Origin of the sequence: Nocardiopsis eucommiae (assembly GCF_965344335.1) — a bacterium.
Taxonomy (GTDB): domain Bacteria; phylum Actinomycetota; class Actinomycetes; order Streptosporangiales; family Streptosporangiaceae; genus Nocardiopsis; species Nocardiopsis eucommiae.
In genome coordinates this window covers 54584-169926 of record NZ_CBDRIY010000005.1, presented here as the reverse complement: position 1 = coordinate 169926, position 115343 = coordinate 54584, and the positions used below count along the sequence as shown (strand labels likewise).

The window sequence follows — 115343 nt, the reverse complement described above, 5'->3', positions numbered from 1 at the left end:
GACCCAGGCGGCGATGGCCGCGACGGTGGCGACGGTGAAGCCCGCGACCACGGCGGCGATCACCAGCGGGTGCGCGTCGTCGATGACGAGCATGCGGACGACGGCCACGCCGGTGATCCACACGAGCTGGATCGGGATGAGGACCTTCCAGCCGAGCTTCATGAGCTGGTCGTACCGGACGCGCGGGAGGCTGCCGCGGGCCCAGATGAACAGGAACATGACGGCGACGAACTTGAGCAGCCACCACAGGGCGGGCCACCAGCCCTCGTTGGCGCCGGGCAGGATCGCGGTGACCCCGGGCGGGGCGTACCAGCCGCCGAGGAAGAGCGTCACGGACACGGCCGCGACGGTGCACATGTTCACGTACTCCGCGAGGAAGAACATCGTGAACTTCATGGACCCGTACTCGGTCATGAAGCCGCCGACGATCTCGCCCTCGCCCTCCGCCAGGTCGAACGGGAGACGGTTGGTCTCACCGACCATGGTGACGATGTAGATGAGGAAGGAGGGCAGGAGCAGCACCGCGAACCACAGGTTCTCCTGGGCCGCGACGATGCCGGAGGTGGTGAGCGTGCCCGCCATGATGAAGACCGCGACGAACGACAGGCCCATCGCGATCTCGTAGCTGATCACCTGCGCGGAGGCGCGCAGGCCGCCGAGCAGGGCGTACGGCGACTGGGAGGCCCAGCCGCCGAGCACGAACCCGTAGACGCCGAGCGCGGCGGTGGCCAGGACCAGCAGCGCGGCGATCGGCAGGTCGGTGAGCTGGAGCGGGGTCATGACCCCGAACAGGTTCACCTCGGGCCCGATCGGGATGACCGAGAAGGCGAGGAACGCGGGGATCGCGGCGATCATCGGCGCCGCGATGTACACGAACCGGTCCACCCCTCGCGGGATCAGGTCCTCCTTGAGGGAGAGCTTGATGCCGTCGAACAGGGACTGGAGGAGGCCGAAGGGGCCCATCCGGTTGGGTCCGTGGCGCTGCTGCATCCGGCCCATGACCTTGCGGTCGGCCATGATCATCATGAGCACGCAGATCATCAGGAAGACGAAGATCGCGAGCGCCTTGATGGTGGTGATCCACCACGGGTCGTTCCCGAAGGCGCTCAGGGTGCTCTCCGAGGCCAGTACGGCCGCGCGCGGATCGAGAGCGGCGGGGGTCACTGCTGCCTCCCGTTGGTGGTGGGCGCGGCCAGGATGACCGTCTGCCCGGCGGTGCCGCCCAGGTCACGGCGGATGTCGCAGCCGTGGGCGTTGGCCGGAAGCCAGACGACCCGGTCCGCGATGTCGGTGACGACCACGGGGACGGTCACCGAACCCCGCTCCCCCGTGACGCGGAGGGATCCGCCGTCGGGGACCCCGACCTCGTCGGCCGTGGCCTTGGACAGGTAGGCGCGCGGCTGGCGGGCGGTACCGGCGAGGTAGGGCTCGCCGTCCTCCATCCGGCCGGTCCCCAGGAGCTGCCGCCACGTGGACAGCAGGGCCTGCCCCGGGGCGGGTGAGACGGGCTCGGCCGGTCGGACGGAGGGTCCGGCGGGCCGGTCCCCCACCCACACGCCCAGCTCCAGGAGCTCGTCGTAGGCGCCGGCGGCGTCCGGCAGACCCAGGTGGACGTCCATCGCGTTGGCGATCGCGGACAGCACCCGCAGGTCGGAGAGGGCCCCGGGCACCTTGAGCGCGTCACCGAAGGGCCGGTGGCGGCCCTCCCAGTTGACGAAGGTGCCGGACTTCTCCGCGACGGCGGCCACGGGCAGCACCACGTCGGCGCGGTCCGTGACGTCGCTGGCGCGCAGTTCGAGGCTGAGCACGAACGGCACCCTCGCCAGGGCCTCGCGTGCGGCGTCCGGGTCGGGCAGGTCGTCCAGCTCGACCCCGGCGACGACCAGGGCGTCCAGCTCACCTGCGGCGGCCGCCGCGATGATCGCGTCGGTGTCGCGGCCGGGGGTCTCCGGCAGCGACCCGACGTTCCAGGCGCGGGCCACCTCGGCGCGGGCCGAGTCGTCGGAGACCGGGCGTCCGCCGGGCAGCAGACCCGGCAGCGCCCCGGCGTCGATCGCGCCCCGCTCACCGGCACGGCGCGGCACCCAGGCAAGCCGGGCCCCCGTGCGCCTGGCCAGCGCGGCGGCGGCGGTGAGGGCTCCGGGGACGGCGGCGAGCCGTTCCCCGACCAGGATGACGGCGCCCTCCTGGCCGATCGCCTCGACCACCTCGGGGTGTTCGGAGTCCAGGGCGTTGAGGGCGCGGGCCTCGTCGCCGGGGACGGTCCGGACCAGGGTGCCCGAGGTCTTGGTGAGGCCCAGGCTGGCGTGCGAGGCGATCGAGTAGACCTTCAGGCCCCGCTTGCGCGATCCCTTGCGCAGACGCAGGAACGTGGAGGGCGACTCGTCCTCGGGCTCGAACCCGGCCAGCAGGACGGCGGGCGCCTTCTCCAGCGCGGTGAAGTCGACGTCCACCGGGGTCCCCGCCACGTGGGCCGCCAGGAAGTCGGCCTCCTCGGCGGAGTGCTCGCGGGCGCGGGCGTCCACGTCGTTGGTGCCCAGTGCCACGCGGGCGAACTTGGCGTAGGCGTAGGCGTCCTCGTAGGTCAGGCGTCCGCCGACCAGCACGCCCACCCTGCCCCGAGCCGCGCCCAGACCCTGGGCGGCGAGGCTGATCGCCTCGGGCCAGGAGGCGAACTCCAGGGCCCGGGACTCCTCGTCGCGGACCAGAGGGCGGGAGAGGCGGTCGGACCGGGTGGCGTAGGTGAACGCCCACCGGCCCTTGTCGCAGTTCCACTCCTCGTTGACCTGCGGGTCGTCCCCGGCCAGACGGCGGGTGACCTTGCCCCGGCGGTGGTCGGTGCGCTGGGCGCAGCCGCCCGCGCAGTGCTCGCACACGCTCGGGGTGGAGACCAGGTCGAAGGGGCGCGACCGGAACCGGTAGGCCGATCCGGTGAGCGCGCCCACCGGGCAGATCTGCACGGTGTTGCCGGAGAAGTAGGAGTCGAAAGCCTCCCCCTCGGCGACGCCAACCTGCTCCTGGGCACCCCGCTCCATCAGCTCGATGAGCGGGTCGCCCGCGATCTGCGCCGCGAAGCGGGTGCAGCGGGCGCACTGGATACAGCGTTCACGGTCCAGCAGCACCCCGGTGGAGAGCGCGATCGGCTTGGGGAAGGTCCGCTTGACGTCGACGAACTCGGTCTCCCCCTGACCCGTGGACATGGCCTGGTTCTGGAGGGGGCACTCGCCGCCCTTGTCGCAGACCGGGCAGTCCAGCGGGTGGTTGATCAGGAGGAACTCCATGATCCCGCGCTGCGCCCGCTCCGCCACCTCGGAGGTGAGGTGGGTGTTGACCACCATCCCCTCCATGACGGTGATGGTGCAGGAGGCCTGCGGCTTGGGCATCCCGCGCCCGTTGCCCATGTCGGGGATCTCCACCAGGCACTGGCGGCAGGCCCCCACCGGGTCGAGCAGCGGGTGGTCGCAGAACCGGGGGATCTGGATGCCGAGCAGCTCGGCGGCCCGGATCAGCAGGGTGCCCTTGGGGACGCGGATCTGGAAACCGTCGATGGTGACGGTGATCAGGTCCTCCGGGGGCGGGGCGGGCGAGGACCCGCCTGAGGTGTTGGAGGTGACGGTCACCGGTTCCCTCCCTCTTCCGTGGTCGGCCGGTCCGCCCAGAGGGTGGACCTGGAGTGGTCGAAGGGGCAGCCGCCCTTCTCGAAGTGGTCGACGTACTCCTGGCGGAAGTGCTTGATCGACGACATGACGGGGCTGGTGGCACCGTCGCCCAGCGCGCAGAAGGAGCGGCCGAGCAGGTTGTCGCAGATCTGGAGGAGCTTGTCGATGTCGGCCTCGGTGCCCTCGCCGCGCTCCAGACGGTCCAGGACCTGGACCATCCAGAAGTTGCCCTCGCGGCAGGGCGTGCACTTGCCGCAGGACTCGTGGGCGTAGAAGGCGATCCACCGGCCGACGGCGCGGACCACGCAGGTGGTCTCGTCGAAGATCTGGAGGGCGCGGGTGCCGAGCATGGACCCGGCGGCGCCCACCGACTCGAAGTCGAGCGGGGTGTCCAGGTGCTCCTCGGTGAAGATGGGCGTGGAGGAGCCGCCCGGGGTCCAGAACTTGAGCCGGTGCCCCTCGCGGATCCCGCCCGCCATGTCCAGGAGCTCGCGCAGGGTGATCCCGAGCGGCGCCTCGTACTGGCCGGGGTTGGTGACGTGCCCGGACAGGGAGAAGAAGCCGAACCCGGCGGACTTCTCGGTGCCCATGGACGTGAACCACTCGGCGCCGTTGGCGACGATCCCGGGGACGCTGGCGATGGACTCGACGTTGTTCACCACGGTGGGCGAGGCGTAGAGCCCGGCCACGGCGGGGAACGGCGGCTTGAGCCGGGGCTGGCCCCGGTAGCCCTCCAGGGAGTCCAGGAGGGCGGTCTCCTCGCCGCAGATGTAGGCGCCCGCCCCGGAGTGCACGACGACGTCGAGGTCGAAGCCGCTGCCGAGGACGTCCTTGCCGAGCAGCCCGGCCTCGTAGGCGTCGGCCACCGCCTGGCGGAGGCGGCGGACGACGTGGACGACCTCGCCGCGCACGTAGATGAAGGCCTGCTGGGACCTGATCGCGTACGCGGCGATCGCCACACCCTCCACCAGCACGTGGGGGTTGGCGAGCATGAGCGGGATGTCCTTGCAGGTGCCCGGCTCGGACTCGTCGGCGTTGACGACGAGGTAGCGCGGGTTGGGGTTGTCCTTGGGCAGGAACCCCCACTTCATCCCGGTGGGGAAGCCCGCGCCGCCACGGCCGCGCAGGCCGGACTGCTTGACCAGGTCCACGATGGAGTCGGGGTCCATGGTCAGCGCCCTGCGCAGCGCCTCGTAGCCGCCGGTGGCCCGGTAGCCGTCGATCGTGAAGGAGTCGGGACGGTCCCAGTTCCTGGACAGGATCGGGGTCAGGGTGGTCACTTGGCGCCCTCCTCACCCTGGTCGGGACGGGTCGGGAGGTTGTTCGGGTCCGGCGCGGTCCAGCCGTTGCGGTCCGCGATCCGGAGCCCGGCCAGCGAGGGACCGGCCGCCTGGACGCCCTCGCCCGCGCGACCGTCGTCGAACCCGGCCAGCACGCGCGAGGCCTGCTTCCAGGTGCACAGGCTGGCGGGGCCGCGCGTGGGCGCGACGTCCGCGCCCAGACGCAGGTCGTCCACCAGCTGCTTGGCGGTGGCCGGGGTCTGGTTGTCGAAGAACTCCCAGTTGACCATCACGACCGGCGCGAAGTCACAGGCCGCGTTGCACTCGACGTGCTCCAGCGTGACCTTCCCGTCGCCGGTGGTCTCCCCGTTGGCGAGGTCCAGGTGCTCCTTGAGGGCGGAGAAGATCTCGTCTCCGCCCATCACCGCGCACAGGGTGTTGGTGCACACGCCCACCTGGTAGTCGCCGCCGGGGTCGCGGCGGTACATCGTGTAGAACGTGGCGACCGCCTTGACCTCGGCCAGCGTGATGCCGAGCTGGTCGGCGCAGAACCGCATGCCCTCCGCGCTGACGTGCCCCTCCTCCGACTGCACCAGGTGCAGCAGAGGGAGCAGCGCCGAACGCGGCTTCGGGTAACGGCTGACGATCTCCTTGGCGTCCTGTTCCAGGCGCGCCACGACCTCGTCGGTGAAGACCTCGGGGATCTCCACGGGGTTGTTCTCGTTGGACTCGCTCACCGGTCCACGCCTCCCATCACCGGGTCGATACTGGCCACGGCCGCGATGACGTCCGCCACCGTCCCGCCCTCGCACATGGCGGCGACGGCCTGGAGGTGGGTGAACGAGGGGTCGCGGAAGTGCACGCGGTAGGGGCGGGTGCCCCCGTCGCTGACCGCGTAGCAGCCGAGCTCGCCCTTGGCGCTCTCCACCGCCGCGTAGGCCTGGCCCGCGGGGACCCGGAAGCCCTCGGTGACCAGCTTGAAGTGGTGGATCAGCGCCTCCATCGAGCCGCTCATGATGTGCGCGATGTGGTCCGGGGAGTTGCCCATGCCGTCCGGGCCGAGCGCCAGCTTGGCGGGCCAGCCGATCTTGGCGTCCTCGATCATCACCGGGCCGGGCTGGAGCTTGTCCAGGCACTGCTCGATGATCCTGAGGCTCTCCTCCATCTCGGCGATGCGCACCCGGTAGCGGGCGTACACGTCGCCGCCGTCGGAGACCGGGACGTCGAACTCGTAGTCCTCGTAGCCGCAGTACGGCTTGGCCTTGCGCAGGTCCCAGGCCAGGCCCGAGGCGCGCACCAGCGGGCCGGTGACGCCGAGCGCCATGCAGCCGGGCAGGTTCAGGTACGCGACGTCCTTGGTCCGGGCCAGGTAGACGGGGTTCTCGTCCAGGAGCTTGCGCATGGTCTGGATGCGCTTGGGCATCTCCTTGAGCAGCTCCCGGACCTTGCCCACGGCGCCGGGCGGCAGGTCCTGCGCCACCCCGCCGGGCCGGACGTAGGCGTGGTTCATCCTCAGGCCCGTGACGAGCTCGAAGATGTCCAGGATCATCTCGCGCTCGCGGAAGCCGTTGGTCATGACCGTGGTGGCGCCCAGCTCCATGCCGAACGTCGCCATGGCCACGAAGTGCGAGGCCATCCGGTTGAGCTCCATGAGCAGAACGCGGATGACGCTGGCGCGCTCGGGCACCCGGTCAGTGATGTCGAGCAGCTTCTCGACCGCCAGGCAGTACGCCGTCTCGTTGAAGAGCGGCGTGAGGTAGTCCATGCGGGTCACGAACGTGGTGCCCTGCGTCCACGTCCGGTACTCCATGTTCTTCTCGATGCCGGTGTGCAGGTAGCCGATGGCCACGCGGGCCTCGGTACAGGTCTCGCCGTCGAGGGTGAGGATCAGCCGGAGCACGCCGTGGGTGGACGGGTGCTGGGGTCCCATGTTGACGACCAGGCGTTCGGCGCTGGTGCCCTGGGCCTTCTCGATGACGTCGTCCCAGTCCCCACCGGAGGCGTCGATGTAGTCCTCGGTGACGGTCATGCCGTGCCTCCCTTCCGGAGGGGCCTTCGTGTGGCTGGTGTGGTGGCCGCGCGGATCACGTGTAGGACCGCCGCTCGTCCGGCGGGGGCACCGTGGCGCCCCGGTACTCGACCGGGATGCCGCCCAGCGGATAGTCCTTGCGCTGGGGGTGGCCGTGCCAGTCGTCGGGCATCTGGATGCGGGTCAGCGCCGGGTGCCCGTCGAAGACGATCCCGAAGAAGTCCCAGGCCTCGCGCTCGTGCCAGTCGTTGGTCGGGTAGGCCGACACGATCGAGGGGATGCGGGGGTCGGCGTCGGGGCAGGTGGTCTCGACGCGGATCTCGCTGTTGTGCGTGATCGACCTGAAGTGGTAGACGGCGTGCAGTTCACGGCCGATGTCCTCCAGGTAGTGGACCCCGACCACGCCCGTGCACAGCTCGTAGCGGAGCGCGGGGTCGTCGCGCAGGACGCGGACCAGTTCCAGCAGGGCCTCGCGGCGCACGTGGAAGGTGATCTCGCCCCGGTCGACCTCCACGCGCTCGACCTCGGCCTCGCGGCCGATCGCCGTGAGGGCCGTCTCCAGGTCGTCCGCGACCCGGTCGAAGTCCGCGGTGCGCGGGTCGTCGGGGTCGGTGAAGGGACGCTCGCTCCGGACGGGAGCGCTCCCCCGCACCAGGAGGCCGCCGAAGCCGGAGGTGTCACCGGAGGTCCGGGCGCCGAACATGCCGGTGCGCCTGACCGGTGCGGCCAAGCGCTCGCGCCCGAGCTGGTCGGGGAGGTTCTCCGCCGCCTCGTCGCGCTCGTTCTCGTTGCTCATGTCAGTCCTTGGTCACCAGGGGCAGCGAACGGCGGAGCAGGCGCTCCTCGGTCTCGGTGATCTCCTGCTCGCGGTGGGCACCGAGCTTGGTGTTCTGCACCTTGTCGTGGAGCTTGAGCACGGCGTCCAGGAACATCTCCGGCCTGGGCGGGCAGCCCGGCAGGTAGATGTCGACGGGAACGATGTGGTCCACGCCCTGGACGATCGCGTAGTTGTTGAACATGCCGCCACTGGAGGCGCAGACGCCCATCGCGATGACCCACTTGGGTTCGGGCATCTGGTCGTAGATCTGGCGCAGGACCGGGGCCATCTTCTGGCTGACCCGTCCGGCCACGACCATGAGGTCGGCCTGACGCGGGGTGGCGCCGAACTTCTCCATGCCGAACCGGGCGAGGTCGTAGTGGGGCCCGCCGACCGCCATCATCTCGATGGCGCAACAGGCCAGACCGAACGTGGCGGGCCACATGGACGACTTGCGGGCCAGGCCGACGACCTGTTCGACCGTGGTGAGCGCGACTCCGGCCGGCAGTTTCTCTTCGATACCCATCAGCTGCGGACCTCCTCGGGGGTGGGCGGCTGGGTCTGGTCGGGGGTCTGTGGAATCAGGGGGATCAGTCCCATTCGAGGCCTCCGCGACGCCACTCGTAGGCGTAGGCGATGGAGACGTTCACCAGGAAGAGGATGATCGCGATGACGCCGAACCAGCCGAGGGCGTCGAAGTGCACGGCCCACGGGATGAGGAAGATGATCTCGATGTCGAAGACGATGAACATCATCGCCGTCATGTAGTACTTGACGGTGAAACGGCCACCGCCCGCGGGCTGCGGGGTGGGTTCGATCCCGCACTCGTACGCCTGCATCTTGGCCCGGTTGTACCGCTTGGGTCCCATGACCGCACCGGCGACCATCGACAGGACGACGAACGCGGCGCCGATCCCACCGAGCACGAATATCGGTGTGTACAGCTCCACGGCTCACCCTCCTCCGCTGAATGGCTGGTCGGAGCGCGCGACCGGCTGACTTGTGAACGTTTTCACGTGCTTCTCTCGGCTCTTCCCGAAATGTCTGGGTGGTGGGGCCGGACCGCGGATCACCGACGGCCCGGCCGTACGATCGCGCCGTCGCCCTCTAGGCGGCGGGCGCCATCTTGGACAGGCCGTTGATGACCCGGTCCATGGCGTCGCCCTTGCTCGGTTCGGTGAGGTTGGCGAGCATCTTCAGCACGAACTTCATGAGCGTGCGCTGACGCAGTCCGTACTTGGTCGCGTACTTCATGAACTCGGGCTGGCCGATGACCTTCACGAAGTAGCGGCCCAGCGTGTAGTAGCCGCCGTAGGTGTCCGCGAGGACCTCCGGGTACCGCAGCAGGGCCCGTTCGCGCGTCTGCTGGGTGGGACGGCCGTGCGCCTGCACGATCACGTCGGCGGCGATCTGCCCGGCCTCCATGGCGTAGGCGATGCCCTCGCCGTTGAACGGGTTGACCATGCCGCCCGCGTCACCGACCAGCAGCAGGCCGCGCGCGTAGTGCGGGACCCGGTTGAAGCCCATCGGCAGCGCCGCGCCGAGGATCTTGCCCTTCTGGTTCTCCTCGGTGAAGCCCCACTCCTCCGGCATGGACTCGGTCCACCGGCGCAGGAGCTTGCGGTAGTCCACGTCCTGGAAGGCGGTGGTGGAGTTGAGGATGCCGAGGCCCACGTTGCTGGTGCCGTCACCGACACCGAACACCCACCCGTAGCCGGGCAGGAGGACGTCCTTGTCGCCGCTGCGGTCCCACAGCTCCAGCCACGACTCCAGGTAGTCGTCCTCGTGGCGGGGGCTCTCGAAGTAGGTGCGCACGGCCACGCCCAGGGGCCGGTCGTCGCGCTTGCGGATGCCCATGGCGACGGAGAGCCGGGAGGAGTTGCCGTCGGCGGCCACGACCAGCGGTGCCCGGAAGGTCACGGGTTCGCGGTCGGCGTTCTTCGCGTGCACTCCGACGATGCGGTTGCTGCGCTCGTCCATCAGCGGGCCGGTGACGTTCGTGCGCTCCAGGAGCTTCGCCCCGGCGGAGACCGCCCGGTTGACCAGGATCTGGTCGAAGTCGAAGCGTGTGCGCACGAGGCCGAAACCCGGGTACGCGGCGAGGTCGGGCCAGGGCAGTTCCAGGCGCACGCCCGCGCCGACGATGCGCAGGCCGTGGTTCCTGATCCACCCCTCGTCCTCGAAGGTGATCCCCATGGCGGTGAGCTGTTTCACCGCCCTCGGGGTGAGTCCGTCGCCGCAGACCTTCTCCCTGGGGAAGGCGGTCTTCTCCAGGAGCAGGACGTCTAGCCCGGCCTGGGCCAGGTAGTAGGCGGTGGTGGAGCCAGAAGGGCCAGCGCCGACGACGATGACGTCGGCGTCGTACTCGATCCGTTCCCGGCCTCTGGGAGAGGAGGTGGCTGTCTCGCTCACGGATGTGTCCTCGACTACTCGCGCGGTACACCGTGGCGGGTCAGTGCGGGTTCGACCCGCTCACGGGGGGTGCTTGGGGACGTTGGGGGACTTCCGACATGTCCGACATGGGTCTTGTGTCATAAGCCTCGTGGCCTTGTGAAGCACTTCACAAGCCACTTTTCCGCAGTCTAGACCCTCACGCGCCAGGAGGCGACCCCCGGGGGGCATTGTTCAGAAAATCGGATATAGAACCCACAAGCCTCCACACACCCACCAAAGCAGTCACAAACAGTCAAATGCGCAGCTAGTGATACCCGATCAACAACAAGTGACCCACGAGTCACAGAAAAAACCCCAAGGAACAGAACTTTCCTTGGGGTTTGCGTGCTTTTTAGTTAGAAGAGAAGACTTTCGCCTCATGAGCGCTATGTCTGTTTTTACTTCTCCCGGAAGCCACGGTGCAGGGCCACCGTGCCCAGCGTCAGGTTGCGCCACGCGACCCGCGACCACCCGGCGCCCTGGAGGTACGTCGAGAGCTCGGCCTGGTCCGGCCAGGCCATGATCGACTCCGAGAGGTAGTCGTAGGCCTCACTGCGCCCGGAGAACGCCCCGGCGATCCTCGGCAGCGCCGCCATCAGGTAGGTCGAGTACAGCTTGTCCACGAACTCGACCGGGATGTGGCTGAACTCGCAGATGACCAGCCGCCCGCCGACCCTGGTCACCCGGCGCAGCTCCCGCAGCGCCTGGTCCACGTCCGCGACGTTGCGCAGGCCGAAGGAGATCGTCACCGCGTCGAAGGTCTCGTCGGCGAAGGGCAGCGAGAGCGCGTCGCCGGCCACGAAGGTCACCCCGCCGCGCGAGGCCCCGCCCCTGCGCCGGGCACCGTTCTGGAGCATCCCCAGCGAGAAGTCGCAGGCGATCACGCGCGCGCCCTTCTTGATGAAGGACTCCGAGGAGGTGCCGGTGCCCGCGGCGAGGTCCAGCACCAGTTCGCCGCTGTGGGCGTCGACCGCGTCGACCACGGCGCGTCGCCAGACGCGGTCCTGGCCGAGCGAGATGACGTCGTTGACGAGGTCGTAGTTCTCTGCGATGCCGTCGAACATCGCGGCGACGTCCTGGGGCTTCTTGTCGAGCTTCGCGCGGGTCATGGCACCAGCCTAAGGGTGGCCGGACAGCGGAGCGGACGGGGTGGGGCGGGCGCCTCCCACGGCCCTGACCAGGCGAAGGTCCAGTTACTTGCCGTAATCAGACCCCCACTTTGTGCAATGATGTGGGGACCGAAACCATCCTTCGCGCGCCCGAGGAGTCCCGTGAATCCGGCCCGATCGTTCGTCGCCCTGACGATGAGTTCCCTGCTCCTGTTCCCTCTCGGGGCCGCGACCGCCGCGCCCGCCCTGGCCGCGCCCCATGAGGGCGTGGTCAGCGAACAGCCCGTCCAGTGGACGCCGCACGTCCTGGACGGGAAGGTCAAGGACATCCTCCGGATCGGCGACACCGTCGTGGTGGCCGGACAGTTCGAGCGCGTGTCCGACGCCGACGGGGGCAGGACGTACAACCGGCGCAACCTCTTCGCCTTCCGGCACGGCACCGGTGAGCTCCTGCCCGCCTTCGCGCCGCGGGTGGACGGCACCGTCAACTCGGTGACCGAGGGCCCGGGCGGTTCGCTGGTCATCGGCGGCCAGTTCCAGAGCGTCAACGGCTCGGCCAGCCGGGGGATCGCCCGCGTCGACGCCACGACCGGCCGCAACGTCTCCGGGTTCCGCGCGTCGCTGGACGACGGGAGCGTGTACCGGCTCGCCGGGGACGGTCGCGACCTCTACGTCGGCGGCAACTTCACCGGGGTGAGCGGGGAGAAGCGCACCGGGCTCGCGCGGCTCGACGCCGCGACCGGCGAGGTGGACGCGGACTTCACCCCGACCATCTCCGAGCAGCGGCGGGGCGTCCTGCGCGTGCAGGAGCTGGCCCTGAGCCCGGACGGCCGCAGGCTCGCGGTGAACGGGACGTTCACCAAGGTCGACGGCCTGGACCGGTACCAGATCGCCATGATCGACACCGCGACCGGCTCACCCACCACCTGGTCGACCTCGGAATACGAGGCGGAGTGCGACTACGAGGGCCTCCACACCTACATGCGGCAGATGGACTTCGCGCCGGACGGCTCCTACTTCGCCGTGGTGACGGGCGGCGGCCCCGAGGTGAAGCCCGGCCTGTGCAAGACCGTGGCACGGTTCGAGAACACGGACACGGCGGGCTCCGAGGCCACCTGGTCCAACATGACCGGCGGGGACACCCTGTACTCGGTCGAGGTCACCTCGTCCGCCGTCTACGTGGGCGGCCACCAGCGCTGGATGGACAACGAGAAGGGCGCCCAGAACCCGGGGCCGGGTTCGGTCGCCCGCGAGGGCATCGCCGCGGTGAGCCCCACGACGGGCCGGGCGCTGTCCTGGAACCCGGGCCGCTCCCGGGGATACGGCGTGGAGGCCCTGCACGCGACGTCCGACGGCCTCTACGTCGGCAGCGACACCGACCGGCTCGCGGACGAGTACCACGCGCGGCTGGGGATGTTCCCGACCGTGTGAGGGTCCGACGTCGGGTGAGCGCCCGACGAGAAGCACCGACGGGGTGGTGTCCGAGTGTTCGGAGCACCGCCCCGTCGGTCACTTCGGGGTGTTCTCCGCCTCCTGGGCCTCCTGGGCGCGCAGGATCTCGTCCTGGATCTCGTCCTCCCGGGCCGCGCCGCCCTGGAGGCGGTCCCCCACGGCCTTGTCCTGCTCCTGGCGCTTCCTCGACCACTGGTCGACTGACGCGGACATCTGGTCGCGCCACTTGGAAAGGAGGACGTACGAGGCGAGACCGCTGATCACCCACGCGAGAACCAGCGCGATCCAGGAACGCGCGCCGAACAGGTAGACGACGCCGAAGGCGCCCGCGAACAGCGCCAGACGGGCGGCGGTATAGGTCAGCCAGCTACGCATCAAAAAGCCTCACAACAGACGTTTACCTGGACTAGATTGGGCAGCGCATCCATCCACGCGGATCACGTGCGTGGACGGCCGAGTCATGCGACCGTGGTCGAAGGGGCGGTGTCCCGGATCAGGCAGCCTCACCTCCAGGTTAAGGGGGTGCCTTCGCCGGTGCGCACCAGGGCGGGGTGTGTCCCGTCGCAGGCCGGGCGGTGGTCAGCGCCGGATTCAGATAGTCATGGGATGTTTCCAATCCCGACAGCCGGGTCTGAACATCACGTTCCGATCACATATCCCCCGCTTCTCCCCCGAACGCCGCAATTTCTCCGAAAACTAGGGAGGAAACGGACCAACTCGTGCACACTAGGGGATCAAACGCCCGCCGCCCCCTCAGTCCAGGCGGGCACGATTGGGGGAATGTGAAGGTGGAACGAGCAAGCGAACGCCTGTTGACCCCCGGGGAAGTGGCCTCACTCTTCCGGGTTGATCCCAAGACCGTGACTCGCTGGGCCGCCTCCGGGCGCATCAGCAGCATTCGGACCCCCGGCGGCCACCGCCGTTTCCGGGAGTCAGAGGTACGCGCCCTCCTGCTCGGCGAACCGAGCGAGAGCACCACCTGAAGAAGTCCGGCACGCCCCCGACGGTCCCGGACCCGACGACCCGAGCGGTCTTCCCCCAACCCGGGCCGGTGTCCCCGGCCGGGAGGGGTCGACAGCATGAGTAGGCTGGAAGCATGGTGTGGCTCGGTGGCCTGATCACGCTCGTGTCGATCGTTCTATGGGTGTACGCGTTCTTCGACGCGTTGACCACCCCTGCGCAGGAGGTCCGGAACCTCCCGAAGGTCCTGTGGCTGGTCGTCATCGCGCTGTTCATGCCCGTGGGATCCATCCTGTGGCTCTTCCTCGGTCGTCCGCCCAAGCCCGTCTCCGTCCTGGGCGACGCGCCCTCCCCCAAGGAGGCCGCCAGGTCCGTGGACGACCTTGACCCGTCAGACTTCGCCAAGCCCTCGGACAGCCCGCACCCACTCGGCCCGGACGACGATCCGGAGTTCCTCAGGGACCTCAACCGTCGGATCGACCCGGAGGACTGAGTCTCCGCAGGCGCTGGCACACGCTTCACCGCGCGCGGCGGCCGCGACACCCGGAACACGTGAAGGGGCCGTACCCGAACGGGTACGGCCCCACCGTCGTCTCCGTGCCTTCGTCCGCGTCCGGGGCTCGCCCGGACCGGGTCAGGCGTAGGAGTGGAGCCCGCTGAACATGTAGTTCACGGCGAAGAAGTTGAACATGACGGTGAGGAAGCCGATCACGTTGATCCAGGTCGCCTTGGGTCCGCGCCAGCCACCGGTCGCCCGGGCGTGCAGGTAGGCCGCGTAGATCACCCAGGAGATGAAGGACCACACCTCCTTGGGGTCCCATCCCCAGAACCGGCCCCAGGCCTCGTCGGCCCAGACGGAGCCGGCGATGACACCGAACGTCCACAGCGGGAACGCGAAGAGGATGAACCGGTGCGAGATACGGTCGAGCAGCTCCGGGCTGGGCAGGCGCCCGGCGATCCCGACCACCTTCTCCCCCAGGGCCCGCCTGGCCTCGGCCCGGTGCGCGACCAGGTAGGTGATGCCCGCGGCGCCGGACACCATGAACGCGCCACCCGCGATGATCACGGCGGAGACGTGGATCGGCACCCAGTAGGACTGGAGTGCCGGGATGAGCGGGCCCGGGTCCACATAGAGCCACCGCACCCCGATGCCCAGCAGGAGCAGGACGGGGACCAGCACGAACGCGCCGAGGAAGCGGGCCTGGTACCGCCAGGAGGCGTAGAGCAGCGCGCCGACGGCCACCAGGCACATCGCCACGACGAACTCGAACATGTTGCCCCAGGGCCAGCGTCCCGCCGCCAGCCCCCGGGTGATGATCTGGGCGAGGCCGAACACGAAGCCCAGCGCCGTCACGCCCAGCGCGATCCGGCCGAGCACGCTCTGCGAGGCCTGCGCCTCGCCCTCGTCCGTGCGGACGCTGACCTCGATGTCGTCGTCGGCGCCCTCGACGGAGCCCGCGCCCACGGGCATGAGGCGTCCCGCCCTGAGCCTGGTGCGTCGTCCGTAGGCGGCCTCGATGGCGAAGAGGAACAGCGCGGCCGCGTACGTCACGATCATCGCGATGATCAACGTGTCACTGGCCGACGCCATCGTCTCGTCCACCGGTCCGGCGAGTGTGTACGTCACCGGTCACTCCCTCTTGTCGTCGACTCTCGCGGGTCGGATGTCGTGTGGGGGTTGTCGTCGGACTCGCTCCTGAGTCGTCCGGCAAGTCGTTTGGTGATCTCGTGGAACTCGGCGTTGTCACCGGCGACCTCGGTCTTGCCGAGCCCGGCCAGCTCCACGCGGGTGGTGCCGTCCTCGCCCCTGGTCGCGCGCACCCACACTCGGCGGGGACGCACGAACAGGGTCAGCAGCAGGCCCGCCACGGCCGCCGTGGCCGCGCCCAGGGCCGGGAGGCGGGCGCCGTCCCGGTTGCTCTGGAGCGTGGCGTACTCCTTGTAGCCGGTGAAGGTGATCGAACCGGCCTCGTCGGGCAGCTCCCAGGTGTCGCCCACCGCCATGACGGGTGACTCACCCAGCGACTCCATCCCCTCGGTCCGGAGCTGGTAGACCGACTGCGGGTCGACCATCCCCATGTCGCCCTGGTAGGCCTCCAGGGTCACCATCGGGTTCTCCGCCCCGGGGAAGGTCGAGACCAGCTCGCCCTCGGAGTCCTCGGCCGCCGTGGGCAGGAACACCCCGACGAAGCCCAGCTCCTCGCCACCGGTGTCGGGCACCTTCACCACACCGTCCGAGGTGTAGGTCATGGTCTCGCGGTGCAGGAACGGCACCGCCTGGTCGAAGACCAGGTCGCCGTCGGCGTTGCGCACCTCGAACTGCGGCGCGTACCCGTGGCCCAGCAGGTACACCTGCACCCCGTCCACGCTCAACGGGTGGTTGACCTCCAGGGTGTGCTGCTCCTCCTCCGACTCGGGCGACTCCTTGTAGCTCAGCTCCGCCACGTAGGACTCGGCCTGGCCACGCAGGTCCCCGTCGTCGATGAAGGACGCCTCGAAGCTGTCCAGGTGGATCGTGAACGGCTCGAAGGCGTCGGTGTCGGTCCAGTGCCCGGGGTAGATGGCGTCGTAGGAGGGCAGCGTGTTCGCGAACCCGTCCCCCTCCACCAGCAGCATGTTGCCCCGGTAACCGAAGAACGATCCCGCCGCCAGGGCCAGCAGCAGCGCCAGCAGGGAGAAGTGGAACAGGACGTTGCCCGCCTCCCGCAGGTACCCCGTCTCTGCCGAGACCGAGTCGCCGTACCGCTCGACCCGGTACCCCTTCAGAACCGAGCGGGACCGCTCCAGCACCATCTCGGGTGAGGCCCCGGTGCCGAACCGCGCCACGTAGGGCATCCGGCCCAGGTTGCGCGGGGTGGCCACCGGCCGGGCCCGCACCGCCCGGGCGTGCACCAGCGCACGCGGGATCACACACCCCGCCAGGGACACGAACAGCAGCAGGTAGATCGCCGCGTACCAGGGTGAGGAGAACACGTCGAAGAGGTGGAAGCGGTCCAGCCACACCGACAGCTCGGGGTTCTCCCGCACGTAGGTGGCGACCTCGTCCACGCTCACCACGTTCTGCGGCAGGATCGACCCCGGGATCGCCCCCAGCGCCAGCATGAACAGCAGGATCAGGGCCGTGCGCATCGAGGTGAGCGTGCGCCACACCCACCGGCCCCACCCGGCCGGGCCCAGACCCTTCGGGCCCGGACCGGCCGCCGGATCGGGCGTCCTCGCCTGTTCGGCGCCGTCTGCGTTCTCGGTCGTACGCGTACTCACGTCAGATCACCGTCTGGAAGTTGGCGGCCCAGCCCTGCATGGCGATGGTCATCTGGGTCCACAGACCCGTCACCATCGCCAGGCCGACCAGGACGAGCATGACACCGCCGACCACGGTGACCGTGCGGGTGTGGCGCTTGAGCCAGCCGAAGGCGTTCAGCGCACGTCGGTAGAGCAGCGACGCCACGATGAAGGGGAGCCCCAGACCGACGCAGTAGATCAGGGAGAGGAGCATGCCGCGACCGGCGCCGCCCTCGATGAAGGCCAGCGTCTGGACGGCAGCCAGGGTCGGGCCGATGCAGGGGGTCCAGCCCAGGCCGAACAGGACGCCGAGCAGCGGCGCCCCCGCGAGCCCGGCGCGGGGCAGGCGGTGGAAGCGGAACTCGCGGCCCAGCCCGGGCAGCACGCCCATGAAGGCCAGGCCGAGGAGGATCGTGAGTGCGCCGAGCACGCGGGTGATCGGATCGGTGTAGTCCATGAGGAGGTCACCGAGCCAGCCGATGAACCCGCCCACGGCGACGAACACCAGGCTGAACCCGGCGATGAACAGCACGCTTCCGGTGACCATCGTCCAGCGGCGCTGAGCCAGCTCGGCGTCCACGTCGGCGATCGTGCTGGTGGCGGTCGCTCCGTCACCGCCCGCGGCGTCGGAGGTGGTCGCCTGGCGTTCCCGCACGTGGGAGCCGCTCATCCCGGAGACGTACGACAGGTAGCCGGGAACCAGGGGGAGCACGCACGGGGAGAGGAAGGAGACGAGGCCGGCGAGCAGGGCCAGCGGTGCGGCCAGGAGGAGGGAGCCGGTCATGACGGTGGTGCCGATCGCGTCCATCAGTCGCCGTCCCCGCCCGGAGCGTCCTCGTCGGCCGCTTCCTCGGAGGCCTCCGCGTCGTCGCCGGGCTCGGCGTCGTCGGTGCTCTCGGCGCCCTCCCCGTAGCCCTCCAGCTCCGAGATCCGCACGCGTTCCTCGGGGTCACCGAGGTCGAACTCCACCACGACCGGATCCAGCAGCCCCGTCAGCTGCCCGTAGGTGGTCGGACCGATCACCCGCGCCGCGATGTTCCCGTCGGGGTCGATCACCAGGGTGCTGGGGATCGCCCGGGGCGGCACGGTCTCACGGAAGGCCTGCGGGATCTCCCCCGGCTGGTCGTACAGGCTCGGGTACTCCACGCCCTTGTTCGCGGTGTAGGCCGCCGCGGCCGTCTCGTCGTCCTTGATGTTCACACCCAGGAAGTCCACGCCCAGGTCCCCGTACTCGGCGTGCACCTCGTCCAGGACCGGCTGCTCGGCGCGGCAGGGCCCGCACCAGCTCGCCCACACGTTGACGACCAGGATCCGGCCCTCGTACTCCGACAGCGACAGCTCGTCGCCCTCGAACGTCGTCCCCGTCACCTCCGGGGCCGCGGCGCGCTCACCGGGCTCGAACTCCGTCGCGCTGCCGTCTCCCGAGATGAACCGGTCCTCCTCACCCCCCGTCTCGATCTCCGTGCCACCGGCGCAGCCGGACAGGACGAGGACAGCCGTCACCGCGGCGGCCGAAAGGAACGGCACGGCACGACGGCGTCGCGTACCTGTGCTGGTACTGGGCATCGAGGGGACCTCGCGAACCGGGTGTGATCAGGGCGGACTACAACAACGACAAAGTGTAGTAGATACCCTGGGGCCCGCTCGGCCGACCCGACACAAGGGAGCGTCCTCCTGGTCCGGCCCGCTCGGGCGCCCGGTGGGAGGTACGGCGCGGGTGCCGGGAGGCGGCACCGGTTGGGGGGTACGGCACACGTCAGGGGCGATGCTGGGGAACATCGCCCCTGAGTGGCGGCGGATCGGGCGCTGGGTCAGAGGGCCCCGCTCCCGGGTCCGGCCTGGTTCGTCAGCCAGCCTCGACGAAAGCCTCGCGGAGGTAGTCGTGCACGGCTCGTTCGGGGACCCGGTAGGAACGCCCCACACGAATCGCGGGGAGAACTCCCGAGTGCACCATTCGGTAAACGGTCATCTTGGACACACGCATGATCGTGGCGACCTCCGCCACGGTCAGGAACCTGACCTCTTCGAGAGGCGGTTTGCTCCCGTTCATCTTCCGACGCCCTCATTCCCGGACGTGAGCATTTGTCTACCGTTCAGCCCTGGCGTGCCTCACGGTGCTCGGGGGACTCCGGCGAAACAGTCCCCGCCCCACCGACACGCCAGCGTGTCATGCTGTCACTACTGACACGTCCGTTTTCAGAGTAGAGCCGAGTTCCCCTCTACGGAAGGTCGTTCGTGCGGTCTTCGTGGTTGCGCGGTGACCACGGGTCAGATGAGGTTTAACGGTGGGTATAAATGGCCGACCCTGCTCAAAGAAGGCCCGCTCTGGCGAGCACGTAGTCGCGCAGCGGAGCGTAGTCCTCGGGCAGGTATCCGTCGTCCAGAGGCACGGTGACCAGGAGTTTCCCCTCGTGCTCCGCGAGGAACAGGGCGGGGTCGTTGCAGTCCGCGAAGCCCACCGTGGGCACCCCCGCCTCCCCCGCCGCACCCGCGAATCCGTGATCCGCGATGACCAACTGCGGCCATGGCTCCCCCCGGTCCGTCAGCTCCGCCAGGATCGCCCGCATCGCGAAGGGGTGGTGACTGTGCCGGGGCAGGTTCCCGTCCGTCACGAGCGCCACGTCCTCCCGCCAGACCACGATCCGGCGGTTCGGAGGCCGTTCGGTGGTCACCTCGTAGGAGTAGCCGCCCGCCGCGGTGAGAACCTTGCACCCGCGCGCGGTGAGCGCGTCCTTCCACGCCTGGTAGGTCTCCCGCAGGTTGCGCGGGTGCCCGGTGGCGAACATGACGCTCTCCTGGCGGGTGGCCGCCAGCGCCAACCGGTCGGCCAGGGCCTCCAGCGCGTCGATGGTGAGGTCGGGGTCGATGGTGTCGATCCCCCACACGTACTCGGCGTCGCCCACCACTCCGCAGCGCTTGTTCATCAGGGCGAGGACCTCGGCGTACGTCCAGTCGTGGGAGAAGGTCAGCCCGAACTGGTGGTACGGGTCCTTCTGCACGAGCCGCCGGTAGTGGCGCAGGTTGTTCTGCCGTGGGGTGTCGACGTGCCCCGCGATCCCCGTGCGAACCAGATAGGTGATGAGTTCGGCGCGTGTCGGCGGCGTCACCTGCGTTCCCCTTCCTCGTCTGCGCGGCGAGCCGGTGACACGCCGCGCGACCACCACGGCTTCGGCTCCTGTTCGCCCGGTATTCATCCCCTTCCTACCCGCTGAACGCGCGCCACGCCGCCATCGCGGAGATTTCACCGGGGTGTGATCCGGCGGCGGGGGCGGGAGGAGGGAACCGCTCAGAGGGTGGGGTCGATCCCGTGGCTGGGGAAGACGGCGGTTCGGGTGGCGTGGATGGCCCGGTCGACGGGGTCCCCCGGGTCGTAGCCGTGCTCGAAGGGGGTGAAGGAGACCCCTCTGCCGTCGGTCATGTAGAGCGGGGCCAGCTCGCCGGTGCGCTGGCGCACGAAGTCGCGCCACCCCTGCGGGGTCTCGCTGTCCGGGTCGATGGGTGCGCCCGCCGCCTCGGCCAGCAGGTGGGTCCAGGCCCGGGGCACGACGTGCACGAGGCCGTAGCCGCCACCCCCGAACAGCAGCCAGCGGCCACCCGCCGTCTTGCGCGCCAGCTTGTGGAGCTCCTCGTAGGCCCGACGCTGCCCGTCCACGCTGAGCGTGAGGTTGGCGAGGGGGTCGAGCGCGTGGGTGTCGCAACCCTGCTGGGTCACCAGGATCTCGGGCTGGAACTCGTGCAGCAGGGGCGGCACCACGGCGTCGAAGGCGCGGTGCCAGCCGGTGTCGCCGGTCCCGGCGGGCAGGGGCACGTTGACGGCGTAGCCCTCCGCGTTCGGGCCGCCGGCCTCCGAGGCGTGCCCGGTGCCCGGGAACAGGGTCGCCGGCGACTCGTGGAGGCTGATCGTGAGGACCCTGGGGTCGTCGTAGAAGGCGTTCTGGACGCCGTCCCCGTGGTGGACGTCCACGTCGACGTAGGCGATGCGCTTGGCGCCCTGCTCCAGGAGCCAGGCGATGGCCAGCGCGGGGTCGTTGTAGACGCAGAACCCCCACGCGTTGCCGTGCATGGCGTGGTGGAGTCCGCCCGCGATGTTGGCGGCGTGCGCGCTCTCACCGGTCCACACGGCCCTGGCCGCGGCCACCGAGGCGCCCGCGATCAGAGCGGAGGCCTCGTGCATGTGCGGGAACACGGGGTTGTCGGTGGTGCCGAGCATGTGGGTGTCGTCGGGCTCCAGGGTCCGCCCGGCCCGCTTGACCGCCTCGATGTAGGCGGGGTCGTGGACCAGGGAGAGGAGTTCGTCGGAGGCCGGTTCGACGTCCAGGAGGTCGACCCCGGCGCCGTCGAAGACGCCGAACTCGCGGCTGAGCGCCATGGTCAGCTCGACCCGGATCGGCGCCATCGGGTGCTGTGGCCCGAAGTCGTAGGTGGTGAGTCCGTCGTCCCATGCCACCCGAAGCGAGCAGGACGTGCGCCCTCCCATGTGGTGACCCCCGTTTCAGGTGTGCGTGCTCCGAAGCACACAGTACGCAAGGCCGGGTCCGGGCAGAACCCCGGGTCCGCTTCGGTTTCCGGGGCGTGCCGGGCGGGGAGCGCGCCACGGGAGACGGGAACGGCCCCGGAGGGAGGTCCCTCCGGGGCCGCGGGGCCCATGACGGCGGTCCCGCCGCCGCGCGTGCCTAGCTGTTCTCCATCTTGTAGTAGCAGGACTTGTAGGTCTCGCCCGCCTTGAGCTTCTTGGTGCCGTGGAGGGGCTTGCCGAAGCCGGACTCGGTGGAGGTGATCATGAGGCGGTACTCGCCCGGGTCGAGCTCGACCTTCATGACCTCGCCCTCGTCGAAGCAGGAGTTGCCGGTGGGGGGCGAGGAGTAGACCTCGCAGCCCTCGCAGGCCTCGGTGAACTCCTCGCCGTGGACCGCGTCCGGGCCCACGAACATGAAGTGCATCTCCTCCGGCGAGTTGTTGGTGAACTCGATGACGACCTTGTCGCCGTTGCCGGTGCTGTAGGGGCTCATGTCCTCGATCGAGGACTCGCCGAAGATGGTCTTGAGGTCCATCTGCTGCTCGATGCGCCCGGCACCGATGTGCTTGGTGAGCTTCTCGACGTCGTCGGCCTCGTAGTCGGGGTAGCTGGCCTCCAGGAACTCGACGGTCGCGTCCGCGTCGTCGAGGTCACCGGAGTCCACCTGGGCCCAGCCGCAGTTGAGGGCGGCGTCGGGACGCTCCTCCTCGATGCGTTCCGCGATGTCGGGAGCGGCGTCCCAGGCGAGGTCGTCGAACATCCCGATCTGGTCGAAGGCCGAACACCAGTTCTCCGCCTGGTAGTCGCCGGTGGCCAGGTCGTACAGCTCGACCAGGGCGTCGGGCACCTGGGCGGCGGACGGGGTGTCGGCGAAGTCGTCCGCGATGAAGGCGTAGGTCTCCTGCGCCTTCCGGAAGGCCTCGCTGACCTCGTCGGTCACGGTTCCGCTGTAGGACTCGTCCGCGTCGGCGGCGAGCTGGGCCGCGTAGTCGAAGTGGATCTCCGCGATGCTGCCGTCGGTGTCCTCCCAACGGGCTCCGGCGTGCGCGAAGTAGTCGGTGTAGGACTCCAGCGCGTGGTCGTAGGCCTCGTTGGCGACGTCGGACTGCGCCCGGCTCAGGATCTCGCAGGCCTCGGCGCCCGCGCGGGCCCGGTTCATCAGGGACGGCGACATGGAGAGCTGGAAGCCGCCCTCCACCTGTTCGTAGGTGTCGATCGCGGTGTCGCAGTCACCCTTCGCGTGTTCGGCGTCCGCGACGCGGAGGCGCCACTCACCGGTCTGCCAGACACCGACCAGCGAGAGCGCCATGACCACGACGAGGCAGGCGGCCAGGACGACCGGCTTGCCCGTGGCCGTGGGCTCCTCTCCCCGGGCCATGAGACGGCGGTCGTGCCTGCGTCCCGCGAAAAGACCGTGCACGACGGTGACCAGGATCCAGCCCAGGAGGACCGGGACCCAGACGAGCAGGTCGTCAGCGGCGCCCATGAGGGCGGCCGTGACCAGCAGGCCCACGGTGACAGCCAGGTTGATCCCGAAGAACACCCAGCTGCGCAGGTGGAAGTAGCCCGCGCCGACACCGGACAGGTTGAGCAGCGCGACGCGCAGGCCCGTCCGGGACTTGAGGAGGCCGAGCGGGGGCAGGGGCGGCGGCGGGCCGCCGAAGTGACCCGCGGGCGGGCCGGGGGGCATACCACCGGGAGGCATACCGCCGGGCGGCATCCCACCCGGGGGCATGCCGCCGGGGGGCGGACCTCCCGGCGGCGGGCCGAAGGGCGGGTTGCCACCGGAGGGGGCGCCTCCCGGCGGCGGGCCGCCGAACTGGCCGGGCGGCGGGCCACCCGGACGGCCGGGGCCGTGCGGAGCACCGGGACCGGAGGGGGCGCCCGGACCGTTGGGGCCACCGGGGGCGCCGGGACCCCCGGGCGGCGGGCCACCGGGACCGTGGGGACCACCGGGGGGCGGTCCACTCGGCGCCTGACCCATGGGCGGGGGGCCTCCGGGTGGCGGCCCCACGGGCGGGGGCTGACCCCCGGACGGGGTCGGGGCGCCGGGGCCGCTTCCCGGGGCGGGACCGCCGACGGGGGTCTGCGGGCCGCTCGGAGCGGGGGGAGGCGTCGCGGATCCGGGCTGGCCCGGGAGGTTGGACGGGTCCGAAGGGGGTTGAGGGTGTGTCATGGGGCCCCGGAATCAGTGAGGGGAAGACGTACGCAGTCGAAGAGGGAAGAGGGGACGAGCCCTCTTATCCCGACTTTATTCGTCAGGTAGGACGCAATGTCCGACGCCCGGCGACCAGAGCGACCAGGAAATCCACCTGTGATTTGGGTCACATACAGTACGACTAGCTCTCCGACAGCGCCCTGCTGCGGTCCCGCGCCGCCTCGATCGCGTCCGTGAAGGCCGTGCGCACTCCGTGTCGCTCCAGCTCACGGAGAGCTGCCGCCGTGGTCCCTCCGGGTGACGTGACGGCCTCCCGCAGGACCACGGGGTGCTCCCCCGAACCGTCGAGCATGGCCGCGGCGCCGGTGATGGTCTGCCCCACGAGGCGCTCCGCCGTGACCCGGGGCATACCCATGGCCACACCGGCCTCGATCATGGTCTCCGCGATGAAGTAGAAGTAGGCCGGTCCGCTGCCGGAGATGGCGGTGACCGTGTCCATGTGCTGTTCACCCACGCGCAGCACCTCGCCGACCGCGCCCAACAGCTCCTCGGCGCGGTCCAGGTGCCCGGCCCCCGCGTGGGCCCCTCCGGCGACGGCCGTCATGCCCCGGCCCATGAGCGCGGGGGTGTTGGGCATCGCGCGGACCACCGGCACGCCCGGGTGCAGGTGGCTCTCCATCACGGCGGTGGTCAGCCCCGCCGCCACCGAGATGACCAGCTGCTCGCCCGACAGGTGTGGGGCGAGGTCGTCCAGCAGGGCCAGCATGTCCTGGGGCTTGAGGGCGAGCAGCAGGGTGTCCGCTCGCTTGGCGGCGTCCGCCGCCGGCACCGTCTCGACCCCGTGGCGGGCGCGCAGCTCCGCCGCGTGCTCCTCGCGCGGCTCCGTGACGAGCACGTCCTCCGGGGCGTGGCCCTGGGCCAGCAGCCCGGCGAGCAGCGCCTCGCCCATCTTTCCTGCGCCGATGATCGCGATCATTAGGGGTCCTCTCTGCGCGTTCCCTCCACGCTAGCGGCCCGGGGGCTCCCGCGTGGACCTCCCGTCCCACGGAGTGGACGCGGGGCCCGACCCCGCCGGTCAGCCCTGGTCGGGTGTGCCCTCGTCGTCGACCGCTCCCCCGGGGTCGACCGAGAAGCGCCGGGGCGGGGACTGGGGGCGTCCGCGCAGCAGCGCGATGCGCTCGCGACGGCCCAGTGTGGGCTCCGGCTCGGGCGGGCCCTGCGCGAAGTGCAGCCGGGTGAAGGCCAGCGCCTCGGCCAGCTCACGCAGGCGCGCCTCACGGTCCACCGCCTTGCGGGTGCTCACCTCCAGGACCAGCTGCCCCTCGTAGCCCGTGCCCGCGAGGTGTTCGAGCAGCTCCGCGACGGGCTGGCTGCCGCGCCCGGGGATCAGGTGCTCGTCCAGGTTCTGGCCGCCGAAACCGTCCGCCACGTGGACGTGGGAGAGCCGGTCGCCCAGGCGCCTGGCCATGTCCATCGCGTCGGACCCGGACATGGCGGTGTGGGAGAGATCGAGGGTGACGTCCGGGTAGTCCCGGTCGAGCGGGTTCCAGCTCGGCGCGTAGGGGACGACCTCGCGCTCGCGCACCCGGACCGGGTACATGTTCTCGACGGCGAAGACCACGTCGGTCTCCTCCTGCATGCGGGCGACGCCGTTCTCGAAGTCGCGGGCGTACTCGCGCTGCCAGCGGAAGGCCGGGTGCACCACGATCGTGGAGGCGCCCAGCGCCTCCGCCATCTCCTTGGAGCGCACGAGCTTGCCCCAGGGCTCACGCCCCCACACGCGCTGGGTCAGCACGAGGCAGGGGGAGTGGACCGCCGTCACGGGCATCTGGTGGTAGTCCGAGAGGCGCCGGAGGAGTTCGATGTCCTGGCTCGCCGGATCGGAGGACACGAGGACCTCCACGCCGTCGTACCCCAGCTTCGCGGCGATCTCGAACGCGGCCGGGGTCTTCTCCGGGTAGACCGACGCCGACGAGAGGACCACGGGCGCGTCTGGGACCTGGATAGGGCTCACGCGTTCCAGAGTATGCGCTCCACGGCGGTCCGGGGCGGGCGGGCGCGTGAACACGGCGTGGCGGGGACCCCGCCGGGCGGCCGTGAGGGGGCGGGGTCGGAGGGAACGGCCGTCCCCCGGTGCTCGGGGAACGGCCGTCGGAGATCATCGGTGCGCACGTGGCGCGGTCTCGCGGGCGGCGGGTCAGAGCCGCACGGCACCGGCGAGGTCGTACTGGGTCACGTCCCGCTCGGCGATCTTCCCGCCGGAGCTCGGGGCGTCGATCATGCGGCCGCCGCCGAGGTAGATCGCGACGTGGTAGGCGTATCCGCCGCTGTCGGTCCAGTACAGGACGTCGCCGCGGCGCGCGTCGGAGTAGCTCACCCGGGTCCCGGAACCGACCTGGTCCTGGGCCACGCGGGGCAGGCTCACACCGGCCTGCTCGAAGGAGTGCTGCACCAGTCCGGAGCAGTCGAAGGAGTTCGGGCCGGTCCCGCCCCAGGCGTAGGGCTTGCCCTTCTGGGACTCGGCGGCGCTGATGACCTCCTCCACGTCGGTGGAGGCCAGGGACTGGTGGACGCGCTCACGGTCCTGGGAGTTCGCGGGGCCCCGTGACGGGGCCGTCGTGGCGTCGTCTCCCGGCTGGGCGGTCTGGGTCTGGGAGTGCGCCGGGGCTCCCCCGGCGGCGAGGGTCGCGGCCGCGAGGGCGGCGACGAGGAGTGCGCGCCGAGATCGGCGGCACGTCCGGGCGGAAGCGGCCTGCCGCTCCGTGTTCGTGAGGGAACGACAGGCCCGCGTTGGCTCGTGGTGCCGAGGTTCTCGCATGACGTGGTGCTCCTGCTCCGTCGGGGCAGCCCGCACCACTGTGACGCGGGTCTCCCTGCCGCCAACTCACCACCATTCGTCACACAGACACCGGGGAAAATCAGGCTCCGTGGTCCAATCCGCATCCAAGAACGGTAAAGACCACGTGACCTCGGCAGGCAAAGCGGTCATCGAACCATCAAACGACCGCCCGCCCACCGAGGTCAGCCACCGTCCGCTAGGGCTGCGGGACGTTCAGGGCGGACCGCACGAAGTCGGTCGTCGCCGCCATGCCGAGGTTGTTCGGGTGGATCGGCGCGCCGTCCTCGGGGATCAGGCCCTCGACCCAGCGGGTGCTCGAACCCTGACAGACGTCGTGACCGCGCTCGAAGGTGTCGACGAAGACCGCCCCCTGGGCCGTGGCCTCCTCCTGGAGCATCGCGTTGAGCTTGGTCTGCGCGGCGTCCAGGAACGGGACGTCACCCCGGGAGATCGGCGTGCTCGGCCAGCAGCCTCCGCTCTCCGGAAGGATCTGGAGGTAGCCGACGCTGAGGACCGTGGCGTTCGGGCTGCGCTCCGCGATGTCCGCGTACACCCCCGAGACCTCGCCCCGCAGCCCCTCGATCCGCTGGTCGAGCTCGTCGCCGTAGTAGTCGGCGCACGGGCTGCCCAGAGGGTTGGTCAGACTGCGCTTCGCGCACTCCATGAGGACCTGGGAGAAGCCGAAGTCGTTGCCCGCGATCCCCACCGTGACGAGGTCGGTCTCGGGCCGCAGCGCGTCCAGCTGCGGCGGGGTGTCGTCGAACTGGGCCTCGTAGAGGTGGCTCATGACCGCGCCGGAGCAGCTGACGTCGGTGAGCTCGGAGATGCCCAGCTCCTCCGCGAGGCGCTTGGGGTAGTTGACCGAGGACTGCATGCAGCCGAGGAGCGGCATGTTGGCCTGGGCCTGGACGAGGGGACCGGCGACGAAGGAGTCACCGATGGCCACGTAGTGCCCGAAGGCGGCCGACTCGGCCTCCTCCGCGGCGACGGGGGCGGTGGCCAGCGAGATCCCCATGGCCGCGATGGCCAGCGGGGCCGCGAGGCGGGCGAGGCGGCGCAGCCCGCCGGGGCGGCCACCGCCTCCGGGGGAACGGGGGATCGCGGGGGTTCGGTTCGTACGGAACACGAGGGGTTTCCTCTCTCCAAGGAGCGGGGGCACAGGAGTGTTCTGCCATGGGGCGAGGGTGACTCTCCCCACACATTCTCTAACATGACCTACCAAAACCTTGACCTAACCGGTAGGTAACTTTCTTGTGTTGTCCGCGGACCCCGGTTCCCCCCGGGCCTGTCCCCCACAGCCGTTAGCGTGGCGACCATGGCAAAAGCAGCGAAGACGACGTTCCGGTGCGCCGAGTGCGGATGGACCACCCTCAAGTGGGTGGGACGCTGCGGCGAGTGCCAGGCCTGGGGCACCGTCGAGGAGGCCGGAGCCCCCGCTCCCATGGCGGTCGCGTCCGCCCCGGTGACCTCCCGGGCCCGCCCCATCACCGAGATCAGTGTGGAGAGCGCCGAGGCGGTGCCCACCGGGGTGGACGAGCTCGACCGGGTCCTGGGCGGCGGCGCGGTTCCCGGCGGCGTCGTGCTGCTCGCGGGCGAGCCCGGCGTGGGCAAGTCGACCCTCCTCCTGGAGGTCGCGGCGATGCGCGCCGCCAAGGCCCCCGTCCTCTACGTGACCGGCGAGGAGTCAGCCGGACAGGTCCGGCTCCGGGCCGAGCGCCTCGGGGCCCTGTCCGACCAGCTCTTCCTCGCCGCCGAGACCTCCGTGGCCACCCTGGCCAGCCACGTCGACGCGGTGGCGCCGCAGCTGCTGATCGTCGACTCGGTGCAGACCATGGTCTCCCCCGAGGCCGCCGGAGTCCCCGGCGGCGTGACCCAGATCCGGCAGGTCACCGGCGCGCTCATCCAGATCGCCAAGGAGCGCGGCATCGCCACCGTGCTGGTCGGCCACGTCACCAAGGACGGCTCGATCGCCGGTCCCCGTCTGCTGGAGCACCTGGTGGACGTCGTCCTCCACTTCGAGGGCGAGCGCCACTCCCAGCTGCGTCTGCTCCGCGCGGTCAAGAACCGCTACGGGCCCACCGACGAGATCGGCGTCTTCGAGCTCACCGAGAAGGGCATCCACGGCCTGCCCGACCCCAGCGGGCTCTTCCTCACCGAGCGGACGGACCCGGTGCCGGGCACCTGCGTCACCGTCACCCTGGAGGGGCGGCGCCCCCTCATCACGGAGGTGCAGGCGCTGGTGGCGCCGACCCCCCTGCCCGCGCCCAGGCGCGCGACCTCGGGCCTGGACACCTCACGGGTGAACATGATCCTCGCGGTGCTGGAGAAGCGCACCGGCATGAAGCTGGCCAACATGGACGTGTACGCCTCGACCGTGGGCGGGGTGAAGCTGGGCGAGCCCTCCGTGGACCTGGCCCTGGCCCTGGCCGCCGCGAGCTCGAACAACGACGTCGCCCTGCCGGGCGGTTTCATCGCGATCGGCGAGGTGGGTCTGGCCGGTGACGTGCGCAGCGTGAACGGCGTGCGGCGCCGGGTCGCCGAGGCACAGCGCCTGGGCTTCACACAGGCGGTGGTGCCCAAGCACTTCGGCGACCCGGTCCAGGGCATCCGCGTGCACGAGGTGGAGGAGCTGAGCGAGGCCCTGTCCTGGGTGGAGCGGCGGGGCCGGCGCCGGGGCGCCCCCCGTGGCTCCGCCGAGGACTAGCCAGCCCGGAGCCTAGAAGTCGAAGATCACGCCCTTGGCACTGGACAGCGCGCACGCGTTGCCGAAGGTCTCCTCGTAGTCCTCGGCGCCGCTGACGCGCACGGTGACCGGGCGGTACTCCATGGTGCAGACGCCCTCGGACGTGGCCCGCACGCTGGCGATGTCACCGTGCTCCGCGATGAGGTCGCAGGCCTCGGCGGCGCGGGGGTGCTCGCCACCGGCCGGGTCGCACTCCAGGCTGGCCTGGCGGGCCCAGCTCGTAGCGGTGTCGCCGCTCTTCTCGACGGCGCCGAAGACCTCCAGCGTGTACACGGTGCCGCGCTCGTCCGCGAGGGCGGGCGCGGTCGCCGTCACGGCGAAGGCGACAGCGGCGGCGGCACAGGTCAGGGCGGTGGCGATGCGATTCACTGGGAACTCCCGGGACGAGAACTAGGTTCGACACGAATAGTAGCCACACAGTGACGATAAGTTGTGTGTTTTGTGTGAACCCGTCCCGACCCGGGAGCGGAATCAGGCTTTGAGCTGGAAGACGAGCTGGTCGACGCTGCCGACGAGGTCTCCGCGCAGGTTGGCCTTGTACCAGCCGGGCTGCGCCTTGGCGCCGCCGTCACGGCAGTCGGTGAAGGAGCGCTCCAGGTCCCAGCTGAGGGTGTACTCGTGCGGGCGGCCCTGGGTGAGCTGGCGCTCCTCCTTGCTGTTGCCCTCGACGCAGTCGGCGGAGGAGTAGATCCGGTCGTCGCCGGAGTCCAGCCGGAGCTCGATCGCCTCGGGCCCCACGTCCACGGTGCAGGTCTGCTCGGCCACGTTGACCACGGTCACCTTGAACTCGGGCTTGGCGCCGCCGCCGAACACCTCCCGCTCCTTCTCCGCGAAGTCGAAGGTGACCACCACGTCCTGCGGACGGCAGTGGTCCTCGGGGCGCTCCGGGGCCGCGGCCTCGGCCGACTCGTCGTCGGAACCGCCCCCGGACCCCTCCTCGCCCTCGGACGGGGACGCGGACGGGGAGGCGGAGGGCGACGGGGAGGGTGAGGCGGACGGATCCGCGTCCTCTTCGTCGGTTTCGGCGTCGGAGGGCTCCTCGGCTGGGACACTGGAGGAGGCCTCGGGCTCCTCGATCGCCGCCTGGGAGCCCGTCGGCTCGCCCTCGTCGGAGGTGTTCCGGAACGCGAGGGCGACCAGAGCGAACACCAGCATCACGCCAGCCAGGACGAAGGCGCGTCGCTTCCAGTAGGTCTCACGGCTGACGGGTGCTGGTTGTCCGGTACTTGACGCCATGGGCCGTAGTATTGCGGTTTTGCGTGCCACCCACCTACTCAACCCGCCGATTTCCCGTTAAAGATGAGCGATAACCCTTACAGCACCGCCGTTCTGGCGTGGTACGAGACCAACGCCAGGGACCTGCCCTGGCGCCGCCCCGAGGCCTCCGCCTGGTCCATCCTGGTCAGCGAGATCATGCTCCAACAGACCCCCGTCGTGCGGGTGCTCCCCGCGTGGGAGGCCTGGATGGAGCGCTGGCCCACCCCCGCCCACCTGGCCAAGGAGCCCTCCGGCGAGGCGGTCCGCATGTGGAACCGGCTCGGCTATCCGCGCCGGGCCCTGCGCCTGCACGCCTGCGCCGTGGCCATCACGGAGGAGCACGACGGCGAGGTCCCCGACGACCACGCGACCCTGCTGTCGCTTCCGGGGATCGGCGCGTACACGGCGGCGGCGGTCGCGAGCTTCGCCCACGGGCAGCGGCACGCCATTCTGGACACCAACGTGCGGCGTGTCCTGGCCAGGACCGAAACCGGGATCGAGTACCCGCCGAAAACCCAGACCAAGGCGGAGACCGCTCTGGCCGAGGCGCTCCTGCCTCCGACGGCCTCCGTCGCGGCGCGTTGGGGCGTGGCCGTGATGGAGCTGGGTGCCCTGGTCTGCACGGCCCGCTCGCCGCGCTGCGCGGACTGCCCCATCGCCGGGCAGTGCGCCTGGAAGCTCGCGGGGAAGCCCGCGTACGACGGACCTCCCCGGCGCGGGCAGACCTACGCCGGCACCGACCGCCAGGTCCGCGGCAAGCTCCTCGCGGTGCTGCGCGCCTCGCCCGAACCGGTGGTCAAGGACGCCCTGGACGCGGTCTGGGACGACGGTGTCCAGCGTGAGAGGGCCCTGGACGCCCTGGTCTCCGACGGTCTGGTCGATCCCCTGGACGACGGCCGCTACGCCCTGCCCGGCTGACCGGAGCGGGCCCCGGTCTCCGGGGCCCGCCGGGTGCGGGTCCTCAGTCCATCCGGGCGTCGACCGCCCCGGCCCCCTCCGCGTCGAACTCCGCCTGCGTGCCGTCGAAGGCGCCGCTGCAGGGCGCCCCCGGCTCGGGAGCGTCCGGGCTCTGCTCGTACTCCAGCAGGAAGTCCGTCAGGCGCGGGTCGGCGGGGTCGTCGAGCGTGAGCTGAGCGCCCCAGGCCGAGGCCACCACCGGTGACGGGAGGCCCTCCATCGGGCTGACCAGCACGTAGGAACCCGGGGTGTGGTGCGCGGTCAGCGTCGCCAGCGCGTCGTCGGACAGGCCGGGGTCGTGGGTGATCCACACCGCCCCGTGCTCCAGGGAGTGGACGGCCGCCTCGGTCAGGACCGGCTCGTCGTACACCCCGCAGTTCTGCCAGAAGTTGTAGTGCTCCCCGCCCACCGGCGGGAACTGGGCGTAGTCGACGGTCTCGCCGGTGTCCACGTGGTTCTTGGACAACCCCTCGAAGGTCTCGACCCCGTCGGGGCGCGCGGCGCCGCCCCCTCCGGAGCCGTCCGGGCCACTCGCCCCGCCCGACGCCCCGGCACCGCCGTACAGCCAGAAGCCGCCGAGGGCCGCGCCGCCCAGCAGGACCAACGCCAGGGCGACACCGCCGACGATGAGCCACGGAGCCGCCGACCGGCGGCCCGGCTGGGGCGCGGACGCCCCCGGATACCCGTACGGCGGTTGGCCGGGCGGCGGGCCCTGCGGCGGCTGCCCGGAGGGCGTGTACGCGGGGGGCGGCCCCTGGTACTGGGGCGGATACGGGCCGGGCGGCGGGCCCTGCGGCGGCTGCCCGGGCTGGTGGGGGCCCTGCTGGTACGGGCCCTGCGGGTGCTGGCCCCGCTGGTACGGGTCCTGCGGGGCGTACGGGGGCGGCGGCCCCTGCGGCACGGGACCGGGCGGGCCCTGACCCGCCGGAGGCCCCTGGGAGGCGTCGTGCGGCCCCGAGGGGCCTTGCGGGAAGGGGGAACCGAGGGGCGCCGACTGCGGCGGCTGGGAGCCGTCCGGACGGGGTTCGTTTGGATTGGCCACGGACGGCACCCTAGCGTCCGGCCACCCGCCCCCGCTCCCGAAGACGACGACGGGGGCGCCCCCGAAGGGACGCCCCCGTCCTCAGACCACCGCCGGTTCGGGACCGGCGGGCCTCACTAGTCGCCCTTGGCGGCGGACTCCACCTCGGGGGTGTCCGGCACCGCGTCGGGCTTCGGCACACCCTTGAAGGTGAACTTGGCGTCCGTGCCCTCGCCCTCGGCGTCGATCACGACGATCTGACCCGCCTTGAGGTCGCCGAAGAGGATCTTCTCGGAGAGCTGGTCCTCGATCTCCCGCTGGATCGTGCGACGCAGCGGCCGCGCGCCCAGGACCGGGTCGAACCCGCGCTCGGACAGGATCTGCTTCGCCTTGGGGCGGAGCTCGATGCCCATGTCCTTCTCCTTGAGCCGGTTGTCCAGGCTCGTGATCATCAGGTCGACGATCTGGAAGATCTCCTTCTCGGTCAGCTGGTGGAAGACGATGACGTCGTCCACACGGTTGAGGAACTCCGGCCGGAAGTTGGTCTTGAGCTCCTCGCTGACCTTCGCCTTCATCCGCTCGTAGTTGGTGTTGGCGTCGTCCTCCTTGGCGAAGCCCATGGCCTGGCCCTTGGAGATGTCCCGCGTACCCAGGTTGGTCGTCATGATGATGACCGTGTTCTTGAAGTCGACGTTGCGACCCTGGGCGTCGGTGAGACGACCCTCCTCCAGCACCTGGAGCAGAGAGTTGAAGATGTCGTTGTGGGCCTTCTCGATCTCGTCGAACAGGACCACGGAGAACGGCTTGCGGCGCACCTTCTCGGTGAGCTGGCCGCCCTCCTCGTACCCGACGTAGCCGGGGGGCGAACCGAACAGCCGCGAGACCGTGTGCTTCTCCATGAACTCGGACATGTCCAGCTGGATCAGCGAGTCCTCGTCCCCGAACAGGAACTCGGCCAGGGTCTTGGACAGCTCGGTCTTACCCACACCGGACGGACCGGCGAAGATGAACGAACCACCGGGACGCTTGGGGTCCTTGAGACCGGCGCGGGTACGGCGGATCGCCTGGGAGAGCGCCTTGATGGCGTCCTCCTGGCCGATGACCCGGCGGTGCAGCTCGTCCTCCATACGCAGCAGGCGCGAGCTCTCCTCCTCGGTCAGCTTGAAGACCGGGATGCCGGTGGAGGCGGCCAGGACCTCGGCGATGAGCTCCTCGTCGACCTCGGCCACGACGTCCATGTCGCCGGCCTTCCACTCCTTCTCCCGCTGCGCCTTCTTGTTGAGCAGCTGCTTCTCGTCGTCGCGCAGGGACGCGGCCTTCTCGAAGTCCTGCTCGTCGATGGCCGACTCCTTGTCGCGGCGCACCCCGGCGATCTTCTCGTCGAACTCGCGCAGGTCCGGCGGCGCGGTCATCCGGCGGATGCGCATCCGCGAACCGGCCTCGTCGATGAGGTCGATCGCCTTGTCCGGCAGGAAGCGGTCGCTGATGTAGCGGTCGGCCAGCTGCGCGGCGGCCACGAGGGCGCTGTCCGTGATGGAGACCCGGTGGTGGGCCTCGTAGCGGTCACGCAGACCCTTGAGGATCTCGATGGCGTGCGTGATCGTCGGCTCGTCCACCTGGATCGGCTGGAAGCGGCGCTCCAGCGCGGCGTCCTTCTCCAGGTACTTGCGGTACTCGTCGAGCGTGGTCGCACCGATGGTCTGGAGCTCACCCCGGGCCAGCATGGGCTTCAGGATGGAGGCGGCGTCTATGGCACCCTCCGCCGCGCCCGCTCCGACCAGCGTGTGCAGCTCGTCGATGAAGAGGATGATGTCGCCGCGGGTGCGGATCTCCTTCAGCACCTTCTTGAGGCGCTCCTCGAAGTCACCTCGGTAGCGGCTGCCCGCGACCAGGGCGCCCAGGTCCAGCGTGTACAGCTGCTTGTCCTTGAGCGTCTCGGGGATCTCACCCTTGACGATCTTCTGGGCCAGGCCCTCGACCACGGCGGTCTTGCCGACACCGGGCTCACCGATGAGCACCGGGTTGTTCTTGGTGCGCCGTGAGAGCACCTGCATGACCCGCTCGATCTCCTTGTCCCGACCGATGACCGGGTCGAGCTTGGACTCGCGCGCGGCCTGCGTCAGGTTGCGACCGAACTGGTCCAGCACCAGCGAGGTGGAGGGGGTGGACTCGGAGGAGGCGCCCGTGGCCTGCGGCTCCTTGCCCTGGTACCCGTGCAGCAGCTGGATGACCTGCTGGCGGACCCGGTTGAGGTCCGCGCCGAGCTTCACGAGCACCTGGGCGGCGACGCCCTCGCCCTCGCGGATCAGGCCCAGCAGTATGTGCTCGGTACCGATGTAGTTGTGGCCGAGCTGAAGCGCCTCGCGCAGCGACAGCTCGAGGACCTTCTTGGCGCGCGGGGTGAAGGGAATGTGTCCCGACGGCGCCTGCTGGCCCTGACCGATGATCTCCTCGACCTGCTGCCGAACCGCTTCGAGGCTGATACCAAGGCTCTCCAGAGCCTTGGCGGCGACGCCCTCACCCTCGTGGATGAGGCCGAGCAGGATGTGCTCCGTACCGATGTAGTTGTGGTTGAGCATCCTGGCTTCTTCCTGAGCCAGAACCACCACTCGCCGCGCGCGGTCGGTAAACCTCTCGAACATGTCTCGTCGCTCCTCTACAGAGCGGTCAGGCAGGGACGGCGATGACCGACCCGACTCTTCCGCATATAGGCCCCACAGGGATTAACCGCCCCGGGGAGCACTGTCGCACCCGCCCACCCTTCCGGCTGCTGCCGACAGGGTGGACGTCTCCGTACGGCCGACCGCAGCCGTCCGTGCCAGAGACTTTCCCCGACGATAGGGCGTTCACCCAACATCCAACTACCAATTGGCGCGTCAGATTTCCCTGTACGCCGAAGGCGAACGGCCCGGGACTCCCATCCATCACGAGAGTGCCCGGGCCGCACGTGCGTAAGCCGGATTATCGGCTCTTAGCGAACAAGCGGAAGCCGTGTTGTTCTTCAAGCGGAAATGGTCCGAACCATCTCCCGGAGTGACCCCGGTGACCCTGGGTCGACCCGCGTGCGTCCCACCCCGGCGGCGGGCCGGGGCCGAACTCCTCGCGCTCGCGGGCTCCTCACTCCGTGGCGCGGAACCGAGCCGCGCGCGCACGCCGCCGAACCGCGCCGCCTCGTGGGCGGGGGTCCCGCGCGTGTCTGCCGCCCGCGCGCCCTCCGCCGTCGATGACGACGGGACCGCGGTCGCCGTTCCGACACCTCCCCGGCCTCGGGCCGGGGGCAGCTCCGTCGGGGGCTCAGGCCTCGCGTCCCGGTGTCACGGGTCCTGTCCAACGAGGCTCCGCGACGAACGGGTCCGGGGCTCGGCGCCCCGAAGCGTGGGGCGAAATGTCGACCAGACCACCCCTATTTCCGCCGCCCTGGGCGGCGGCAAACCTAACCCTTGACGGCCTCGTATTCGGCGACGATGGCAGCGGGGATGCGGCCGCGCTCATTGACGGGCTTCCCGGCGGCCTTCGCCCACGCGCGAATCTCGGCGCTGCGCTCACGGCTGGGAGCATTCCGGGTGCCGCGACGAGCGGTACCGCGGGCCTGCTTCGCGGGAGCCTTGCGGGAGGCCTCAATGAACGGAGTAAGAGCCTCACGGAGCTTGGCGGCATTACCCGCGCTGAGGTCGATTTCGTACGTCGATCCATCGAGACCGAACGTCACCGTCTCCTCGGCCTCGCCGCCGTCGAGGTCGTCGACCAGGAAAACCTGGACCTTCTGTGCCATGGAATCAAACCTTTCAGCAGAGCGGTGTCTCCACACCTGAATATAAAGCTATCTCGCGAGAACGCGAAAGACAATTCCCGGCGTGCCAGAAATCACCTGGACCCGCATCGGCGGGATTCGGGGTCGCCGGAGCAGCGCGGGGCTGGCGAGTTGGCCCGCACACGCTGACCCCCAACGCGCTCGGCGCGCCGGGGACCGGTTCAGCCAGGCACCGTATCTAACGAGCCTCGGATTCGGTACGTTCCCCATCCTGGGCAATCGGCGTCTCGTTCGTCGCCCGGGTCTCCTCGACCCCGGCCGCGCCGTTGTCGACGGCGGCCTCCTCATCCTTCGCCTCGTCGCTGACCAGGCTCCCGTCCATCCTGCGCGGCGCCATCTCCTTGCGCAGCAGCTTGATGACGAAGGCACAGAACACGGTCGCGACAACCACGGGCGGGATGAGCGCGGACAATACGTCGATCAGTCCAGGGGGGAGCACCGATGACAAAAAGTCACCCATCGAAGCGGCCTACCCTTCCTGGTTGTTACTTATTGCAGCAAATACCCGACTCAGTGTCGGGTCCGCGCTGGGGGATGGCGCTCCGGCACCGCCGGGCAAACGCATACCAGACATCATAGACATCGTTTGCCCCCGACTTGACACCGGACGTACCGAAGATGGCCCTTCAAAGCCTGATGGTGGCCAATGTCCGGTGGTCTGTTCCACCGTCACGCGGAAGACCTCGGCCACGGCGACGGGCGATCGCGGACGGTGTCCCACAAATCCGGGATGCCGAACGTCCCGTCGTCACTTCAACCGGGGAACCGGCGATCCTGACGGACGCAGGTACACATTACCTGCCTTGTTCCACACCCATACCACCCGGTGCGGTTAAGGACCTACGTCCATCGGGGGATCCGGCGAACCGTTCCGAAGGGGAAGCCCGCCCTATCGGGGGCCCAAAACCTTTAGCCGGACACCCTTGCCGGACTGCCGTCCAGGTGCACAAGCATCCGGGTGTTCCCCAGGGTGTTGGGTTTGACCCGCTCCAGGTCAAGGAATTCCGCCACGCCCTCGTCATAGGAACGCAGGAGTTCCTCGTAGACACGGAACGGGACCGGGGTGCCCTGGATCGGGGCAAAGCCGTGTTTGGCGAAGAAACCGGTCTCGAATGTCAGACAGAACACACGGCGCACGCCCAACTCACGCGCCGTGTCCAGCAGTTCGGTCACGATTCGGTGTCCGACGCCGAAACCGCGCAGGGAGGGGTCCACCGCGACGGTGCGCACCTCCGCCAGGTCCTCCCAGAGGACGTGGAGGGCCCCGCAGCCGACCACCCGGAGCTCACCCTCCGGCGCGTCGTCCTCGCCCGTCGCCGGGTCGGGAACACTCTCCGCCTCGGCCACCCAGAACTCCTGGATGTCCTCGTAGAGGTTGACCGTGCTCTTGGAGAGCACGCGGCGGTCGACGGAGTAGGTGTCGACGAGGCGGCGGATGTGGGTGACGTCGCGCGTCCTGGCGCGACGGACCCGGACATGACGAACGGGCATAGCCGGACCAGACTACGCCCAAGCGACCTCCCACCGAAACGCTCCTCATGCGGTGGGGGGTGACTCGGTCTGCTGAACCGGTATGCCCGCGGTGTCTCCCGGCGTCCGCCGGGTGGCGTCAGATCAGATGAGCTGACGCCTCGCGGCCCACACGACCGCCTCGATGGGTGTGTTCACGCCCAGCACGTCGCAGATGTTGCGGATGCGACGTCGCAGGGTCCGGGCGCTGAGTTCGAGGTGCCGGGCGGCCACCTCGGTGGTGACACCGGTGGCGATCTCGGCGAGCAGTTCGAGCTCCTCGTGACTCAGCTCGACCGGCGCGTAGGGGCCGTTGAGCGTGTTCTCCCGCGAGCGGGCCTGCAGGGGAACCACGTTCTCCCTGTGCTCCCGCGGCGCGAGGGGGTTCTGGTCCTCAACGGTACGTCGTACGAGTGTGGCCTGTTCCACTCCGTCCTCCCTCATCCATGTGAGTGCGGAACATCAACTCGTCACCGAGGAGTCAAGCGCGTCGACTGGCTGTCGGCGCGGGTGAGCCCCGAACCACCCCGACCGCTCCCGGAGCCCCTCTGGCACAGGGGCGGGAGTAGGAGGGGAGCACGAGACACACGGACCCCGAACGCTGGGGCCTGGGACGGACAGACCACATCGTGGGTACGTGTGCGGCGGGTTCCACGGATCGCGTCTCGACCCGTGCCCCGGCTCACCGTTGTTCTCGATCACTTCGGCAAACACGCGGACCGAAGTCCGCCCTCAGCACGCTAGGCGGAGCGGATGATACCGTCAAGGCCCGATAAATCACCATGCGTGACGACGTGGAATCCCTGGGTCACATGATCAGGGGTCGGGAATTGCCCTTCCCATACTGACCTGCGCAAACAATCTCCGCCATTGTCGGAGCTCCGATTACTCAACTTTCAAGGGAAAAACCGGGTTCTTCCCTCCGGGACATCCCGCCCTGCCGGGGGGTTCGCCCCTTCTGGCCCACGGGTGAGACGGGTCCCGTGGTCTCGGCCACACTCCGGCTCGGGGCCCACGACTCGGGGCCGCCGCACCTGAGGTGCGACGGCCCCGAGAGAGTCCGCTCCGGTCCGGCCCCGACGAGGCCCGGCCGTCAGTCCCCGGAGGGCTTCACGATCGGGAAGAGCACCGTCTCCCGGATGTTCCTGCCGGTGAAGGCCATGAGCAGGCGGTCGATACCGATCCCCACACCTCCGGTGGGCGGCATGCCGTACTCCAGGGCGCGCAGGAAGTCCTCGTCCAGCTGCATCGCCTCGGGGTCGCCGTCGGCGGCCATCAGCGACTGCTCCGTGAGGCGACGGCGCTGCTCGACCGGGTCGACCAGTTCGGAGAAGCCCGTGCCGAGCTCCATTCCGAACCCGATCAGGTCCCACTTCTCGGTGAGCAGCGGGTCCTCGCGGTGCTGACGGGTGAGCGGGCTGGTCTCCAGCGGGAAGTCGCACACGAACGTGGGCTGGATCAGCGTGTGCTCCACCAGCTCCTCGAAGACGTGCTCCACCAGCTTGCCCGGCCCCCACTCGTGGCTGAACTCGACGCCCTTGGCCTCGGCCAGGCGACGGACCTCCTCCACCGGTGTCCTCGGCGTGACCTCGGCCCCCAGGGCCTCGGAGACCGAGCCGTACAGCGTGACGCGCGGCCACTCCCCGCCCAGGTCGAAGGTCTCGCCGTCACGCTCGATCGTGGTGGAGCCGAAGACCGCGCGGGCCGCCTCCTGGATGAGCTCTCGGGTCACCTCCGCCACGTCGTCGTAGTCGGCGTAGGCCTGGTAGAACTCCAGCATCGTGAACTCGGGGTTGTGCGTGGAGTCCGCGCCCTCGTTCCGGAAGTTCCGGTTCACCTCGAAGACCTTCTCCAGGCCGCCCACGACCAGCCGCTTCAGCGACAGCTCGGGGGCGATGCGCAGGTACAGGTCCATGTCGTAGGCGTTGATGTGCGTGACGAACGGGCGCGCGGTGGCGCCACCGTGCACGCGCATCAGCATCGGGGTCTCGACCTCGATGTAGTCGCGGGAGCTCAGCCCCTCGCGGATCGCCCGGATGGCGGCCGAGCGGCTGCGCACCATCTGCTGCGACTCGGGGTTGACGATGAGGTCCACGTAGCGCTGCCGCACCCGGGCCTCGGGGTCGGTCAGACCCTTGTGCTTCTCCGGGAGCGGGCGCAGGCACTTGGCCGTCAGCGTCCAGTCGCTCACCATGATGGAGAGCTCGCCACGGCGGGAGGTGATGACCTCGCCCTCCACACCCACGTGGTCACCGAGGTCCACGTCGGCCTTCCAGGCGTCCAGGCCCTCCTTGCCGACCTGGTCCAGGGACAGCATGATCTGCACGTCCCCGGTCTCGTCGCGCAGGGTCGCGAAGCACAGCTTGCCGCCGGAGCGGTAGAGCATCACGCGACCGGCGATGGCGACCCGCGCCCCGGTGTGGGTGTCGGGCTCCAGGCCCTGGTGTTTCTCACGCACGGGACCGATCGACGTCGTCCGCGGGTAGTTCACGGGGAAGGGGTCGGTGCCCTCCTCCCGGAGACGGTCCAGCTTCTGCCGCCGGACCCGCATCTGTTCGGGCAGGTCGTCATAGTCGTCGTGCGTGTCATTCACGGGCCCGATCCTACCGGCGTCGGCGCCCCCGGGTGCACCGCGCGAGGGGGCCGCGGTACCGGCGGCGGGTGGGCGCGGGGGCCGCCCACCCGGGGGATCAGCCCGCGTTGCGTTCGAAGACCAGGCGCAGCCCGGTGAGGGTGAGCCAGGGCTCGTGGACGTCGACGGTCTCGCACTCGCTGACCACCGTGCCCGCCAGGCCTCCTGTGGCGACCACCGTCACGTCGTCCGGGTTGTCGGTCAGTTCCGCGACCATGCGGTCCACGATGCCGTCGACCTGCCCGGCGAAGCCGAAGACGATCCCCGAGCGCAGCGCCTCCGTGGTGTTCTTGGCGATGGCCGAGCGCGGCCTGACGATCTCGACCATGTGCAGTTGGGCCCCCCGCCGGGACAGGGCGTCCACCGAGATGTCGATGCCCGGGGCGATGGCACCGCCCACGTACTCGCCCTTGGAGCTGACGGCGTCGAAGGTGGTCGCGGTCCCGAAGTCCACCACCACGCTGGGCCCCCCGTAGAGGTGGCTGGCGGCCAGCGCGTTGATGATCCGGTCGCTGCCCACCTCCTTGGGGTTGTCCATCCGGATCGGCACGCCCGTCTTCACCCCCGGTTCGACGATCACCGCGGGCAGGTCCCCGAAGTGGCGGCGGAACATGTCCCGCATCTCGTGCTGGACGGAGGGGACCGAGCAGCACATGGCGATGCCGTCGACCTCGCTCGGGTCGTTCAGGGAGCTGCCGTCGATGAGCCCGCGCAGGACCACCGCCCATTCGTCGGCGGTGCGTCTGGTGTCGGTTCCCACTCTCCAGTGTTCGAGAAGGTCGTCGGAGTCGAAGAGACCGAAGACCGTCTCGGAGTTGCCGACGTCGATCGCGAGCAGCATTCTGGGGGCCTCACTGGTCGAATTGGTGTGTACCCAAGGAATCCTCCACCAAGAGGGCCCCTCACAACAGGTCGAGCGCGATATCCAGGGCCGGGCTGGAGTGGGTGAGCGCCCCGACCGCCAGGTAGTCGACCCCGGTGCGGGCGACGTCGGCGGCCACGTCCAGGGTGAGTCCGCCGCTGGACTCCAGGCGGGCGCGACCGTCCACGAGGGCCACGGCCTCGGTGAGCCGCTCCACGGGGAAGTTGTCCAGCAGGATCTCCTCGGCCCCGGCGGTCAGGGCGTCCTCGATCTGGTCGATCCGGTCCACCTCGACCTCCAGGGGCAGGTCCGGGAAGCGCGCGCGGATCGCGCGGACCGCCTCGGCCACTCCCCCGGCGGCGACCACGTGGTTGTCCTTGACCAGCCCGGCGTCACTGAGGCAGTAGCGGTGGTTGACCCCGCCGCCGCAGCGGACCGCGTACTTGTCGAGGGCGCGCAGCCCCGGCGTGGTCTTCCTACTGTCCCGGATCCGCGCCCCGGTACCGGCCACGGCGTCGACCCAGGTGCGTGTGGCGGTGGCGACGCCGGACATGTGGGTGAGCAGGTTCAGCGCGGTGCGCTCGGCGGTGAGCAGGTCGCGGGTGCGGGCGGTGACGGTCATGAGCACGTCGCCGCGTTTGACGGAGTCGCCGTCCCGCGCCACCCGCGTGACGTCCACCGCGCCCTCGGCCACCATCCAGAAGACGAGCTCCGCAAGGGGGAGCCCGCTCACCGTGCCGTGGGCTCGCGCCACCACGTGGGCGGTGCGGACCTGGTCGGCGGGGATGGTCGCCACGGTGGTGACGTCGATCCGGGGACCGGCGGTGAGGTCCTCCGCCAGGGCGCGGCGGACGGTGTCCACGTGGGACTGGTGCGGGGCGGTCCACGGGAGGGTGAACTCCGCGCGCGCCTCCGGTGAGGGGTCGGGCTGGGCCAGGGGGAACGCGATGGCGTCGAGCTCGCTCACGAGGGCGGGTGGCAGCTCGGGCTCCCGGATCTCGTCGGTGGTCACGATCGTGTCCCCTTCCAGTCGGACGACCACGGGCCGCACGCGCAGCTCGGGTCGGGGTTCGGGTGTGTCGGCGCGCTGGTGCGCGCCCCGGCTCTCGGTGCGGTGCAGCGCGGCGGCGGCCACGAGGCGCGCCACGGTGAGCAGGTTGGTGGCCTCCCACGCGGCGACGCCGGGGGCGACACGCGAGGTGGGGGCGGCCAGGGCGTCGAGCCGGTCGACCAGTGCGGCCAGGCCCTCGCCGGTGCGCAGGACACCGGCGTCGCGGGACATCAGGGCACGGACCGTGGCGACGGTGGACGGGTCGGCCAGCGGCGCGGTCGCTCCGGTGGCCCGCGCGGACTCCGTGCTCCGCCTCTCCTCCCTGGCCAGACGGGTGGCGATCCGGTCGGCGTAGACCAGGCCCTCCAGGAGGGAGTTGGAGGCCAGACGGTTGGCCCCGTGCACGCCGGTGCGGGCGACCTCCCCCACCGCCCACAGGCCGGGGACCCCGGTGCGGCCGTCGATGTCGACCTCGACCCCGCCCGAGGCGTAGTGCGCGGCCGGGGCCACCGGGACGACCTGGGTGAGCGGGTCGATCCCGTGGGAGCGGCAGGAGGCCAGGATGGTCGGGAAGCGGCGCTCCCAGGTGGCCCGGCCGAAGTGGCGGGTCTCCAGGTAGACGTGGTCGGTGTCCTGTTCGGCCATGGTCCGGGCGATGGTGCGGGCCACGACGTCGCGGGGGGCCAGGTCACCGAGCTCGTGCACCCCCTCCATGATGCGGTGGCCCTCGGCGTCCACGAGGTAGGCGCCCTCGCCGCGCAGGGCCTCGGAGACCAGGGGCTGGCGTCCGCGCGCGTCCGGTCCGAGCCAGAGCACGGTCGGGTGGAACTGGATGAACTCCAGGTCGCGCAGGCGGGCCCCGGCACGGGCGGCCAGCGCGAGGCCGTCGCCCGTGGACACGGTCGGGTTGGTGGTGGCCGCGAAGACCTGGCCCATCCCCCCGGTGGCCAATACCAACGCGGGCGCCAGGACGGCGCCGACGCCGTCGCGTTCCCCCTCACCCATGACGTGCAGGGTGGCGCCGAGCACCGCTCCGTTCTCCGGATCGCGCAGGGCGTCGAGGGCCACGGCGTGTTCGACGACCTCGATCCGTTCCTCGGACAGGACCGCATGGACCAGGGCGCGCTGGATCTCGGCTCCGGTGGCGTCGCCGCCCGCGTGGGCCACCCGGTCGGCGCGGTGCCCGCCCTCACGGGTCAGGGAGAGGCTCCCGTCGTCGTCCCGGTCGAACTCGGCGCCGAGGGAGATGAGCCAGCGCAGCGCGTCGGGCCCCTCGGTGGCCAGGACGTGCACCGCGTGGGGGTCGCACATCCCGGCACCGGCCAGGAGGGTGTCGACCATGTGGGCGACCGGACCGTCCTCGGGGGCCATCGCCGCCGCGATGCCGCCCTGGGCGTAGGCCGTGGATCCGGTGGAGAGCCGGTCCTTGGTGACCAGGACGACCCGGCCCGTGTCGGTTCGGCGGACGTAGCGCAGCGCGGTGCTCAGACCGGCGATGCCCGAGCCCACCACGGCGACGTCGGCGTGGACGGTCCACCCCGGTTCGGGGGCCTCGACACGGGTCTGTCTGGCAGGTGTCATCTGGGGGTCTCTCCTGGGGCGGTGGAGCAGTGCGGCGGGACGGTCACGACGGGAGGCCCACCGTCACGTTGTCGATGAGCCGGGTCCGGCCCACCCGGGCGGCGACGGCCAGGACGGCGTCGCCCCGGTGGTCGTCGGCGGCGTCAGCGAAGGTCGCCGGGTCGACCAGGGCGAGGTAGTCGAGTTCGACCGGCGGGGTGGCCCGGGCCGCCTCGTCCAGCACGGCGCGGGCGGCCGCGCGGACGGCGTCGGCTCCCCCGGGCGCGGCGTCGGCGCCCGCGCGGAGGGCGCGGGAGAGGTGGAGGGCGCTGGCGCGGTCCCGCTCGGTGAGGTAGACGTTGCGGCTGGAGGAGGCCAGGCCGTCGGACTCGCGGAGGGTCGGGGCGCCGACGATCTCCACGGGGAGGTCGAGGTCCGCGACCATGCGGCGGACCAGGGCGATCTGCTGCGCGTCCTTGGCCCCGAAGAGCGCCAGGTCCGGGCGGACCAGCTGGAACAGCTTGGTGACCACCGTGAGGACACCGGTGAAGTGGCCGGGGCGGGAGGCGCCCTCCAGGCGTTCCCCCATGGTCCCGGCGTCGACGGTGACCATCTGCGGACGCGGGTACATGGTGGCGGTCTCGGGTGCGAAGACCACGTCCACACCCTCCTCGGCGCACAGCCGGGTGTCTCCGGGCAGGTCACGCGGGTACTGGTCCAGGTCCTCGTTCGGGCCGAACTGGAGCGGGTTGACGAAGATGCTGACCACGACGGTGTCGGCGCGTTCGCGGGCCAGCCGCATGAGGCTGCGGTGGCCCCCGTGGAGGGCGCCCATGGTGGGGACCAATCCGACCCGGCCCGCGTCGGTCAGGGCGCGGCGCAGTTCCTCCGGGGTGCGGACGACGAGTGGACCGGTGGCGCGGTCGCGCCGGACGGGATCGGTCATGGTTCTCCTTCGTGGTCTGCCGGGGCCGCGTCGGGTCCGGGGCGGTGCCGGTGTCCGTGCGTGTGCCGGTGGACGTCGTGGAAGCGGTGGCGCGTCAATGTGCGCGGGGAACCCTCGTGGCCGGAGGGCCGTGCCTCGGGATCCAGGGCCCGGTTGACGGCCGCCGCCGGGACGGTCAGCGCCGGAGGACGTCCAGCAGTCGGGCGGCGTCCTCGGGCTTGAGCATCCCGGCGTTGATGGCGCGGTCGGCGGTGAGGCGGGCCAGTTCGACGTAGCTGGCCACGCTCTCGGGGGCGTGCTCGCGCAGCTGCTCGACGTGTCCGGCCACGGTCCCGGCGTCGCCGCGCAGGACCGGCCCGCTCAGGCCGTGGATCCCCAGGCGCAGGGCGTTGTCCAGGGCCGCGCTGAGCATGGGGGCGAGCATCCGGGCGGGTTCGGGCACCCCGGCTGCGGAGAGCAGCGAGGCGCTGTCAGCGACCAGCGTGACCAGGTGGTTCGCCCCGCCCGCGAGGGCCGCGTGGTAGAGGGTGCGCCTGTCCTCCGCGATCCACACCGGTTCGGCGCCCATCTCGACCACGAGGGCCTCCGCGATGGGCCGGAGCTGTTCCGGCGCGGTCACGCCGAAGGCGCAGTTGGCGAGCCGTTCGACGTCCTCGTCGCGACCGGTGAAGGTCATGGCCGGGTGCAGGGCGAGCGGGAGGGCGCCGACGACGGTGGCGGGCGCGAGGATCCCGTAGCCGTGGGCGCCGCTCGCGTGGACGAGGATCTTGCCGCGCAGGTCGGTCCCGGTCGCGGCCAGGCCCTCGACGAGGTCGGGGAGCGCGTCGTCGGGAACGGTGAGCAGGACGAGGTCGCTGGCCTCGGCCACCCGGGCCGGTTCGAGGACGCGCGCGCCGGGCAGCCGTTCCTCGACGCGGGTCCGTGAGGCGTCGGAGACCGCCGACGCGGCCACGACCCTGTGCCCGGCCCGGGCCAGGGCGACGCCCAGGACGGAGCCGACCCGGCCCGCCCCGATCACGCCGACGCGCAGGCGGGCGGGGCGCCCCTCGGTCGTCTCCATCAATCGTGTCCCCTCGTGGTCCGGTGCGTCCGCTTCATCCGCACCGTGCTCTGAGCACACGATAGCCCTCCGGGACCGCTGACCAGCCGCCCCGCCCCCGGGGTGGGGACGGGGCGGAGGAGCGGCGGGGAGAGGGGGCGGGTGAGGGCACCCGCCCCACGGGATCAGTTCTGGATGATGACTCCGGAGTTGAAGCAGGAGCCCAGGGACTGGCCGAGGACGGCGTTGGAGTTGCCGCAGCCCTCGTTCTCGGCCTCCAGGTCCTTGATGTAGGAGATGTTGCCGCTGGCGTTGGAGTGGTGCGGGGTCCAGGGTCCGTGCGCCGCGGCGGGGGCGGCGGAGAGGAGGACTCCGGCGGAGGCGAGGAGCACGGCACCGGTGGCGAGCGTCTTCTTCAGCACTTCTTGTCTCCTTCAATGTCCGGACGGGGGGCCGTCCGGACTCGCAGTGACCCTTCGGTGGCGCCCGGGGGCGTCGAGAAAGAAGTTATCGACGCACGGCTCTCGTGAACATGGCCTGAGCTGCATTGATCACAGGGGATCGGCTGGCGTTGACACTGGGTGACGGGACGTCCCGGCGTCGATCGGGACAAAGGAGGGGACTTCGGCCTCCACGGCGTGCGCGCAGCGTGACGGGGGTTCGGGGTTGCAGTCAGACACCAACCCCGGTTCCGGGCGCGCACCACGGCCCCGCGCGGACTCCGGGCACACGAAAGGGCGCCACTCCGTCGTCACGGAGTGGCGCCCCTGCGCGGAAAGCTCGCTGGCCCTGGGCCGGGTCGGATCGGTCGGGACGTCGCCGACCGGACACCCCCGCCCGGGCGGGCCGGGAGGTCAGTCCGGCACTTAGTTCTTGACGACCGCGCCGGAGCCGGTGCAGTTGGCACCGGAGACGCCCAGGATGGAGATCGCGTTGCCGCAGACGTTGATCGGCGCGTCGACATCCGCCACGAGCTGGTTGCCGCTCAGGATGCCGCCGTTGCCGGAGGTGAAGACGTTGCTGTTGGCCATGGCAGGAGTGCCGGCGAACAGGACGCTGCCAGCGGCAGCGGCGATGGCCGTGGCGGCGAGAGCCTTCTTCAGCATGTGTTTTCTCCCGTCAGACCGGCGAGCGGGGGCGCCAACCGGTCGATAACGTTGACGATGTGTATGACAGTGAACACTCAACGTGTTCACCACTATTTAGCCATACTCCGTCGCGCTCCGTGGCCAGAACACGAAAGAGTTTTCCGGTCCTGACCTGGAAGTATCACCATGAGTGAGAAGACATGTCGGACATGCAACCCCGAACCACAGCCTCTGCGGCCCCATAATGTGACACACGTCACTCTGGCGCCCCGGGGGTGTCACCGCCCGAACCCGCCGATTTCTCACCCTTGTCCCCGCTGTTGGTCGAGTCTCCGTGCATGGTCGCCCGGGTGGCCCACCGTTCCGTTCCCGCCGAGGGCACTCTCGCGCGCCTTCCGTTCTCCACCAGGACGTCCAGGAAGCGGCGCCCCTCCCCCGCCTCGCGGTCGGCGGCCCGCGCCGTGACCGGCCCCGGAGGCGTGTCCACGTCCACGGTGACCCGGCCCCTCAGCTGCGCGACCGGACCGGCCGAGAGCCGCAGCGCCTGCATCCGCTCCACCGGCACGATCTCGGTCACCCGGCACAGGAGCCCGCGCACACTCACGAACAACCGCTCGTCCACCCCCACCGCCTGCGGCAACAGGACACGGTTGTCCACCAACGGCACCAGCGCCGCCTCGCTCTCCGGGAACACCTCGTTCACCAGAGCGAACGCCCTCCCCCGGGGCGCCACCGGAAGCAGTGCCGTCGAGTCTGCCTGGCGCGCGCCCGCGTAGCCCGCCACCGTCGCCTCGACCCGGGCCACCCCGAGCGCCCGCCACAGCAGCGGCTCCACCACGCGCACGGCCTGCACCCGGCCGGGCGGGACCGTCTGCATGCGCCGCTGGAACATCCCGTAACGCAGCCTCAGCCCGTCCGAGGACGACGAAGCGTAGAAGTCCGTGTACCGCGCCAGCGGGCCCCAGTAGTAGCGCAGCAGCCCGAGGACGAGCGGGACGGCCCCGGCCAGCGCTCCGGGTTCGAGGAAGACCACGAACGCGGTGAGCAGCAGGAGCAGCAGGACGAACGAGAGCAGCACCGGCACGCGGAACGTCAACGCGCCCAGGAGCAGGAGGAAGGGGAGCCGGTAGAAGGGCCACTCGGGCGCCTCGGGGGCACGGCCCGAGAGTCCGGCGGCGTGCGCCAGCACCGCCACGCGCATCCGCTCGGCCACCTTCCACCGCAGGCAGCGCAACCGGATGGCGCTCCCGTCACCGCCGGCCAGCTCGACCCTGAGCTCCGCGAGGCCGAACACCTGCATCAGCAGCGGTCGCACCACGTCCACCGCCTGGAGGCGGCTCAGCGGGATCTCCCGCGAGCTGCGCAGGAGCAGCCCGCTGTGTACCACCAGATGGTCCTCCCTCAGTCCGAAGGAGCCGTACCACCACGCGGGCAGCGCGTAGGCGAGGGAGCCGAACACCACGGCCACGGTCAGCACGAACACCCACGCGAGCCCGAACTGGCTGAGGATCGGGCCGACCAGCGCCACGAAGACCAGGGTGACCCCGATGACCTGGAGCGGGATGATCAGCCAGTGTGAGCGGAACACCCCCCTGGTGACGTCGTCGGCCGGATCACGCCGCCGGGGCGGTGCCGGGGGACCCCAGGCCGGGCGCGGCGGCAGCACCGCCGGGCCCCAGGAGGGCGGCGGAGGCGGTCCGGGTCGGTGCGGCCCCCGCGACCACGGGCCCGGCTGCGGTCGTCCGTGCACTTACAACCCCGTGGAGAAGGTCTCGCTGCGCGCCGCGAGGCGGTCGCGCATCTGGACTGCGTCGGCCAGCGGAAGCCCCACCACCCGTGTGTCCGCCGTGCTCGCGGCGGTGCGCACCCGCACGGTCGCGATCCCCAGCGCCTGTTCGAGCAGGTCCGTCGTGACGTCCACGACCTGCATCCGGCCGTAGGGGACGACCACCAGCTGACGGACCAGCACTCCGTAGGTGAGGTACAGCTCGGCGGCCCCCTCGACGTAGCCCCAGGAGCGCTGGAAGCGCCCGGCCAGCAGCCACAGCACGACGGCGGCCACCAGGACCAGCACCGCCCAGACCACGGCCGGCCACGGTCCACGCCACAGGAACAGGAGCAGGGACCCGACCGCGCCGACGGCCAGACAGCCCGCGGCCGTCACCAGGCGGCGGTACCAGGCCAGCGCGACCGGAACCCGGGACCAGTCGGTGCCCCCGGGCGCCGCGAAGGCGTCGTCCACGGGGCGAGGGGGCGGTGCGGCGCCCTCCGGCGTCGGCGGTGTCGGTTCACTGGTGTCCACGGGCTCAGTCAATCATCAGCGGGCCGTGCCCGCCCGAAACGGCTCGGCCGTAACCCGGAGTCGACCGCGTTCCACCCCGTTCCGGGCGGGACGGCACGTCCTAGGCGAGCCCCGGTGGGTCGTTCCGGTCCTCGTCCTCGTCCTCGGGCACCCGGCAGGCGTGCTCCAGGTAGAGCGCGGCGGCGAGCAGCAGACCGGCGGCGAACGCCGTGCCCAGGGCGATCAGGAACACCTCGCGGTGGCTGGGCAGCTCCAGCCGCCCCGTGACGGACAGCGCCGTCCCGGCGAAGTACCCGGCGGCCAGCGAGGCGAACAGCGCGCTGGCCTTGGCCAGCGCCAGCAGACGGGCCGCGCTCAGCGGCTCCATCGGCTCGGTCCCGGGCGCCCGGCGGACCCGGCGCGCGGTCCGCCCTGCGGTGAACCCCTCCGCAAGGGCGAGCAGCACCAGGGTCGGGATCGCCGACCACGGCATCAGGGGCAGACCGCTCACCGAGTTGGCGACGAGCAACCCCGCCAGCGCCCCGAGGAGCGCCAGCAGGGTGGGGACGCGCCACCCGGTCGGGGCGAGCGTGCCCCCGCCCTCACCCGACACGTCCGGCCTCCCCGGGCAGCCGGAGCCGCAGGTCCTCCCGGACGGTCAGCTCCTGTTCCCCCTCGGTGTCGGCCTCCTCCACCCCGGCCAGCAGGGTGGCGACCGGGGCCCGGCCGGGCAGGACCGCGCCGGGGTCCGTGTCCAGCCAGGGCCGCAGCACGAACGCGCGCAGGTGCGCGCGCGGATGCGGGAGGGTCAGCTCCGGGTCGTCGTCGGTCACGTCCCCGAAGGCGATCACGTCCACGTCCAGGGTGCGCGGCCCCCACCGGACCTCGCGGACCCGCTCGAAGGCGCGCTCGGCGGAACGGGCCAGCTCCAGCAGGTCCTTGGGGCCGACGGTGGCGTCCACGACCAGGACCGCGTTGAGGAACGCGCCCTGGTCGGGCCCGCCCACCGGAGCGGTCTCGTAGACCGGGGAGACCGTCACCGGGGTGACGCCCTCCCCCGCCGAGAGCAGGTCCACCGCGCCCTGGAGGGTGGCCCTGCGGTCCCCGAGGTTGGACCCCAGGGAGAGCACGGCCCGCGTCGCCGGGCTCACCACGGGCCCCTCCGCCCCCGGGTGACGGTGACCGCCACGTCCGCGAACTCGTGCTCGATGGGCGCCGACGGCTTGTGCACCGTCAGTTCCACCCCCTCCACCAGGGACTCGGCCAGGCACACCCCGGCCAGGCGCTCGGCCAGGGTCTCGATCAGGTTCACCGGCTCGCCGGTGACCACCGCGACCAGCCGGTCGGCCAGCTCGCCGTAGTGCACCGTGTCGCGGACGTCGTCGCTGGCCGCGGCGGGGGAGGTGTCCAGGTACAGCACGGCGTCCACGACGAAGTCCTGCCCGTCGCGACGCTCGAAGTCGAACACCCCGTGGTGGCCCCGGGCCCGCAGGCCGCGGAGCTCGACGCGGTCCCGCATCAGTCCTCGGCCTCCGCCTCGTCGTCGTCCTCCATCAGCACCGGGGAGGCGTGGTGCGACCACAGCCGCCACCCCTGTTCGGTGTCCACGAACAGGTTGGTGGTGACCACCTGACCGCCCGCGACGAACCCGGGGCTGCCGTCCTCCGCCGTCAGCACGTTCTCCTCGCACGTCACCATGGCGATGTCCCCGCCCACCCCGATGTGCGTCTCGGTGAGCACGTACTGGATGTAGGTGACGTTGGCCATGATCAGTGACCACGCGCGCATGATCTCGGTACGGCCGCGCAGGAGCGGCCACCCGGGGTTGACGCACACCAGGTCGGGGGCCTCGTGCTCCTCCGCCCACACGGTGCGCATCAGGTCGATGTCGCCGTTCTCGATGGCGCTGTAGAACTGCGCGTTGGCCTCGCCCACGCGCTCCATGACCTCCTGGCGGGACTTCACGCGTCACCCCGGTCCACGGTCCGGTCCCGGCCCTCGGCGAGGCTGGCCCCGCCGTCGGCCCAGGCCGCCGCCACGCGCACGGCGTCGGCGTTCGGACGGACGTCGTGCACCCGGACCGCCCAGGCGCCGCGGTCGGCGGACAGGGTGGTCACGGCCGCGGTGGCCGCGTCGCACCCGACGAAGGGGCGGTCCTCGCCCTTGGCGTCTCCGAGCAGGCGGCTGAGGAAGCGTTTGCGTGAACCCGCCACGAGGACGGGCCGGCCCAGTTCGTGGAACCGGTCGAGGTTCTGGAGCAGCGCCCAGTTGTGCGCCTGTTCGGGACGCTTGGAGAATCCCAGACCCGGGTCCAGAACGATCTGGCCGGGGTCGACACCTGCACTGATCATGGCCTCCATACGGTCGCGGAGCTCATCGAGGACCTCCTGGACGACATCCGTGTACACGGCACGGCTCTGCATGTCATGACTATGCCCACGCCAGTGCATCAACACGTAGGCGACACCGGAAGAAGCGACGAGTCGCGCCATCTCGGGGTCCGCGAGACCGCCGCTGACGTCGTTGACCAGTACCGCACCGGCGTCGACCGCGCTCGCGGCGACCTCGGCCCGCATCGTGTCCACACTGACCGCGATCCCGCGCGAGGCGAGTTCGCGCACCACCGGTTCCACACGGCGCAGCTCCTCGGGGGCCGAGACCCGTTGGGCTCCGGGGCGGGTGGACTCACCGCCCACGTCGACGATGTCCGCGCCCTCCTCCACGAGGTGCAGACCGTGTTCGATCGCGCGCTCGGGGTCGAACCAGGACCCGCCGTCGGAGAAGGAGTCGGGGGTGACGTTCACGACCCCCATGACCAGGCACCGCCCGCGGTCGGGCAGCCCTGGAAGTGTGTGTTTCGGCGCCATGCGCATCACCCTACGCGTACGCCGAGGGGCCGGGGGCACACGGCCCCCGGCCCCTCGGCCGGTGGTGTCGGGGTCCGGACCGGGCGCCGCCCGCGGACGGCGTCAGCGCTGGTCGAGAATGAGGCTCATGACCTCGGAACGGGTGCGGTCGCTGCTGCGGAAGATGCCCCGCACGGCGGAGGTGACCGTCTTCGCGCCGGGCTTGCGCACCCCGCGCATGGTCATGCACAGGTGTTCGGCCTCGACCACCACTATCACCCCGCGCGGGTCGAGGTGCTCCATGATGGCGTCCGCGACCTGCCCGGTGAGGCGCTCCTGCACCTGCGGGCGCCGGGCGTAGACGTCCACGAGGCGGGCGAACTTGCTCAGCCCGGTGATCCGGCCGTGCGGGCCCGGGATGTAGCCCACGTGCGCCACGCCGAAGAACGGCACCAGGTGGTGTTCGCAGGTCGAGTACAGCTCGATGTCCTTGACCAGGACCATTTCCTCGTGGTCGGCCTCGAAGACCGTGGTGAGGACGTCACCGGGCTTCTGACCCAGACCGGAGAACTGCTCCTCGTAGGCCCGGGCGACCCGCTCGGGAGTCTTGGCGAGGCCGTCGCGGTCGGGGTCCTCCCCGATGGCGATGAGGATCTCCCGAACCGCGTGCTCGATGCGCTCGCGGTCCACGGGTCTGGCGGGCAGGTCCGAGCTCACTCCTGGTCTCCTTCTGTGGTGGTCGGCCCCGGGTGCTGACCGTTGCTGGACGGACTCTGGACGTCGGCGCCGTTCAGCGCGGCCAGCTCCTTCTTGGAGCGGACCGGGGGGCGGCTGGAGGGCTGGCGCTTGCCGTAGCCCGTGTAGGAACCGCGGGCGGGCCGCTTGACGACCGGCTCGAAGACCTCCAGCACCTGGCTCTTGGTGAGCGTCTCCTTCTCGAGGAGCTGCACGACCAGCTCGTCGAGCACGTCGCGGTACTCGACGAGGACCTCGTAGGCCTCGTCGTGCGCGGACTCGATGAGGCGGCGCACCTCCTCGTCGATGAGGGAGGCGATCTCCTCGGAGTACTCGCGGGCGTGGGACATCTCGCGGCCCAGGAACGGCTCGGTGTTGCCGGAGCCGAACTTGCGGGCGCCCAGGCGCTCGCTCATGCCGTACTCGGTGACCATGTTGCGGGCCAGGCTGGTGGCCTTGTCGATGTCGTTCCCGGCACCCGTGGTGGGCTCGTGGAAGACCAGCTCCTCGGCGGCACGGCCGCCGAGCATCATGGCCAGCTGGTCCATCATCTGCGAGCGGGAGGTGAGGAACTTGTCCTCGGTCGGCACCGACATCGTGTAGCCGAGGGCACGGCCGCGCGGCAGGATCGTGATCTTGTGGACCGGGTCGGCGTTGGGCAGCGCGTGGCCCACCAGGGCGTGGCCGCCCTCGTGGTAGGCGATGACCTTCTTCTCGCGGTCCGACATCACGCGGGTCTTGCGCTCCGGACCGGCCATCACGCGCTCGATGGCCTCCTCGAGGACCGCGTGGGTGATGACCTTGCTGTCCGCGCGCGCCGACAGCAGCGCGCCCTCGTTGATGACGTTGGCCAGGTCGGCGCCGGTCATCCCGGAGGTCTGGCGGGCGATGACGGTGAAGTCGACGTCCTCGCTCATCGGCTTGCCCTTGGCGTGCACGGCGAGGATGTCCTTGCGACCGTCCATGTCCGGGCGGTCCACGACGACCTGGCGGTCGAAGCGGCCCGGGCGCAGCAGCGCGGGGTCGAGGATGTCGGGGCGGTTGGTGGCGGCGATCAGGATGACGCCGCCCTTGACGTCGAAGCCGTCCATCTCGACCAGCATCTGGTTGAGGGTCTGCTCGCGCTCGTCGTGCCCGCCGCCCATACCGGCGCCGCGGTGGCGGCCGACGGCGTCGATCTCGTCGATGAAGATGATCGCGGGGGCGTTGGCCTTGGCCTGCTCGAAGAGGTCGCGCACACGCGAGGCGCCCACACCGACGAACATCTCGACGAAGTCCGAACCGGAGATGGAGTAGAACGGCACCCCGGCCTCACCGGCGACCGCGCGGGCCAGGAGGGTCTTGCCGGTTCCGGGCGGGCCCATGAGCAGGACGCCCTTGGGGATCTTCGCCCCCATCGACTGGAACTTCTCCGGGCTCTGGAGGAACTCCTTGATCTCGTGGAGCTCCTCGATGGCCTCGTCCGCACCGGCCACGTCCTCGAAGGTGTTCTTCGGGGTGTCCTTGGTGATGAGCTTGGCCTTGGACTTGCCGAACTGCATGACCCGGGAGCCGCCGCCCTGCATCTGGCTGAAGATGAACCAGAAGATGACGATGATGATGATCAGCGGCAGGAGGCTGAACAGGGCCGTGGTCCAGATCGGTGTGGTCGCCACCGAGACCTCGTAGGCCTTCAGGTTCCCGTCGGGGTTCTCACTGGACTCCTGGAGCATGTCGGCCAGCTGGAGGCCCTGCCCCTCGACCCAGTACGCCTCGAGGATGTCCTCGTCGACCGTGGTCAGTCGGATGCGCTGGTCGCGGTCGACGATCTCGGCGTTGTCCACCTTGTCCTGCTCGATGAGCTGGTAGACCGTCGAGATGTCCGCTTCCTCGGGCTGGGGACCGGCGCCCACGTCGAACACGCGGAAGCCGATGACGAGCATGAGGGCGACAGCCAGGATCCAGATCCACGGGCCGCGGAAAAAACGCTTCAGATTCATGTGAGCGGAACCCTGTCGGGTCCGTCCCTCCTGACCAGGCCGCCCGCCCCAGAGGAGATTCCGAAGCAGGACCTATCGGACACGTGCTCCCTGCGATGACGCCGGGATATTCGACGGTACACCTCGCCGTGCGGAGCGGGCACACCGCTCGCGCCGGTGACGGGTCCGTCATGAACGCAACGACGGTGACCCGCTCCGTTGTTCCCGCGACCGCCGCCGCGCGGAGCCCGCGCGGCGGCGCCGAACGCTACTTCTCGTAGACGTGCGGGGCGAGGGTGCCGATGAACGGCAGGTTCCGGTACTTCTCCGCGTAGTCGAGCCCGTAGCCGATGATGAACTCGTTGGGCAGGTCGAAGCCGATGTACTTGACGTCGAGGTCGACGTCGAAGGCCAGGGGCTTGCGGACCATGGTGCAGATCTCCACGGACCGGGGGCCGCGCGACTTCAGGTTGCCCACCAGCCAGGAGAGGGTCAGCCCGGAGTCGATGACGTCCTCGACGATCAGGACGTCGCGGTCCTTGATGTCGGTCTCCAGGTCCTTGAGGATGCGCACGACACCCGAGGAGGTGGTCCCGGCCCCGTAGGAGGACACCGCCATCCAGTCCATGGAGACGGGGTTGTGCAGCGCCCGCGCCAGGTCGGCCATGACCATGACGGCGCCCTTGAGCACGCCGACGATCAGCAGGTCCCGGCCCTCGTAGTCGGCGTCGATCCGCGCCCCCAGCTCGGCCAGGCGCGCCCTGATCTCTTCCTCGGTGACCAGGACCTTCTCCAGGTCCTCGCCCATGTCCTTAGCGTCCACGCTCACGTCCTCGCTGCTGGGTTCCCCGTTTGCGGCAACCAGGATAAACGTGCCGAACGAGGTCACGGTGCCCGGAGGGTCGCCCCGGACCCGGGGCACGGTGTCCGGTTCAGCGCCCGAAGACGATCCGACCAGCGCTCCGACGTCCCCGAACCCCGCCGGGGAGGTCGATGTGGGCCTGTCCGCGCCATTCGGTGACGAGGCGATCCAGCTCACGTACGTGACGTGCGTTCAGTGCGCTGGCCGGGCACCCCGATTCGAGGGCGGCACGACGGAGCACACGGGAGCGCAGCGAGGGTTCGGCCCCCTCCAGGGGTGCGACGGCCAGTCCCGTGCCCTCCCGGGCGCGCTCGTGCAGGGCGTCCGCGAGCGCGTCCAGGGTGTCGGCGTCCGCGCGCAGCAGGGTGGCGGTCCTGGCCAGCGCGGCCGCGATCCCCGGCCCCAGGGCCGCCTCCAGTGCGGGCAGGGCCTCGTGGCGCACCCGGGAGCGGGCGAAGCGCGGGTCGTGGTTGTGCGGGTCCTCCCACGGGCTCAGCCCCGTCAGGGCGCACGCCTCGCGGACGGTGGCGCGGTCCAGGTCCAGCAGGGGACGCAGGTAGGCGCCGGTGCGCCGGGCCATCCCGGCGAGGGACCGGGCCCCCGACCCCCGGGCCAGCCCGAGCAGGACCGTCTCCGCCTGGTCGTCCAGGGTGTGGCCGAGCAGGACCACGGCCGGACCGAATGCGTCGACCACCCCGTCCAGGGCGTCGTAGCGGGCCCGACGAGCCGCCGCCTCGGGTCCCCCCGCCCCGTCGACCCGCACGGTGACCGCCCGCACCGGGTCCAGCCCGAGCCAGGACATGATCCCGGCCACGGCCCCGGCCCGTTCGTCCGAACCCTCCTGGAGCCCGTGGTCGACGGTGACGCCGCCCGCGCGCACCCCCATCCGGGGCGCCTCGAAGGCCAGCGCACCGGCCAGGGCGAGGGAGTCGGCGCCGCCGCTGCACGCGACCAGGGCGGTCGTCCCCTCGGGCAGCTCGGACAGCGCCCGCCGGACCGCCGAGCGGACGGCGGCCACGGCGGGGGGCGGTCCGCTCACTCGGTGATGGCGGCGGGGCGCACGACCCGTTCGATCCACTGCGAGGGGGCGCGGATCTCCTCCAGGGTGGGCAGCGTCTCGGGCGAGGTCCACACCCGGTTGAAGTCGGCCATCCCGACCTGCGCGACGACCTGCCTGACGAAGGCGGCCCCCTCCTCGTACTGCTTCATCTTGAGGTCCATGCCCAGCAGCTGGCGCATGATCCGGTCGAGGGGGTTGAGGGTCTCCCGCCGCTTCTGGAAGCGGGTGCGGATGGTCTCCACCGAGGGGACGACGTCCGGCCCCACGGCGTCCATCACGTAGTCGCCGTGGCCCTCGGCCAGGCTCATGACGGCGGTGACGCGGTCCATCAGAGCGCTCTGCTCCGGGGTCTGGAACGCGGTGAGGAGGTTGCTCTCGCCGCCCCGCACGGCGTCCGCCACGGCCTCGCCCGCCTGGCGCAGCCGGTCGATGAGGTCCGAGGCGTCCATCTCCGTGGACAGCAGGAGTTCCCGCATGAGGTCCTGGACGTGCCCGCGCAGCCACGGCGTGGCCGTGAACTGCATCCGGTGCGTCTCCTCGTGCAGGCAGACCCACAGGCGGAAGTCGCGCGGGTCGACACCCAGCTCCCGCTCGGTGTTGACGATGTTGGGCGCCACCAGGGTCAGGCGCCCGGTCGGCGCGTGGCCGTCGGGGTCCGGTGGCAGGAAGAGTTCGTACTGGCCGAGGACCCGCCCGGCCAGGTAGGACAGGACCGCCCCGAGCTGCACCCCGGTGATCCGCGAACCGACCGCGCTGGTCAGGTTCCCGGCCGGGCTGTTGTTCAGCCGGTCGGCGCCCATCTGTTCGAGTACGGGTTCGAGTACGACCCGAAACCCGTCGACGTTGGCTCGAATCCATCCCGGACGGTCGACGATGACCGCGGGCCCTGAGGGTTCGAGGGGGTTCATTCCGGTGAAGTCACGCACGTGCCCGGCCGCCACGGTGGACAGCTCGCGCAACTGCACCACGGCCTGCCGCGCGTCGGACAGGTCCACCTGCGGCCCAGGGCGCACGAGGCGGACACCGGTGTTGACGGCTACGTCCCAGTCGATAACAGTCACACCGCCAGCCTACCCATTTTGTTTTGGGCCTCCGCTTCGCTTCGGCCCGGGTTCGGCGCCTTTGCAGAGGGATTCTTCATCGTCGTCCACGCCTGGCTCGTTCCTCGCTGGCGGCTCGACTCCTCTTGCACTGTGCCTACTGAAACCCGGACTCTCCGGCGCTCGAACGGCCAACCCCAAGGGGATCCGGGCCACCACTCCGCCTCAGCCACGGTCGAGGAGCCGACCGCCCAGTTCAGCCCCGAGCGTGAGACCCGCGCAGGGCCCAAGGCCACAAGGGGGGTGCTTTCGTTCGGGCGCCGGCAGGGTTCTGGAGGTGCCGCAGGTGGGATCGCGAGGAACGAGCCATCACACCGCAGGCGCCGAAGGTTCCTGCCTTTCCGGGCGCCCGAACACGGGCCGAAGCGAAGCGGAGGCCCCAAACAACACTGCTCAGCCCGCCAAGCACACTTCCTCTAACCGCACCCGCACTGGCTGAGTGCCGCGGCCAGCGTGTCCATCTGGGGGCCGGTCGCGCCGGGGCTGTTGGCCATCAGGGCGAACACGAAGACGTTGCCCTCCTGGTCGTGGATGGTCCCGGCCAGGGTGCTGACGCCGTCCAGGGTTCCGGTCTTGCCCCGGACGAGGCCCGCCGCCGCGTGGGAGCTGCTGTGCTCGGAGTAGCGCCCGGCGAGGGTCCCGGTGGAGTGGGAGGTGGGCAGCCCGGTGATGGTGGCGTTGAGGCGCGGATCGTCGGCGGCGGTCTTGACCAGCTGGACCAGGGCTCGCGGCGTGATGCGGTTCTCGGTGCTCAGGCCGCTGTTGTCGGAGAGGCGGACCCCCTCGATGCCCAGGCTGTCCATGACCCGGTGGGTGGCGGCGGCGGCCCCCGCGTGGTCGGGCTCCTCGCCCAGTTCCAGGGCGGTGATCCGTCCCAGCGACTCGGCCATGTTGTTGTCGCTGGCGAGCATCATGAACTCGACCAGGGCGCTCATCGGCACGGAGTCCACGGAGGCGACGGGGTCGCCGGAGACGCCGGTCTCGGCTGGCGTGCCCTCGACGGTCAGTCCAACCTTCTCCAGCTGCTCCGCGAACACCTCGGCGGCGGCCAGCGGCGGGTTCGGGGAACGGGTGGACGTGTCGGGGTCCACCCGGCCTCCGTCGATCATCAGGGCGTGGATGGTGGCCGTGCTGCCCTCGGTGACGTAGTTGGGCTTCCACCCGGGGGCCGTGTCCGGGCCGGTGAAGAACGAGTCGTCGTAGCCGACGGTCACGGTGCCCAGGCCCAGGTCGTCGAGGGCGGCGGCGGTGTCCCCGGCCAGATCCTCCAGAGTGGCTACCTGCGGGTAGTCTGCGGAGTCGGCGGTCGTGGTCAGTGTCACGTCTCCCCCACCACGCAGCACCACACGGTTCTCCTCGGCGTCGAGGTAGGCCTCGGTCCGCAGCACGTGGTCGGGGCCGACGGTGTCCAGGACGGCGACGGCCGTGGCGATCTTCGTCGTCGACGCCGGGGTCACGGGGGTGTCCGCGTCGCGTTCGAAGAGCGTCTCTCCGGTCACGCCGTCCACGACGTAACCGGAGAGGCCCTCATCGAGCCCGGACGATGACATGGGATCATCAAGAATGTCCGCGATCCGAGCCGGGTCCGCCGGGGTCGGGGTCGTGGGTGCAACCGCCGCCACGCCGTCGGCGCGCGTGACGGGGTTGGGCACCGCCGCAAGCGGTCGCGCCTCGATCACGTCCAGGGCGACCAACCCGGTGATCAGCACGAATATGTTGAGCAGGGCCAGCGCGAGGAACGCCTCGCCTCGTACCCGTCGCACCCGGGGACCTGCCTTCCGTCGGTGTCGCGGCCTGACGTTGTAGTTATACGGCGACATTAGTCGCATTGGGAGCCGAGATCAGCATGGAATTCGACGTTACGATCGAGATCCCCAAGGGGGAGCGCAACAAGTACGAGGTGGACCACGAGACCGGTCGTATCCGTCTCGACCGCATGCTGTTCACCTCCACCACCTACCCCGCCGACTACGGCTTCGTCGAGGGGACGCTCGGTGAGGACGGCGACCCCCTGGACGCGCTTGTCCTGCTCAAGGCCCCGACGTTCCCGGGCTGCCTGATCCGGGCGCGCGCCATCGGCATGTTCCGGATGCGTGACGAGGCCGGCGGCGACGACAAGCTGCTGTGCGTCCCGGCGACGGACCCGCGCCAGGAGCACCTGCGTGACATTCACCACGTGAACGAGTTCGAGCGCCTCGAGATCGAGCACTTCTTCACCGTGTACAAGGACCTGGAGCCCGGCAAGTCCGTCGAGGGCGCCAGCTGGGTCGGCCGCCACGAGGCCGAGCAGGAGATCATCGCGTCGGTGAAGCGCGCGGAGGAGGCCGGTGTGCACGGCGACTCCTCGCACATCACCAACGAGGCCCCGTAACCGGAGTTCCGGTGTCTGCCAGGCCCGGCCGGGGTTTCCCGCCGGGCCTTCGTCGTGCCCGGGATCGGGAGGGGTCAGGTGGCCTTGGCGATCTGCGGCGCGTCCGTGCCCAGTTCACGGCCGGGGTCGCGGGTCAGCGCGTACCCGGCCAGGACGAGCACCAGCAGCGCGCACAGCAGGGCGATGACGAAGGACAGCCGGGGCAGCGGGCCGTCCGCGAGGGGTCCGGAACCCGGAGGCAGCGGGAAGCCGTCGCGGCCGAGGCGGTCCGCCCGGGCCGCGACGTGGCTGCGGTACCCGGCCAGCTCGGGTCTGCCGATGCCGTTCAGGACCCGTGCCGGGACGAGGTCGGTCCTCGCGGGCAGGGCCAGGGGGTGGGCGTCCCAGGCCCGGTGCGCGCGGTTGCTCTCCAGGTAGCGGGCGCACTCGGCCTCCGTCAGGGCGTGCAGCCACTCCCCCAGGCGCTCGGTGTCGGCCAGGCGCCCGGCGTGTGCGCGGGCGACGATGAGGGTGTCCCTGAGGACGACGTGCGCGGCGTCCCGGTCACGCAGGACCAGGATGCAGCGCCGGTACAGCTCGTCTCCGTACGCGTCGAGGAGCCTCGCGTAGGCGTCCGCGGTGTCGGCCCGGTCGAAGCGCAGGGCGTGCAGGAGGTCCCGGTCCGTCATAGACCTAGAATCTACGCCGCGCCCGGCCCACCGTCCCACGGCTCGCCGGACGACCGCCGCCCTCTCGCGGCCCCGGAACAGCTCCGACCTGCCCGGAAGGTGTTTCGTCGGGGCGAGTGTGACCTCAGTCCGAGGCGTCCCGCGGGTCGTCGCGGTCCTCGGGGGGATCGTCCCCCGGGTCGACGAACAGGAAGCCCGCGTAGCGGGATCGTGCCCACAGCAGCACGTGGGTGAGCGCGGTCAGGAAGGCGACCAGCAGCGCCGCACCGGGGCCCAGGAAACCGAGCGCCATCACACCGGCGGCGACCACCACGAGGGCACGCACCAGGACACGCGCCCACAGTCCCTGAGCCTCGGGGGTCAAGGCTGCCCTCTGGGGACGGACGGCTGCACGGCCACTCCTGTCACTACGGCTGTACTGGGGGATGGACTCCGGTTCGACGGACGCGCCGTGTTCTCGGGTTCCACATGTCACCACCACGGGACGCCGCCCGCAACACGTTCCGGGCGGACCGGTACGTGGTCCGACACGCACGATTCACGGCGTTCGCTTGACGCGCCACCGTCTTTGCTGGTCTCCTTACGTCCATGTATCCGCGCACCCGCACCGACGCCACGGCTCGTACGACCCCCTGGGTCTCCTGCCACCTGGCCCGTGCGGCGTGTCCGTGTTGTCGTCGCTGAGTCGAAGCCGAGGGGTCCGAGTCGACCGACCCCGCCCGACCAGTCCGTGAGCGGCCTCCGCCTTCCGGCGTGACCGGTCCGCGAACGAACTCCACCAGGGTGATTGTCCTCTCCGAACGTGCGTTCGGTGTGGGCGCCCCTGCCGCCCCGCGCCGTCCGGGGCCCATTGACGACACCCTCGCGGCCCCGGTCACCGGACCCGGTCGCGTACACGTGAAGGATCTTCCCACGATGCCCCAGCAGGTCCTGGCCACGACCGAGCACACTCCCCGCCCGCGCACCGCGTCCGTCTCCCTCGACGGGATCGGTGACGTGGTGGACGCCGGACGGACCTCCGGCTACGCCCACCTGGTGGAACGCCGTCTGCCCACCGTCGGCCAGCTGGTCACCGCGGCCCGCGGCGCCGCCGCCGCACTGGGCCGACCGACCCTGTGGCCGACCCGCAGGGGCCACTGGCAGCCCGCCCCGCGCAGCGCCCGCCGTCACGCGGGCGGTCGCCTCCGGGTGACCACGGTGGCCCTCGAACCGAACAGTTTCGTCCCGGGCCCGGCCCAGCGCTCCGACCGTCCGCACGGGATGGAGGTCCTGCACCTGGTCAGTGGGCGGGCCCACCTGATCACCTCCGGCCCCGACGGCCAGATGCGTTCGGCGGCGGAGCTGGCTCCCGGCCGGACCCGCGTGGTCGGCGGCGCCGACGGCTCCGTCCGGGGCCACCACCACCTGGTGAACACCGGTGACGAGGTCGCCGTCCTGGTCCGCGTGAGCGCCTGAGCACCCCGGCCCCGAGCGAGCGGGGCGGTGCGACCGTGCCCGGCGCGGAACCGGCGGATCGTCCCGGGACGGCCCGGACGGCTCTGGTACGGGGCCGTGTCCCGAGGGCTCACTCATCGCGGCCCCGATCCGGGGCCGCCGCGCGCAGGGCACCGTCCACGGCCTCGACCGCGCGCAGGACCTCGGCGGTGCGCCGCCCCTCCGCGAGGTAGGCGTTCATCACCTGGTCCAGCGCGTGCGGCGGGAGCTGGCCGCGTAGGTCCACGCGGGCCGTGCGGTACCCCTCCCGGGCCGCGTCCAGCGTCGCGGAGACGTACTGGCGGGCCAGGCGGGAGAGGGCCACGGGATGACGTCGCAGAACCCCGTGCAGCCGGTAGTCGGCGGGCACGTGGTCGAACAGCCACTCCAGGGCCGTCTGCTCGAAGGAGTCCGACCCGGGTGGGTGCACACTCGCGGGCCAGTCCGATGTCAGGGACTGATCGGGCATACCACACAGCATACCCGCTGTTCGAAAGTATGTTCGATGTCCACGGCTCCGAGATCGCGGAGCCCTCCGATCAGTCGGGGGTGTCGGCTTCTTCCTTCTCGGCCGTGCGCTTCTCCAGTTCCACCCGGATGGCCTGTTCGGCCGCGTCCACGGCGGCCCTGGCGGTGATCGCGTTGGTGTGTGCCCGGTCCAGTTCCTCCAGCAGGATGCAGTCGAACGCGACTCGCGCGTCGTGGATGGTGGCTTCCAGCTGACGTGACGCCTCTTCCAGACTCATGCTCCTTCCCTTCCCCAGAATCGGCCTTCTGCACACACTCGCCCCATGGGCCCCGTCACCCCTGTGCCTCGAACAGCGGCGGTGCCGGGTGGAGTGGCCCCCGGAACACCCGCGGGCGGCAGGGGCCGCCGGGCCGGGAGGGGCCCGACGGACCGTGGTCGACGGCACTCGACCCCGAGGGGGCGGAACCGCTTCGGAGGCGGGACGTCGGGGTAGGTCGTCACCGAAAACGCCGACCACCTGGGGGTCCCATGATCTACCTCGTCCTCGTCCTGCTCGCCGTCTGGCTGATCCTCGCCATCCTCGGCGTCGTGATCAAGGGGCTGTTCTGGTTGGCCGTGATCGGCGGTCTGCTGTTCGTCGCGACCGCCGTGTGGGGTTGGTTCCAGAACCGCCAGAGGATCTGAGGGTTCAGGACTCCAGCGCGGGCCGCTCCTCGCCGCCCAGACGCCGCACGACCCTGAGCGCGCCCGCCTCGTCACCGCCGAGGCGGGCGCGCACCACGCGGACCGCGTCCTCGGTGCGGCCCAGCGCGATCAGGTTGCGCACCCGGTCGCGGAGTTCGGCGGGCAGTGCGCCGGGGTCGCCCTGGACCGGGACGTACCCGCCCACGTGCGGGTCGGGCTCGGGCCTCGGGGGCGGCTCGGGCTCCGCGAGCGCCACGCGCGCCTCCATGTGGGCGAGAACGCTGCGCAGGGCGTAGGAGCCACCGCCGAGAACGACCACGGCGCCCAACAGGGCGAACAGCATGAACATCAGACTCATAACGCCCACCTACCCATACTTCGGACACAGCAGGCACAACACCCCTTCACGCGGAGTAATCATTCCGCCAAGCCGCGGTCCCCGTCCGGAAGGTCCTCGGGCAGCAGGGTCCGGAGCTCGGACACGTCGGGGTTGTCCCCCGCCAGCGCCGACGCCTCGATCCGTCCCGCCTGCCTGGTGAGGCTCGCCTCGAACAGCGCGCGCACCCCGTGCCCGTTGCCCTCGACGGTCCCCAACACCTCCGCGAGCGCCCACCGGGTCGCCTCCGGCACCAGGAGGTCGGCCCGCTCGGCCATCCCCACGAAGACGGCGGCCAGCTCCTCCCGATCGTGGGAGGGGAACTCCACCGTCCGGGAGAGCCGGGCGGCCAGTCCCGGGTGGTCCGCGAGGAAGCCGGTCGTCTCCCGCGCACGGCCGGACACGACCACCACGACCTCGTCCCGATGCTCCTCCATGAGCCTCAGCAGGGTGTCGACCACGTCCTGACCGACCCCGCGCCCACCGGAGAAATCCCTGTTCAGCACATCCGCGTCGGACAGGAACAGCAGGCCGCCGCGCGCCCGCTCGAACAGCGCGCGCGTCCGCCGCGCGACCCTCCCGGGCCCCCGCTGCCCCGGCGGGCCCACCAGGCTCCCCGGCGAGGCCTCCACCACGTGCCCCCGGGGCAGCACCCCCAGAGCGGCCAGCAGTTCGCCGTAGAGCCGGGCCACCGTGCTCTTCCCGGTTCCCGGGTCCCCCAGGAACACCAGGTGCCGCGCGGAGGGGGGCCGGCCCCCCTCCGTACGGGCCCGGCGCAGGAGCTCGGTCAGCCCCCTCACCTGGCGTTTGGCCTCGTCGAGCCCCACCATGCCGTCCAGCCCGGCCAGCAGGGCGTTCACCCGCACGCCGTCGACCGGCCCGTCCACGCTCGTGAGGCCCTCGGCCACCAGGCTCTCCAGGTCGTCGGTCCGGATCTGGGTGAGGTCCTCGACGGTCTGGTAGCCGCCCCCCGTGACGCGTTCGGCCTGGACCCGCAGCGCCTCCTCGAACACCGCCCGCGCCTCCCGACCGTGGCCGAAGGAACCCTCCGCGAGCCGTCCCCGGAAGTGCTGGAGCAGGAGGTCACGCGTGCCCTCCCCCAGGGTGTAGCCGCGGGTCCCGGCCATACCCTCGAAGATCCCGCCCAGCTGCTCCGGGGAGTAGCCCTCGAACTCCACCGTGCGCGCCACCCGCGAGCGCAGCGCCGGATTCGTGTCCAGCAGCGCGCGCATCGCGCCGGTGGGGCCGGAGAGGACCACCACCACCTCGTCGCGGAGCTCCTTCATGAGGTCGGACAGGGTGTCGACCGCCTCCTGCCCCCGGCCCAGCGCGTGCGCCCCGGCCACGAACAGCACACCGCCCCGGGCGCGCTCCACCAGCTCCGCCGTCCTCCGGGCGCCGTCGCCCACCAGGTCGTCGCGTCCGACCGTCACGAACTGTCCCTGGCTGAGCAGGCCCAGCGCGCGCAGGATCTCCCCGTACAACCGGGCCACGGTCGCCTTACCTGCCCCGGAGGGCCCCGAGAGCACCAGGTGGCGGCTCACGTTGAGCGGCGGGAACCCCGCCTCCAGGCGTTTGGCGCTCACCCTCTGGATGTTGACGAGGGCGCGGACCTCCTTCTTCACCCGCTCCAGGCCCACCAGGCCCTCCAGTTCGGCGAGCAGGGTCTCCAGCGGACGGGCCCGGTCCCGCACGGTCGCGTCACCGGACTCCTGGGCCGCCGCCGCGCCCTCGTCGGGCCGGGCCGCCCCAGTCCCCGCCACCCGCGCAGCGGCCCGGTCGCCGTTACCGCCCTGGTCCGGGTCGCCGCCCCGGTTGCCGCTGATGGTGCTCTCCTCCAGGTACACGGAGGCGCTGTCGGCGGCCCACAGACCCTCCTCGTCGTTGCCGGTCACGGTGCACCGCACCAACCGCACCCGGCCGCCCTCCTCCACCATGACCCCGTCCCCGCGCCCGTCCCGGATCGAGGTGTCCTCCAGGGCGGCCACGCCGCCCTCCCCCACCCTGATCCCGCGTTCCCCGCTCCCGGACAGGGTCGAGGAGCGCACCGTGACGTGCCCGCCCTGGACGTAGACGGCGTCCTCGCCGCAGTCGGACAGGTCGGCCTGGTGGAGCTGGACCTCGGTGCCGTCGAGGATGTTGAGCCCGTCCTCACGGGCGTCGCGCAGCACCATGCCGCGCACCTTGAGCGTGGCGTCCTCACGGCTGTGGATACCCGAGCCCACGTCGTGCCCGACGATGTCCTCGAAGTACCCCCGGCCGCCCACCACGATCGCCATCGGCCCGTGCCAGCGGCTCACCCTGAGGTCACTCACCTCGAACCGGGAGCGTACGGAGGCGATGGCGCCGCGCTCCTCCACGCCGCTCTCGGCCACGGACATCCCCGCGACGGTGACCCGGGCCCCGTCCGCGATGAGCAGCGCGGCCTTGCCGATCCGCGTGCACCGCAGGTCGGTGACGTCGGCCTGGCCGCCGTCGACCAGCACGGCGTCCGTGGCGGTGCCGGTCACCGTCAGCCCCCGGACGGTGAGCCTGCCGCCCTCGATCGCCACGCCGGTCCGGGTGGCGTCGGTGATCTCGCAGTCGTTCAGCGTTCCCTCGGAGTCGCCGTGCACGAAGAACGCGTCGGTGTCCTCCTTGCGCGCGCCCTCGACCACCATGCGGGTGAAGGTGGCCTTGGAGCGCTCGTAGACCCGCACGGGCCAGTCGTAGGAGCCGGTGACCCTCAGGTCCGTGAACTCCGCCCGCGCCCGGTCCCGCACGTACACCCCGCCGCCGTCGACCAGCGCGCAGTCGGTGAACTCCGGGGACGCGTTGGCCACGTACAGCGTGTGCCAGTCCTCGTGGGCCCCGGTGAAGACCGTCCCGCTGATCTTCGGGCTGCACCGGCCCTGGACCGCGATCACCGCCCCCGCGAAGTAGCACTCGCTCACGCTGCCCTCGCTGGCGTCCCACAGCAGCCCGCTCTCCTCGAAGCGGCAGCCGACGATCTCCGCGCGGGCGCCCACCACGTTGACCCTGCGGGGCGCGGTGAAGACGCAGTCCACGGCCCGGAGCCGGGCGTCCTTCTGGACGTACAGCGGCGGGTACTCCTCCGAGGCGCTCCGCACGGAGATCCCGTGCAGCTCCAGGCTCCCGCCCTCGTGCACGTTGAACACGTTGGTCTCACCGGTCGCGGCCACGGTCACCGTCCCGGCGCCCTCGTCGGGCGTCACGACCACCCGCCCCCGAACCCCGATGACCAGGGGTTCCACGTAGTCACCCGGTGCGACGCGCAGGTGCAGGTCCTCCCCGGCGTGCCGGTGTTCCCGGACCGCCTTCCCGAGCGAGGAAGTGGCGGCGGGATCTGTCTTCGAGACGCGGACCGTGATCATCCATCGACTCCCATGGGGGTTTCGGCCCCGGCGCCGCGCCGGAGGGTCTGCGATAGGTACCGTATCCACCTGGGACGCCGGGAACCCGGGACGACGCACACACCTGTGGCCAGGGTCGGTCAGAAACCCGCGGACCGCAGGTCGGCGGAGGCCTCCCCGACCGCATCGCACCCGGGGTTCACCCCTTGGGGCCGGGGACGTCCTCCCGGTCCCCGCCGCCGTTGTCCCGGAAGGTGACGTCCCGCGTCTCGACCACGGCGTGCGGATGGGCGCGCACCCCCGCGCGCGCGTTACCGGCGATCCGGCAACGCACCGCCTCCACCCGGCTCGTGCCGTCGGCGGCGCCCACCCCGGCGTGACGGCCGTCCCTGATCACCACGTCCTCCAGCGTGACCGTGCCGCCCTCGTCGGCCAGCACCCCTACTCCCTTGGCGCCGCTCACCTCCACCGAGGTCAGGGAGAGCGACGCCTCGTGCGCGGCCAATGCCACGGCGGAGACGTCGGAGACACGGGCGTCGACGACCTCCACGGTCGCGCCCGTCCGCGCCCGGACCGCGGCACCGTGGTCCCCGGTGGCCTCCAGCCCGCGCACCGTGACCGTGCTGCCCTCCTCAGCGAGGACCGCGCCCCTCGTGCGTTCGGAGGTCACCGAGGTCAGGGCCGCCTCGGAACCGGTCACGAGGGCCACCGGCCCTGCCAGGTCCGTGCCCCTGAGCCCGTCCGCCTCCAGTCGGCCTCCCCGCACGTTCACCCCGCGTCCGTACAGGTCGGACTCGGCGGGGGGCAGGTAGGAGTCCGGGTGGGCGTCCTCGAACGCGACGTCGGACAGCTCGACCCGGCTGTCGAAGGCGAGGATCGCTGACTGCCCCATTCCCCGGAAACGGAGCCTCCGGCCCCTGAGGTGTCCGCGCTCGACGAGGACGTTGGTGGTCCGGACGTTCTCGAAGCTCAGTCCGTCGGCGGTGGCCGTGCCCTTCACCGCCATGGCCGTGGACGTGGCGTCGGAGATCCGGCCCGAGGAGAGGTGCGCCTCGGCTCCCGTTCCGACGGCGATCCCGTAGCGCTCCTCCCCCCAGTCGCTCACGCGGAGGTCGGTGAGGACGGCCCGGGTGCCCTCGCCCGTGACCATGACCCCGCCGCTGCCGCCCCCGCTGATCGAGAGGCCGCTGACGCGGACGTCGGACCCCTGCGTGATCCCCAGGGAGAAGTCCGCGTCCACCCCGCCGTTGGTCATGGCGCAGTCGGTGACCGTGACCGTGGACCTGACGACGGCGAAGGCTCCCATGACGAGGTTGCTGAACTCGACGGAGCCGACGGTCGGGCCGACGGCGTCCTTGAAGGCGAGGAACGCGTTGTGGAAGTGCGTGTCCCGCAGGACACCGCCCGCCCCGCCCAGCCAGTGGAGCCCCCCGTCCTCGAACCGGCAGTTGACGATCTCCGTGCCGTCCCCGTGGATCTTCAGGGAACCCGACGAGCACACGGTGTCGATCGCCCTGAACCGGGTCCCGGGGGCGGTCCGGACCCCGGGATGTCCCGCCGCGCCTCGGACATGGACGCCGTAGAGCTCCAGTGAGGCCCGCTCCCCGGCCACGGCGAACACGCTGTCGTCCCCCTGGACGGCGATCTCCACGCTGCCGGGACCGGCGACAGGGACGACCACGACCCTGGTGGTGATCTCCAGGCAGTGGGGCTCCGTGTAGAGGCCGGGCTCCAGGTGCAGGTAGAGGTCCGTACCGGCGTGGCGGGGATCGTGCAGGACCGCCCGCAACGAGGCGAAGGCACGCGGGTCGGACGGTGAGATCCGGGCGGTGTACATCCGAGGGCTCCCGGTGTGGGGGGAGTGGGTGGCTGACACGTACCGTAACGCCCCGCACCGTCGGACCCCGCCAACGCGAAACGCCACCCCGGTCTGGGGTGGCGTTCTGGCCGGAGCCGCCTATCGGAATCGAACCGATGACCTATTCATTACGAGTGAATCGCTCTGCCGACTGAGCTAAGGCGGCACACCGCCACGCGGTGCGCGTGGCGAAGCAGAAACCAGTCTAGCGCCTCCGGCGAGTGGCGCGAACCGGCCGCCGCTATCCGGCGTCGTCCGCGAGATGGCTGGCGCAGGCCATCCCGTCCTCGGGCACGGCCAGGTCCAACAGGTACTCGTCGACGACCGTGTCCACGCAGGTGTCGCCCATCCGGTAGCCGGTGTGGCCGTCGCCGTCGCGGGTCACCAGGAAGCCGGAGTCCAACTGGCCCGCGAGCGCCTCCGCCCAGGCGTAGGGGGTGGCGGAGTCACGCGTGGTGCCCACCACCATGATCGGGTCGGCGCCGACTGCGTTGAGCTCCCCGAGCGGAGCCACCGCCTCCTCCGGCCAGAACGCGCAGGTCAGCGCACCCCAGGCCAGCATCGGTCCGAACATCGGGGACTCCTCGGCGGCCTCGGCCGCCGCCTCGGCGTAGGCCTCCACCTCACGGGGCGCGACCGAGTCCGAGCAGTTCACCGCGGTGAGCGCGGCCGTGGAGTTCTCGTACTCGGCCAGGTCCCCGCGCCCGTACAGGTCGTCGCCGAGCAGCAGCAGGCCGGTGCCGTCGCCGTCCTCCATCGCGTCGGTGAGCGCCTCGCGCACGCGCGGCCACCAGTTCTCCGTGTACAGGGCGGCGAGCACGCCCAGTTCGGCGCGGGCCCGGTTGACCTCCCGGCCGTCGCCGGTGCCGTTGGCCAGGGGGGCGTCGGCGGCGTCGTCCAGGAAGGCGTCCAGCGCGGCGACGCCCTCGTCCACGGTGCTGCCCCGGGCGCCGAGCGGGCAGTCGGGCAGGGTGAGGCAGTCCTCGACGAAGGAGCGCAGTGCCGTCTCGAAGCCGGTGGCCTGCTGCACGCTCACGCTGAGCTGGTCCTGGCTCGGGTCGACGGCGCCGTCGAGCACCAGGGCCCGCACGCGCTCGGGGAACTGCTCGGCGTACTGCGCGCCGATGTGGGTGCCGTAGGAGGCGCCGAGGTAGGTGAGCCGCTCGTCCCCGAGCAGGCCGCGGAGCACGTCCATGTCGCGGGCCACGTCGGCGGTGCCGATGTTGCGCATCAGGTCGGGGTCGTTCTCCTCGCAGGCCTCGACGAACGCCCGGCTGTTGGCCTCGATCTCGGCCAGCCCCTCGGGGCCGAGGTCCGCGAGGTCGTCCGCCCCCTCGCCGTCGCCGTAGTCCGTGCCCAGGAAGTCGTCGATCCCCTCGGCGTCCAGACAGGTCAGCGGGGTGCTGCGGCCGACGCCGCGCGGGTCGAAGCCGACCACGTCGAAGCTCGCGCGCACCGACTCGCTGACGGTGTAGGGCGCGTGGTCCACGAAGTCGTGTCCGGAGCCGCCGGGGCCACCGGGGTTGACCAGCAGCGAGCCGGTGACGTCGTCACCGGTGGCGGGCAGGCGCTTGACGGCGATCTCGATCCGTTCGCCGTCGGGCTCGTCGTAGTCCAGCGGCACCTCGAAGACGGCGCACTCGCTGTCGGGCAGACCGCTCTCGCACTCGCCCCACGCCAGTTCCTGCTCGGTGACCGCCACCCGGGTGTCGTCCCCGTCACCGGACGCGTCACCGCCACCGTCACTCGTGCAACCGGAGACCAGCACCGTCCCGGCGAGCAGCGCCGCCAACGGACCCCGATACCTCGTGCCCACCCGTAACCGCCTTCACTCGAAGTCCCGTGGCCACGCGCGCCCTCGGACGGCGCCGTCGCCGCGCACGCTCGTGCCGACGCGTGACCGGACCATTCTCCCGGTCGCCGTGGCGGCACCGGCCCCCGGCCCTATCCGGCCAGGAGCGCGGAGGTCATGGCCTCCATGGCGATCTGCGGGTGCACGTTGGCCGCGATCCGCTCACGGCAGGCCATGATCGCGTCGATCCTCCGCAGGGTGGACTCGGGTGTGCCGGAACGGGCGATCCGCTCCAGGTCCCCCGAACGCTCGGCCGTGGACCGCTCCACCGCCGCGCCCAACTGGAGGGTGAGCACGTCCCGGTAGAAGGCGGCCAGGTCGAGCAGGGCCCTGTCGTAGGAGTCCCGCTTGATCCGGGTGGCTCTGCGCTTCTGCCGCTCGTCGAGGTCCTTGAGCGCCCCCGCCGCGCCACGGACCGCCTTGGCCACGCCCTTGCCCGTGGAACCCTCACCGAAGGCCGCCTTGAGCTCGTCCTTCTCCTTCTCGTTGAGGGACGTGGTGAGCGCCTTGGACTCCTCTTCGGCGATCTCGAACAGGCGGGCGGCGGCGGTGACACAGGACCCGAGCCCGTCGAGCCCGGCCGGGATGGACAGGACCTCCTCCCGCCTGCGCCGCGCCTCCGGGTCGGTGGCCAGCTGCCGGGCCCGGTCGACCCGGCCCGCCGCGGCCCGGGCGGCGGCCTCGGCGGCGGCCCGGTCCACCCCGTCGCGCTGGACGAGGGCGTCCACGATCTGCCGGGTGCCGGGGGTGGCCAGCGTGACCAGGCGGCACCGGGAGCGGATGGTGATGAGGAGATCGTCCGGGGTCGGCGTGCACAGCAGCCACACCGTGCGCGGGGAGGGCTCCTCCACGGCCTTGAGGAGCGCGTTGGAGGCGGCCTCCGTGGCACGGTCGGCGTCCTCGAAGAGCACGATCCGGAAGTTCCCGCCGGAGGGCTTGGACCCGGCACGGAGCACGAGGTCGCGGGTGGCGGCCACACCGAAGCTCAACCCGCTGGGCCGCACGTACAGCACGTCGGGGTGGGTCCCGGTGAGCACCTGGTGGCAGGAGTCGCAGTGCCCGCACCCGCCGTCCCGGCACTGGAGGGCGGCGGCGAAGGCCCGCGCCGCCTCCTCCCTGCCGGACCCGGGCGGACCGGTGAACAGCCAGGCGTGGGTCATCCCGGCGCCGCGTCCTCCGGCCAGGAGGTCGGCCGCGCCCGCCACGGCACGGCCCAGCTGTGCGCTCGCCGCCTCCTGGCCGACGAGGTCGTCGAAGACCGTCAAGCTTGCCCCCCGGAGCACATGGAATGTCTTCCTCCAGAATAGGAGCCCCCACCGACCCCGGGACCGTTTTCCCCAGGCCCTCCTCCACGGGCGGGCGGGCCGCCCTTCCCGCAACGGTGAGGCGCACCGATGAGTCCTCGCACCTCCGGGAGTCTGTTCCGGTGAGAGGAAGAAGGTGGTCTCCGTGAACGAACGAACACCCCTGACCGAGGTCTGCCCGGAGTTCGGCAGCCCCGGCTCACCGGCGGTCCCCTGGGAGCGGACCCGCGCCGTCCTGGCCGACGCGCCCCTGTACTGGGTGACGACCGTGCGCCCCGACGGCCGCCCCCACGCGACCCCCCTGCTGGGCGTGTGGCTGGACGGAGCCCCGTACTTCTGCACCGGGCGCGAGGAGCGCAAGGCCCGCAACCTCGCCGCGAACCCGCACTGCGCCCTGAGTACGGGCGACAACGCGCTGGAGGGCGGCCCGGACGTGGTCGTCGAGGGCACCGGTGTCCCGGTGGACGACCCGGCCGGGTTGGACCGGGTCGCCCGCGCCTACGAGGACAAGTACGGCACTGCCGTCACCACCGAGGGCGGCACCTGGTTCGGGCTCCCCGACGCGGTGCGCGGGGGCGTGGTCCTGACCGTCGGGGTCGCCCCGGTGAAGGCCCTCGCCTTCGGCAAGGCGCCGGTGTTCAGCCAGACCCGCTACACGTTCCCCTGAGTCGCGGACGGCCGTCCCGGGGCCACCGGCGGGTGCCGCCGGTGGCCCCGGACAGCGGAAGGGCCCCTCCCGCCGGGGAGGGGCCCACAGGTCCGGGGACCGGGTCCGCTCGTGCCCGCTCCGGTCCTGCTCGTGTCCTACTCGGGGCGGATCACCGGGATCATGCCGGTGACCGCCTCGGAGCTGGAGTCGACCGGGTCGGGCAGCAGCGGCCGCATCCGGCGCTGGATCTCCCGGGTGATCTTCTCCTGCGGCTCACGGGCGTCGAGCACCAGGTAGCGGTCCGGGTCCCGCTCGGCCAGCTCGCGGAAGCCCTTGCGGACCCGCGCGTGGAACTCCACCGACTCCGACTCGATACGGTCCGCCGGTCCGCCCAGACGCGACAGCCCGTCCTCGGGGCGCACGTCCAGCAGGACCGTCAGGTCCGGGACCAGGTCCTGGGTCGCCCACGCACTGATCCGACCGACGTCCTCGACCTCCAGGTCGCGACCGGCGCCCTGGTAGGCGAGCAGGGAGTCCACGTAGCGGTCGCTGATCACCACGGCGCCCCGGCGCAGCGCGGGCAGGATCTCCTGTTCGACGTGGTCGGCCTTGTCCGCCGCGTAGAGCAGGACCTCGGCCCGGTTGGTGATGTGCGAGTTCTCGCGGTCGAGCAGGATGCCGCGCAGGCGCATCCCGAGCTTGGTGGCGCCCGGCTGGCGGGTGCCCACCACCTCGAAGCCCTGGTCACGCAGCCACACCGTGAGCTCGCGCACCTGGGTGGACTTGCCCGCGCCCTCGCCGCCCTCCAGGACGATGAAGGCGCCCGTGATCCGGGTGTCCTCCTCCTCGTCGGCGGTGGGCGTGATCCCGCGCAGGGCCGCGAAGAGCTCGGGGACCAGGCCGGGCCCGGCCTCCGGGTCGTCCCGGTTGACCTGCTGGTAGGCGACGACCGCCCCGATGACGGCGAGCAGCCCGCCCACCGTCAGGACCAGGCCGCTGCCGTGCAGGTCGTAACTGAGCGGGCCGCCGAGCGGGATCACGTGGTCCCCGGCGAACCCGGCGGCCAGGGGAGCCAGCACGGCTCCCGCGAGCAGGGCCACTCTTCCCGTGCCGTGCAGGAGGGCGAACGCGGCACCCCGCTGCTCCTCCTCGACCTCCACGTTGACCAGCGAGGTCCCGGTCACCCACGCCAGCCCCGCGCCGGTCCCCAGGACCAGGGCCAGGACGGCGGAGAGCACCATGTCACCGGTGACCCCGGTGAAGAGCAGAGCCAGGGCGGCCAGACCGACGGCCAGGCCGAGCAGACGGCGCCGGCTGAACTGCTTGAGCACGCGCGGACCGGAGACGAGCCCCAGTCCCAGGCCCAGGAAGAGCGCCGCGACCAGGACACCGAACCCGGCGTTGCCCGCGCCGAGGTTCTCCACGTGGGCACGGCCCACACCGACGACCAGACCGCCCGCGGCGGCCGTGACGGCCAGGCCGACCACCACACCCCGCACGAGCGAACCGCCGCCGACCGCCGCGCGGCCGGAGACGACCGCCCGGAGGACGTGCGCGTCCCGGTTGGGGCTCAGCGACCCCTTGGACACCGCGTGCCTGGGCAGCGGCAGCCCGGCGACGACGATCGCGGCGACGAAGAAGGTGAGCGCGTTCAGGTAGAGGGCGACATCCGCCTCGGGGTTGGCCATGGACGGCACGAGCGCGCCCAGCAGGTTGCTGATCGAGGCCAGCACCGCGAACAGCAGGGCCGCGACCGGCGCGGCGCCGTAGGTCGCCAGCAGGGTCAGCTTGTTGGCCTGGCCGAGCATCCGCTTGGGGACGAGCGTGGGGATGGTGGCGTCCCGCGCGGGGGTCCACAGGAGCGCGACGATCTCCGCGAGGAGGCTCGCGATCAGCAGCCACTGGAGGGTGAAGCCGGAGGACAGCAGGCCGACCACGGGGATCGACACGTAGAGGAGACCCCGCAGGACGTCGCCGCCGACCATCGTCCACCGCCGGTCCAGGCGGTCCGCGACGGCTCCCACCAGGGGGCTGAGCAGGACCGCAGGGGCGAGTTTGATGGCGACGACGCCGCTGACGGCGAGGTACTGGACCAGGGGGGAGCCGTCGGCGGTGAAGATGGCCGCGAGGGACACCAACGCCAGCAGGCTCAGCCAGTCACCCAGGCTGGAGAGGGAAAGCGAGATCCACAGCCTTCTGAAGGGTGTGATCGCGAGGACGTTCTGCGCCTCGGCCGGCGCTCCCAGGGGTGCAGATCTGCTCATAGCGCTCAAGATTATCTACGAGGGGGATAGGAACTGACAGGCGTGCTCGCCTGTCCAGGTGATTCGGGGGGAACGTTCAGGGTTCACACACGTTTTCGTGTCCCCATCCGTCACTCACAGCGTAGTACGGAAGATCATCCCCGAACAGGGTCCCGCGTCGCGTATCCATCACGTCTCCGGGGCGGGGGTGCCGGGGAGACGCGCACCGGAGGACCGCACGCCCGGGTGCTCCCGTGAGGGAGCACCCGGGCGTGCGCGGTCGGGGGTCCGGATCGACTACTCGTCGGCCTTCTTCGCGCTCGTCCTCGGCTCACCGGTCTTCTTGGCGGCGGGCTTCTTCGCCGCCGCCTTCTTGACCGTGGTGGTCGTGGTCTTCTTCGCGGCGGGCTTCTTCGCCGGCGCCTTCTTGGCGGCGGGCTTCTTGGCCGGCGCCTTCTTCTTGGCGGGGGCCTTGGCCCGGCGCTCGGCCAGGAGTTCGGCGGCGCGCTCGTCGGTGATCGACTCGACCTCGTCGCCCTTGCGCAGGGAGGCGTTGACCTCCCCGTCGGTGACGTAGGGACCGAACCGGCCGTCCTTGATCACCATCTTGGCACCCGAGGCCGGGTCCTCGCCGAGCTCGCGCAGGGGCGGGGCCGCCGCCCGGCGGCCGCGCTGCTTGGGCTGGGCGAAGATCGCCTGGGCCTCCTCCAGGGTGACCGTGAACATCTGCTCCTCGGTCTCCAGGGAGCGGCTGTCGGTGCCCTTCTTGAGGTACGGACCGAAGCGGCCGTTCTGGGCGGTGACGTCCTCTCCGTCGAGCTGACCCACCACGCGGGGCAGGGACAGCAGACGCAGCGCGTCCTCCAGGGTGACCGTGTCCAGGTCCATGTTCTTCAGCAGCGAGCTGGTGCGCGGCTTGACCTTGGCGGCCTTCTTCGCCTTGGGCTTGGTCTCGCCCTCGGGCTCCTCCGGCTCAGGGAGGACCTCGGTGACGTAGGGGCCGTACCGCCCGGACTTGGCCACGATCATGCGGCCGGTCTCCGGGTCGGGGCCGAGCTCGCGGTCCCCGCTGGGCTGGGCGAAGAGCTCCTCCGCCTTCTCCTCGGTCAGCTCGTCCGGCGCCAGGTCCTCCGGCACGTTCACCCGGACGCCCTCGCGGTCCAGGTAGGGGCCGTAGCGCCCCACCCGCAGCATGATGTCGGTCCCGGGCAGCGGGAGGGAGCTGACCTCCTTGGGGTCGATCTCGGAGAGGTGGTCGCCCACCAGCTCCTTGAGCCCCGTCTCCTGGTTGCCCTCGGCGTCCTCGCCGCCGAAGTAGAACCGGCGCAGCCAGGGCAGGCTCTCGGCCTCGCCCCGCGCGATGTCGTCGAGGCTCTCCTCCAGGCGCGCGGTGAACTCGTAGTCCACCAGGTTGCCGAAGTGGCGCTCCAGCAGCTGGACCACGGCGAAGGCCAGGAAGGACGGCACGAGCGCCGTGCCCTTCTTGAAGACGTAGCCACGGTCCAGGATGGTGCCGATGATCGAGGCGTAGGTGGAGGGGCGGCCGATCTCCCGCTCCTCCAGCTCCTTGACCAGGGTCGCCTCGGTGTAGCGCGCGGGCGGCCGGGTGCTGTGCCCCTCGGCCTCCAGGTTCTGCGCCTTGACCGGGTCCTCCTCGGACATCGCGGGCAGGCGGCGCTCGCGGTCGTCGAGGTCGGCGGCCGGGTCGTCGGAGCCCTCCACGTAGGCCTTGAGGAAGCCGTGGAAGGTGATGACCTTGCCGCTGGCGGCGAACTCGGCGACCTCGCCGTCGGTGGAGGTCCCCTCGATGCGCACGGACACGGACTCACCGACCGCGTCCTTCATCTGGGAGGCGACGGTGCGCTTCCAGATGAGGTCGTAAAGGCGCAGTTCGGGTCCGGACAGCGGGGTCTCGTTGGGGGTGCGGAAGGTGTCGCCCGCGGGACGGATGGCCTCGTGGGCCTCCTGCGCGTTCTTGACCTTCTTGGCGTACACGCGGGGCTTGTCCGGCAGGTAGTCGCCGCCGTACAGGCGCCGCACCTGGTTGCGGGCGGCCTTGACCGCGCTGTCCGACAGCGTGGTGCTGTCGGTACGCATGTAGGTGATGTACCCGTTCTCGTACAGCCGCTGGGCGACCTGCATGGTCTGCTTCGCGGACAGGTTGAGCTTGCGGGAGGCCTCCTGCTGGAGGGTGGTGGTGCGGAAGGGCGCGTACGGCGAACGGCGGTAGGGCTTGCGCTCCACCGACTTCACCGCGAACCCGGCACCGGTCAGGCGCTCGGCCAGCCCCCGCGCGGTGGCCTCGTCCAGCTGGCGCACGTCGCGGTCGGAGCGGACGGTGCCCTGGGGGGTGAAGTCGCGCCCGGAGGCGATGCGCCTGCCGTCCACGGAGGACAGCGTGGCCGGGAAGGTGGAGGGGCCGTCGGGGACACCGGCCTCGGTGGCGTCGAAGAGCGCCTTGAGGTCCCAGTACTCGGCGGAGGTGAACGCCATGCGCTCACGTTCACGCTCGACCACCAGACGGGTGGCCACGGACTGCACGCGGCCCGCCGAGAGCTTCGGCATGACCTTCTTCCACAGCACGGGTGAGACCTCGTAGCCGTAGAGACGGTCCAGGATGCGGCGGGTCTCCTGCGCGCTGACCAGGCGGGTGTTCAGTTCACGCGTGTTGTTCGCGGCGTGCTGGATGGCGTCCTTGGTGATCTCGTTGAAGACCATCCGTCGGACGGGGATCCTGGGATTGAGTTCCTCGCGCAGGTGCCAGGCGATGGCCTCGCCCTCGCGGTCCTCATCCGTGGCCAGGAGGAGTTCGTCGGCGTCCGCCATGAGCTCCTTGAGCTTCTTGACGTGCGCCTTCTTGTCGGAGTTGACGACATAGAGCGGTTCGAAGTCGCTGTCCACGTCGACACCGAGCCGGGCCCAGGGCTGTCCCCGGTACTTGGTGGGGATCTCCGCGGCCTTGGTGGGCAGGTCACGGATGTGACCGATGCTGGACTCCACGACGTAGCCGCGCCCCAGGTATCCGGCGATGGTCTTCGCCTTGGCTGGTGACTCGACGATGACGAGGGCGGTACCCGCCCCCTGGCTTGCCTTGTCCTTCGAGCCGTTCTTGCCGGCGCTGCCCTTCGTGGGTGGCACGCTGTTCCCCTACGTCTAGCCTTACGTGTTCTGTCGGCCGCGGTCCTTCGGTTCCCGTGGGAACCGACAGTAACCGAACTACGGGCTCTCCCCCGTCGGTGAGCGGGCCTCGTCCCTCGTTCGGGGCTCACCCTGCGTGGGCGTCGGGCCGTCTCCCACCGGCACCCGCAGAATAAGCGCAACACGAACCGGTACCGGCCCGTAACCTGCACCACCGGCCGTGGCGCCGCTCTCCCCCGAGCCTTTTCCTGCTCTGGCGAGCACCTGGAACACCCCACGAAAGTGACTTGCATCACACTTGAGGGCTTCAGGGTGTCCCCGCCTCCAGAATGCGGCGAGTCCTCCCGGATATTCCCGGGAGGACTCGGCTCACGTCCTGAGCTCGGCGGTCGTCACCCCCACCCTCCCGCAGTCCACCGCGTTCCATAACGGAACGGGAGCGCGGAGGCGACTCACCACCACTTCACTTCGGACGTGCACGGCACCTCTCTCGGCGCCGGTCGCGGGGACACCGTCCCGCCGCACCGCCTCCGCCGTGCCAGGGAGGTTCGGCTTCCCGCAGTCCACCGCGTTCCATAACGGAACGGGAGGCCGCACTCCCCCTGGTCCGGCGGGTGGCCGTGAACGGGCCCACCCCCCACGCAGGTCCTTCGGACCGTGTCCGGACGCCCGGAGGCGTCCGCCGTACGGACCCTGGAACCTGTTCTGGCAGCTACAGGCCGATGCCGGCCGCGCCCAGCAGGTCACCGACCGGGTCGACGGACGGGATCTCGGAGGCCTCGGGCAGCTCGGCGGCGCGCTCCGGGGCGTGCTTCTCGACCGACTGCGCGGCGGTCTCGCTCACGTCGTAGCTGACGGGCAGCATCTCGGAGACGGGCACCTCGGGCAGCTGGTCGACGACCGGGAGGCTGCTCAGGGCCGAGGACTGCTGCTCGGTCTCGGCGCTCTGGTGCACGACCTTGGAGTCGGCGTCGGTGGCGCTGGCGCCGGCCACACCCGCGACGGCGGCCACGGAGTTGCCCGCGACGTTCACCGGGACGTCGGCGTCGGCGACCAGCTGGTTGCCGCCGAGCACGGAGCCGTTGCCGGAGGTCGCGATGTCGCGCTGGGCCTCCTTGACGACGGCGTCGCTGTCGGTGGCGGCCGCACCCGCGACGCCGCCGACGGCGCCGATCGCGTTGCCCGCGACGTTCACGGGGACGTCCAGGTCCACGACGGCCTGGTTGCCGCCGAGCACGGAGCCGTTGCCGGAGGTCGCGATCGACTGGTGCTCGCGGACCGGGGCGGCCTGGTGCTCGCGGACCGGGGCGGACTGGCGGAGGACGCCGGCGTCGATGCCGGAGGTGTCGGGCAGGATCTGCGCGCTGCTGACGGCCTCGCTGAGCAGGTCGGCCGTGGTCAGCGGAGCGGACTGGTGCTCGACGCCGGGGGCCTCGTGGCTCTGGCGGACGATCGCGTCCGCGTCCGTGGCCGCGGCACCCGCGACGCCGCCGACGGCGCCGATCGCGTTGCCGGAGATGTTCACGGGGACGTCCAGGTCACCGACGAGCTGGTTGCCGCCGATGAGGGAGCCGTTGCCGGAGGTGGCGACGTCGGGCTCACCGTGCTTGTGGCCGTGCTTGTGCCCGTGGCCGTGGCCGCCCTGGAGGACCTTGGAGTCGCTGCCGGTGCTGGAGGCACCCGCGACGCCGCCGACGGCGCCGATCGCGTTGCCGGTGACGTTGACGGGGATGTCACCGTCGACGACCAGCTGGTTGCCGCCCAGGATCGAGCCGTTGCCCGAGGTGTGGACCTCGTTGTGGTGGTGGTCGATCACCTTCGCGTCACTGCCGGTGCTGGAGGCACCCGCGATGCCGGCGACGGCGCCGACGGCGTTACCGGTGACGTTGACGGGAACGTCCGCGTTCAGGACGGCCTGGTTGCCGCCGAGAACCGAACCGTTGCCGCTGGTGGCGACGTCGCTGTCGGCGAAGGCCACGCCGGTGCCCAGAGCGACGAAGCCGGCCGCGAGGAGCACGGACTTCGCGGAGGTGCTAGCCCACTTACGCATGTGGGAAGTCCTTTCGAGATAACGAGTTGATGAGAAGGTGTCTGTGCGGGCCACAGGCCGTTCCACACCCCTGGATGGGATGCGGGCCTTCGGCCGAGGCCGGGGATCATCCGGTCGGCTCCGCACCTGGGCGGTGCGTGGTCTGCCGGTCTGGTGGGTGTGGTCGGCGTCCGTCTGCGCTGGATGCGCGTGGACGTCCACACCCCGTCGATCAGCTCCGCTCTGGTTGAGCGGCGGCTGACGTGAACCCCGAGCACATGGCCTCGGCCGGTGCTGCGGGACTCGCGTCAACCCCCGGGCCCTGGGGCCCGGGGAGCTGATCAGGCCCGGGCCCTGCGGCGCTTGCCGAAGAGCAGGAGTCCGACGCCCGCGGCGACCGTGAGGACCGCCCCCGCGAGCAGTGCGGCGAGGCCGCTCTGGTCGGTGCCGGTCACGGCGAGCCGCTGCTCGTCGGCGGGCGGAGCGGAGGGCGAGGCGGCGTCCGCGGGCCGCTCGGGGGTTCCCGGGGCGGCGGGCGAGGGCTCCTCGGACGGTGACTGCCCGTCCTCGCGTCCCTTGTCCTGCTCACCCTCGGGCTCCTCGGGCTCCCCCACGACGGGGTCGTCGTCGGGGTTCTGCTGCTCGTGCTTGTCCTCCTCCGGCTCACCGGGCGCGCCGGGCTCCTCGGGCGTGCCCGGCTCCTCGGGCTCACCCGGCTTGCCGGGCTCTCCGGGCTTGCCGGGCTCGTAGCCCTCGTAGCCGGAGTCCGGCTTCTTCGGGGTACCGGTCTCGGTCACGCTGGCCTCGCCGTCGGTGCAGTTGGCACCGGCGATGCCCAGGACCGCGATGGCGTTCCCGCAGAGGTTGATCGGCACGTCGCCGTCGACGACGAGCTGGTTGCCGCCGCCGAGCGACCCGTTACCGCTGGTCGTGGTGTCGGCGTGGGCGATGCCGCTGGCGGCGACGAAGAATCCGGTGGCCACGAGGGCCGCGAAGCGGAGGTGGGTTGACTGGGTCATCGGCTGTCCTTTGGTCGACGAGGAGGTCCTGCTGGCTACTCGTGTTGACCGCGGACGGAGTTCCCTGGCTGTGGAGCCTTGGGAAGGGAGCACGCCCACCGGGAATCGGCAGGGCGGCTGTGCGCAGGGCGCACGGACCGGCCGCGGTCGGGGAGCGCGGCTAGTCGGGGGAGTACGAGGGGTCGTCCGCGGCGTCGCGGACGACCAGGGTGGGGTCGCCGGGAAGGGCGACCCGCTGGGCCCGGAGCGCCATGTGACCGGCGCGGGCCATGAGGAATCCAGCGGCACCGGGTGCCGGGAAGGACGGGGCGGAGGCACCGGTGGTGTCCGGCCCGACCTGGTGCTGGGAGCCGCCGCCGATGAGGCGGACGCGCTCCGCGGAGTCGTCGTCGGAGGCCGTGTCACCGGCGTTCCCCGCGACCTCGTTGGCCACACGCCACGAGGTCTGGGCGACGTGGGCGGCGACCTCGTCCTTGACGCGGGCCACCCGCTCCTCACGCTCCCGCTGCTCCTCGGCGTCGGAACGCTCGGCGGCGGGGGCGGAGACGGCGGGCTCCTCGTCGGAGCCCAGGATCGGCAGTCCCAGGGGACCACCGGGTTCGGTCACGGAGTCGATCCCACCGCGCCCGACCGTGTCGTTCAGGCTGGTGGCGACACTGTCGACCAGCGCGGATTCGCGCAACGACCCGTCCGTGGAGTCGACGACCCCCTGACCGGTGCGAGCGACCCCGGCGACGAGGCCGGTGGCCCCGCGAGCGGTGTCGTCGACGGCCTGTCCGGTGTCGTGGACGACCGCGCCCACCGCACTCTCCTCCAGCGCCGCGCCGGTCTCCCGAAGCGCGTTCCCCGGAAGCGAGGAGGCCTGGGGGACGACGCCGCCGGTGAGGGCCTCCGTGGAGGAGGCGGCCCGGTGAGCGGTGTCGGAGAGCTTGGAGTCCCGGAGTTCGTCGGCGGCCTGACCGGTGCGGTCAGCGAGCTCACCGACGCCCAGGACGCTACCGCCGAGCCCGCCGGACTCGGAGGCGGTCTCGCTGTGCGCGACACCCATTCCTCCGGCCAGCCAGGCGACGGCGACGATGCCGGACAGGAGCAGCAACCGAGCGTAGGCACCACGGGCGTTGCGAGCAGCGCGACTGGAGGAAACCAGCCACCCTCGGCTCGCGAGCACCATGGATGCCCCTTCGTGTCATTGCTGCTGGACGGTCCCGTGCGGCGACGCCGCTGACGGTCGTACCGCGAAGCTCCGGAGAACGGAGGCCTCACTGAACTGAAAGCAACACTAGCATCACCGTGCGTGACCATGGGCGAAAAAAGGAACCGCGCCGAGAACTTCTCGGCGCGGCCTTCCGACCCGTCCCACTATGGGTGGATTGGCAGGTCAGCTCATGCCGACGAACCGGTCCAGCACCCGTACGCCGAACTGGAGGCCGTCCACGGGGACGCGCTCGTCCACCCCGTGGAACATGCCCGCGAAGTCCAGCTCCGGGGGGAGTCTGAGCGGCGCGAAACCGTAGTTGCGCACGCCCAGCCGGGAGAAGCTCTTGGCGTCCGTGCCGCCCGAGAGGCAGTAGGGCACGGCCTTGGCGCCCGGGTCCTCGGCCAGCAGGGACTCCGACATGGCGTTCACCAGGCCGCCGTCGAAGGGGGTCTCCACGGCCGGCAGGTGGTGGATGAAGTCGCGGCTGACCTTCGGTCCCAGCAGTTCGTCGATCTTCGCGAAGTACGCGTCCTCGGTGCCGGGCAGGAAGCGCCCGTCCACCTGGGCGGTGGCCTCACCGGGAATGACGTTGGCCTTGTAGCCGCCGCCGAGCACCGTGGGGTTGAGGGTGTTGCGCAGTGTGGCACCGATCATCTTGGCGATGGGCCCCAGCCGGGCCACCGTGGCGTCCACGTCCCTCTCGTCGAAGGGGATGCCGAACTCCTCGCAGATCTCCTCCAGGAAGGTCCGCACGGTCGGGGTCAGCTGCACGGGGAACTCGTGCTGCCCCAGCCGGGCGACGGCGGCCGCCAGTTCGGTGACGGCGTTGTCCCTGTTGGTCATCGAACCGTGCCCAGCGGTGCCGCGCGCGGTCAGCTTCATCCAGGCGATGCCCTTCTCCGCCGTCTCCACGAGGTAGAGGCGACGGTTCTCGTTGACCGTGAAGGAGAAGCCGCCGACCTCGCTGATCGCGGAGTCGCAGTCGGCGAACAGCTCGGGGTGCTCGTCCACCAGGTACTGGGCGCCCCAGGTGCCGCCCGCCTCCTCGTCCGCGAGGAAGGCCAGCACGATGTCGCGCGGGGGCCGACGCCCCTCGCGCAGCCGCTGGCGCAGCATCGCCAGCACCATCGCGTTCATGTTCTTCATGTCGACGGCGCCGCGACCCCACACGCAGCCGTCGGTGACCTCACCGGCGAAGGGGTGGTGGGTCCAGTCCTCGGGGGCGGCGGGAACGACGTCCAGGTGGCCGTGGATGAGCAGCGGCGGACGAGAGGAGTCCTCTCCCGAGATCCGCGCCACGACGTTGCTGCGCCCGGGGTGCTTCTCGTAGATCCGTGACTCCACCCCGACCTCGTCGAGTCTGGCCGCCACGTACTCCGCCGCCTTGCGCTCGCCCGGCCCGGAGTGGTCACCGTAGTTGGAGGTGTCGATCTCGATGAGCTCCCGGCACAGGTCGACGACCTCGACCTCGCCCGCGCTCGCTTCCCTGCCTGGTTCCACCATCTGGTTCTCCCATCTCAGGACGCACCTTTTGGCCTAGAGCCTGTCACGGTGACCCCCCGCCGGAAAACTGGTTCGGGTGCCCCCAGACCTTTGCTATGGTTAAACCTGTTCGGAGCGACACACGCCGAACAGCCCAGTCCGGGTGGCGGAATAGGTAGACGCGCTAGCTTGAGGTGCTAGTGGCCGTTAAGGCTGTGGGGGTTCAAGTCCCCCCTCGGACACAGAATTACCCCATGGCGGGGTGCGGGCCCGATCCAAGTGACTCTGCGAAGTTGCTCTGGGTCGGGCCTTCGTTGTCTTCGGATCGGACAAGCACCCGCTCCTCTGGGGCACACAGGACCACGGGATCGTCTCTGCGTAAGCGCCGGAGGATGTCGAGCGGGCCGCTGTCGGAACCTTGCCGTTAGCGCGGCCAGCGCCCGATTTTCCCGGACGTGGAGACTCTTCACCCGCGTGGATCCACGGGTCCGGGAACTGGTGTAGCCGTGGCGGCACCGATACCCCGACCGGCCGTTGACCCCGTGCGTGTCCATCCACCGACCCACAGGTTGGGCACACCAGCAACCCGGTGCATTTCTCGCGGACCGCCCGTCGTTGGTCGGACGGCTCGCCCGTACCGCTTGGACCGCGACGAAGTCCCTCTCACTGAACAGCTCCGGATGCGCGAAATTCTTCGAGACCGCCCCCTCCTGCCCTGGCTCGTCCCGGGACACGTTGCCGGGACCAGCGGTGCGGGCAGAGCGAGCACCGGAGGTCCCTTGCCCGACCTCGCGACCGGTGTAACGGGGGTTGTTCATTCACTCTGCTCCAACCGCGAGCGAGAGTGATGCCCATGTCCCCCGACCGATACGGTCCCAGTCGTCGCCTCAACGGGATGGAGATGCTGCTCACCACCACCAGTTGTGGGGTCGCCGCCATCTGACCGCCACAGCGCGAGAGCCAGGAACCGGCCGTGAGGCCGTGTGAGTTACTACTTCGACCGCGACGAACCGCCGATACGGTGACGCGCTACGACCGTGAGGCCCTGACCGAACCGTGTTGGGCGCAGACCACCATCTGCGGGCGTCGATGGGCGGTCATGGTCGGCGGCGACGGAGGCAACGTCGGCAGACACGGTGAGGTTGCTTTTTCGCCCCGACTTGCCGTCGCTGCCTCGCCCTCGTCGACCGACATCAGCCCGAAATGGTTGCTTTCACCGGTTCCAGGACGAGGGTGGGCACGCATAGTGACGCTTGTTTGATGTTGCTTCGAATCAGAGGACTATGTCGGCCAGGCGGTTGACCTCCTCGAGGTCGTCGATTCCGGGACTCAGAATCAGTTCGTCGGCGCCCAGGGCCTCGAACCGCTTGACGGCCTCGCGCAGGGATCCCGCGTCGGTGTGCACGTTATCGACAACTATGTCCTGGTATTCGCTGGTAGCAGCGTAGTAATCGGCGATGTTGGCCCGCCCGCGGCCGGGGTCGCCCAGCGAGAAGTAGTTGAGGCCTACCAGGCGAGGCCGACCCGACCGCCCGGCCGCCTGCCACGCGGCACGGGCAGCGTCAAAAGCGCCGGATGCCAGAGCCGCCGGCACTGATCCGGCTATGTAGCCGTCCGACGACTCGGCCATCCGGCGGAAGGCGGCCGGGGTAGTGGCGCCGAACAGCAGCGGCACCTGCCGTCCCCCGGCCGGAACCGCCGGGTTCGCGCTTCCCGGAACGGGTTCGCCCGCCCACGTCGACCGATAGGTCGCCAGATCGCGGTCCATCCGGGCGCCCCGATCCCGGGGCCCGTGCCCGGACACGACGAAGTCGTCCTCGCGGATGCCCACCCCGATGCCGAGGGTGAGCCGACCGCCGGAGACCCCGTCGATCGAGGCCGCCTCCTTGGCCAGTAGCGCGCCCGGCCAGGTGGTCGCCAGCAGCACCTGGCTGAGCAGCCCGATCGTGGTGGTGGCCCCGGCGGCCGCGGCCAAGGCGACGGTGTCCATCACGCCCGGATAGGCGAACCGGCCGGTGGTGCCCAAGGTGGCGAAGCCCGCTTCTTCCGCCCGGCGGGCCCAGGCCGGAATCACCGGGGCGTGGACGTCGCGGACCTGGTTGGGTAGTCCGATGCCAATGCGCATCGAGACGCTCCTTAGCTGAGACGGGTGTCAACTGTGCGAGGCCGTGGACCGACCCGCGCCCCGCGATCCTGGCCAAGCACCACTACACCCGGGTTACAGCCATCAGACAGCGCGCGCCGGGGCGGTCAGGACGGCGACGGCGTCGTCGAGAGTCGGCGGCTGTGCGGGAGGGGGGCCTTCGTACCAGCCATGCGGCATCACCGACTGGAGGTAGGTTTCGGCAGGCCGGATGCCGCTGCGCGCCTGGTGGAAATGGACGACGTCGCGGAGCAGCGCGGCGCCGGCGGCATCGCCGGCCACGTCCAGGGCCAGGGCCCCGTTGTGCAGCACTGCCAGCTGATTGCTCAGGTCGCCCTCGGTGAGGAAGCGCCGCAGCGAGGTCCGCAGCAGCGGCAGCGCTTCGCCGTCTCCCGCGTCGACCAGTGTCTGGGCAAGCATCAGCTCGCTGAGCGCGGCCGTCCACACCAAACCGGAGGCGTCGGCGAGCCGTACGGCGTCCCGCAGTCGGCGCCGACCGTCGGCGATCCGGCCAGCCATGACCAGAGCGGCGCCCGACGCCATCGCGGTGGCCGCGATCAGCCAGGAGGTCTGTGTCTCGGTGGCGATGGCGTGCGCCTCTGCTGACGCGGTCAGCGCGACCTCCGGGTCGCCTCCTGGCAGCTGGACCAGGGCCTGGTAGTAGCGGACCTCAGCGAGCAGGCTGCGATGCCCCGGCTCCGAGCGGACCGCCAGGAACGCCTCGGACAGCATGCGCCGTGCCGTGGTGACTTCGCCGGTGAAGTAGAACAATCCGGCCGACGAGACCTGGGCCCGCACGACGTCGCCGAGCGGGGCGTACGGCGCAGCGGCCATGGCCTTGGCCAGTACCCTGTTGCCCTCGTCGAGCAGGCCGCTGCGGATCCAGAACCACATGAGCCGCGCGGACGTGCGCAATGCCTCGACCGGGGCATGCGCCAGGTCGTGCGCGAGCCCCGCGCGCAGGTTCGGCAACTCCAACCGCAGCGCCGCCATTGTGCTCGCGGACCGCACGCCCTGCAGATCGCCCTCGGCCCGGGCGACCAGTTCGCGGACCCAGACGGCATGGGCTGCCCGGGTCGCCGTCGGATCTGGGTCCACGGACCGGCAGTACGCCCGAATTGTCTCCAGCATCCGGTAGCGCGCCGTGCTGCCGCCAGTATCGGCGGTGACCACGGACTGATCGACCAGCGCGACGAACGCGTCGAGCCTGGCAGCGGTGGAGGACGCGGCCTCCATGGGAAAGCCACCCTCGTACGGCCAGAGCCGCACTGCGAGGTCGCGCTCGTCGCCGGAGAGAAGATCGAAGCTCCAGGCGACGGCCTCCTGCAATGTCGCGTGCGGGTTCGTCGTGCCGTGCGGGATTCGGCCCAGTACGCTGAAGCGGTCGTCCAGCAGCTCGATCAGCCCTCGCACGCCGAAGGTCCGCACCCGCGCCGCCGCCAGTTCCAGGGCCAGCGGCAGACGGTCCAGCGCATCGGCGAGACGGCACAGGTCCCGGCGGTCGGCGTCCTGCTCGACCCAGCCGGGGCGAAGCGCGCGGATGCGATCGGCCAGTAGCGCCACGGCGTCTTCGGCGGCCAACGGACCGAGCGGCAGACAGTGCTCGGCATCGACGCCGAGCGGGCTGCGGCTGGTGGCCACCACCCGGAGGGAGGGAACCCGGTCGAGGAGGTCGACGACGAGCCGGGCTATGTCGCTGGCGAGGTGCTCGCAGTTGTCGAGCACCAAGGGCTCCCCGTGTAGACGCAGCCGCTTGACGAGCGCCTCGTACGGGTCCCCGGCGACCCCGGTGGCGTCGACCGCCGCGGCGATCGCCGAGACCAGGTGGGCGGGGTCGGCCACATCGGCGAGCCGGACGACGGCGCCCCGCCCGGCCCATTCCACGGCGATGCGGGTCTTGCCCGACCCGGCGGGCCCGACGATGGAGACGAGCCGATGCATGCCGACGAGGCGGCCCAGCAGAGCAAGATCGGCGTCGCGGCCGATGAACGACGACAGAGGCCGATCTCCGGGCGTCGGGGCCGTGACGCCGGCGGACGCCAGGGTCGGGTCCTGCAGCAGGATGCGGCCTTCGAGCTGGCGCAACTCCGGTCCGGGTTCGACCCCCAACTCCTCGGCCAGCACGGCCCGGACCCGGCGCACCGCGTTCAGGGCGTCAGCCTGGCGTCCCGAGCGGTAGAGCGACAGCGCCAGCAACTGCCAACGACGTTCGCGGTACGGTTCAGCGTGCACAAGCCGTTCCAACTCGGCCACCGCACCGGCGTGGTCCCCGGTGGCCAGCAGCGCCGCGGCCTCCTCCTCCTGGGCGCTGGCACGCTGTTCCAACAGGGCGGCACGGATCGCGGTCGTGGACGCGTCGTCGGCCAGGTCCTCGTACGGTGTCCCCCGCCACAACCGCAGCGCCGCGCCGAAGGCCTCGTGCGCATCGGCGTGGCGGTCGTCGGCCGCCAACGCACGGGCGCGGACGAGGTGGCCGCCGAAGCGTTCGACGTCGGTGTCATCGGCAAGGAGCCGATAGCCGCCGGGGGAGCGCCGCAACGCCGTGCCCGGCAGCACTCGGCGCAGCCGGGAGACGTACACCTGTAGGGCGCTAGCCGGATTGCGTGGCTGGCTTTCACCCCACAGTCCTTCGGCCAGGCTGTCATCCGAGACCGGCCGCCCTTCCGCGGCGATCAGGATCGCCAACAGCCTACGGGGCAGCCGACCTCCGACGTGGACCGCTTGATCTCCTGCACGGACCTCGAACGGACCCAGCACCGCGAACGTCAGCACCACACCATGAAAGCCCATGTCACTGAAAGCGGCAAATGGGGCGGCGGCGGCCGTATCCGCGTTGTAGGCGGCTTGAAAGGCAAGGCCTCAAGGCTGCTCCCATGCACAACGAGAAGATGGCCGACAGCCGTGACATGATCGGCGCGCACGACGCCATGCGACGACAGTTCGGCGCTATGCCCGCCCTGATCGCGGGCGTCCCGGCCGGTGACTCGGCCAGCACCGAAGTCGTCGCCGACCACGTCCTGATGATGGTCGACTTCCTGCACGCCCACCACACCAGCGAGGACGACCACGTGTGGCCCCGCCTGCGTGAGCGCTGCCCCGACGACGTCGAGCCCCTCATCGAGACAATGGACCAGCAGCACGCCTTCATCGACGGCGAACTGGATGCGCTCGCCAAGGGCGGTCGGCGTTGGCGGGCCTCCGCCGACGCCACCGATCGGGAGGCCGTCGCCGCCGTCGCGGAACGTCTGCTGCCGGCGCTGTTCGAGCATCTGGCGCTGGAAGAGGAGCGGATCCTACCGCTGATCGATCAGCACCTGACCGAACGCGAGTGGAAAGCGGTCGTCGAGGCGTCCTTCGGCAAGGTGACCTTCGCGCGGCGTCTGCTGATGCTGGGTATGGCCCTGAACGGGGCGAGCGAGGAGCAGGCCCAGCTCCTGCGCGCCGCCGTCCCCGCCGTCGTCTGGTACGTCGGGCGCCCGATCGGGACCCGTCTCTATCGCGCCCACCGTGAGCGCCTGTCCTCCGCGAGCCGGGGGTCAGATCTCTGACAACCACCCGCACACGCGCGAGCTGCGTGGCTCAAGGTTCCTGCTCCGGCCAGCGGCCCAACCACCGACGCAAAGGAAACATCGTGGCCTTCGCCGAAGGAAAAGAATCGCATTTCGTGGAAGCGGCCCGAGGAGGTGGGCATCGGTGGTGGCGGTACCTGGTGGGGTTGGCGGTCATCATCTCTTTCTATGTGGTCGGCGCTGGGGCCGCCACCATGTTCATCGCGTCGGCCATTGGCGGCCGGGGGGAGGAGGTGGGGATCTTCTTGGGTCAGGGGGACCTCTCCGCACTCGGACCCGTGAGCGAATTCGCGGCGCTCATGCTGAGCAATGTGTTCTTTCTGGCCGGAATTCTCGTCACGGTCACCCTTATTCATCGCCGCCACCCCCGTACGCTCGTCACAGCGAGGGAGAGAGTCAGCTGGCGTCGAATCGGCCACGGTTTCGTGGCGATTTTCGTGCCGTGGTCCCTGATACTCGTGCTCGGGCAGTATCTCCTCTACCCCGAGACCTTCGCCTTCACCTCCGACCTTGCAACGTTCGCGCTCTTCGCGCCCGTGGCACTGGTGCTCATCGCTATTCAGACCACCACCGAAGAACTGTTCTGCCGGGGCTACCTGGTACAGGCCACCAGCCTCATCTGGGCCAACCGCGTCTTCTTGGCGCTCGTGCCGGCCGTGGTATTCGCCCTGCTGCACCTCGGAAACCCGGAAGCAGAAGCAGGCGGTTGGCTCACGATGGTCCTCTTCTATTTCCTGGGCCCGGGTCTGGCATGGACGATCGTCTCGTTGGTGGACGGGACCACTGAGCTCGCCATCGGCGCACACTTCGCCTTCAACGCCGTCTACTTCGTTGTGGTCAACCCGATCGGAGGAGTCATAACCACGCCGGCCCTTTTCACGGTCAGCGAGTACCACTCGACTCTCTACGCGCTATCGGCAGCTTCGGTGATCCCAGTGTTCCTGGCGATCTCCTACGTGGTGTTCAGGAGAGAGCCTCGCCGAATCGGTTCCCGAAGCAACGGGAACGGTCGGATCGATCATCCCGTCGATGTCTGAACCTTTCGGGCCCACGGCCCCGGCGTTGTTGTGTGATGGCGGGTTGCGAGTCTGCGGTGGTCCACCCGTTGTGTTCGGACAGGTCAGAGAGTACGGCTCGGACGTATCCGGTGGCGGTGGTCCATGGCTGGGTGCGTGCGAAGCCCACTCGCGAAATTGACACCGCCACCTCCCTCAGCATCAGTGCGAAACAGAATATCCACCGACCGAACAGGCAAGAGGGCGCAACCCCTTTGGTCTCTTCAACTGGGTGACGGCCCGAACCACGAAGCCGCCCCTGGAAAGGATCCCGCCCCATGACTTCCCCCTCCACCGCACAGAGGATGGACCCCACCACGCCGCGTCCCGGATGGGTCGAGCTGAGCGTGGGGTTGGCGATCATGGCACTCATCGCGTTCGTGCTCGCACCCCAGCTGAGTCGTCTGGGCATGAGCGGCCCCACCACCGGCATTGTCGGCGGTGTGGTCAGTGGCGGGGGCGGGCTCCTCGCCTTCGCCGCGGCCGCGCTGGTGCGCCGGCGCTCATGGGAGGCCTTCGGGGTGCGGCGCACCACGGTGCGCTGGCTACTGATCGGTCTGGCCGCAGGGCTCGTCGCGTTCGCGGCCAGGGTCGTGGCCGTGTACCTGGTCACCCTCATCATCGACGTGGAAACCGACACCCAGGCCAGCTACGCCGCCGGGGCAGGAGCCGGGCTGGTGTCGCTGGCGCTGATGATGCTGACCTTGGCAGTGCTCACCCCTATCGGGGAGGAGTTCTTGTTCCGCGGGGTGGTGACCTCCGCGCTTTTGCGCTATGGCGCCCTGGTCGGCGTTGTCGGCAGCGCGGTGGTGTTCGCGCTCATGCATGGCGTCAACGAAGTCCTTCCCGCGGCCGTGATCGTCGGGTTGATCGCTGCCGAGCTCTACCGGCGCAGCGGATCCATCTGGCCCGGGGTCCTCATGCACGCGCTCTACAACGCCATCACGCTCGCACTTCTGGCCCTGGCTGCTTCGGCGGCCTGACGAGCGGCACCGAGCCACGTCCTGGAACACCGTCCGATCGGCGTCCTGTCTGAAGTGGCGGTGGAGTGGCCTCAGCCCAACCGAGACCCCCTCCACGTCCGTTTCGGCGGCCAGTGCCATTGAACCTGCTTCGGCTTCACGACGAGCAGCCGAAGTCGACCGGCCAGCGTGGCCCCACTTCCTGATCAGCAGTCTCCAACGCTCCTTGCGGTCGAAGGCACTCCCGATCTCTGTGCCCGTGGGCCTTCACCGTGCCCGTCCAGGTACATCGTGGGGTCGGCCACAGAGACTGGCCGCCGGAGAGGCGGCCGAACCGTTGATCAACAGGGTCCGGGGCAGGAGACCGCCCTACGGCCACTGCGAGCGTCGCTGAGCAGCGTCATGGAGGAGGCGACGATCATGCCGTCGACAGAGAGTGGGAACAGAGCCGCGCGCCACTCGGGCTCTCGGTGGCGCAGGGCGAGCTCGTACGTGCGTGAGTAGGAGACGACGGCCGCGATCACGGCCAGCAGCAGCACGGCGGCGACGGTTGTCCAGCGGGACCATCGGAAAGACTGCATCACAGGTCGCCGCCCGTCCAGCGACAGGTCCACGCTCAGGACCAGCGGGCGCGGGTTCTGTGGGGGGATGGTTGAAGCCCCCCCCTCGGACACCAGCAGGAACACGGTGCGGGTCGAGAGCAATCTCGGCCCGCACTTCGCGTTGTGGGGCTCAGTTCGTCCGCGCGGCGGCGGACAGGTGTTCCCACTGGGTGGTCGAGGTGACCAGGGTCGCGCACCACAACGCGCCCAGGGCCCAACCGCCCAGCACGTCGGTGGCCCACACCGCGCCGAGGTAGGCGGCCACGGCCCCGGCCGCTCCCGCCCAGAGCACGGCCACGGTCCAGCAGGTCACCGCGCGAACCCAGCTGCGCGCCCGCCCGCTCGCCAGACACGCCAGGACCCCGGCGACGGCGGTCGTGGTCGCGATCTCCAACGCGGGGAAGGACCCGCCGGTGGGAGGGGCGACGAGGGCACTGGCCGATGGTGGCCCGACGCGCCTGACCAACGCGGCCACCAGCAGGGCGCTGCCCGCGGCACCGCCCCACGCCGCCAGGGCCAGCACCAGGTCGCGGCGGCGCGCACGCGTCAGGAGGGCGCCGACGACCGCGACGCCCAGGGACCCCCACACGCCCGTGAGACCGTGAAGCGGGACGACGATCGAGGTCAGGGCGGCGTCCCGGTGCGTGACCAGCCAGTCCAGGATCGGTCGGTCGACGCGGACGGCCTCCTCACCGACGATGACGTCCTGGAGCACCGCGCCGAAGAACCATCCTCCGGCCACGATGAACGCGATCCCGGCGGTGAGTTGCAGGCCCAGCACCGTGTGCGGTTCGAATCTGCGGCCCAGCCACCGGACCTGCCGGTCGTAGCGCGCGAGGACGGCGCGGACGCTCGGCCTCCCCGCCTGGCGCTCGGCCCAACGGCGCACGCGGTCGGGGTGACGGGCGATCCACTTGGCGAGGACCACCGAGAACAGGACCACCGCGCCCGCGAGCAGCACCAGGATCACGGCCGCGCCGAAGATCCGCTCCACGTGCTGCCAGGAGTTCCCCGCGAGGTACCCGATCAGGGTCACGGACGTCGCCCACACCGCACCGCCCAGCGCGTTCCAGACGAGGAAGCGCCGGTATCCCAGACCACCGGCGCCCGCCAGCGCGGGGACGAGGGCCCGCGCGAACCCCACCCAGCGGCCGAGGAAGACCGCGTGACCGCCGTAACGCCCCACGAACCCCTCGGCCCGCTCCCAGCGGGCGCTGCCGATCAGGCGGCCCATTCTCCCCGTGGTCAGGCGCGGTCCCAGTCGACGCCCGACCAGGAAGCCGACCGAGTCCCCGGCCACGGCCCCGACGATCCCGCAGGCCGCGACGGCGAAGGGGTCCGCGTGGCCCAGACCGGCCACCGCTCCGGCAACCAGCAGTCCGGTCTCACCGGGAACCACCAGCCCCACGAAGACCGCCGACTCCAGGAACGGCAGCAGGAGGGCGACGGAGTAGATCACACCGACCGGTACGGTCAGCAGCCATTGTTCCCAGTTCCCCACCCTGCCCCCACCCTCCTCCACGACGAGGTCGGACCGCCGCGTGACGCGGGCCCGTGTCCGTGACCGACCGGCGTCCGTGTCTGGCCGGTCCGCAGGACCATGTTCGTCCGCTCCGCCTCCGCCCCGTCCGAGCGACACACACGCGGAGTCGGCGGCCGGAGCAGGTCTCAGACGTGGAAGGGCACGGTGGTGACGACGATCCTGGGACGCTCACGAAGGGCGTGCCTGAGCCGGAACGCCATCCGGTCGTGCAGGACCCGTTGCCACCAGCGCCGGGGCACCACCTCGGGCAGGATCACCGTGATCGTCAGGTCCGACCGCTGTTCGCGCAGCGCCTCGATGTAGTTCACCAACGGCGCGATGATGGTCCGGTAGGGGGTGACGACCACCTCCAGGGGCAGGTGGTCCCCCCAGTGCAGCCAGTACCCCCGCATCCGCTCGGCCTCCTCCTCGGAGGGGCTGAGGTGGACGGCGAGGACGGGCTGCCGCAGTGAGGCCGCGTAGGCCAGGGCACGGATGTTGGCCAGGTCCAGCGTCTCCACGGGAACGACCGACAGGTGGTGGATCTCCTCGGGGGTCTCCTCCACCTCCTGGTCCCCCGGCCTCTCCGCGCGGCCCGCCGCGTTCGTGTCGGGCGCCGCCTGCTCCGCCGTCGCCTCCGTTTCCGGCCGCTCTTCGGGGGTCGGGGCCTCGGGCGGACGGCGGACCGCGCCGCTCGGGACGCCCGGCGCGGGGGCCGTGTGGGGCCGCAGCCGCAGCGCGTTCCCGACCGCGTCGTAGTGGACGCGGATGCGCAGGGCCAGCACGACGAACGCGGCCACGGCCAGGAGCGCCACCCACGCTCCCGCGCTGAACTTGACGATGGCGGCGGTGACGAACACCCCCGCGCACATCACTGCCCCGGTGGCGTTGAACGCGAGGCTCTTGCGCCAGTGCCGGGCGCGCGAGCGCCACCAGTGCACCACCATGCCCGCCTGCGAGAGCGTGAAGGCCAGGAAGACCCCGACCGCGTACAGCGGGATCAGGGAGGTGGTGTCGCCACCGAAGGAGGCGAAGACGAGGGCGGCCGCGACGGAGAGCAGGAGGATGCCGTTGCTGTAGGCCAGCCGGTCGCCCATGCGCATGAACCCGCGCGGGGCGTGGTGGTCGCGTGCCAGCAGGGACAGGACCCGTGGGAAGTCGTTGTAGGCGGTGTTGGCGGCCAGCAGGAGGATGGCCGCGGTGCTGGCCTGGACGAGCACGTACATCGCCCCGGTCCCGAAGGAGTGCCGGGCCAGCTGCGAGAGCACGGTCTCGCCCTTCGCCGGGATCGTGCCGGTGACCAGGATGAGGGCCATCAGACCACCGAACAGCGCCAGCAGGGTGAGGATCATCCAGGTCAGGGCGGTGCGGGCGTTGCGCCACTCCACGGGCCTGAAGGCGGGGACGGCGTTGGTGATGGCCTCGATGCCGGTCAGGGCGGTGGCCCCCGACGTGAAGGCCCTCAGGATGAGGAACAGCGTGACGCCCGTGGTGGCGTTGACCTGGGGTGTGGGAGCCGGGGGGAAACCGCGCAGGGCCGCGTCGACGAGGCCGACGACGATCACGGCGCCGACGGAGAGGACGAAGACGTAGGTGGGGGCCGCGAAGAGGAGGCCCGCCTGGCGCACGCCGCGCAGGTTCCCGGCCAGGAGCACGGCGATGACCCCCAGCCCGATGGGCACGGTCGCTCCGCTGAGCGAGGGCACCGCGGACGTGATCGCGGCGATACCGGCGGCGATCGAGACCGCGACGGTGAGGACGTAGTCGACGATGAGGCCGCCCGCCGCCAGGAGACCGGGTGTCCGACCGAGGTTGTGGCTGGCCACGATGTAGGAACCGCCGCCATTGGGATAGGCGCGGATGGTCTGTCGGTAGGAGAGTCCCACCGCCAGCATCATCAGCATGATCACCAGGGCGATCGGCAGGGACAGGGAGAGGCCCGCCACGCCGCCGATGACGAGGATGGTGAGCATCGCCTCGGGGCCGTAGGCGACGGAGGACAGGGCGTCGGAGGACAGCACGGGCAGGGCGACGAGTTTGCGCATGCGTTCGCGGACCAGGGCGGTGCTCTTCAGGGCCGGCCCCAGCAGCACGCGGCGCAGCCGGTACCCGGCACGGCCCGCGGGTGTGGAGGCTTCGTCAGCGGACTCCGAGGCGAGCGTCGTCCGGGGGTCCCCGCCGAGTTCGGAGACGGTGACGAAGCGTTCGTAGCGCGGCTGACGGACCTGGTGGCGTGCCGGGTAGCTGCCCACGTTCGGGTCCACCGGGAGGGCACGGCGCCACTCCCTCGGCTCCCCCGTCACCTGACCCCACTCGCGTCCGATCTGGTGGAGCGCACTGAGTTGCCCGGTGGTGAGATCGGGCAGAAGGTCACTCGGTGCGGGTGGTCGAGTGGAGCGTTCCTCCGTCATGCGACCAGTGTTGTTCATCGAGGCCGCAGGGCCCCGCATTTGTGGGGACACCGTCGGTCGGCGTCCGGAGGTGTGCGAGCGGATCGGGGTGCGGGCCCGCACGGTCCGACCAGGCTCCTCCTCCCGGAGCGTCGCCGCCCCGGTCCGGCGACCGAAAAAACTCGCCATTCGGGCGAACTCCTCCGCACTCTCCGCCATCAGAACGCACAGAAAGAAACCACGGACACAAGAGAGCGGCGCCGGGAGCGATCAGCACGGCAGAAGATAAGGGCGTCCCGCATTGCCGAGTGACCGAAAAACAAGAGAACACGGACACGCGTCGACGGCGTCATTCGCCCGGCACATCTGAACCCGTGCCGATGAGCCTCAGCCAGAGGTCAGAGCACCTCTCGGCGGGATCGACCGAAAGGGAAGCGTCCACCTGAGCGCACTTTTCCCGGGTTCGTACGACACCGCGCCTCCCCCACCGCGCGTGTTTCCCCTTCCCGGAATACCCGCACCGGTCGTACCCGAAAACCCGCACCCTTGATGAGACATCTCCTTCCTTGGGGAGAAAGGAATCGCATGAAGCGCACTTTCCGTACCACCGTCCTGGCTCTCGCGACCTCCGGCCTGGTGGTCCTCGGCTCCGCGGCGTGCTCCTCCGAGGCAGTGGTCAACGCGGTGTCGGGCGATTCCCCCCAGACGAGCGAGGGGAACGGCGAGGGGAACGAGGCCGCGGTGGTCACCGAGCCCCGGTCCGGCAAGCTGGAGTTCGTCGCGCCGGGTGAGTTCATGATCGACGGTGAGGCCTTCTTCGTCAGCGAGGAGACCCGCATCCTGGGCGGCCACCACGCCTGCCCCGCCGAGGACGGCGTCGACGACGACGGCTTCGGGATCGTGGAGTGCGACCTGGAGTCCCTGGAGGCCGCCACCCAGAGCGGCACGGACGTCCACGCGAGGGCCGAGGTGCTGGAGACCGGGAACGCCGAGTCGATCACGGAGTACGACAACGACAGCCACCAGCAGCCCGAGGAGCCGGTGGACGAGGGCGCCACGGGCGGGGGCGAGGAGTACGTGGTGGGCGAACTGGAGTACATCGCCCCGGGTGAGTACATGATCGACGGGACGGCGTTCTTCGTCTCCGAGGACACCGTGATCATCGGCGGCGTCAACGCCTGCGCCGGGGGCGTCCAGGACCCGGACACCGGCGACGTGGCGTGCGACTTCGACAGGTTCGACGCCACCCTCGCGAACGGGACCACGATCATGGCCGAGGTCGAGATCGCCGACGGCATGGCGGAGTCGATCACCGAGTTCTAGACCGCACGGGGACGGCTCGCGTCTCCCGCACACACCGATGAAGGCCCTGCCCAGCAGGGCCTTCTTTCATGTTCCCACCAGCAGTGACGCCTGAGCGCAACCTCACAGAACCGGTCGGCGGGCCGGGCGCGGATCCGAACGTAGCCTTCTCATTGGGTGAGAATTTGCCCTTTTCATCCCTTTTGTCCGATCCATAGAGTGAGCCGGTCCCGAGCGCCGCTCGGAGCTGGCTCGGTCCGGGAGAGGGGGCGCCATGTCAGCCGACGCGACGTCCGGCAACTCGGGGCGGACCACCGACCGCCTGCTCGGCGTGCTGATGGTCTTCGCCGAAGCGGAACGCGCCACCGCCTCGGAGGTCTCCGAGGCCACCGGCATCCCGGTCAGCACCGTCTACCGGATGCTGGACCGGCTGTCCGCGACCGGGTTCGTCCAACGTGTCGGCACGGCCTACGGGGCCGGTCCCGTGGCGGTCCGGTTCGCGGAGAAGTACCGCAACGGGGCGCTGGAGCGCACCGCCATCGGCCCACGGCTGGAACGGCTCTCGCACGAGTCCGGGGAACTGGCTGCCTTCATGGTGCCGGTCGGCACCGAGGCCCTGTGCGTGGACGCGGTCGAGGGAGCCCGGGTCCTGCGCTGCTGCTACACCCGCGGAGCCGTACGGCCGCTGCTGCGCGGAGCCACGGCCGAGGCACTGCTGGCCCACCTCCCCGAGGCACGGCGCCGGGAGGTGTACGCCGCCTACCGGCTGCCCGCCGAACAGGTGCGGACCCTGGAGGCCGCGCACCCGCTGGTCCGGGCACAGGGCGTGGCGGTCAGTGAGAGCGCCCTCGACGAGGGCGTGTGGGGCGCGAGCGCCCCCGTGCTCGGTGACTCGGGAGCCCTGAACGGGGTCGTCACCGTGATGGCCCCGGCCGCGCTGACCGAGCGCCGGCGCCCGTACTACGTCCGTCTCGTCAAGGAGGCGGCGCGTGACCTGAGTGGAGGAACGATTTGAACAGGGTGGATCCCCCCGTCTGGACCGGGCGCGACGACGGCCCCGGCGCCGAACACCGGCGCTGGCACGGCACCGTGCGCCCGCTCGACGGCGCCGACCGGGCCGGAACCGTGATCGTCGGCTTCGCCTCCGACGAGGGTGTGCGCAGGAACGGGGGCCGCACCGGCGCCGCCGAGGGCCCCACCGCCCTGCGCCTCGCGCTCGCTCCGCTCGCCCTGCACCGGGACGAGGCGCTGTACGACGCCGGGGACGTCCGCGTGGACGACGGTGACCTGGAGACCGCCCAGCGCGCGCTGGGCGCGGTGGTGGCCGGGGCCATGAGGGCCGGGCACCTCCCCGTCGTGCTCGGTGGCGGCCACGAGGTCGCCTACGCCAGCTACCTGGGTCTGGACGAGGGGCTGGGATCGGACCGGACCCGCACCCTGGGTGTGCTCAACATCGACGCCCACTTCGACCTGCGCGAGGAGCCGAGGCCCACCTCCGGCACACCGTTCCTCCAGATCTCCGAGGCCGAGCGGGCCCGGGGACGCGCCTTCCGGTACGCCGTCGTCGGGATCAACGAGGCCGCGAACACCCCCGTGCTCTTCGACCGCGCCGACCGGCTCGGCGTCGAGTACCTCACGGACGACCAGTGCACCGCCACGCACCTGGAACGGGTGCTGGCCTTCGTCCGCTCCTTCCTGGACACGGTGGACGACGTCCACCTCACGCTCGACCTGGACGCCCTGCCCGCGTGGGTGGCTCCCGGGGTGAGCGCCCCCGCGCCGCTCGGCGTTCCCACCGAGGTGGTGCAGGCCGTGGTCGAGGAGGTCGCCGCCTCGGGACGGCTGGCCCTGTTCGACGTGGCCGAACTCAACCCGTCCCTGGACGTGGACGGACGGACCGCGCGCGTCGCCGCTCGCATGGTGGACCGCGTACGCGCGGCCAGAGGACGGAACTCGTGAACATCTCCCTGGACCTGATCCAGACCACCACCCTGGCCGTCGTCCTCCTGCTCCTGGGCGAGTTCGCCCGGCGCCATGTGGCCTTCCTCCAGCGGTTCAGCATCCCCGGTCCGGTGATCGGCGGCTTCGCGTTCGCGCTGGCCGTCCTGGCCCTGCGGGAGACCGGCGTGGCCCAGCTGGAGCTGGACACCACGTTGCAGGAACCCGCGATGATCGCGTTCTTCACCACCATCGGACTGGGTGCCAGCGTCACTCTGCTCCGCAAGGGCGGCAAGCTGCTGATCATCTACCTGCTGGCCTGTTGGACCCTGGCGATCCTCCAGAACGTGGTGGGCATCGGGATGGCCACGGTCCTGGGCATCGACCCGGTGCTGGGTGTGATGGCCGGTGCCGTCGCCCTGGAGGGCGGCCACGGGGCCGCGGCCGCGTTCGGGCCCACCGCCGAGGCCCTGGGCACCGACGGCGCCACCGCGATCGCCATCGCCGCGGCCACGTTCGGCCTGGTCGCGGGTGGCCTGCTGGGCGGGCCGATGGCCTCCTGGCTGATGCGGCGCCACAAGGTGCGGGTGCCCGAGGCCTCGGAGAACGCCGCCGCAACCGCCGTCGAGGCGGAGGAGAAGGAGGAGCCGCTGGGCTACGGCCCGCTGGTGAACACCGCCGTGCTGATCGGCGTGGTGATGGTGGCCGGGGTCGCGCTGGGCACGTGGTTCAGCGAGACCACCGGGTTCGTGCTGCCCGCGTACGTGGGCGCCATGGTGGTGGCGGCCGTCGCGCGCAACGTCGCCGACCGCTTCGGGCTGCGCATGCACCAGGGCGCGCTGTCGCTGGTGTCGTCGCTGTCGCTCGGCCTGTTCCTCACCATGGCCATGATGGGCCTGCGGATCTGGGACCTGTACGCGCTGGCCCTGCCGCTGGTCCTGCTCCTCGCGGTCCAGGTGATCGTCCTGCTGCTGTTCGTCGCGCTGGTCGTGTTCCGACTGCTGGGGAAGGGCTACGACGCCGCGACGATGGCGGCGGGCATGGTCGGCCACGGTCTGGGCGGCACCCCCAACGCGATGGCGAACATGGACGCCTTCAACCGGCGTTTCGGGGTCCGTTCGGAGAAGGCCTTCCTGATCGTCCCGTTGGCCGGAGCGGTGCTGATCGACATCGTGGCGCTGCCGTGGATCGTGTGGTGCATCAACGCGGTGGCCTGAGCGGAGCCGCCCCGAGGGACCCCCGGATCACCGACCCGGGGGTCCCTACCCTTCTCACCCCGGGGTTCACTCCAGGGCGGGGGGTCCGGGGGCTCCCTTCCGGGCCAGCTCCGCCAGGAGGCCGCTCAGGAGCGCGATCTCCTCGTCCGTGCCGACCGAGACCCGTAGACGCCCCGGATAGCCGAGCAGCGAGCACTCGTGCACGTGGACACCGCGTGCGGACAGCCACTCCTCGACGCGCACGGCCTCGGCGGGGTCCTGGCACCGCGCGATGACGAAGTTGGTCTGGGTGCGCCGGACCTCGACGAACAACCCCGAGGCGCCGAGGATCTCCACCAGGCGTTCACGCCCCCGGACCACCTGGGCGCGGTGTCCCGCCAGGTAGGCGTCGTCGGTGATGGCGGCGGCGGCCACGTGCAGGCTGACCGCGTCCGCCGAGTAGAACCGCTGTCGTTCCCGCAAGCGGGCGGCGAGCAGCGGTGGCGCGGCCAGGACCCCGAGCCGCAGGCCCGCGAGCCCGAGGGCCTTCGACAGGCTGCGGAAGACGCAGAGGTTCTCCCACTCCCCCAGCCTCGGGACGTATCCGGGTTCTTCGGAGAAGTCGACGTAGGTCTCGTCCACGCAGACGAGGTCGACCCGGGAGGGCAGCGCGTCCAGCCACTCGCTGGCGACGACGGTTCCGGTCGGGTTGTTGGGGCGGGCGACGAAGGCGACCCCGTGCGGTCCCACCCGTTCGGGGCCGACCGTGGGCTGCCCGTCCTCCCGCAGCGGCAGTCGGGTGGTCGGCAGCCCGTGGATCTCGGGGCGCGTCCAGAAGGCGTCGAACCCGGGAACGGTGCACCAGACCCGGTCGGTGAGCGAGGTGAGCAGGTCGATGGCCTCGTCGACACCGTTGGTCAGGACCAGGGACTCCGGCCGTACCCGCCAGTGGGCGGCGATCTCCTCGCGCAGCAGTGCGCTGGCACCACGGGGGTAGCGGTGCAGGGAGTTCTGGAGGGCGAGCAGGCGGTCCACGGCGGACGGCGGCGGCCCGGCGGGGGACTCGTTGGAGCTCAGTTCCGCCGTTTTCCCCGGCTCCGGTTCCCTCTCCGACTTCGCGCGCGTCTCGATCAACGTGCGCCCCCGGGGCTCAGGCGCAGGCGGTAGCCGAGCAGGAAGCCCGTGGAGTCGACGCGGGGGTCGGCCGTCAGCTGTTGGGCGACCTCGGCACCCGCCTCGGTGAAGAGCTCGTGCCAGAACGCGTCCCGCTCCAGACGCTGCTCGGTGAGGTAGTGCACGAGGAAGTACGGGTTGTAGTAGGAGAGGGCCAGCCGATGGGCCATCGCGGCGCGGTCGGCGATGCGGTTGTCGACCTCGATCACGACCCAGTGCGCGTCCGGGTGGTGGGTGAACACCTCGCGCACGAGGCCGACCACCGCCTCCCTCCCCTGCTGTTCCAGGAGTTCTTGGAGCACGAAGGCGGAGATGAAGCAGACGGGGCCGGGGCCGAGGTCCAGTTCGGGCGCGTTCTCCGCACCGGCCACCCGCAGTCGGACGCGCTGGTCGAGTCCGCGCCGACGCATGAGTTCCTCCCCCGCGCGGACACTCGCGGGCTCCGGATCGACCCCGATGGCCGACAGCCCGGGCAGGAGCTCCATGAGGTCGGCCAGGGATCCGCCGTCGCCGCACCCGAGGTCGACCACGGACTCGATCTCGTCGCGGACCGCCCCGAGCAGGTCGACGATCACGGGATAGGCGTCGTACTGGCTGATGCCGCAGCTGCCGACGCCGACGTCCAGTCCGGAACGGGAGGCGAAGCCCGCCCCCTCCTGAAGGGTCCGGCCGAGCTGTTCGAAGGTCTGGGAGTAGCCGCCGACGAGGAGTTTGTACCAGGAGGAGAACACGGCGGTCTCCCTCGCCCTCTCCTCCAGGGAGAAGGCGCCGTCGTTCTCACTGAGGTAGCCCTCGTTGGCGAGGTAGTGGAGGACCCCGACCAGGCGCCGGGGCTGGAGGGAAAGGCTTTCCGACAACTCCTCCACGGTGCGGGGACCCGCGTCGAGCTCCTTGTGGAGCCCGGTTTCCATGAACTGGTGGAGCACCTGCGCCAATACGAAGTACCTGACTGGCTGCAAAGCCTCCACCAGCCTGATCTCCAGACCGGATTTCATGGTTTCAGGCATGACGAATCCCTTCACGACAATTGCGCGTGATTTCCCTGGACCCCGGTGCGGTTAACGGCCCGGGTCGGCCGTGACGACGTGCAGTGCGAGCAGGACGAGGGTCAGCCCGCAGACGATCTGGACCGTCCGGTACCACACGGGTTGGTGGAGGCGTCGGAGTGCGTGGTGGGAGAAGTACGAGAGGAATCCGAGCCAGGCCGCCACCAGGAGGCAGTCGACGAGGCTGAGCAGCATCATGGCGGGCATCGGCGCCCACCCCTGCGGCACGAACTGGGGGAGGACCGCCAGGAAGAAGAGTCCGGCCTTGGGACTCAGGAGGTCGGCGAGGAGTCCCTGCCGGAACCACCTGCGCCCGAGCATGGGCCGCACCCGGGTGTGGCCCGAGGGGACCGTGGCGGGCGCCGGTTCGGGTTCGGGGGTCCGGGCGGGAGGGCGTTCGACGGCGGTGCGCACCCCCAGGTAGGCGAGGTAGGCCGCACCCGCGTAGCGCAGGGCCTCGAAGGCGGCGTCCGAACGGGCCACGAACGCGGCGACCCCGACCGCTGCCGCGAAACCCCAGGCGAGGGATCCCAGGGCCGCGCCCATGGCCGCCGAGAGAGCGGGTCGGACCCCGTGCACGATGCCGTTCCTCAGAACGATCACGGTGGCGGGACCCGGAGTGACGGTGACAATGAGCGAGAACACGACAAAAGATGCCAACGCCTGCTGAGCGTCCATACAACCCGTTTCGCGAGGATGCTCATTCGGATACGAATACAAGCTATAACGCACCGTGATGCCGAACAAGAGGCCAAGGCACGGTTTTCCAACTGACCGATCCGGGCAGTATGTTTCGAATTTCAATGTTTGGCACTGTTTAATGGATCGTGCCAGCCCATTTAACCCTTGTGCAACGTGCCTCGGTCGACGCTTTCGAGATTTTCGGCCACCACCCCTCCGCGCGGGATCCAGCCGACACCCGGGGCCGCCGTCCGCTCGGGCGATTCCCCCGCCGACAAAGCTGGCCAGCCAGGTGGCACGCCGACGCGCCGACAAGTGGGACGCGGATCCTTAGCGTGATATCACATGTACCGAAAGTAATCATGCGGACCGCAGTCGGTCTTCCCGTACTGAACCGTGCCGTCCCCGACGTCCCCGTGTCCGACCTCGACCGCCGACCGACGCCCGACCCCGCCCGAGGCGCGGCGCGGCACACTCAGCCCACTCGGCTGTCGGCCTCTGCATGCCCGAACCCGTGGAGAAGACACCCTTGACCCTGACCCGCCGTCCTTCCGTGATTCCAGGGCACCGAGCCCTCCCATCCGAATCCTCTCGACAGGCCCCCACCGGGACCACCGACTCCCTCGCCTCCGTGCCGCGCCCCGCCGCCCCGGCCCCGGGGAGGCACCATGAGGCGTGAGGCCGTCATCACCGGTGTCGGGGTGGTCGCTCCCGGCGCGACCAACGCGACCGCCTTCTGGGAGATGCTCACCGCGGGCAGGACCGCGACCCGGGGCATCACCCTGTTCGACCCGACGGGCTTCCGGTCCCGGATCGCCGCCGAGGTCGACTTCGACCCCGTCGCGCTCGGTCTGGCTCCCGAGCAGGCCGAACGTATGGACAGATACGCCCAGTTCGCCGCCGTCGCCACCGCCGAGGCGCTGGCCGACAGCGCCGTCTCACTGGCCGAGGTGTCCCCCTGGCGCGTCGGAGTGAGCATGGGGACGGCCGTCGGCGCCACCTCCCAGCTCGACCGCGAGTACGCGGTGATGAGCCGGGGCGGCGCGGACTGGGTGGTGGACCCCGGTGCCGCCGGGCCGCACCTGGACCTGGCCCTGTCTCCGAGCTCCCTGTCCGGGGAGATCGCCGAGCGGGTCGGCGCGCGCGGCCCGGTGCGCACCGTCTCCACCGGCTGCACGTCGGGGCTCGACGCCGTCGGCTACGCGGCGCAGGCCATCGAGGACGACCTCGCGGACGTGGTGGTCGCGGGGGCGGCCGAGTCCCCGATCTCCCCCATCGCCATGGCCTGCTTCGACGCCATCAGGGCCACGTCGGACACCAACGACGACCCCGAACACGCGTCCCGGCCCTTCGACCGGCACCGGAACGGCTTCGTCATGGGCGAGGGGGCGGCCGTGCTCATCCTGGAGGAGGCGTCGGCGGCGCGCCGCCGGGGGGCGCGTACGCGCTGCCGGGTCGCGGGGTTCGCCAACCACGGCAACGCCTTCCACATGACCGGGCTGCGCCGCGAGGGCACGGAGATGGCCCGGGCCATCACGACCGCGCTGGACCAGGCGCGCCGTCCCGCCACCGACGTGGACTACGTCAACGCCCACGGTTCGGGGACCGTGCAGAACGACCGGCACGAGACCGACGCGGTGAAGCGGGCCCTGGGTGAGCACGCCCGCCGCACCCCCATGACGTCGATCAAGTCGATGGTGGGGCACTCGCTCGGCGCGATCGGCTCCATCGAGCTCGCCGCGTGCGTCCTGGCCATGGACACCGGAGTGGTCCCGCCCACGGCGAACCTCACCACCCCGGACCCCGAGTGCGACCTGGACTACGTGCCCGTGACGGCGCGCGAGCGGAACGTCGACGTGGTCCTGTCCGTGGGCAGCGGCTTCGGCGGGTTCCAGTCGGCGGTCGTCCTGGACCGAGGAAGCGAGGTGCGGTCATGAACCCGGTGATCACGGGACTGGGAACGGTCTCCCCCGCGGGGACCGGAACCCACGACTACTGGGCGGCGCTCATGGAGGGCCGCTCGCTCATCGCCCCGCTCACCGACTTCGACACCAGCGGGTTCCCGGTCCGTCTGGCCGGGCGGGTCCGGGGGTTCGACCCCCGCGCGCACCTGGACGGGCGGTACGTCGTCCAGACCGACGCGTTCACCTGGTTCGCGATGGTCGCGGCCGAGGAGGCGCTGGAGGACTCGGGCTTCGACGTCACGGCGGACCCCTACGCCACCGGGGTGCTGATCTGCTCCGGCGCGGGCGGGGCCGAGTTCGGGCAGCGCGAGCTGACCGAGCTGTACGGCAAGGGCCCCAGCCACGTGGGCCCCTACCAGTCCATCGCGTGGTTCTACGCGGCCAGCACCGGCCAGGTGTCGATCCGCAACGGCCTCAAGGGCATGTGCGGTGTCCTGGTCACCGACGAACCGGGGATGCTCGACGCCCTGGGCCAGGCGGGCCAGGCCCTGCGCCGGGGAGGCTCCGCGATGCTGGTCGGCGCCAGCGAGTCGGCGCTCGGGGCGCCCTACTCCCTGGCCTGCCAGGCGGTCTCCGGCACGCTCGCGGAGGGGGACGACCCCGACTCCGCGTACCTGCCGTTCACCGAACGGACGGTCGGCTACGTCCCCGCCGAGGGCGCGGCCGTCGCGCTCGTGGAGGACCACGACCTGGCCAGGGCGCGCGGAGCCCGGGTGCGGGCCGTCGTCGCGGGCCACGCGAGCACCTTCGGGTCGGTCGGGGGCTACGACCCCGGGGGCGAGGGCCTCCTGCACGCGGCCCGGGGCGCGATGCACCGCGCCGGTGTCACCCCGGACCAGGTGGACGTGGTCTTCGCGGACGCCCTCGGCATGCCGAAGGCCGACGCCGACGAGGCCGCGGCGCTGCGACGGCTCTTCCCCGACGGCGTGGCCGTCACGGCTCCGAAGACGGGGTTCGGCCGGGCCCACACCGGGGCCGGAGCGCTCGACGTGGCCGCCGCGGTCCTCAGCCTGGAACACCAGGTCATCCCGCCCACTCCCCGCGTCCCCGACCCGCCCGCCGGGCTCGACCTGGTCGTCCGGGTGGCCCGGCCGGCACCGCTGCGCACCGCGCTGGTCCTGTCCCGGGGCATGGGCGGCGGGACCTCGGCGGTCGTCCTCACCAGCCCACACCACGTCTGAACACGAGAACCGAACCCGAGATTCGAGGAGAGGCATGGCACAGGAACACATCACGTTGGAGGAGCTGGTGGAGCTGATCTCCGCCAGCGCCGGCGTACGGACGGACACCGGAACCGCCGCGACACAGTCGTTCGAGGAGCTGGGCGTCGACTCGCTCGGCGTGCTCGGCATCGTCGCGGAGATCGAGCGCCGGGTCGGCCGCAAGCTGGGCAGCGAGGCCGAGCTGTCGCCCTCCCCCACCGCCCTGATCGCGTTCGTCAACGAGGACGCCCCCACCCTCGTGGAAGGTGTGTGACCCCGATGGCAGTCAAGGTCGAGTACGACATCCTCATCGACGCCCCCTACGACCTGGTCTGGGAGGTGACCAACGACGTGGCCTCGTGGGCCGACCTGTTCGCCCCGAGCTACGAGTCGGTCGACGTCATCCACCAGGAGGGCGACACGATCCGCTTCCGGATCACGAAGGTCCCCGACGAGGAGGGCCGGGTCATGACCTGGGTCTCCGACCGCACGATGGACCGTGAGGCGGGCCAGACCCGGGCGGCGCGGGTGGAGACCGGGCCGTTCGAGTTCATGCACATCGTCTGGGACTACGAGCAGGAGCCGGAGGGTGTGCGCCTGACCTGGAACTACGAGTTCGCGGTGAAGCCGGAGTGCCCCTGGTCCGAGGACCGGATGGAGCAGCACTTCGACGAGAGCGTGCCGGAGGAGATGTCGAAGGTCAGGGAGAGGATCGAGGCGCGGGCCCGCGAGCTCGCCGAGACGGTCTGACCGTCGCCCCGCATCGGGGCCCCGCTCCCGGCAGCGTCACCGTGCCGGGGGCGGGGCCCCTCCGCGTACCCGACCCCTCAGACCCCGGAGCGCCAGGTGCCCTGGGCGACGTCGGGCACGAAGGCGGTCAGCCGCTCCAGGGTGGCGGGGTCGGTGAGGTCGACCCTGCGGCCCTCCTGCGCGGACAGGTAGGCCGCCATCAGCAGCCGGGTCACGTCCCTGCCGTCCCGCAGGTCCTCCCGGGGCGGCTTCCCGTCCAGGAACCGCTCGACCATGTGGCGGTTCTCCTCGGTGTAGCCGTAGGTCGCCGCCTCGTCGGGGACCACCGGCATGAGTCCGCCCTCGGCGTTCTGCTTCTCCACCAGGTCCTCGCCGACCCCGCCGGCGATCTCACGGCTGAGGAACACCCTCGACTCCGTGTCCAGCGTGTTGGAGGACATGGAGTACTCCGGGCCGAGGAGTTCGTAGCTGAGCCGCAGCCCCGCGCCCACGTAGCTCCACGACGTGGTGGCCTCCGCGACCACCTGGTGGCCGTCGCCGTTGACGTAGACCACGGTGGCCCTCGCGTAGTCCTCGGCGGGGCTCCTGCGGTAGTCCACCTCGGGTCCGTACCGGTTGACCAGCTCGTCCGCGTAGTGCGGGCGCGCCCACTTCAGGCAGGCGATGGTCGCCTCCACGCTCACCGGGCGCAGCCAGTCCCTGGCCTGGGTGCCGGGCGGGGTGAGGAGGTACCGGGAGGCCTCCACGCTGTGGCACATCATGTCGTTGAGGACCCCGCCGCCCTGGTGCTCCCCCTGCCAGAACCAGGCCCGGTGCGGGCCGCTGTGCTCCTCCGCGCACCGCGCCAGGTACGGGGAGCCGGACGCGGCGGCGCCACGGGCCCAGACCAGTTCGTGGGCGCGCGTCACCCCGGGCGCGAAGACCTGGTTCTCCAGGTAGCCGTGGAGCAGACCGGCCCCCTCCACCAGGCTCAGGACCTCCTCCGCCTCGGCCAGCGTGCGGCCCAGCGGCTTCTCGATGGCGATCCCCCGCAGGTCGGCCCGGCCCGAGGTGACCTCCTCGCAGATCGCCCGGACGGTCTCCAGGCGCACGTGGTTCGGGGTGGTCACCCACACCGCCTGGACGGCGGGGTCGCGCACCATCGCGCGCACGTCGTCGTAGGCGGTGGGGTCGCCCACGCGCAGCTCCCTGGCGAGGTCGGCCACCTGGCGCACCGTCTCCGCCGTCCGGCCGCACACCGCCACGACGTCGGCGTCGCGCACGCCCCGGAAGGAGCGGGTGTGGAAGTCGGCGATGAACCCGCTGCCGACGACGCCGACACCGAGCCGACCGTTCACCTGTGAAGTCACGTTGGAGTTCTCCCCATCGAATTGGCGGTACTTGTGGTGGTGGGACCGTGACGGCACGGGGGGTGTCCGCGTCACGGTCGTGGGGGGTCAGGCGCGCAGGTGTCTCTGGCGGCCGTAGGCGGTGAGCACGACGATCAGGACCAGGCCGAAGAGGATCTGGCGCGGTGCGTCCCCCCACTCGCCGCCGCCGATCTGCATGGTGCGCAGCAGGGCGCTCAGCACGGTGAGCAGGACGGCGCCGACGATGGTGCCGAGGTAGCCGCCGACCCCTCCGATCAGCGCCGTCCCGCCGATCACGACGGCCGCGACGCTGTTGAGCATGTAGTCGGCGCCCAGGTTCGTGTAGACGTTCTGGGAGTAGCCGAGGAGCAGCAGACCGCCCACGCCGGCGAACAGCGAGGACAGCACGTACGCGCTGAACCGGACCGCCGAGGGGTTGACGCCGGACAGGTGGGCGGTGGTCCGGTTGGCGCCCACCGCGTAGAGCCGCCACCCGAACGACGTGCGCCGGAGCAGCCAGATCACCACGACCGACAGCGCGAGCCACAGCCACAGGACCCCGGGGACGCCGAACACCGTGTCGCCGGTGACCAGCTGGTTGAGCAGGGGCGCGGCCGACCCCTCGGGGCGTCCGCCGGTGTAGAGGCGGATGAACCCGGCCACCACCGCGATCATGCCGAGGGTCATCACCAGGGGTGGCACCCGGAACAGCAGAACGCCGATCCCGTTGACCACCCCGATCACACAGGCCGAGCCCAGGGCCACCAGCACCGCGAAGAGGAAACCGTCGTCACTGCCGTCCATGAAGCGCGAGGCGACGATGGCGGACAGGGTCGCCGCCGACCCGACCGACAGGTCGATGCCCTCTCCTCCGGCGATGATCACCAGGGTCTGGCCGATGGCGATCACACCGAGGAACGAGGCGACGGTCAGGGTGGTGACGATGTGGCCCCATGTGGCGAAGGCGGGCGAGTAGAGGCTGGCCACGACCCAGAGCAGCAGGGTGACGACACCGGAGATGACCACCGGGTCCCGGGTCAGGCGGCGCGCGGTGAGGGTGGTGGTCATCGTGTGCCTCCTGATGCTCCGGACGCCGAACCGTCGCGGGCGGTGAGGAGCCCGGCGAGCGCGATCGCGGCGATGATGACGCAGCCGTAGACGAACTCGCGGGCGTTGGTGGGAACTCCGGCGAAGAAGACGAGTCCCTGGATGAGGGAGAGCACCACCGCGCCCACCAGCGCTCCGCCGACCCCGCCGGAGCCGCCGCGCAGCCGGGTGCCGCCGATCACGAGCGCGGCGATCGACCCCAGGGTGAGCTCGGTGCCGAGGGTGGGGTCACCGGCCCCGGCGTCGGCCAGCAGCGCCACCCCCGCGAGGGAGGCCACCGCCCCGCCGAGGGTGTAGGACAGCACGCGCACCCTCGACACCGGGACGGAGGAGGTGTAGGCGGCCTCGGCGTTACCGCCCACCGCGTACAGGTGCTGGCCGTAGCGGCTCCCCCGCAGCAGCCGCCAGCTGAGGAAGAGGACCACGAGCAGCACGGCGGGGATGGGCACGTACATCGCCAGGACCATCCGGTAGGTCCCGGTGAGGACCGGCGACACCTCGCCGCCGGGTGTCGGCAGCACCAGCAGGGCGACCCCGCCGAACACCGAGCTCGTGGCGAAGGTCGCCACGATGGGTTGCAGCCGCAGGACCGCCACCACGAGGCCGTTGAAGAGCCCGCAGGCGGCGCCCGTGGCGAGCCCGGCGGCCAGGGCCAGCGGCAGGCGGGCGTCGTCCCCCTGCATGAGCACCACCGACACCGCCGAGGACAGCGTGACGATGGTGCCGATGGACAGGTCGATCCCGCCGCCGAGCACGATGATGGTCTGCGCGGCCGCGATGGTGGCCAGGGGCAGGAAGGTGGCGAAGCTGGCGCTGAGACCGTAGGGCGAGAAGAACCCCGGTTGGAGGATCGCGGAGGCCGTGACCGTGACCAGCAGGAGGAGTCCCACGGCCAGGGCCGGCATGTGCACGGACAGCACGGATCGCACCGGACCGGGCAGGTCCCGCGTTCCGGTGCCCCTCAGGAGGTTCATGCTCCGCCCTCCTCGGCGTGGCGTGGTTCGGGGTCGGGGAGCCGGGTCGGGTGGCCCTCGTGGGCGGCGGCGACGTCGGCGCCGGTGACGTGCATGGCGCTGGCGATCAGGGTGTCCTCCGTGAGTCGGTCCCCGGACACCTCGTCCACCACCCGGCCCTCGAACATCACGAGGACGCGGTCGCAGACCTCGACCAGTTCGCGGTCGTCGCTGGAGCCGACCAGCACGGCGGCCCCGGACGCGGCCAGCTCGGCCACCACGTCGAACATCTCGGCCTTGGCGCCGACGTCGATGCCCTTGGCCGGGTCGTCCATGAGCACCACGGCGGGCTCGGTGGGGAACCACTTGCCGACGACGATCTTCTGCTGGTTGCCGCCGGAGAGCGTGGAGACCGGGTCGTCCAGGGAGCCGTAGCGGGTGTTGACGCGTTCGGCCACGGCGCGGGCGGCCGCGACCTCACGGCGCCGGGACAGCCCCACTCCCAGGAGGGCGCGGCGGCCCACCGAGGGCAGGGCGAGGTTCTCCAGGATCGGGCGGCCCAGCGCCAGGCCCTGCACGCCCCGGTTTCCGGGTACGTAACAGAACCCGGCCCGGACCGCCTGCTTGGGCGAGCGGGGGCGAACGGGGGCTCCGTCCAGCAGTACGGTGCCGCCGGTCCGGCCACCGGCGCCGAACAGCGCCGCCATGAGTTCGGACTGACCCTGCCCCTGGAGACCGCCCAGCCCGAGCACCTCGCCCGCACGGACGTGCAGGGAGACCCCGTGGAGCCGGTCCCCGGTCAGGTCCCGCACCTCCAGGCGCGGCGGCGCGGCGGGGTCGGCGCCCGGGTCCGTCCGCGCCGGGGCCGTGGGGGCGGTGTCGGTCTCCGCCACGGGGGCCGTCCTCCGAGAGCCCGACGTCCCCGCGCTCGGGCGGCCCGACATCAGTTCCAGGAGTTCGGCCTCCGGGGTCCCGGCCACGGTCACCGTGGCCACGTCGGTCCCGTTGCGCATGACCGTGGCCCGGTCGCACACCGCGTAGATCTCGGCCAGCCGGTGGGTGATGAACAGGACCAGCACGCCGCGCGCCCGGAGTTCGTCGACGACCTCGAAGAGCACCTCCACCTGGCCGCGCCGCAGCGAGGCGGTGGCCTCGTCCAGCACGAGCACGCGGGGGTCGCGGACCAGGGCCTTGCACACTTCGACCACCTGGCGTTCGCCGGGGTCGAGGTCGCTCACGCGTTCGCGGACCGGCACCCTGCCGCCGAAGGCCGGGGCGAACCGCTCCAGCCACGGCAGGGACCGCGCCAGGGCGGCGCGGCGGTCGCGGAGCCCGAACCGGGAGGGCTCCACGCCCAGCACGAGGTTGTCCAGGACGGTGAAGTCCTCGACCAGCGACAGTTCCTGGTACACGGAGCTGATCCCGGCCGCCAGGGTGTCGCGGGGGCCGCGCGGCCGCAGCGGAGCGCCGTCCAGCCGGACCTGCCCGGCGTCCGGTCCGACCACCCCGGTGAGCACCTTCAACAGGGTCGACTTGCCGGAGCCGTTGGGGCCGAGGACGGCGTGCACCGTCCCGGCGTGGGCCTCGAAGTCGGCACCGTCCAGCGCGGTGACCCCTCCGTAGCGTTTGCGCACTCCGCTCATGCGCAGAAACGGCGGTGAGTCCACGAGTTCTCTCCCTGCTCCTGTCCGTTCGCGGCCTCCGCCACGGGTGGGTCCCGCCCGGCCTACTCGAAGTAGGCGTCGGCCTCCTCGGGGGTGAGCGCGTGGTCCACGGCGTAGGCGTCGTTCTCGTCGGAGACCTCCGCGAAGCGCTCGTCGAAGGTGTCGTCGGTGATGGTCTCCGGGATGGGCAGCCAGGCGTTGTTGCCGTCGAGCCCGTCCGCGGTGAACTCCTCGCCCTGGAGCATGCGGATCACCACGTGGAGCGCGGACACCGAGACCGACGGCGGGTTGGGGACGCCGATGCTGGTGTAGTCGCCCTCCGCGCGCTGGGCGTCCCACTCGCGCATGTAGCCCACGCGCGCCTCGCCGGTCATGACGACGTCGTCCACGAGGCCCTCGGCCTGGAGGGCCCGGAAGGCGCCGAGCGCCATGCCGTCCTGGACGAACACGCCGTCGACGTCGGGGTTGCTGGCCAGCAGGTCGCGGGTGACGGTCTGGCCCTGGTTCTGGTCCCACTCGGCGTAGTCGTTGGCGACGACCTCGACCCCGGCGGCGTCGAAGACCTCGCTCGCCCCGGACCAGCGGTCCTCGTTGGCGGGGTGGCCGTCGATGCCGTTGACCGCGATGATCCGGCCGCCCTCACCGACCTCGTCGGCCAGCCACTGGGCCGAGAGGGAGGCCCACTCGGCCTGGTCGATGACCACGTTGACGACGTCCTCGGAGGCCACGGCCTGGTCGATGGCGACGATCTCGATGCCCTGTTCGGCGGCCTCCGCGAACACCTGGTCCAGGGCCGTGGGCGAGTTCGGGTTGACGATGATTGCGTCCACGTCCGAGCGGATGAGGTTGCGGATCTGCTGGATCTGGCCGTTGATGTCGACGTCGGCGCTCTCCACGACCAGCTGGTCGACGATCCCCTCCGCCTCGTACTCACCGAAGGCGGTCTCCAGTTCGGACAGCATCTGCTCGCGCCACTCGCTGCCGATGAAGCCGTTGCTGACGCCGATCGTGAACGGGCCCTCGGTCTCGCCCGTTCCACCGCCGCCCTCGGGTGTGCTGCACGCCGTGGCCATCAGTGTCCCGGCCACGGCCGCGGCGCCCAGCGCCAGCGACCCGCGCCAACGTCGCCCAAGCATGTTCCGGTGCCTCGTCGAACCCATCGGGGGGACCTCCATCCTGTGAGCTGAGTCACGAATCTACGCATCCTTGTGGCGACCGTCAATAACCTTTTTGATGACAATCGACAAAAGTCAGCGATGATCCGATCTCCGTTAGCGCAAAAGAACAGAGCGTGGCCAGGGGGCCAAGGAGGGTTTCCCGGGGAACGGAGAACGCCCCCGGCGAGGCCGGGGGCGTTCGGGAACGGCAAGGGCGCGGTCAGCCGAGCCGGGCGGCGAGCGCGCGCAGGGCCTCCGGGCCGAGGGGTTCCGACGCGCTCAGCGGCAGCTCCACCGTGCCGTGGTCGGCGAAGCGGGCGCGGACGGCGTCCAGGACCTCGGGGTCCACGTCCTCCGGGACCTGGTTGACGATCACCCGGCCGAGCCGGAATCCGGCCGCCACCAACTGGGCGGCGGCACGGTCGGTCTCGGCCAGCACCATCCGACGCGGCACCAGCACGAGCCTGACCTCGGCGTCCTCCCGCAGGCGCGCGGCGGCCCGCTCCAGCTTGCGGCGGCGGGCGTGCAGCTTCTCCAGCAGCGGATCGTCGGGAGCGCCGTCGCCCGCGCCACCGACGACACCCACGGCGAAGCGGTCGGCGTCCACAGCCCGTTCGCGCTGGCGCACCAGTCCCCGAACCCACGGGGTCAGCAGTTCGGGCAGGTCCAGCAGGCGTAGCAGGTGACCCGTGGGGGCGCTGTCCACCACGAGCCGGTCCCACGTGCCGGGGACCTCCTCCATGGCGTCCATGAGCAGGTCGGCCAGGGCCGACTCGGCCATGCCCGGACCGGCCGCCGCGTGGTCCAGGTGGCGGGTGACGGCGGGCAGGATCTCCCGGGGCAGGGCGGCGCTGGCGTCGTCACCGATCTGCCGGACCCTGCGTCGCAGGGCGGCGTCCGCGTCGGGCTCGCGTGCCCACAGGTGGTCGCTGACCCGCACCGGGCGGTCGCCCAGGGAAAGGCCCAGCGCGTCACCGAGCGAGTGCGCGGGATCGGTGGACACGAGAAGGGTGCGCAGGCCCGCGTCGGCCAGACCCAGCGCGTGCGCGGCGGCCATGGTGGTCTTGCCGACCCCGCCCTTGCCGCCGAAGAAGACGATGGGGGCCTCCGCCGGGGCGGGCACGGGGGCCACCGGGCGCTCACGACGCCGTCCGCCGAACCTCAACAGCACACCCCCGGTCCACCGAGATCGTCCCGCCCCATGCGCAGGTGCCACTCGTGCAGGTCGGCCACCATGTGGGGAATGAGGTCGAGGGTCTCATAGGAGACGGGCCCCTCCACTCCCAGGGTCTCCAGGAGCAGCAGGGCCCGCAGGGTGTCCTCCTGGGTGCGCGCCTCCCTGCGCAGTTCCTGGCGCCAGCGCGAGGCGAAGACCTCCTCGTGGAAGGCCTCCACCCGTTTCCAGGCGTCACGCGCGCGGGAGAGCGCACCCATGGTGTTACCTCTCCTTCGGGTCGGCCGGGGTCTCCTCGGACGGGGTCTCCTCGGCCTCGGGGAGCTCCCCGGCCCGTCGGGCGGCGAAGGCCTTGCGCAGCGCCAGACCGGCCTCCACGACCAGCCAGACCGCCAGCGCGAAGATGACGAAGTCCAGCGGGGCCAG

The 115343-nt window shown here is 71.0% G+C and carries 102 protein-coding genes and 2 tRNA genes (2 of these 104 running past the window's edge); 21 read left to right on the top strand and 83 right to left on the bottom strand.

Translation table 11 applies throughout. The features are described 5' to 3' along the window. The 10 genes from nuoH to ACRWK8_RS05055 form a co-directional block, all read right to left on the bottom strand. A protein-coding gene (gene nuoH / locus ACRWK8_RS05100; RefSeq protein WP_378738674.1) for an NADH-quinone oxidoreductase subunit NuoH crosses the window boundary here: on the bottom strand, positions 1-1164 show its 5' portion. 210 nt of this gene lie to the left of the window's left edge; the window shows 1164 of its 1374 coding nt (coding positions 1-1164); it begins with the start codon at positions 1162-1164; the stop codon falls past the left edge of the window. Then, entirely contained in the window at positions 1161-3620 is a 2460-nt protein-coding gene (locus tag ACRWK8_RS05095; RefSeq protein ID WP_378738677.1) for an NADH-quinone oxidoreductase subunit G, read from the bottom strand. The genes nuoH and ACRWK8_RS05095 overlap by 4 nt, the downstream gene beginning before the upstream one ends. Further along, the gene (gene nuoF / locus ACRWK8_RS05090; protein ID WP_378738680.1) at positions 3617-4939 is read right to left on the bottom strand and encodes an NADH-quinone oxidoreductase subunit NuoF; all 1323 of its coding nucleotides are present in this window, start codon (positions 4937-4939) and stop codon (positions 3617-3619) included. The genes ACRWK8_RS05095 and nuoF overlap by 4 nt, the downstream gene beginning before the upstream one ends. After that, positions 4936-5676 carry an NADH-quinone oxidoreductase subunit NuoE gene (gene nuoE / locus ACRWK8_RS05085; RefSeq protein WP_378738682.1) on the bottom strand — a complete coding sequence of 247 codons (741 nt, stop codon included), beginning with the start codon at positions 5674-5676 and terminating at the stop codon, positions 4936-4938. The genes nuoF and nuoE overlap by 4 nt, the downstream gene beginning before the upstream one ends. Further along, positions 5673-6968: an NADH-quinone oxidoreductase subunit D gene (locus ACRWK8_RS05080; protein ID WP_378738684.1), complete on the bottom strand. Its 1296-nt coding sequence runs from the start codon at positions 6966-6968 to the stop codon at positions 5673-5675. The genes nuoE and ACRWK8_RS05080 overlap by 4 nt, the downstream gene beginning before the upstream one ends. Positions 6969-7023: 55 nt before the next feature. Next, the gene (locus ACRWK8_RS05075; RefSeq protein WP_352388089.1) at positions 7024-7764 is read right to left on the bottom strand and encodes an NADH-quinone oxidoreductase subunit C; all 741 of its coding nucleotides are present in this window, start codon (positions 7762-7764) and stop codon (positions 7024-7026) included. 1 nt (position 7765) lies between these two features. Beyond that, positions 7766-8311, bottom strand: a complete 546-nt coding sequence (locus ACRWK8_RS05070) for a NuoB/complex I 20 kDa subunit family protein (protein WP_017543078.1) — start codon at positions 8309-8311, stop codon at positions 7766-7768. A gap of 64 nt (positions 8312-8375) precedes the next feature. After that, positions 8376-8735, bottom strand: coding sequence for an NADH-quinone oxidoreductase subunit A (locus ACRWK8_RS05065; RefSeq protein WP_017543079.1), 360 nt, complete (start codon positions 8733-8735; stop codon positions 8376-8378). Between the two features lie 157 nt (positions 8736-8892). After that, complete coding sequence (locus tag ACRWK8_RS05060; RefSeq protein WP_378738690.1) at positions 8893-10197, bottom strand: geranylgeranyl reductase family protein; 1305 nt, start codon at positions 10195-10197, stop codon at positions 8893-8895. Positions 10198-10616: 419 nt separating this feature from the next. Beyond that, positions 10617-11327: a demethylmenaquinone methyltransferase gene (locus tag ACRWK8_RS05055; RefSeq protein WP_431868625.1), complete on the bottom strand. Its 711-nt coding sequence runs from the start codon at positions 11325-11327 to the stop codon at positions 10617-10619. 162 nt (positions 11328-11489) lie between these two features. Here ACRWK8_RS05055 and ACRWK8_RS05050 point away from each other — a divergent pair, with 162 nt between their 5' ends. Beyond that, entirely contained in the window at positions 11490-12758 is a 1269-nt protein-coding gene (locus tag ACRWK8_RS05050) for a WD40 repeat domain-containing protein (protein ID WP_378738695.1), read from the top strand. A 78-nt stretch (positions 12759-12836) separates the two neighbouring features. Here ACRWK8_RS05050 and ACRWK8_RS05045 read toward each other — a convergent pair whose 3' ends face one another. Further along, complete coding sequence (locus tag ACRWK8_RS05045) at positions 12837-13154, bottom strand: DUF4229 domain-containing protein (protein WP_378738697.1); 318 nt, start codon at positions 13152-13154, stop codon at positions 12837-12839. Between the two features lie 407 nt (positions 13155-13561). On the opposite strand from ACRWK8_RS05045, the gene ACRWK8_RS05040 reads away from it, so the two are divergent. Further along, positions 13562-13762: a BldC family transcriptional regulator gene (locus tag ACRWK8_RS05040; RefSeq protein ID WP_026116196.1), complete on the top strand. Its 201-nt coding sequence runs from the start codon at positions 13562-13564 to the stop codon at positions 13760-13762. A gap of 113 nt (positions 13763-13875) precedes the next feature. After that, positions 13876-14232 (top strand): PLD nuclease N-terminal domain-containing protein, encoded by a 357-nt coding sequence (locus ACRWK8_RS05035; RefSeq protein WP_378738701.1) that lies wholly within the window; start codon positions 13876-13878, stop codon positions 14230-14232. 141 nt (positions 14233-14373) lie between these two features. Here ACRWK8_RS05035 and ccsB read toward each other — a convergent pair whose 3' ends face one another. The 12 genes from ccsB to ACRWK8_RS04975 form a co-directional block, all read right to left on the bottom strand. After that, positions 14374-15366 carry a c-type cytochrome biogenesis protein CcsB gene (ccsB, locus tag ACRWK8_RS05030; RefSeq protein WP_378738703.1) on the bottom strand — a complete coding sequence of 331 codons (993 nt, stop codon included), beginning with the start codon at positions 15364-15366 and terminating at the stop codon, positions 14374-14376. Further along, positions 15363-17000 carry a cytochrome c biogenesis protein ResB gene (gene resB / locus ACRWK8_RS05025; protein ID WP_431868621.1) on the bottom strand — a complete coding sequence of 546 codons (1638 nt, stop codon included), beginning with the start codon at positions 16998-17000 and terminating at the stop codon, positions 15363-15365. Before resB ends, ccsB begins: the two co-directional genes overlap by 4 nt. Before the next feature lies 1 nt (position 17001). Continuing rightward, a complete protein-coding gene (locus ACRWK8_RS05020; RefSeq protein WP_378738708.1) occupies positions 17002-17829 on the bottom strand; it encodes a cytochrome c biogenesis CcdA family protein in 828 nt (275 codons plus the stop codon). Beyond that, a complete protein-coding gene (locus tag ACRWK8_RS05015) occupies positions 17829-18548 on the bottom strand; it encodes a TlpA family protein disulfide reductase (RefSeq protein ID WP_431868619.1) in 720 nt (239 codons plus the stop codon). The genes ACRWK8_RS05020 and ACRWK8_RS05015 overlap by 1 nt, the downstream gene beginning before the upstream one ends. A 319-nt stretch (positions 18549-18867) precedes the next feature. Next, positions 18868-19071 (bottom strand): helix-turn-helix domain-containing protein, encoded by a 204-nt coding sequence (locus ACRWK8_RS05010; protein ID WP_013155995.1) that lies wholly within the window; start codon positions 19069-19071, stop codon positions 18868-18870. Positions 19072-19330: 259 nt separating this feature from the next. Further along, entirely contained in the window at positions 19331-20128 is a 798-nt protein-coding gene (locus ACRWK8_RS05005; RefSeq protein ID WP_378738712.1) for a phosphatase, read from the bottom strand. 179 nt (positions 20129-20307) lie between these two features. After that, positions 20308-21468 carry an acetoin utilization protein AcuC gene (locus ACRWK8_RS05000; RefSeq protein WP_378738713.1) on the bottom strand — a complete coding sequence of 387 codons (1161 nt, stop codon included), beginning with the start codon at positions 21466-21468 and terminating at the stop codon, positions 20308-20310. 226 nt (positions 21469-21694) lie between these two features. After that, a complete protein-coding gene (locus ACRWK8_RS04995; protein ID WP_431868615.1) occupies positions 21695-23242 on the bottom strand; it encodes a DUF1109 domain-containing protein in 1548 nt (515 codons plus the stop codon). Positions 23243-23876: 634 nt separating this feature from the next. Next, positions 23877-24671, bottom strand: coding sequence for a pyrroline-5-carboxylate reductase (gene proC, locus ACRWK8_RS04990; RefSeq protein WP_378738717.1), 795 nt, complete (start codon positions 24669-24671; stop codon positions 23877-23879). A 99-nt stretch (positions 24672-24770) separates the two neighbouring features. Next, on the bottom strand, positions 24771-25709 hold the full coding sequence (locus ACRWK8_RS04985; protein ID WP_378738719.1) for a sugar phosphate isomerase/epimerase family protein: 939 nt from the start codon (positions 25707-25709) through the stop codon (positions 24771-24773). A gap of 183 nt (positions 25710-25892) precedes the next feature. Beyond that, positions 25893-26513, bottom strand: a complete 621-nt coding sequence (locus ACRWK8_RS04980) for a C40 family peptidase (protein ID WP_378738722.1) — start codon at positions 26511-26513, stop codon at positions 25893-25895. A gap of 217 nt (positions 26514-26730) precedes the next feature. Continuing rightward, positions 26731-27660, bottom strand: coding sequence for an SGNH/GDSL hydrolase family protein (locus ACRWK8_RS04975; RefSeq protein WP_378738724.1), 930 nt, complete (start codon positions 27658-27660; stop codon positions 26731-26733). Between the two features lie 189 nt (positions 27661-27849). Between ACRWK8_RS04975 and radA the strand changes: the two genes are divergently transcribed. Beyond that, positions 27850-29238: a DNA repair protein RadA gene (gene radA, locus ACRWK8_RS04970; protein ID WP_378738726.1), complete on the top strand. Its 1389-nt coding sequence runs from the start codon at positions 27850-27852 to the stop codon at positions 29236-29238. Positions 29239-29250: 12 nt separating this feature from the next. On the opposite strand, the gene ACRWK8_RS04965 is transcribed toward radA, so the two are convergent. Next, positions 29251-29646, bottom strand: coding sequence for an SSI family serine proteinase inhibitor (locus tag ACRWK8_RS04965; RefSeq protein WP_378738729.1), 396 nt, complete (start codon positions 29644-29646; stop codon positions 29251-29253). A gap of 102 nt (positions 29647-29748) precedes the next feature. After that, positions 29749-30432: a hypothetical protein gene (locus tag ACRWK8_RS04960; protein WP_378739062.1), complete on the bottom strand. Its 684-nt coding sequence runs from the start codon at positions 30430-30432 to the stop codon at positions 29749-29751. 144 nt (positions 30433-30576) lie between these two features. On the opposite strand from ACRWK8_RS04960, the gene ACRWK8_RS04955 reads away from it, so the two are divergent. Continuing rightward, positions 30577-31452: an HhH-GPD family protein gene (locus ACRWK8_RS04955; RefSeq protein WP_378738731.1), complete on the top strand. Its 876-nt coding sequence runs from the start codon at positions 30577-30579 to the stop codon at positions 31450-31452. 43 nt (positions 31453-31495) lie between these two features. Here ACRWK8_RS04955 and ACRWK8_RS04950 read toward each other — a convergent pair whose 3' ends face one another. The 26 genes from ACRWK8_RS04950 to dacB form a co-directional block, all read right to left on the bottom strand. Next, positions 31496-32533, bottom strand: a complete 1038-nt coding sequence (locus ACRWK8_RS04950; RefSeq protein ID WP_431868611.1) for a thioredoxin-like domain-containing protein — start codon at positions 32531-32533, stop codon at positions 31496-31498. 116 nt (positions 32534-32649) lie between these two features. Continuing rightward, positions 32650-35154 carry an ATP-dependent Clp protease ATP-binding subunit gene (locus tag ACRWK8_RS04945; protein WP_431868609.1) on the bottom strand — a complete coding sequence of 835 codons (2505 nt, stop codon included), beginning with the start codon at positions 35152-35154 and terminating at the stop codon, positions 32650-32652. A gap of 791 nt (positions 35155-35945) precedes the next feature. After that, positions 35946-36284 (bottom strand): histone-like nucleoid-structuring protein Lsr2, encoded by a 339-nt coding sequence (locus tag ACRWK8_RS04940; protein WP_017542917.1) that lies wholly within the window; start codon positions 36282-36284, stop codon positions 35946-35948. A gap of 217 nt (positions 36285-36501) precedes the next feature. Next, the gene (locus tag ACRWK8_RS04935; RefSeq protein WP_378738738.1) at positions 36502-36783 is read right to left on the bottom strand and encodes a hypothetical protein; all 282 of its coding nucleotides are present in this window, start codon (positions 36781-36783) and stop codon (positions 36502-36504) included. Positions 36784-37232: 449 nt separating this feature from the next. Beyond that, a complete protein-coding gene (locus ACRWK8_RS04930; protein ID WP_431868606.1) occupies positions 37233-37814 on the bottom strand; it encodes an amino-acid N-acetyltransferase in 582 nt (193 codons plus the stop codon). Between the two features lie 123 nt (positions 37815-37937). Beyond that, positions 37938-38261 (bottom strand): LuxR C-terminal-related transcriptional regulator, encoded by a 324-nt coding sequence (locus tag ACRWK8_RS04925; protein WP_378738742.1) that lies wholly within the window; start codon positions 38259-38261, stop codon positions 37938-37940. Positions 38262-38925: 664 nt separating this feature from the next. After that, positions 38926-40425, bottom strand: a complete 1500-nt coding sequence (gene lysX / locus ACRWK8_RS04920) for a bifunctional lysylphosphatidylglycerol synthetase/lysine--tRNA ligase LysX (RefSeq protein ID WP_378738745.1) — start codon at positions 40423-40425, stop codon at positions 38926-38928. Between the two features lie 97 nt (positions 40426-40522). Further along, complete coding sequence (locus ACRWK8_RS04915; protein ID WP_431868603.1) at positions 40523-41305, bottom strand: type III pantothenate kinase; 783 nt, start codon at positions 41303-41305, stop codon at positions 40523-40525. 61 nt (positions 41306-41366) lie between these two features. After that, positions 41367-43958: an L-aspartate oxidase gene (locus tag ACRWK8_RS04910; protein ID WP_431868601.1), complete on the bottom strand. Its 2592-nt coding sequence runs from the start codon at positions 43956-43958 to the stop codon at positions 41367-41369. A gap of 43 nt (positions 43959-44001) precedes the next feature. Beyond that, a complete protein-coding gene (gene panC, locus ACRWK8_RS04905) occupies positions 44002-44883 on the bottom strand; it encodes a pantoate--beta-alanine ligase (RefSeq protein WP_431868599.1) in 882 nt (293 codons plus the stop codon). Positions 44884-45058: 175 nt separating this feature from the next. Next, positions 45059-45943 carry a Rossmann-like and DUF2520 domain-containing protein gene (locus ACRWK8_RS04900; protein ID WP_378738754.1) on the bottom strand — a complete coding sequence of 295 codons (885 nt, stop codon included), beginning with the start codon at positions 45941-45943 and terminating at the stop codon, positions 45059-45061. A 164-nt stretch (positions 45944-46107) separates the two neighbouring features. Further along, positions 46108-46344, bottom strand: a complete 237-nt coding sequence (locus tag ACRWK8_RS04895; protein WP_378738756.1) for a hypothetical protein — start codon at positions 46342-46344, stop codon at positions 46108-46110. Between the two features lie 444 nt (positions 46345-46788). Then, positions 46789-47028 (bottom strand): chaplin family protein, encoded by a 240-nt coding sequence (locus ACRWK8_RS04890; RefSeq protein WP_352388334.1) that lies wholly within the window; start codon positions 47026-47028, stop codon positions 46789-46791. 238 nt (positions 47029-47266) lie between these two features. Continuing rightward, on the bottom strand, positions 47267-48676 hold the full coding sequence (locus ACRWK8_RS04885) for a PH domain-containing protein (RefSeq protein ID WP_431868596.1): 1410 nt from the start codon (positions 48674-48676) through the stop codon (positions 47267-47269). Positions 48677-48760: 84 nt separating this feature from the next. Beyond that, positions 48761-49252 (bottom strand): PH domain-containing protein, encoded by a 492-nt coding sequence (locus ACRWK8_RS04880; protein WP_431868639.1) that lies wholly within the window; start codon positions 49250-49252, stop codon positions 48761-48763. A gap of 160 nt (positions 49253-49412) precedes the next feature. Beyond that, a complete protein-coding gene (locus tag ACRWK8_RS04875) occupies positions 49413-49904 on the bottom strand; it encodes a DUF3180 domain-containing protein (protein ID WP_378738762.1) in 492 nt (163 codons plus the stop codon). Then, positions 49894-50442, bottom strand: a complete 549-nt coding sequence (gene folK, locus ACRWK8_RS04870; RefSeq protein ID WP_378738764.1) for a 2-amino-4-hydroxy-6-hydroxymethyldihydropteridine diphosphokinase — start codon at positions 50440-50442, stop codon at positions 49894-49896. The genes ACRWK8_RS04875 and folK overlap by 11 nt, the downstream gene beginning before the upstream one ends. Continuing rightward, positions 50439-50810, bottom strand: a complete 372-nt coding sequence (gene folB / locus ACRWK8_RS04865) for a dihydroneopterin aldolase (RefSeq protein WP_378738766.1) — start codon at positions 50808-50810, stop codon at positions 50439-50441. Before folB ends, folK begins: the two co-directional genes overlap by 4 nt. Continuing rightward, positions 50810-51256 carry a nuclear transport factor 2 family protein gene (locus ACRWK8_RS04860; protein ID WP_378738769.1) on the bottom strand — a complete coding sequence of 149 codons (447 nt, stop codon included), beginning with the start codon at positions 51254-51256 and terminating at the stop codon, positions 50810-50812. Before ACRWK8_RS04860 ends, folB begins: the two co-directional genes overlap by 1 nt. After that, the gene (gene folP, locus ACRWK8_RS04855) at positions 51253-52158 is read right to left on the bottom strand and encodes a dihydropteroate synthase (protein WP_378738771.1); all 906 of its coding nucleotides are present in this window, start codon (positions 52156-52158) and stop codon (positions 51253-51255) included. The genes ACRWK8_RS04860 and folP overlap by 4 nt, the downstream gene beginning before the upstream one ends. Before the next feature lie 102 nt (positions 52159-52260). Then, positions 52261-52854, bottom strand: coding sequence for a GTP cyclohydrolase I FolE (folE, locus tag ACRWK8_RS04850; RefSeq protein WP_378738775.1), 594 nt, complete (start codon positions 52852-52854; stop codon positions 52261-52263). Continuing rightward, positions 52851-54851: an ATP-dependent zinc metalloprotease FtsH gene (ftsH, locus tag ACRWK8_RS04845; RefSeq protein ID WP_378738778.1), complete on the bottom strand. Its 2001-nt coding sequence runs from the start codon at positions 54849-54851 to the stop codon at positions 52851-52853. Before ftsH ends, folE begins: the two co-directional genes overlap by 4 nt. A gap of 247 nt (positions 54852-55098) precedes the next feature. Next, positions 55099-55653 (bottom strand): hypoxanthine phosphoribosyltransferase, encoded by a 555-nt coding sequence (hpt, locus tag ACRWK8_RS04840; protein WP_378738781.1) that lies wholly within the window; start codon positions 55651-55653, stop codon positions 55099-55101. A gap of 109 nt (positions 55654-55762) precedes the next feature. Continuing rightward, positions 55763-56731 (bottom strand): tRNA lysidine(34) synthetase TilS, encoded by a 969-nt coding sequence (gene tilS, locus ACRWK8_RS04835; protein WP_431868591.1) that lies wholly within the window; start codon positions 56729-56731, stop codon positions 55763-55765. Beyond that, a complete protein-coding gene (locus tag ACRWK8_RS04830; protein WP_378738785.1) occupies positions 56728-57813 on the bottom strand; it encodes a zinc-dependent metalloprotease in 1086 nt (361 codons plus the stop codon). Before ACRWK8_RS04830 ends, tilS begins: the two co-directional genes overlap by 4 nt. A gap of 455 nt (positions 57814-58268) precedes the next feature. Next, positions 58269-59615, bottom strand: coding sequence for a D-alanyl-D-alanine carboxypeptidase/D-alanyl-D-alanine endopeptidase (gene dacB, locus ACRWK8_RS04825; RefSeq protein WP_431868588.1), 1347 nt, complete (start codon positions 59613-59615; stop codon positions 58269-58271). 83 nt (positions 59616-59698) lie between these two features. Here dacB and ACRWK8_RS04820 point away from each other — a divergent pair, with 83 nt between their 5' ends. After that, on the top strand, positions 59699-60223 hold the full coding sequence (locus tag ACRWK8_RS04820; protein ID WP_378738791.1) for an inorganic diphosphatase: 525 nt from the start codon (positions 59699-59701) through the stop codon (positions 60221-60223). A 74-nt stretch (positions 60224-60297) separates the two neighbouring features. Here the strand turns inward: ACRWK8_RS04820 and ACRWK8_RS04815 are convergent, their stop codons facing one another. Both ACRWK8_RS04815 and ACRWK8_RS04810 read right to left on the bottom strand, forming a co-directional pair. Next, a complete protein-coding gene (locus tag ACRWK8_RS04815; protein WP_378738794.1) occupies positions 60298-60891 on the bottom strand; it encodes an RNA polymerase sigma factor in 594 nt (197 codons plus the stop codon). Between the two features lie 124 nt (positions 60892-61015). Continuing rightward, positions 61016-61255, bottom strand: coding sequence for a hypothetical protein (locus ACRWK8_RS04810; RefSeq protein ID WP_378738797.1), 240 nt, complete (start codon positions 61253-61255; stop codon positions 61016-61018). A gap of 551 nt (positions 61256-61806) precedes the next feature. Here ACRWK8_RS04810 and ACRWK8_RS04805 point away from each other — a divergent pair. After that, positions 61807-62346 (top strand): hypothetical protein, encoded by a 540-nt coding sequence (locus ACRWK8_RS04805; RefSeq protein ID WP_378738799.1) that lies wholly within the window; start codon positions 61807-61809, stop codon positions 62344-62346. A 109-nt stretch (positions 62347-62455) separates the two neighbouring features. Here ACRWK8_RS04805 and ACRWK8_RS04800 read toward each other — a convergent pair whose 3' ends face one another. Then, positions 62456-62845 (bottom strand): hypothetical protein, encoded by a 390-nt coding sequence (locus ACRWK8_RS04800; protein ID WP_026128957.1) that lies wholly within the window; start codon positions 62843-62845, stop codon positions 62456-62458. A 58-nt stretch (positions 62846-62903) separates the two neighbouring features. Then, on the bottom strand, positions 62904-63110 hold the full coding sequence (locus ACRWK8_RS04795) for a hypothetical protein (RefSeq protein WP_378738801.1): 207 nt from the start codon (positions 63108-63110) through the stop codon (positions 62904-62906). Positions 63111-63361: 251 nt separating this feature from the next. On the opposite strand from ACRWK8_RS04795, the gene ACRWK8_RS04790 reads away from it, so the two are divergent. After that, complete coding sequence (locus ACRWK8_RS04790) at positions 63362-63517, top strand: hypothetical protein (protein ID WP_378738803.1); 156 nt, start codon at positions 63362-63364, stop codon at positions 63515-63517. A gap of 4 nt (positions 63518-63521) precedes the next feature. On the opposite strand, the gene ACRWK8_RS04785 is transcribed toward ACRWK8_RS04790, so the two are convergent. The 6 genes from ACRWK8_RS04785 to ACRWK8_RS04760 all read right to left on the bottom strand — a co-directional run bounded on the left by ACRWK8_RS04785 (position 63522) and on the right by ACRWK8_RS04760 (position 72221). Then, positions 63522-63875 carry a hypothetical protein gene (locus tag ACRWK8_RS04785; protein WP_378738805.1) on the bottom strand — a complete coding sequence of 118 codons (354 nt, stop codon included), beginning with the start codon at positions 63873-63875 and terminating at the stop codon, positions 63522-63524. A gap of 59 nt (positions 63876-63934) precedes the next feature. Next, a complete protein-coding gene (locus ACRWK8_RS04780) occupies positions 63935-67267 on the bottom strand; it encodes a right-handed parallel beta-helix repeat-containing protein (protein WP_378738807.1) in 3333 nt (1110 codons plus the stop codon). Positions 67268-67445: 178 nt separating this feature from the next. Then, the gene (locus ACRWK8_RS04775) at positions 67446-69083 is read right to left on the bottom strand and encodes a right-handed parallel beta-helix repeat-containing protein (RefSeq protein WP_431868583.1); all 1638 of its coding nucleotides are present in this window, start codon (positions 69081-69083) and stop codon (positions 67446-67448) included. Positions 69084-69197: 114 nt separating this feature from the next. Then, positions 69198-69270: transfer RNA gene (locus ACRWK8_RS04770), tRNA-Thr, on the bottom strand. 75 nt (positions 69271-69345) lie between these two features. Then, on the bottom strand, positions 69346-70896 hold the full coding sequence (locus ACRWK8_RS04765; protein ID WP_431868637.1) for an alpha/beta hydrolase: 1551 nt from the start codon (positions 70894-70896) through the stop codon (positions 69346-69348). Between the two features lie 152 nt (positions 70897-71048). Beyond that, positions 71049-72221, bottom strand: a complete 1173-nt coding sequence (locus tag ACRWK8_RS04760; protein WP_378738812.1) for a DNA polymerase III subunit delta' — start codon at positions 72219-72221, stop codon at positions 71049-71051. Between the two features lie 184 nt (positions 72222-72405). Between ACRWK8_RS04760 and ACRWK8_RS04755 the strand changes: the two genes are divergently transcribed. Beyond that, positions 72406-72927: a pyridoxamine 5'-phosphate oxidase family protein gene (locus ACRWK8_RS04755; RefSeq protein ID WP_431868581.1), complete on the top strand. Its 522-nt coding sequence runs from the start codon at positions 72406-72408 to the stop codon at positions 72925-72927. 137 nt (positions 72928-73064) lie between these two features. Here ACRWK8_RS04755 and tmk read toward each other — a convergent pair whose 3' ends face one another. From tmk to ACRWK8_RS04725, 6 genes are all read right to left on the bottom strand, one after another. Next, complete coding sequence (gene tmk / locus ACRWK8_RS04750) at positions 73065-75173, bottom strand: dTMP kinase (RefSeq protein ID WP_431868579.1); 2109 nt, start codon at positions 75171-75173, stop codon at positions 73065-73067. A 276-nt stretch (positions 75174-75449) separates the two neighbouring features. Beyond that, positions 75450-78290 carry a type I DNA topoisomerase gene (topA, locus tag ACRWK8_RS04745; RefSeq protein WP_378738819.1) on the bottom strand — a complete coding sequence of 947 codons (2841 nt, stop codon included), beginning with the start codon at positions 78288-78290 and terminating at the stop codon, positions 75450-75452. Positions 78291-79002: 712 nt separating this feature from the next. Continuing rightward, on the bottom strand, positions 79003-80340 hold the full coding sequence (locus ACRWK8_RS04740) for a hypothetical protein (RefSeq protein ID WP_431868576.1): 1338 nt from the start codon (positions 80338-80340) through the stop codon (positions 79003-79005). 320 nt (positions 80341-80660) lie between these two features. Beyond that, positions 80661-81338: a chaplin family protein gene (locus tag ACRWK8_RS04735; RefSeq protein ID WP_378738824.1), complete on the bottom strand. Its 678-nt coding sequence runs from the start codon at positions 81336-81338 to the stop codon at positions 80661-80663. 160 nt (positions 81339-81498) lie between these two features. After that, entirely contained in the window at positions 81499-82509 is a 1011-nt protein-coding gene (locus ACRWK8_RS04730) for a hypothetical protein (RefSeq protein ID WP_431868574.1), read from the bottom strand. Positions 82510-82716: 207 nt separating this feature from the next. Beyond that, entirely contained in the window at positions 82717-84039 is a 1323-nt protein-coding gene (locus ACRWK8_RS04725) for a M20/M25/M40 family metallo-hydrolase (protein ID WP_378738828.1), read from the bottom strand. 136 nt (positions 84040-84175) lie between these two features. Between ACRWK8_RS04725 and ACRWK8_RS04720 the strand changes: the two genes are divergently transcribed. Further along, positions 84176-84260 (top strand) — tRNA-Leu (locus ACRWK8_RS04720). Positions 84261-85291: 1031 nt separating this feature from the next. Here ACRWK8_RS04720 and ACRWK8_RS04715 read toward each other — a convergent pair. Together ACRWK8_RS04715 and ACRWK8_RS04710 are read right to left on the bottom strand one after the other, a co-directional pair. Beyond that, the gene (locus ACRWK8_RS04715; protein ID WP_378738830.1) at positions 85292-86143 is read right to left on the bottom strand and encodes an LLM class flavin-dependent oxidoreductase; all 852 of its coding nucleotides are present in this window, start codon (positions 86141-86143) and stop codon (positions 85292-85294) included. Between the two features lie 102 nt (positions 86144-86245). Further along, the gene (locus tag ACRWK8_RS04710; protein WP_431868571.1) at positions 86246-88846 is read right to left on the bottom strand and encodes an AfsR/SARP family transcriptional regulator; all 2601 of its coding nucleotides are present in this window, start codon (positions 88844-88846) and stop codon (positions 86246-86248) included. Positions 88847-89034: 188 nt separating this feature from the next. Here ACRWK8_RS04710 and ACRWK8_RS04705 point away from each other — a divergent pair, with 188 nt between their 5' ends. The 3 genes from ACRWK8_RS04705 (at position 89035) to ACRWK8_RS04695 (ending at position 91768) form a co-directional block, all read left to right on the top strand. Then, positions 89035-89709 carry a hemerythrin domain-containing protein gene (locus ACRWK8_RS04705; RefSeq protein ID WP_431868569.1) on the top strand — a complete coding sequence of 225 codons (675 nt, stop codon included), beginning with the start codon at positions 89035-89037 and terminating at the stop codon, positions 89707-89709. A gap of 83 nt (positions 89710-89792) precedes the next feature. Then, positions 89793-90767: a CPBP family intramembrane glutamic endopeptidase gene (locus tag ACRWK8_RS04700; RefSeq protein ID WP_431868567.1), complete on the top strand. Its 975-nt coding sequence runs from the start codon at positions 89793-89795 to the stop codon at positions 90765-90767. Positions 90768-91063: 296 nt separating this feature from the next. Then, on the top strand, positions 91064-91768 hold the full coding sequence (locus ACRWK8_RS04695) for a CPBP family intramembrane glutamic endopeptidase (protein WP_431868565.1): 705 nt from the start codon (positions 91064-91066) through the stop codon (positions 91766-91768). Between the two features lie 320 nt (positions 91769-92088). Here the strand turns inward: ACRWK8_RS04695 and ACRWK8_RS04690 are convergent, their stop codons facing one another. From ACRWK8_RS04690 to ACRWK8_RS04680, 3 genes are all read right to left on the bottom strand, one after another. Then, positions 92089-92328 carry a DUF2637 domain-containing protein gene (locus ACRWK8_RS04690; RefSeq protein WP_378738840.1) on the bottom strand — a complete coding sequence of 80 codons (240 nt, stop codon included), beginning with the start codon at positions 92326-92328 and terminating at the stop codon, positions 92089-92091. A 151-nt stretch (positions 92329-92479) separates the two neighbouring features. After that, on the bottom strand, positions 92480-93850 hold the full coding sequence (locus ACRWK8_RS04685; protein WP_431868562.1) for a VTT domain-containing protein: 1371 nt from the start codon (positions 93848-93850) through the stop codon (positions 92480-92482). A gap of 167 nt (positions 93851-94017) precedes the next feature. Next, positions 94018-96282, bottom strand: a complete 2265-nt coding sequence (locus ACRWK8_RS04680) for an APC family permease (protein ID WP_431868560.1) — start codon at positions 96280-96282, stop codon at positions 94018-94020. A gap of 564 nt (positions 96283-96846) precedes the next feature. On the opposite strand from ACRWK8_RS04680, the gene ACRWK8_RS04675 reads away from it, so the two are divergent. The 4 genes from ACRWK8_RS04675 (at position 96847) to gltS (ending at position 100718) form a co-directional block, all read left to right on the top strand. Then, positions 96847-97584 carry a hypothetical protein gene (locus ACRWK8_RS04675; protein ID WP_378738846.1) on the top strand — a complete coding sequence of 246 codons (738 nt, stop codon included), beginning with the start codon at positions 96847-96849 and terminating at the stop codon, positions 97582-97584. A gap of 253 nt (positions 97585-97837) precedes the next feature. After that, a complete protein-coding gene (locus ACRWK8_RS04670) occupies positions 97838-98578 on the top strand; it encodes an IclR family transcriptional regulator (RefSeq protein WP_378738848.1) in 741 nt (246 codons plus the stop codon). A 5-nt stretch (positions 98579-98583) separates the two neighbouring features. Next, positions 98584-99522, top strand: coding sequence for a formimidoylglutamase (gene hutG, locus ACRWK8_RS04665; protein ID WP_431868557.1), 939 nt, complete (start codon positions 98584-98586; stop codon positions 99520-99522). Beyond that, entirely contained in the window at positions 99519-100718 is a 1200-nt protein-coding gene (gene gltS, locus ACRWK8_RS04660; protein WP_431868555.1) for a sodium/glutamate symporter, read from the top strand. The genes hutG and gltS overlap by 4 nt, the downstream gene beginning before the upstream one ends. Before the next feature lie 66 nt (positions 100719-100784). On the opposite strand, the gene ACRWK8_RS04655 is transcribed toward gltS, so the two are convergent. From ACRWK8_RS04655 to ACRWK8_RS04645, 3 genes are read right to left on the bottom strand one after another with little or no spacing between them, the layout of a single operon-like run. Further along, entirely contained in the window at positions 100785-101831 is a 1047-nt protein-coding gene (locus ACRWK8_RS04655; RefSeq protein ID WP_378738854.1) for a pyridoxal phosphate-dependent aminotransferase, read from the bottom strand. Then, the gene (locus ACRWK8_RS04650; RefSeq protein ID WP_378738856.1) at positions 101828-102877 is read right to left on the bottom strand and encodes a 2-ketoarginine methyltransferase; all 1050 of its coding nucleotides are present in this window, start codon (positions 102875-102877) and stop codon (positions 101828-101830) included. Before ACRWK8_RS04650 ends, ACRWK8_RS04655 begins: the two co-directional genes overlap by 4 nt. A 51-nt stretch (positions 102878-102928) precedes the next feature. Beyond that, the gene (locus ACRWK8_RS04645) at positions 102929-103594 is read right to left on the bottom strand and encodes a LysE family translocator (protein WP_378738860.1); all 666 of its coding nucleotides are present in this window, start codon (positions 103592-103594) and stop codon (positions 102929-102931) included. A 671-nt stretch (positions 103595-104265) separates the two neighbouring features. Between ACRWK8_RS04645 and ACRWK8_RS04640 the strand changes: the two genes are divergently transcribed. The 4 genes from ACRWK8_RS04640 to ACRWK8_RS04625 are packed head-to-tail and all read left to right on the top strand — an operon-like array spanning position 104266 to position 107513. After that, positions 104266-105534, top strand: coding sequence for a beta-ketoacyl-[acyl-carrier-protein] synthase family protein (locus ACRWK8_RS04640; RefSeq protein WP_378738863.1), 1269 nt, complete (start codon positions 104266-104268; stop codon positions 105532-105534). Continuing rightward, positions 105531-106742: a beta-ketoacyl synthase N-terminal-like domain-containing protein gene (locus ACRWK8_RS04635; RefSeq protein WP_431868552.1), complete on the top strand. Its 1212-nt coding sequence runs from the start codon at positions 105531-105533 to the stop codon at positions 106740-106742. The genes ACRWK8_RS04640 and ACRWK8_RS04635 overlap by 4 nt, the downstream gene beginning before the upstream one ends. 34 nt (positions 106743-106776) lie before the next feature. Continuing rightward, positions 106777-107037: an acyl carrier protein gene (locus ACRWK8_RS04630; protein WP_378738867.1), complete on the top strand. Its 261-nt coding sequence runs from the start codon at positions 106777-106779 to the stop codon at positions 107035-107037. Between the two features lie 5 nt (positions 107038-107042). After that, positions 107043-107513 carry an SRPBCC family protein gene (locus tag ACRWK8_RS04625; protein WP_378738869.1) on the top strand — a complete coding sequence of 157 codons (471 nt, stop codon included), beginning with the start codon at positions 107043-107045 and terminating at the stop codon, positions 107511-107513. A 77-nt stretch (positions 107514-107590) separates the two neighbouring features. Here the strand turns inward: ACRWK8_RS04625 and ACRWK8_RS04620 are convergent, their stop codons facing one another. From ACRWK8_RS04620 to ACRWK8_RS04585, 8 genes are all read right to left on the bottom strand, one after another. Continuing rightward, positions 107591-108862 carry a Gfo/Idh/MocA family protein gene (locus ACRWK8_RS04620; RefSeq protein ID WP_378738872.1) on the bottom strand — a complete coding sequence of 424 codons (1272 nt, stop codon included), beginning with the start codon at positions 108860-108862 and terminating at the stop codon, positions 107591-107593. 87 nt (positions 108863-108949) lie between these two features. Next, positions 108950-109930: an ABC transporter permease gene (locus tag ACRWK8_RS04615; protein ID WP_431868549.1), complete on the bottom strand. Its 981-nt coding sequence runs from the start codon at positions 109928-109930 to the stop codon at positions 108950-108952. Then, a complete protein-coding gene (locus tag ACRWK8_RS04610; RefSeq protein ID WP_431868547.1) occupies positions 109927-110943 on the bottom strand; it encodes an ABC transporter permease in 1017 nt (338 codons plus the stop codon). Before ACRWK8_RS04610 ends, ACRWK8_RS04615 begins: the two co-directional genes overlap by 4 nt. Further along, positions 110940-112589 carry a sugar ABC transporter ATP-binding protein gene (locus ACRWK8_RS04605; protein ID WP_431868545.1) on the bottom strand — a complete coding sequence of 550 codons (1650 nt, stop codon included), beginning with the start codon at positions 112587-112589 and terminating at the stop codon, positions 110940-110942. The genes ACRWK8_RS04610 and ACRWK8_RS04605 overlap by 4 nt, the downstream gene beginning before the upstream one ends. Before the next feature lie 59 nt (positions 112590-112648). Next, positions 112649-113722 (bottom strand): substrate-binding domain-containing protein, encoded by a 1074-nt coding sequence (locus ACRWK8_RS04600; protein ID WP_378738881.1) that lies wholly within the window; start codon positions 113720-113722, stop codon positions 112649-112651. Positions 113723-113963: 241 nt separating this feature from the next. Beyond that, positions 113964-114914, bottom strand: a complete 951-nt coding sequence (locus tag ACRWK8_RS04595) for an ArsA family ATPase (protein ID WP_431868542.1) — start codon at positions 114912-114914, stop codon at positions 113964-113966. Continuing rightward, a complete protein-coding gene (locus tag ACRWK8_RS04590) occupies positions 114905-115177 on the bottom strand; it encodes a cory-CC-star protein (protein ID WP_378738885.1) in 273 nt (90 codons plus the stop codon). Before ACRWK8_RS04590 ends, ACRWK8_RS04595 begins: the two co-directional genes overlap by 10 nt. A gap of 4 nt (positions 115178-115181) precedes the next feature. Further along, positions 115182-115343, bottom strand: partial view of a carbon starvation CstA family protein gene (locus ACRWK8_RS04585; RefSeq protein WP_378738887.1) — the end only. The gene runs 1602 nt beyond the window's last position; the window shows 162 of its 1764 coding nt (coding positions 1603-1764); its start codon lies beyond the right edge, outside the window; the stop codon is at positions 115182-115184.

Excerpts from the sequence above, each read along its gene's own strand:
- ACRWK8_RS05080 (WP_378738684.1), bottom strand. The coding sequence starts at position 6,968 with ATGACCGTCACCGAGGACTACATCGACGCCTCCGGTGGGGACTGGGAC.
- ACRWK8_RS05075 (WP_352388089.1), bottom strand. The coding sequence starts at position 7,764 with ATGAGCAACGAGAACGAGCGCGACGAGGCGGCGGAGAACCTCCCCGAC.
- ACRWK8_RS05070 (WP_017543078.1), bottom strand. The coding sequence starts at position 8,311 with ATGGGTATCGAAGAGAAACTGCCGGCCGGAGTCGCGCTCACCACGGTC.
- ACRWK8_RS05055 (WP_431868625.1), bottom strand. The coding sequence starts at position 11,327 with ATGACCCGCGCGAAGCTCGACAAGAAGCCCCAGGACGTCGCCGCGATG.
- ACRWK8_RS05045 (WP_378738697.1), bottom strand. The coding sequence starts at position 13,154 with ATGCGTAGCTGGCTGACCTATACCGCCGCCCGTCTGGCGCTGTTCGCG.
- ACRWK8_RS05035 (WP_378738701.1), top strand. The coding sequence starts at position 13,876 with ATGGTGTGGCTCGGTGGCCTGATCACGCTCGTGTCGATCGTTCTATGG.
- ACRWK8_RS05020 (WP_378738708.1), bottom strand. The coding sequence starts at position 17,829 with ATGGACGCGATCGGCACCACCGTCATGACCGGCTCCCTCCTCCTGGCC.
- ACRWK8_RS05010 (WP_013155995.1), bottom strand. The coding sequence starts at position 19,071 with ATGAACGGGAGCAAACCGCCTCTCGAAGAGGTCAGGTTCCTGACCGTG.
- ACRWK8_RS04995 (WP_431868615.1), bottom strand. The coding sequence starts at position 23,242 with ATGCCTCCCGGTGGTATGCCCCCCGGCCCGCCCGCGGGTCACTTCGGC.
- proC (WP_378738717.1), bottom strand. The coding sequence starts at position 24,671 with ATGATCGCGATCATCGGCGCAGGAAAGATGGGCGAGGCGCTGCTCGCC.
- ACRWK8_RS04980 (WP_378738722.1), bottom strand. The coding sequence starts at position 26,513 with ATGCGAGAACCTCGGCACCACGAGCCAACGCGGGCCTGTCGTTCCCTC.
- radA (WP_378738726.1), top strand. The coding sequence starts at position 27,850 with ATGGCAAAAGCAGCGAAGACGACGTTCCGGTGCGCCGAGTGCGGATGG.
- ACRWK8_RS04960 (WP_378739062.1), bottom strand. The coding sequence starts at position 30,432 with ATGCTGGTGTTCGCTCTGGTCGCCCTCGCGTTCCGGAACACCTCCGAC.
- ACRWK8_RS04955 (WP_378738731.1), top strand. The coding sequence starts at position 30,577 with ATGAGCGATAACCCTTACAGCACCGCCGTTCTGGCGTGGTACGAGACC.
- ACRWK8_RS04945 (WP_431868609.1), bottom strand. The coding sequence starts at position 35,154 with ATGTTCGAGAGGTTTACCGACCGCGCGCGGCGAGTGGTGGTTCTGGCT.
- ACRWK8_RS04940 (WP_017542917.1), bottom strand. The coding sequence starts at position 36,284 with ATGGCACAGAAGGTCCAGGTTTTCCTGGTCGACGACCTCGACGGCGGC.
- ACRWK8_RS04935 (WP_378738738.1), bottom strand. The coding sequence starts at position 36,783 with ATGGGTGACTTTTTGTCATCGGTGCTCCCCCCTGGACTGATCGACGTA.
- ACRWK8_RS04930 (WP_431868606.1), bottom strand. The coding sequence starts at position 37,814 with ATGCCCGTTCGTCATGTCCGGGTCCGTCGCGCCAGGACGCGCGACGTC.
- ACRWK8_RS04915 (WP_431868603.1), bottom strand. The coding sequence starts at position 41,305 with ATGCTGCTCGCGATCGACGTCGGCAACTCCGAGACGGTCTTCGGTCTC.
- ACRWK8_RS04910 (WP_431868601.1), bottom strand. The coding sequence starts at position 43,958 with ATGACACCTGCCAGACAGACCCGTGTCGAGGCCCCCGAACCGGGGTGG.
- panC (WP_431868599.1), bottom strand. The coding sequence starts at position 44,883 with ATGACCGATCCCGTCCGGCGCGACCGCGCCACCGGTCCACTCGTCGTC.
- ACRWK8_RS04900 (WP_378738754.1), bottom strand. The coding sequence starts at position 45,943 with ATGGAGACGACCGAGGGGCGCCCCGCCCGCCTGCGCGTCGGCGTGATC.
- ACRWK8_RS04890 (WP_352388334.1), bottom strand. The coding sequence starts at position 47,028 with ATGCTGAAGAAGGCTCTCGCCGCCACGGCCATCGCCGCTGCCGCTGGC.
- folB (WP_378738766.1), bottom strand. The coding sequence starts at position 50,810 with ATGCGGGACCGCGTCGAGCTCCGCGGCCTGCGGGCCCGGGGCCACCAC.
- folP (WP_378738771.1), bottom strand. The coding sequence starts at position 52,158 with ATGGCGCCGAAACACACACTTCCAGGGCTGCCCGACCGCGGGCGGTGC.
- ftsH (WP_378738778.1), bottom strand. The coding sequence starts at position 54,851 with ATGAATCTGAAGCGTTTTTTCCGCGGCCCGTGGATCTGGATCCTGGCT.
- ACRWK8_RS04820 (WP_378738791.1), top strand. The coding sequence starts at position 59,699 with ATGGAATTCGACGTTACGATCGAGATCCCCAAGGGGGAGCGCAACAAG.
- ACRWK8_RS04815 (WP_378738794.1), bottom strand. The coding sequence starts at position 60,891 with ATGACGGACCGGGACCTCCTGCACGCCCTGCGCTTCGACCGGGCCGAC.
- ACRWK8_RS04805 (WP_378738799.1), top strand. The coding sequence starts at position 61,807 with ATGCCCCAGCAGGTCCTGGCCACGACCGAGCACACTCCCCGCCCGCGC.
- ACRWK8_RS04800 (WP_026128957.1), bottom strand. The coding sequence starts at position 62,845 with ATGCTGTGTGGTATGCCCGATCAGTCCCTGACATCGGACTGGCCCGCG.
- ACRWK8_RS04795 (WP_378738801.1), bottom strand. The coding sequence starts at position 63,110 with ATGAGTCTGGAAGAGGCGTCACGTCAGCTGGAAGCCACCATCCACGAC.
- ACRWK8_RS04790 (WP_378738803.1), top strand. The coding sequence starts at position 63,362 with ATGATCTACCTCGTCCTCGTCCTGCTCGCCGTCTGGCTGATCCTCGCC.
- ACRWK8_RS04785 (WP_378738805.1), bottom strand. The coding sequence starts at position 63,875 with ATGAGTCTGATGTTCATGCTGTTCGCCCTGTTGGGCGCCGTGGTCGTT.
- ACRWK8_RS04780 (WP_378738807.1), bottom strand. The coding sequence starts at position 67,267 with ATGATCACGGTCCGCGTCTCGAAGACAGATCCCGCCGCCACTTCCTCG.
- ACRWK8_RS04775 (WP_431868583.1), bottom strand. The coding sequence starts at position 69,083 with ATGTACACCGCCCGGATCTCACCGTCCGACCCGCGTGCCTTCGCCTCG.
- tmk (WP_431868579.1), bottom strand. The coding sequence starts at position 75,173 with ATGAGCAGATCTGCACCCCTGGGAGCGCCGGCCGAGGCGCAGAACGTC.
- ACRWK8_RS04740 (WP_431868576.1), bottom strand. The coding sequence starts at position 80,340 with ATGCGTAAGTGGGCTAGCACCTCCGCGAAGTCCGTGCTCCTCGCGGCC.
- ACRWK8_RS04735 (WP_378738824.1), bottom strand. The coding sequence starts at position 81,338 with ATGACCCAGTCAACCCACCTCCGCTTCGCGGCCCTCGTGGCCACCGGA.
- ACRWK8_RS04730 (WP_431868574.1), bottom strand. The coding sequence starts at position 82,509 with ATGGTGCTCGCGAGCCGAGGGTGGCTGGTTTCCTCCAGTCGCGCTGCT.
- ACRWK8_RS04725 (WP_378738828.1), bottom strand. The coding sequence starts at position 84,039 with ATGGTGGAACCAGGCAGGGAAGCGAGCGCGGGCGAGGTCGAGGTCGTC.
- ACRWK8_RS04715 (WP_378738830.1), bottom strand. The coding sequence starts at position 86,143 with ATGCGCATTGGCATCGGACTACCCAACCAGGTCCGCGACGTCCACGCC.
- ACRWK8_RS04705 (WP_431868569.1), top strand. The coding sequence starts at position 89,035 with ATGCACAACGAGAAGATGGCCGACAGCCGTGACATGATCGGCGCGCAC.
- ACRWK8_RS04695 (WP_431868565.1), top strand. The coding sequence starts at position 91,064 with ATGACTTCCCCCTCCACCGCACAGAGGATGGACCCCACCACGCCGCGT.
- ACRWK8_RS04690 (WP_378738840.1), bottom strand. The coding sequence starts at position 92,328 with ATGCAGTCTTTCCGATGGTCCCGCTGGACAACCGTCGCCGCCGTGCTG.
- ACRWK8_RS04680 (WP_431868560.1), bottom strand. The coding sequence starts at position 96,282 with ATGACGGAGGAACGCTCCACTCGACCACCCGCACCGAGTGACCTTCTG.
- ACRWK8_RS04675 (WP_378738846.1), top strand. The coding sequence starts at position 96,847 with ATGAAGCGCACTTTCCGTACCACCGTCCTGGCTCTCGCGACCTCCGGC.
- ACRWK8_RS04670 (WP_378738848.1), top strand. The coding sequence starts at position 97,838 with ATGTCAGCCGACGCGACGTCCGGCAACTCGGGGCGGACCACCGACCGC.
- ACRWK8_RS04650 (WP_378738856.1), bottom strand. The coding sequence starts at position 102,877 with ATGCCTGAAACCATGAAATCCGGTCTGGAGATCAGGCTGGTGGAGGCT.
- ACRWK8_RS04645 (WP_378738860.1), bottom strand. The coding sequence starts at position 103,594 with ATGGACGCTCAGCAGGCGTTGGCATCTTTTGTCGTGTTCTCGCTCATT.
- ACRWK8_RS04640 (WP_378738863.1), top strand. The coding sequence starts at position 104,266 with ATGAGGCGTGAGGCCGTCATCACCGGTGTCGGGGTGGTCGCTCCCGGC.
- ACRWK8_RS04635 (WP_431868552.1), top strand. The coding sequence starts at position 105,531 with ATGAACCCGGTGATCACGGGACTGGGAACGGTCTCCCCCGCGGGGACC.
- ACRWK8_RS04630 (WP_378738867.1), top strand. The coding sequence starts at position 106,777 with ATGGCACAGGAACACATCACGTTGGAGGAGCTGGTGGAGCTGATCTCC.
- ACRWK8_RS04625 (WP_378738869.1), top strand. The coding sequence starts at position 107,043 with ATGGCAGTCAAGGTCGAGTACGACATCCTCATCGACGCCCCCTACGAC.
- ACRWK8_RS04615 (WP_431868549.1), bottom strand. The coding sequence starts at position 109,930 with ATGACCACCACCCTCACCGCGCGCCGCCTGACCCGGGACCCGGTGGTC.
- ACRWK8_RS04610 (WP_431868547.1), bottom strand. The coding sequence starts at position 110,943 with ATGAACCTCCTGAGGGGCACCGGAACGCGGGACCTGCCCGGTCCGGTG.
- ACRWK8_RS04600 (WP_378738881.1), bottom strand. The coding sequence starts at position 113,722 with ATGCTTGGGCGACGTTGGCGCGGGTCGCTGGCGCTGGGCGCCGCGGCC.
- ACRWK8_RS04590 (WP_378738885.1), bottom strand. The coding sequence starts at position 115,177 with ATGGGTGCGCTCTCCCGCGCGCGTGACGCCTGGAAACGGGTGGAGGCC.